General features: G+C 42.5%; 99 protein-coding genes and 1 pseudogene (1 of these 100 cut by a window edge). 46 read left to right on the top strand and 54 right to left on the bottom strand.

The window, feature by feature from the left end; all coding sequences use genetic code 11:
* Positions 1–872: the 5' portion of a MipA/OmpV family protein gene (locus MCT08_RS08300; RefSeq protein ID WP_246203219.1), read on the bottom strand. The gene continues 388 nt to the left of window position 1, outside the view; only the first 872 of its 1,260 coding nucleotides appear in the window; it begins with the start codon at positions 870–872; its stop codon lies off the left edge, out of view.
* Positions 873–1,041: 169 nt separating this feature from the next.
* Between MCT08_RS08300 and MCT08_RS08295 the strand changes: the two genes are divergently transcribed.
* From MCT08_RS08295 to MCT08_RS08270, 6 genes are all read left to right on the top strand, one after another.
* Positions 1,042–1,413 (top strand): VC1380 family protein, encoded by a 372-nt coding sequence (locus MCT08_RS08295; RefSeq protein ID WP_168522099.1) that lies wholly within the window; start codon positions 1,042–1,044, stop codon positions 1,411–1,413.
* A gap of 125 nt (positions 1,414–1,538) precedes the next feature.
* Complete coding sequence (locus tag MCT08_RS08290) at positions 1,539–1,991, top strand: tellurite resistance TerB family protein (protein WP_274678231.1); 453 nt, start codon at positions 1,539–1,541, stop codon at positions 1,989–1,991.
* 400 nt (positions 1,992–2,391) lie between these two features.
* The gene (locus MCT08_RS08285) at positions 2,392–3,537 is read left to right on the top strand and encodes an ABC transporter substrate-binding protein (protein WP_274678230.1); all 1,146 of its coding nucleotides are present in this window, start codon (positions 2,392–2,394) and stop codon (positions 3,535–3,537) included.
* A 5-nt stretch (positions 3,538–3,542) separates the two neighbouring features.
* The gene (locus MCT08_RS08280) at positions 3,543–5,252 is read left to right on the top strand and encodes an ABC transporter permease (protein ID WP_274678229.1); all 1,710 of its coding nucleotides are present in this window, start codon (positions 3,543–3,545) and stop codon (positions 5,250–5,252) included.
* Positions 5,218–5,865 carry an ATP-binding cassette domain-containing protein gene (locus MCT08_RS08275; RefSeq protein ID WP_274678228.1) on the top strand — a complete coding sequence of 216 codons (648 nt, stop codon included), beginning with the start codon at positions 5,218–5,220 and terminating at the stop codon, positions 5,863–5,865. Before MCT08_RS08280 ends, MCT08_RS08275 begins: the two co-directional genes overlap by 35 nt.
* Positions 5,858–6,463 (top strand): CDP-alcohol phosphatidyltransferase family protein, encoded by a 606-nt coding sequence (locus MCT08_RS08270; protein ID WP_274678227.1) that lies wholly within the window; start codon positions 5,858–5,860, stop codon positions 6,461–6,463. The genes MCT08_RS08275 and MCT08_RS08270 overlap by 8 nt, the downstream gene beginning before the upstream one ends.
* 17 nt (positions 6,464–6,480) lie before the next feature.
* Here MCT08_RS08270 and MCT08_RS08265 read toward each other — a convergent pair whose 3' ends face one another.
* A complete protein-coding gene (locus tag MCT08_RS08265) occupies positions 6,481–7,011 on the bottom strand; it encodes a 3'-5' exonuclease (RefSeq protein WP_053312276.1) in 531 nt (176 codons plus the stop codon).
* A 290-nt stretch (positions 7,012–7,301) separates the two neighbouring features.
* Between MCT08_RS08265 and MCT08_RS08260 the strand changes: the two genes are divergently transcribed.
* The 4 genes from MCT08_RS08260 (at position 7,302) to MCT08_RS08245 (ending at position 13,635) form a co-directional block, all read left to right on the top strand.
* Complete coding sequence (locus MCT08_RS08260) at positions 7,302–7,934, top strand: DUF2760 domain-containing protein (RefSeq protein ID WP_053312277.1); 633 nt, start codon at positions 7,302–7,304, stop codon at positions 7,932–7,934.
* Positions 7,934–9,817, top strand: coding sequence for an Hsp70 family protein (locus MCT08_RS08255; protein ID WP_274678226.1), 1,884 nt, complete (start codon positions 7,934–7,936; stop codon positions 9,815–9,817). Before MCT08_RS08260 ends, MCT08_RS08255 begins: the two co-directional genes overlap by 1 nt.
* A gap of 51 nt (positions 9,818–9,868) precedes the next feature.
* The gene (locus MCT08_RS08250) at positions 9,869–12,679 is read left to right on the top strand and encodes an Hsp70 family protein (protein ID WP_274678225.1); all 2,811 of its coding nucleotides are present in this window, start codon (positions 9,869–9,871) and stop codon (positions 12,677–12,679) included.
* A gap of 407 nt (positions 12,680–13,086) precedes the next feature.
* A complete protein-coding gene (locus MCT08_RS08245) occupies positions 13,087–13,635 on the top strand; it encodes an MSHA operon transcriptional regulator (RefSeq protein ID WP_053312280.1) in 549 nt (182 codons plus the stop codon).
* A 74-nt stretch (positions 13,636–13,709) separates the two neighbouring features.
* On the opposite strand, the gene MCT08_RS08240 is transcribed toward MCT08_RS08245, so the two are convergent.
* The 4 genes from MCT08_RS08240 to MCT08_RS08225 all read right to left on the bottom strand — a co-directional run bounded on the left by MCT08_RS08240 (position 13,710) and on the right by MCT08_RS08225 (position 17,120).
* Entirely contained in the window at positions 13,710–14,048 is a 339-nt protein-coding gene (locus tag MCT08_RS08240) for a YggL 50S ribosome-binding family protein (RefSeq protein ID WP_053312373.1), read from the bottom strand.
* Positions 14,049–14,305: 257 nt separating this feature from the next.
* Positions 14,306–14,527 (bottom strand): hypothetical protein, encoded by a 222-nt coding sequence (locus tag MCT08_RS08235; protein WP_053312281.1) that lies wholly within the window; start codon positions 14,525–14,527, stop codon positions 14,306–14,308.
* Between the two features lie 109 nt (positions 14,528–14,636).
* Positions 14,637–15,647 (bottom strand): LacI family DNA-binding transcriptional regulator, encoded by a 1,011-nt coding sequence (locus MCT08_RS08230; RefSeq protein WP_274678224.1) that lies wholly within the window; start codon positions 15,645–15,647, stop codon positions 14,637–14,639.
* A gap of 36 nt (positions 15,648–15,683) precedes the next feature.
* Positions 15,684–17,120, bottom strand: coding sequence for a 6-phospho-beta-glucosidase (locus tag MCT08_RS08225; protein WP_053312283.1), 1,437 nt, complete (start codon positions 17,118–17,120; stop codon positions 15,684–15,686).
* 282 nt (positions 17,121–17,402) lie between these two features.
* On the opposite strand from MCT08_RS08225, the gene MCT08_RS08220 reads away from it, so the two are divergent.
* On the top strand, positions 17,403–18,779 hold the full coding sequence (locus MCT08_RS08220) for a DEAD/DEAH box helicase (RefSeq protein ID WP_274678223.1): 1,377 nt from the start codon (positions 17,403–17,405) through the stop codon (positions 18,777–18,779).
* A 128-nt stretch (positions 18,780–18,907) separates the two neighbouring features.
* Here MCT08_RS08220 and MCT08_RS08215 read toward each other — a convergent pair whose 3' ends face one another.
* Both MCT08_RS08215 and MCT08_RS08210 read right to left on the bottom strand, forming a co-directional pair.
* Positions 18,908–21,355 carry a trimethylamine-N-oxide reductase 2 gene (locus MCT08_RS08215; RefSeq protein WP_274678222.1) on the bottom strand — a complete coding sequence of 816 codons (2,448 nt, stop codon included), beginning with the start codon at positions 21,353–21,355 and terminating at the stop codon, positions 18,908–18,910.
* 22 nt (positions 21,356–21,377) lie between these two features.
* Positions 21,378–22,472: a NapC/NirT family cytochrome c gene (locus MCT08_RS08210; protein ID WP_053312286.1), complete on the bottom strand. Its 1,095-nt coding sequence runs from the start codon at positions 22,470–22,472 to the stop codon at positions 21,378–21,380.
* Between the two features lie 514 nt (positions 22,473–22,986).
* On the opposite strand from MCT08_RS08210, the gene cspE reads away from it, so the two are divergent.
* Positions 22,987–23,199: a transcription antiterminator/RNA stability regulator CspE gene (cspE, locus tag MCT08_RS08205; RefSeq protein ID WP_010317961.1), complete on the top strand. Its 213-nt coding sequence runs from the start codon at positions 22,987–22,989 to the stop codon at positions 23,197–23,199.
* Positions 23,200–23,735: 536 nt separating this feature from the next.
* Here the strand turns inward: cspE and MCT08_RS08200 are convergent.
* The 3 genes from MCT08_RS08200 to MCT08_RS08190 are packed head-to-tail and all read right to left on the bottom strand — an operon-like array spanning position 23,736 to position 26,962.
* The gene (locus tag MCT08_RS08200; RefSeq protein WP_053312287.1) at positions 23,736–24,209 is read right to left on the bottom strand and encodes a response regulator; all 474 of its coding nucleotides are present in this window, start codon (positions 24,207–24,209) and stop codon (positions 23,736–23,738) included.
* Positions 24,196–25,533 (bottom strand): ATP-binding protein, encoded by a 1,338-nt coding sequence (locus MCT08_RS08195; protein ID WP_053312288.1) that lies wholly within the window; start codon positions 25,531–25,533, stop codon positions 24,196–24,198. The genes MCT08_RS08200 and MCT08_RS08195 overlap by 14 nt, the downstream gene beginning before the upstream one ends.
* A 7-nt stretch (positions 25,534–25,540) precedes the next feature.
* Entirely contained in the window at positions 25,541–26,962 is a 1,422-nt protein-coding gene (locus tag MCT08_RS08190) for an SLC13 family permease (protein WP_053312289.1), read from the bottom strand.
* 227 nt (positions 26,963–27,189) lie between these two features.
* On the opposite strand from MCT08_RS08190, the pseudogene MCT08_RS08185 reads away from it, so the two are divergent.
* Together MCT08_RS08185 and MCT08_RS08180 are read left to right on the top strand one after the other, a co-directional pair.
* Positions 27,190–27,912 (top strand): annotated as a pseudogene (locus MCT08_RS08185) (methyl-accepting chemotaxis protein); the annotation flags it as partial.
* A gap of 370 nt (positions 27,913–28,282) precedes the next feature.
* On the top strand, positions 28,283–29,134 hold the full coding sequence (locus MCT08_RS08180) for an EamA family transporter (RefSeq protein WP_274678221.1): 852 nt from the start codon (positions 28,283–28,285) through the stop codon (positions 29,132–29,134).
* Between the two features lie 47 nt (positions 29,135–29,181).
* Here the strand turns inward: MCT08_RS08180 and MCT08_RS08175 are convergent, their stop codons facing one another.
* The 8 genes from MCT08_RS08175 to MCT08_RS08140 all read right to left on the bottom strand — a co-directional run bounded on the left by MCT08_RS08175 (position 29,182) and on the right by MCT08_RS08140 (position 36,900).
* A complete protein-coding gene (locus tag MCT08_RS08175) occupies positions 29,182–29,655 on the bottom strand; it encodes a DUF2947 domain-containing protein (protein ID WP_053312291.1) in 474 nt (157 codons plus the stop codon).
* A 9-nt stretch (positions 29,656–29,664) separates the two neighbouring features.
* Positions 29,665–30,255: an HD domain-containing protein gene (locus tag MCT08_RS08170; protein WP_274678220.1), complete on the bottom strand. Its 591-nt coding sequence runs from the start codon at positions 30,253–30,255 to the stop codon at positions 29,665–29,667.
* On the bottom strand, positions 30,255–30,833 hold the full coding sequence (gene rimJ / locus MCT08_RS08165) for a ribosomal protein S5-alanine N-acetyltransferase (protein ID WP_168522061.1): 579 nt from the start codon (positions 30,831–30,833) through the stop codon (positions 30,255–30,257). The genes MCT08_RS08170 and rimJ overlap by 1 nt, the downstream gene beginning before the upstream one ends.
* The gene (gene tyrR, locus MCT08_RS08160; RefSeq protein ID WP_053312294.1) at positions 30,833–32,377 is read right to left on the bottom strand and encodes a transcriptional regulator TyrR; all 1,545 of its coding nucleotides are present in this window, start codon (positions 32,375–32,377) and stop codon (positions 30,833–30,835) included. The genes rimJ and tyrR overlap by 1 nt, the downstream gene beginning before the upstream one ends.
* A gap of 122 nt (positions 32,378–32,499) precedes the next feature.
* Positions 32,500–33,525, bottom strand: a complete 1,026-nt coding sequence (locus MCT08_RS08155) for a YcjF family protein (RefSeq protein WP_274678219.1) — start codon at positions 33,523–33,525, stop codon at positions 32,500–32,502.
* On the bottom strand, positions 33,522–34,901 hold the full coding sequence (locus MCT08_RS08150) for a YcjX family GTP-binding protein (protein ID WP_274678218.1): 1,380 nt from the start codon (positions 34,899–34,901) through the stop codon (positions 33,522–33,524). Before MCT08_RS08150 ends, MCT08_RS08155 begins: the two co-directional genes overlap by 4 nt.
* A 191-nt stretch (positions 34,902–35,092) precedes the next feature.
* Positions 35,093–35,278, bottom strand: a complete 186-nt coding sequence (locus MCT08_RS08145) for a hypothetical protein (protein WP_261915461.1) — start codon at positions 35,276–35,278, stop codon at positions 35,093–35,095.
* A gap of 101 nt (positions 35,279–35,379) precedes the next feature.
* Positions 35,380–36,900 carry a fumarate hydratase gene (locus tag MCT08_RS08140; RefSeq protein WP_053312298.1) on the bottom strand — a complete coding sequence of 507 codons (1,521 nt, stop codon included), beginning with the start codon at positions 36,898–36,900 and terminating at the stop codon, positions 35,380–35,382.
* Positions 36,901–37,075: 175 nt separating this feature from the next.
* Here MCT08_RS08140 and pabB point away from each other — a divergent pair, with 175 nt between their 5' ends.
* A complete protein-coding gene (gene pabB, locus MCT08_RS08135) occupies positions 37,076–38,458 on the top strand; it encodes an aminodeoxychorismate synthase component 1 (protein ID WP_053312299.1) in 1,383 nt (460 codons plus the stop codon).
* Positions 38,459–38,472: 14 nt separating this feature from the next.
* Here the strand turns inward: pabB and MCT08_RS08130 are convergent, their stop codons facing one another.
* Complete coding sequence (locus MCT08_RS08130; protein WP_053312300.1) at positions 38,473–40,173, bottom strand: ATP-binding protein; 1,701 nt, start codon at positions 40,171–40,173, stop codon at positions 38,473–38,475.
* Positions 40,174–40,180: 7 nt separating this feature from the next.
* A complete protein-coding gene (locus MCT08_RS08125) occupies positions 40,181–40,720 on the bottom strand; it encodes a heme NO-binding domain-containing protein (RefSeq protein ID WP_053312301.1) in 540 nt (179 codons plus the stop codon).
* 171 nt (positions 40,721–40,891) lie between these two features.
* Here MCT08_RS08125 and MCT08_RS08120 point away from each other — a divergent pair, with 171 nt between their 5' ends.
* The 3 genes from MCT08_RS08120 (at position 40,892) to MCT08_RS08110 (ending at position 44,517) form a co-directional block, all read left to right on the top strand.
* Positions 40,892–41,497: a CoA pyrophosphatase gene (locus MCT08_RS08120; RefSeq protein WP_171375430.1), complete on the top strand. Its 606-nt coding sequence runs from the start codon at positions 40,892–40,894 to the stop codon at positions 41,495–41,497.
* A 288-nt stretch (positions 41,498–41,785) separates the two neighbouring features.
* The gene (locus MCT08_RS08115; RefSeq protein ID WP_053312303.1) at positions 41,786–43,039 is read left to right on the top strand and encodes an aromatic amino acid transport family protein; all 1,254 of its coding nucleotides are present in this window, start codon (positions 41,786–41,788) and stop codon (positions 43,037–43,039) included.
* A gap of 116 nt (positions 43,040–43,155) precedes the next feature.
* The gene (locus MCT08_RS08110) at positions 43,156–44,517 is read left to right on the top strand and encodes an L-serine ammonia-lyase (protein WP_053312304.1); all 1,362 of its coding nucleotides are present in this window, start codon (positions 43,156–43,158) and stop codon (positions 44,515–44,517) included.
* Between the two features lie 66 nt (positions 44,518–44,583).
* Here MCT08_RS08110 and queD read toward each other — a convergent pair whose 3' ends face one another.
* Positions 44,584–44,943, bottom strand: coding sequence for a 6-carboxytetrahydropterin synthase QueD (queD, locus tag MCT08_RS08105; RefSeq protein WP_053312305.1), 360 nt, complete (start codon positions 44,941–44,943; stop codon positions 44,584–44,586).
* A gap of 293 nt (positions 44,944–45,236) precedes the next feature.
* On the opposite strand from queD, the gene MCT08_RS08100 reads away from it, so the two are divergent.
* From MCT08_RS08100 to MCT08_RS08075, 6 genes are all read left to right on the top strand, one after another.
* On the top strand, positions 45,237–46,868 hold the full coding sequence (locus MCT08_RS08100; protein ID WP_274678217.1) for a methyl-accepting chemotaxis protein: 1,632 nt from the start codon (positions 45,237–45,239) through the stop codon (positions 46,866–46,868).
* Positions 46,869–47,023: 155 nt separating this feature from the next.
* Positions 47,024–48,424 carry an asparagine--tRNA ligase gene (asnS, locus tag MCT08_RS08095; RefSeq protein WP_053312306.1) on the top strand — a complete coding sequence of 467 codons (1,401 nt, stop codon included), beginning with the start codon at positions 47,024–47,026 and terminating at the stop codon, positions 48,422–48,424.
* Positions 48,425–48,793: 369 nt separating this feature from the next.
* Positions 48,794–49,093: a hypothetical protein gene (locus MCT08_RS08090; protein ID WP_168522043.1), complete on the top strand. Its 300-nt coding sequence runs from the start codon at positions 48,794–48,796 to the stop codon at positions 49,091–49,093.
* Positions 49,094–49,324: 231 nt separating this feature from the next.
* Positions 49,325–50,515 carry an amino acid aminotransferase gene (locus MCT08_RS08085; protein ID WP_356679860.1) on the top strand — a complete coding sequence of 397 codons (1,191 nt, stop codon included), beginning with the start codon at positions 49,325–49,327 and terminating at the stop codon, positions 50,513–50,515.
* A 162-nt stretch (positions 50,516–50,677) separates the two neighbouring features.
* Complete coding sequence (locus tag MCT08_RS08080; protein WP_274678216.1) at positions 50,678–52,567, top strand: putative nucleotidyltransferase substrate binding domain-containing protein; 1,890 nt, start codon at positions 50,678–50,680, stop codon at positions 52,565–52,567.
* A gap of 8 nt (positions 52,568–52,575) precedes the next feature.
* Entirely contained in the window at positions 52,576–53,292 is a 717-nt protein-coding gene (locus tag MCT08_RS08075; protein ID WP_261915583.1) for a 3'-5' exonuclease, read from the top strand.
* A 95-nt stretch (positions 53,293–53,387) separates the two neighbouring features.
* Here the strand turns inward: MCT08_RS08075 and MCT08_RS08070 are convergent, their stop codons facing one another.
* Both MCT08_RS08070 and MCT08_RS08065 read right to left on the bottom strand, forming a co-directional pair.
* Positions 53,388–55,271 (bottom strand): methyl-accepting chemotaxis protein, encoded by a 1,884-nt coding sequence (locus MCT08_RS08070; RefSeq protein ID WP_274678215.1) that lies wholly within the window; start codon positions 55,269–55,271, stop codon positions 53,388–53,390.
* Positions 55,272–55,474: 203 nt separating this feature from the next.
* Positions 55,475–57,049: a BCCT family transporter gene (locus tag MCT08_RS08065; protein ID WP_274678214.1), complete on the bottom strand. Its 1,575-nt coding sequence runs from the start codon at positions 57,047–57,049 to the stop codon at positions 55,475–55,477.
* 384 nt (positions 57,050–57,433) lie between these two features.
* On the opposite strand from MCT08_RS08065, the gene MCT08_RS08060 reads away from it, so the two are divergent.
* Entirely contained in the window at positions 57,434–57,910 is a 477-nt protein-coding gene (locus MCT08_RS08060; RefSeq protein WP_053312313.1) for a MarR family winged helix-turn-helix transcriptional regulator, read from the top strand.
* A gap of 29 nt (positions 57,911–57,939) precedes the next feature.
* Here MCT08_RS08060 and MCT08_RS08055 read toward each other — a convergent pair whose 3' ends face one another.
* The 6 genes from MCT08_RS08055 to MCT08_RS08030 form a co-directional block, all read right to left on the bottom strand.
* Positions 57,940–58,578 (bottom strand): response regulator transcription factor, encoded by a 639-nt coding sequence (locus tag MCT08_RS08055; protein ID WP_053312314.1) that lies wholly within the window; start codon positions 58,576–58,578, stop codon positions 57,940–57,942.
* Positions 58,562–59,926, bottom strand: a complete 1,365-nt coding sequence (locus MCT08_RS08050) for a cache domain-containing protein (protein WP_053312315.1) — start codon at positions 59,924–59,926, stop codon at positions 58,562–58,564. The genes MCT08_RS08055 and MCT08_RS08050 overlap by 17 nt, the downstream gene beginning before the upstream one ends.
* 107 nt (positions 59,927–60,033) lie before the next feature.
* Positions 60,034–61,317 carry a TRAP transporter large permease gene (locus tag MCT08_RS08045; protein ID WP_053312316.1) on the bottom strand — a complete coding sequence of 428 codons (1,284 nt, stop codon included), beginning with the start codon at positions 61,315–61,317 and terminating at the stop codon, positions 60,034–60,036.
* Between the two features lie 12 nt (positions 61,318–61,329).
* On the bottom strand, positions 61,330–61,869 hold the full coding sequence (locus MCT08_RS08040) for a TRAP transporter small permease subunit (protein ID WP_053312317.1): 540 nt from the start codon (positions 61,867–61,869) through the stop codon (positions 61,330–61,332).
* A gap of 117 nt (positions 61,870–61,986) precedes the next feature.
* Positions 61,987–63,084, bottom strand: a complete 1,098-nt coding sequence (locus tag MCT08_RS08035; protein ID WP_168522027.1) for a TRAP transporter substrate-binding protein — start codon at positions 63,082–63,084, stop codon at positions 61,987–61,989.
* 375 nt (positions 63,085–63,459) lie between these two features.
* Positions 63,460–63,825 carry a hypothetical protein gene (locus tag MCT08_RS08030; protein WP_053312319.1) on the bottom strand — a complete coding sequence of 122 codons (366 nt, stop codon included), beginning with the start codon at positions 63,823–63,825 and terminating at the stop codon, positions 63,460–63,462.
* A gap of 244 nt (positions 63,826–64,069) precedes the next feature.
* Between MCT08_RS08030 and MCT08_RS08025 the strand changes: the two genes are divergently transcribed.
* Positions 64,070–64,735 (top strand): DUF2982 domain-containing protein, encoded by a 666-nt coding sequence (locus MCT08_RS08025; protein ID WP_053312320.1) that lies wholly within the window; start codon positions 64,070–64,072, stop codon positions 64,733–64,735.
* 37 nt (positions 64,736–64,772) lie between these two features.
* Here MCT08_RS08025 and MCT08_RS08020 read toward each other — a convergent pair whose 3' ends face one another.
* The 9 genes from MCT08_RS08020 to MCT08_RS07980 all read right to left on the bottom strand — a co-directional run bounded on the left by MCT08_RS08020 (position 64,773) and on the right by MCT08_RS07980 (position 73,860).
* The gene (locus MCT08_RS08020) at positions 64,773–65,429 is read right to left on the bottom strand and encodes an MBL fold metallo-hydrolase (protein ID WP_053312321.1); all 657 of its coding nucleotides are present in this window, start codon (positions 65,427–65,429) and stop codon (positions 64,773–64,775) included.
* A gap of 77 nt (positions 65,430–65,506) precedes the next feature.
* Positions 65,507–66,049, bottom strand: coding sequence for a peptidoglycan L,D-endopeptidase MepK (mepK, locus tag MCT08_RS08015; RefSeq protein WP_053312322.1), 543 nt, complete (start codon positions 66,047–66,049; stop codon positions 65,507–65,509).
* 217 nt (positions 66,050–66,266) lie between these two features.
* Positions 66,267–67,820, bottom strand: a complete 1,554-nt coding sequence (locus tag MCT08_RS08010; protein ID WP_274678213.1) for a L,D-transpeptidase family protein — start codon at positions 67,818–67,820, stop codon at positions 66,267–66,269.
* 89 nt (positions 67,821–67,909) lie between these two features.
* Positions 67,910–68,986: a DUF1513 domain-containing protein gene (locus MCT08_RS08005; RefSeq protein WP_274678212.1), complete on the bottom strand. Its 1,077-nt coding sequence runs from the start codon at positions 68,984–68,986 to the stop codon at positions 67,910–67,912.
* Entirely contained in the window at positions 68,976–70,028 is a 1,053-nt protein-coding gene (locus tag MCT08_RS08000; protein ID WP_425609330.1) for an imelysin family protein, read from the bottom strand. The genes MCT08_RS08005 and MCT08_RS08000 overlap by 11 nt, the downstream gene beginning before the upstream one ends.
* An 8-nt stretch (positions 70,029–70,036) precedes the next feature.
* Positions 70,037–71,419 carry a di-heme oxidoreductase family protein gene (locus MCT08_RS07995; RefSeq protein ID WP_274678211.1) on the bottom strand — a complete coding sequence of 461 codons (1,383 nt, stop codon included), beginning with the start codon at positions 71,417–71,419 and terminating at the stop codon, positions 70,037–70,039.
* A gap of 80 nt (positions 71,420–71,499) precedes the next feature.
* Complete coding sequence (locus MCT08_RS07990; RefSeq protein WP_274678209.1) at positions 71,500–72,762, bottom strand: imelysin family protein; 1,263 nt, start codon at positions 72,760–72,762, stop codon at positions 71,500–71,502.
* Between the two features lie 158 nt (positions 72,763–72,920).
* Positions 72,921–73,568 carry a GTP cyclohydrolase II gene (locus MCT08_RS07985; protein WP_053312328.1) on the bottom strand — a complete coding sequence of 216 codons (648 nt, stop codon included), beginning with the start codon at positions 73,566–73,568 and terminating at the stop codon, positions 72,921–72,923.
* Positions 73,569–73,716: 148 nt separating this feature from the next.
* Positions 73,717–73,860 (bottom strand): hypothetical protein, encoded by a 144-nt coding sequence (locus tag MCT08_RS07980; RefSeq protein WP_274678208.1) that lies wholly within the window; start codon positions 73,858–73,860, stop codon positions 73,717–73,719.
* A 250-nt stretch (positions 73,861–74,110) separates the two neighbouring features.
* On the opposite strand from MCT08_RS07980, the gene MCT08_RS07975 reads away from it, so the two are divergent.
* Positions 74,111–76,249: a TonB-dependent hemoglobin/transferrin/lactoferrin family receptor gene (locus MCT08_RS07975; RefSeq protein ID WP_274678667.1), complete on the top strand. Its 2,139-nt coding sequence runs from the start codon at positions 74,111–74,113 to the stop codon at positions 76,247–76,249.
* A gap of 155 nt (positions 76,250–76,404) precedes the next feature.
* Here MCT08_RS07975 and hutZ read toward each other — a convergent pair whose 3' ends face one another.
* From hutZ to hutW, 3 genes are read right to left on the bottom strand one after another with little or no spacing between them, the layout of a single operon-like run.
* Positions 76,405–76,935: a heme utilization protein HutZ gene (gene hutZ / locus MCT08_RS07970; protein ID WP_053312330.1), complete on the bottom strand. Its 531-nt coding sequence runs from the start codon at positions 76,933–76,935 to the stop codon at positions 76,405–76,407.
* Between the two features lie 50 nt (positions 76,936–76,985).
* Positions 76,986–77,498, bottom strand: coding sequence for a heme utilization cystosolic carrier protein HutX (hutX, locus tag MCT08_RS07965; RefSeq protein WP_274678207.1), 513 nt, complete (start codon positions 77,496–77,498; stop codon positions 76,986–76,988).
* Positions 77,499–77,500: 2 nt separating this feature from the next.
* Entirely contained in the window at positions 77,501–78,877 is a 1,377-nt protein-coding gene (gene hutW / locus MCT08_RS07960) for a heme anaerobic degradation radical SAM methyltransferase ChuW/HutW (protein ID WP_274678206.1), read from the bottom strand.
* Positions 78,878–79,040: 163 nt separating this feature from the next.
* On the opposite strand from hutW, the gene MCT08_RS07955 reads away from it, so the two are divergent.
* The 7 genes from MCT08_RS07955 to trhO all read left to right on the top strand — a co-directional run bounded on the left by MCT08_RS07955 (position 79,041) and on the right by trhO (position 84,711).
* Positions 79,041–79,769 carry an energy transducer TonB gene (locus MCT08_RS07955; RefSeq protein ID WP_274678205.1) on the top strand — a complete coding sequence of 243 codons (729 nt, stop codon included), beginning with the start codon at positions 79,041–79,043 and terminating at the stop codon, positions 79,767–79,769.
* Complete coding sequence (locus tag MCT08_RS07950) at positions 79,769–80,476, top strand: MotA/TolQ/ExbB proton channel family protein (RefSeq protein ID WP_274678204.1); 708 nt, start codon at positions 79,769–79,771, stop codon at positions 80,474–80,476. The genes MCT08_RS07955 and MCT08_RS07950 overlap by 1 nt, the downstream gene beginning before the upstream one ends.
* Positions 80,473–80,883 (top strand): ExbD/TolR family protein, encoded by a 411-nt coding sequence (locus MCT08_RS07945; RefSeq protein WP_168522005.1) that lies wholly within the window; start codon positions 80,473–80,475, stop codon positions 80,881–80,883. The genes MCT08_RS07950 and MCT08_RS07945 overlap by 4 nt, the downstream gene beginning before the upstream one ends.
* 27 nt (positions 80,884–80,910) lie before the next feature.
* Positions 80,911–81,759 (top strand): heme/hemin ABC transporter substrate-binding protein, encoded by an 849-nt coding sequence (locus MCT08_RS07940; RefSeq protein WP_274678203.1) that lies wholly within the window; start codon positions 80,911–80,913, stop codon positions 81,757–81,759.
* Between the two features lie 10 nt (positions 81,760–81,769).
* Positions 81,770–82,804, top strand: a complete 1,035-nt coding sequence (locus tag MCT08_RS07935; RefSeq protein ID WP_425609329.1) for a FecCD family ABC transporter permease — start codon at positions 81,770–81,772, stop codon at positions 82,802–82,804.
* Positions 82,801–83,583 (top strand): heme ABC transporter ATP-binding protein, encoded by a 783-nt coding sequence (locus MCT08_RS07930; RefSeq protein WP_274678202.1) that lies wholly within the window; start codon positions 82,801–82,803, stop codon positions 83,581–83,583. Before MCT08_RS07935 ends, MCT08_RS07930 begins: the two co-directional genes overlap by 4 nt.
* A gap of 147 nt (positions 83,584–83,730) precedes the next feature.
* A complete protein-coding gene (gene trhO / locus MCT08_RS07925) occupies positions 83,731–84,711 on the top strand; it encodes an oxygen-dependent tRNA uridine(34) hydroxylase TrhO (RefSeq protein ID WP_274678201.1) in 981 nt (326 codons plus the stop codon).
* Positions 84,712–84,822: 111 nt separating this feature from the next.
* Here trhO and MCT08_RS07920 read toward each other — a convergent pair whose 3' ends face one another.
* Positions 84,823–86,454 carry a glycoside hydrolase family 32 protein gene (locus MCT08_RS07920; protein ID WP_274678200.1) on the bottom strand — a complete coding sequence of 544 codons (1,632 nt, stop codon included), beginning with the start codon at positions 86,452–86,454 and terminating at the stop codon, positions 84,823–84,825.
* 132 nt (positions 86,455–86,586) lie between these two features.
* The gene (locus tag MCT08_RS07915; RefSeq protein WP_053312340.1) at positions 86,587–87,573 is read right to left on the bottom strand and encodes a LacI family DNA-binding transcriptional regulator; all 987 of its coding nucleotides are present in this window, start codon (positions 87,571–87,573) and stop codon (positions 86,587–86,589) included.
* Between the two features lie 256 nt (positions 87,574–87,829).
* Here MCT08_RS07915 and MCT08_RS07910 point away from each other — a divergent pair, with 256 nt between their 5' ends.
* From MCT08_RS07910 to MCT08_RS07865, 10 genes are all read left to right on the top strand, one after another.
* Positions 87,830–89,269 (top strand): sucrose-specific PTS transporter subunit IIBC, encoded by a 1,440-nt coding sequence (locus MCT08_RS07910; protein ID WP_053312341.1) that lies wholly within the window; start codon positions 87,830–87,832, stop codon positions 89,267–89,269.
* Positions 89,270–89,359: 90 nt separating this feature from the next.
* Positions 89,360–90,280, top strand: a complete 921-nt coding sequence (locus MCT08_RS07905; protein WP_274678199.1) for an aminoimidazole riboside kinase — start codon at positions 89,360–89,362, stop codon at positions 90,278–90,280.
* Positions 90,281–90,417: 137 nt separating this feature from the next.
* Positions 90,418–91,482, top strand: coding sequence for an HlyD family secretion protein (locus MCT08_RS07900; protein WP_274678198.1), 1,065 nt, complete (start codon positions 90,418–90,420; stop codon positions 91,480–91,482).
* Complete coding sequence (locus tag MCT08_RS07895) at positions 91,472–92,476, top strand: DUF2955 domain-containing protein (RefSeq protein WP_274678197.1); 1,005 nt, start codon at positions 91,472–91,474, stop codon at positions 92,474–92,476. Before MCT08_RS07900 ends, MCT08_RS07895 begins: the two co-directional genes overlap by 11 nt.
* Before the next feature lie 303 nt (positions 92,477–92,779).
* The gene (ugpB, locus tag MCT08_RS07890) at positions 92,780–94,072 is read left to right on the top strand and encodes a sn-glycerol-3-phosphate ABC transporter substrate-binding protein UgpB (RefSeq protein ID WP_261917693.1); all 1,293 of its coding nucleotides are present in this window, start codon (positions 92,780–92,782) and stop codon (positions 94,070–94,072) included.
* A gap of 74 nt (positions 94,073–94,146) precedes the next feature.
* Positions 94,147–95,028 carry an ABC transporter permease subunit gene (locus MCT08_RS07885; protein ID WP_053312346.1) on the top strand — a complete coding sequence of 294 codons (882 nt, stop codon included), beginning with the start codon at positions 94,147–94,149 and terminating at the stop codon, positions 95,026–95,028.
* A 9-nt stretch (positions 95,029–95,037) separates the two neighbouring features.
* Positions 95,038–95,880 (top strand): sn-glycerol-3-phosphate ABC transporter permease UgpE, encoded by an 843-nt coding sequence (gene ugpE / locus MCT08_RS07880; protein ID WP_176246517.1) that lies wholly within the window; start codon positions 95,038–95,040, stop codon positions 95,878–95,880.
* 69 nt (positions 95,881–95,949) lie between these two features.
* Positions 95,950–97,095: a sn-glycerol-3-phosphate ABC transporter ATP-binding protein UgpC gene (gene ugpC, locus MCT08_RS07875; protein ID WP_425609328.1), complete on the top strand. Its 1,146-nt coding sequence runs from the start codon at positions 95,950–95,952 to the stop codon at positions 97,093–97,095.
* A gap of 40 nt (positions 97,096–97,135) precedes the next feature.
* The gene (locus tag MCT08_RS07870) at positions 97,136–97,897 is read left to right on the top strand and encodes a DeoR/GlpR family DNA-binding transcription regulator (RefSeq protein ID WP_420911026.1); all 762 of its coding nucleotides are present in this window, start codon (positions 97,136–97,138) and stop codon (positions 97,895–97,897) included.
* A 97-nt stretch (positions 97,898–97,994) separates the two neighbouring features.
* Positions 97,995–98,711, top strand: a complete 717-nt coding sequence (locus MCT08_RS07865) for a glycerophosphodiester phosphodiesterase family protein (protein WP_168521985.1) — start codon at positions 97,995–97,997, stop codon at positions 98,709–98,711.
* 119 nt (positions 98,712–98,830) lie between these two features.
* Here the strand turns inward: MCT08_RS07865 and MCT08_RS07860 are convergent, their stop codons facing one another.
* The gene (locus MCT08_RS07860) at positions 98,831–99,256 is read right to left on the bottom strand and encodes a hypothetical protein (protein ID WP_168521983.1); all 426 of its coding nucleotides are present in this window, start codon (positions 99,254–99,256) and stop codon (positions 98,831–98,833) included.
* A 280-nt stretch (positions 99,257–99,536) separates the two neighbouring features.
* Between MCT08_RS07860 and MCT08_RS07855 the strand changes: the two genes are divergently transcribed.
* Positions 99,537–99,944 (top strand): glycine zipper family protein, encoded by a 408-nt coding sequence (locus MCT08_RS07855; RefSeq protein WP_168521981.1) that lies wholly within the window; start codon positions 99,537–99,539, stop codon positions 99,942–99,944.
* A 534-nt stretch (positions 99,945–100,478) separates the two neighbouring features.
* Here MCT08_RS07855 and MCT08_RS07850 read toward each other — a convergent pair.
* The 3 genes from MCT08_RS07850 to potE (MCT08_RS07840) all read right to left on the bottom strand — a co-directional run bounded on the left by MCT08_RS07850 (position 100,479) and on the right by potE (MCT08_RS07840) (position 104,242).
* Positions 100,479–101,813, bottom strand: coding sequence for an amino acid permease (locus MCT08_RS07850; protein ID WP_176314024.1), 1,335 nt, complete (start codon positions 101,811–101,813; stop codon positions 100,479–100,481).
* A 122-nt stretch (positions 101,814–101,935) separates the two neighbouring features.
* Positions 101,936–102,850: an amino acid ABC transporter substrate-binding protein gene (locus MCT08_RS07845; protein ID WP_274678196.1), complete on the bottom strand. Its 915-nt coding sequence runs from the start codon at positions 102,848–102,850 to the stop codon at positions 101,936–101,938.
* Positions 102,851–102,904: 54 nt separating this feature from the next.
* Positions 102,905–104,242 carry a putrescine-ornithine antiporter gene (potE, locus tag MCT08_RS07840; RefSeq protein WP_274678192.1) on the bottom strand — a complete coding sequence of 446 codons (1,338 nt, stop codon included), beginning with the start codon at positions 104,240–104,242 and terminating at the stop codon, positions 102,905–102,907.
* Positions 104,243–104,761: 519 nt separating this feature from the next.
* Between potE (MCT08_RS07840) and MCT08_RS07835 the strand changes: the two genes are divergently transcribed.
* Positions 104,762–105,778, top strand: a complete 1,017-nt coding sequence (locus tag MCT08_RS07835) for a porin (RefSeq protein WP_274678195.1) — start codon at positions 104,762–104,764, stop codon at positions 105,776–105,778.
* 251 nt (positions 105,779–106,029) lie between these two features.
* Here MCT08_RS07835 and MCT08_RS07830 read toward each other — a convergent pair whose 3' ends face one another.
* The 6 genes from MCT08_RS07830 to MCT08_RS07805 form a co-directional block, all read right to left on the bottom strand.
* On the bottom strand, positions 106,030–106,965 hold the full coding sequence (locus tag MCT08_RS07830; protein WP_261928057.1) for a cation diffusion facilitator family transporter: 936 nt from the start codon (positions 106,963–106,965) through the stop codon (positions 106,030–106,032).
* A gap of 23 nt (positions 106,966–106,988) precedes the next feature.
* On the bottom strand, positions 106,989–107,891 hold the full coding sequence (locus tag MCT08_RS07825) for a DMT family transporter (RefSeq protein ID WP_274678194.1): 903 nt from the start codon (positions 107,889–107,891) through the stop codon (positions 106,989–106,991).
* A 133-nt stretch (positions 107,892–108,024) separates the two neighbouring features.
* Positions 108,025–108,939 carry an amino acid ABC transporter substrate-binding protein gene (locus MCT08_RS07820; protein ID WP_274678193.1) on the bottom strand — a complete coding sequence of 305 codons (915 nt, stop codon included), beginning with the start codon at positions 108,937–108,939 and terminating at the stop codon, positions 108,025–108,027.
* 54 nt (positions 108,940–108,993) lie between these two features.
* Positions 108,994–110,331, bottom strand: a complete 1,338-nt coding sequence (gene potE / locus MCT08_RS07815; RefSeq protein ID WP_274678192.1) for a putrescine-ornithine antiporter — start codon at positions 110,329–110,331, stop codon at positions 108,994–108,996.
* Between the two features lie 157 nt (positions 110,332–110,488).
* Entirely contained in the window at positions 110,489–112,798 is a 2,310-nt protein-coding gene (gene adiA, locus MCT08_RS07810; protein ID WP_274678190.1) for an arginine decarboxylase, read from the bottom strand.
* A 95-nt stretch (positions 112,799–112,893) separates the two neighbouring features.
* The gene (locus MCT08_RS07805; protein ID WP_274678189.1) at positions 112,894–115,191 is read right to left on the bottom strand and encodes an Orn/Lys/Arg family decarboxylase; all 2,298 of its coding nucleotides are present in this window, start codon (positions 115,189–115,191) and stop codon (positions 112,894–112,896) included.
* Between the last annotated feature and the right edge of the window lie 152 nt (positions 115,192–115,343).

Here is a 115,343-nt window from a genome sequence, read left to right as displayed (position 1 = left end):
AAATAAATATCTATTGGTAAACCAAACAGTTCATCGGTGAGTGGATGACCGTAAAAAATCGACGTCATCTGGTTATTGTACGGATCTTTTTCTGTTTGAAATTTAAAAATTTCACCAATATTGGATGGTGTTCCCCACCCATGAGCGACGCGTAAATAGCGGTGATTTGTTAGATCACTTTTTGGTGCTTTCGATTTATCATTGAAAAAACCAAATCCTACAAAGAGCTCACCTTGGTATCTGTCACCAACCGCTGAACTATTGTAGGCATTATCATCTAACCTAGTTACGCTGGTTGACCCTAATAGATATAAATTTGAAATGACATGGTAACGAACATCTACGCCCACTTTCAGATCAACGCCAGCGCCAATATTTTCACCACCTAACTGACTAAATGAATAGTAAGAACTATTAAAGTCTGCAGCTTTATACCGGAGGTTTGCACTCGGTGTTAGCTCCCAGTCACCGAAATCAAATTCAGCGGTAGCTCGTAAGTTTGAATGAAAACGAAATTGTTCATCACTCATTAACTCAACATCTAAATGCCATGTCTCATCAAATTGATAACGGAGTTGGAAACCAAAATCCGCAGAATCACCTTCTAGAGCATTTTGTGCCGACTGTGGTACATCAACAAAGCGTAATCGAGTTAAAGCACTTATCTTGTAAGGTGATTGGTCATTACTGTATAAATACGCTCCACCTTCCAAGCCATCGATATACACATAGTCATTTTTAAAATACATCATAGGAACAAACGTACTTACAGACGAGTCACCTGTAATAGTATGAAACGGAATGGATGCCAAGCGATACATTGCAGCAATACCCCACTCTTGTTCTGCTTTAACATGAAATGACATCAGCATAGTCAGTAAAACCGACCATTTTTTGGGGTAAAAATACATTCTGATCACTACTTTTCTCACGAAATCCTGCATTAATGACTTAAATATTAAGCAATCAACTCAGGATCCCTTATGTTTATATTAAGATGGCCGTTACAATAGCGGCTATGATCTCTTAAATGACTGAATTGTGAAAGTATCTGAACTAAGAAAAATTTTAGACTCTCTACCTGAAAACGTAGACCCAGAATTGGTGATGGGCGAAGTATGGCTGCCCGAACGGTTAATCGATACTCAGTTGGATAACAACTTGTTATTTTTAGAGTTCGATAACGCCCCCGAAGAGGGAGAAGGAGAAAATGAGGCTAGAGGTTTTGTTGAGCATGAAATTACAATGATCCGTCAACGTTTTGAGCAAATCCTCGCCGAAAAATCGGATAACAAGTCAAAAGCCGATGCCATGTTAGCGCTTTTTCTTATGGGCCATGAGTATTCCAGTTCAGAAGTTATCGAAATACTTGAAGACCCAAGTGTCCCACCAGATCCCAATGACGGGTATTGACCAATACAATACTTAAAAGCAAAAACTTTTAGGCTTCTTACTTGTATTACTACTTTAGCCTTGCATTATTGTTTAAACGCCATTATTTAATGTTGTAAAGAAAAGATTTAACCAAGGGCTCTACTATGTTCAATGCCATAACATCGCTTTTTAAACAACTTCTAGATGGACAAGATTTAGGAAAAAGAACGACTACAAATCCTAACCTTGCCATCACTTGCTTACTGAAAGAAGTCGCTGGCGCTGATCACCAAATCGATCAAAAAGAAAGTGAAGCGACTTTCAAGCTTACCAAGCGGCTATTGAATTTAGATGATGAGCAAACAACGGCTCTACTCCAACAGGCTAAAGAAACCGTCAAACAATCCGCTTCCCTTTATGACTTCACCTCGCAGCTACGTGAACTCACCCAAGAAACTCGCTATGAGTTAATAAAAGCCATGTGGGAAGTTGCTAATGCTGACGGTGAAATTGATCCATTAGAAGATGCAGTAATCCGCAAAACCGCAGAGCTACTGTATGTTGACCATAGTGAATTTATTCGCGCAAAATTGTCGATACGAACAGCCAATAACTAAATAGATCAATATGCATAGAAGTCGTGTATTGCAACTTCTATGCATGAATAGTTCATGATTCTAATGGCGTGAAAATGAACTCCCCTACCTCAGCATTAAAACCACTGCTCCCGACTTCTTACAATTATTGCCACTACCAAATCACGACAAAATATAATGCGTTCAACTTTATACTCGACAATTTATTAGCGGTTAAAAACACTACTCAGAAAATCACACTCTTAAGAAAGTTTTCTCGGCATAATCCGGTCTGTACGAAAAGAACAAATATTTTGTGTCACAATAATAGTAATTAATTGAAACTATTATCAAAAAAACTCGATAATGGACGTGAGTTAAAGGCTATGCTTTTACTATGCTTAGCACCTTAACTTATTGATAACGATAGATGGATGACTTTATGAACAAGCTACTTAGCACAATAGGAATTACCGTATTAGCTTTTAGCGTCAAGGCGCATGCCGAAGAGTGGAAACAAATTGAACAGCAAGCAAAGGGACAGACCGTTTATTTTCATGCTTGGGGTGGCAGTCAAGAAATCAATCGTTATTTACAATGGGCTGATAAAGAACTTCAACAACAATATGGAGTAACTCTCAAGCACGTCAAAGTGACTGATATCGCCGAAACGACAACACGACTGATTGCCGAAAAAGCAGCAAAGAAAGATAACGATGGCAGTGTCGACATGGTTTGGATTAACGGTGAAAACTTCAAATCCATGAAGGATAACAACCTATTATTTGGTCCTTTCGTACAAGAGCTCCCTAACTGGAAATATGTTGATAAAACACTGCCCATAGACAACGATTTTTCTGAACCAACAGAAGGGCTAGAAGCTCCTTGGGGTGTAGGACAACTGGTGTTTATTCATGACTCCGCCACGCTTAATAATCCTCCGCATTCTTTTGCCGAAATGCTCAGTTACGCCCAAGCGTTTCCCAATCGCTTAAGCTACCCTCGTCCACCAGAATTTCACGGTACTAGTTTTTTAAAATCGCTGCTTATTGAACTGACAGATAATGACGCGGCATTAGCCAAACCAGTTAAACAAAGTGACTTTGACGTTATCACTCAACCACTGTGGAATTATCTTGATCAATTCCATAAAGTCGCGTGGCGTGGCGGTCAGCAATTTCCAGCTGGTACTTCTGAAACCGTTCAATTACTGGATGACGGCCAACTTGACCTTGCGATTACTTTCAATCCAAATGCGGTTTTCTCAGCTCAAGCCAATGGCACATTAGCGGATACAACCAAAGTCTATGCGATGGAGTATGGTGCACTTTCAAACATTCACTTCTTAGCCATACCTTGGAATGCGACCGCTAATGCAGGCGCACAAGTGGCGATTAACTTTCTGCTAAGCCCTGAAGCACAATCTCGTAAAGGAGATCTCAAGGTATGGGGCGACCCGTCGGTATTAAGTAGCCAGTATTTAACCGGCAGTGCGAAAAACACCAAACAGTTCAAGTCCGTGGGAGAGCCACATCCTAGTTGGCAATCAGCGCTAGAAAAAGAGTGGCTTAAACGCTACGGAAGCTAAAGTAGATGTTAAGAGCCCTCTATCTAGTCATCATTTTTGTTTGTATCATCCCCACGCTCCCCGGTTTACTGGGTGTCGTGGCCTCTTCGTTCGGTTATATACCACCGATTGGCCTGCATCACTTATCACTCGGTGGATTTGCCATGGTCTTTGATTGGCAAGGGGTATGGCGCTCTATTGGGCTCACTGTTTACTCAGCAATTGCTAGCAGCTATATCGCCTGCTTAATCAGTTTTGCCATTTTACAGGCGAGCTGGGGAAGTAAATTCTGGCGTAAAGTAGAACTCTCTCTTTCGCCACTACTTGCAACGCCGCATGTCGCTTTCGCGATTGGTTTTGCATTCCTGTTTGCACCGACGGGTATGGGGGTTCGTGCCTTACACGGTCTGTTCGGCTTTGAGCCAAACTCGTACAATGTAGATGACCTTGCACTGTTTATAAAAGATCCATATGCAGTGGGCTTGATAGTGATGCTTGCGCTAAAGGAAGTCCCTTTTCTACTGCTAATGAGCATTTCGATTCTTTCCCAACTCAAGATCGATCACATTGAAAAAGTGAGTGCATCTTTAGGCTATAGCCAAGCGCAAATGTGGTGGAAATGTATTTTCCCCCAATGGCTGGTAAAACTCCGTTTTCCGATGCTCGCAGTAATCGCTTATAGTCTGTCAGTAGTCGACGTTGCTTTAATTCTTGGCCCCACCAATCCCCCCACATTTGCCGTATTAGTGTGGCAATGGTTTAGTGACCCCGACCTAACACTATTACCACGCGCTGCCGCCGGAGCGATGGTGCTATTTGCCATTGCTTCAGCATTGATTGTCTTTGCTCGTGGAGTTGAGTGGACGGTCACCAAATTGTGGAGACATTGGCAATATTCAGGCCGTTATGGGGTAATGTTACCCGGTAAAACATTGTTCATTGGTATTATTTCTCTGACCCTTTTGATGGTGCCACTGATGGTCATTTGGAGCTTTGCTCAACGTTGGCGTTTCCCTGATTTACTGCCAAGCCATTACAGCGACCGATTCTGGCAATTAGAGTGGCACAGTATCTTAAGCACGGTAAACCAAAGTGTGGTCATTGCGATTATCGCCTCCTCAACTGCACTGATTTTTGCCCTCATTGCTCATGAATATCGATGCAAATACCAGTGGCAGATCCCAGGTTATATCATTGCAATCCCGATGCTAATACCACAATTGTCAGTTTTATTCGGACTACAAGTTGTAGCGCTTTATTTGAAAAGTGATGCTTATTTCTTTTGGGTCATTTGGGCTCATGTTTTTTTTGCTTTTCCTTTTGTCTATCTATCGCTTGACGGCCCTTGGAGAAGCTTTGACTACGGGCTCACCAAGGTCGCATTAAGTCTAGGTAAAACACCGCTACAAACTTGGATGAGAATAAAAATACCGATACTACTACCTGCTATTGTTTTTACTTGGGCTGTTGGTATTAGCGTAAGTCTTGCGCAATATTTACCCACCTTGATGCTAGGTGCAGGGCGCATCAGTACTGTGACTACCGAAGCAGTTGCATTGTCGAGTGGATTCGACCGCAGAGTGACGGCTATCTATGCCATTTGGCAAGCTATTTTGCCGCTACTATTCTTTTCTTTATCAATATTTATCAGTCGATTACAAATAAAGTATCGCCGAATCACACTAAAAGGTTTATTACCGAATGAGTCTCTGTCTCGAAAACCTCACCATCCGTAAATCCCAAGGTGAGTTACTCTTTTCTTCGCTTAATATGCAAATAGGCAAGGGAGAAATTCTGACCTTAATGGGACCAAGCGGCTGTGGAAAATCAACCTTACTCGATGTAATAGCCGGTCATTTGTCCAATGAGTTTGACTATTCAGGCACGTTAACTTTAGAGGGAGTAACCTTAAATTCACTCCCAGCTCATCAACGAGAAGTGGGGATATTATTCCAAGATGATTTGCTTTTCCCTCACCTATCTGTATCGGAAAACCTCGCTTTTGCCCTGCCAAATTCAATAAAAGGCCGCCACCGAAAAGAGCTGGCGATACAGGCACTAACTCATATTTCATTAGCCAATTTAGCCAATTCTTTCCCAGACCAAATCTCTGGCGGCCAACGAGCGAGAATCTCATTGATACGAATGCTGTTAGCCAAACCTAAAGTTGCCCTGCTTGATGAACCGTTTAGCAAATTGGACAAAGATCTACGTATACAGTTTAGGGATTGGGTGTTTGAACAACTGAAACAAGCCAACATCCCTGCTTTGATGGTGACACACGATAAGCAAGATGTACCCGCAGGCAGCGCTGTATTAACCTGGCCATGGGAGACAAGCCATGCTTGATCGCTTAAGCATCAAAGTCATTCGCGCACCTTTAACTCTCGGCGCTCGCCTATTAAATAAATGCGGCATAACCGCCAATCAAACCACCGTGTTTGGTTTTATCGTGGGCTGCTTTGCACTGCCAGCATTGGTAACTGAACAGTACTTATGGGCGCTGCTATTTATTGTATTAAACCGAATATGCGATGGCTTGGATGGCGCTTTGGCCAGAATGCAGGGAATCACCGATTCCGGCGGGTTTCTTGATATCAGCTTAGACTTTTTATTCTACTCACTGATTCCATTTGGTTTTGTATTGGCAAATCCAGAACAAAATGCCGTGGCTGGCGCCTTTCTGATTTTTTCATTTATCGGTACTGGCAGCAGTTTTCTTGCTTTTGCTGTTATGGCGGGCAAACGCGGCATCGAAAACCCGGTGTATAAACACAAGTCGCTCTATTATATGAGTGGTTTGACAGAAGGCACGGAGACCATCGCCTGTTTCATTGCATTTTGCCTGCTACCAAGCCACTTCTCCATGCTCGCTTATCTATTTGGTGCTGCGTGTTGGTTTACCACCGCTACCCGAATCTATTCTGGCTTTCACACCTTAAAATAAGCCATATGCTTAAGCTTTCACAACATGGTTAGAGCAAGCTTGGCGAGGTTGTAAGCGTCCACATAACCGGAATGCTGACGGCCTTCCCACTCAATACCCTGAGATTCTTGCGCGGCGCGATGGCCTATGCGCTTTTCTTTGAGTCGGTGTTGAATGCGGTACAAGGTCGACAGGTTTAAAAACTCTTTAAATGGCATATCAATGCCTTTTTGTTGACACTCATTAGCAAGAATTAGGTCATCTCGCCCCCATGAGGCGTAAATTTTATTTGGGCCGCCGAAGTTTTTTACCATCGATTTCAGCACCTCAACCAAAGGACGACCTTGCTTTTCAATTTTGCGTGGCGTAATTCCAGTCAGCTCACTACAGAACAGAGACACTTCATCTTGTTCTGGTTTGACATAATATTGTGCACGCTTGACGATTTCACCTGATTGAACATCAATTTCAGCCAAACCAATTTCAATAATTTCGCCGGTTGTCCCAACGCCATTTTCATTCCAACAACACATTTCTAAGTCGAAACAGACAACTCGGTTATAGTTCATTGTTCAGGCGAATCCTTTAATTTAGTTTTCAGAGTAATGAATTTTACCTGACTCGCTGTCAAAACTCGACTCTGTAAAAAGCCGTTCGCGCAGTTAATCATCGTTCATCGTTCATTTGAGCTTATATTGTTTAAAGAGTGAGCTATTAAATCGTCTTAATACTGATTAATCCTACTTTCCTGAAGCCTTCAGGCTTGAATATGGTAAACTTCGTCCCTATTTTTAAGTCTATTCAGCGCAGACGTTGCCACTCTAATAACCTCTGCACCATTGTCTACAGAGAATTCCGTATGAACTTCGATTTAAATATGATTCCTACTACATTTGATATGCTGCACGCAGGTCTTGCTGCATCCAGCATTTTACTGCTCATTATTGCCGTTTCTCGCAAATCAAAAGTCGTTGAGAAAGTCATTGAAAAGCCGGTTGAGAAAGTTGTCGAAGTCGAAAAACCGATCGAAAAAATCATTGAAGTTGAGAAAATTGTTGAAGTTGAAAAAGTGATAGAGCGTGTTGTTGAAGTCGAATCCAAATTAGCAACTGCCTCAACAGACTCTGCAATGCAACTACTATCCCTTATGCAGCAAGAAGCGCGTCTGATTGATTTTCTCAATGAAGATGTCTCTGCTTTTTCTGACGAAGAAGTCGGTGCGGCCGCGCGCGTCATTCACGCCGGCGGTCAAAAAGTTTTGAAAGATTATGTCGAACTGAGCCCAATCCGCTCAGAAGACGAAGAAACCCGCATTACCATTGAAGCTGGATTTAACCCACAACAGGTTCGTCTTACTGGTAATGTTACAGGCAGCGCACCGTTTAATGGCACACTCGTTCATAAAGGTTGGAAAGCAACGTCAATGACACTGCCAAAATTAGCAGAAAACTACGACGCTAGTATCATCGCCCCTGCTGAGGTTGAACTGTAATGGAACAGAAATCCCCTAAATTCAGTGTTGGTATCGATTTAGGTACCACCCACTGCGTACTCTCTTTTGTTGATACTCAAGATGAAGATACACGCGTTTCAGTGATGAGCATTCCGCAGCTCACCGCACCAGGCACTGTGGAAAGTCGAACTCAATTAGCTTCGTTTTTATATCAACCTCACGAACATGAAATGAATGCTGCTTCACGTGTTTTACCTTGGTCAACAGAACCAACCGCTTTAGTTGGCGCGATTGCGCGTAACCTTGGAAGTAAAACCCCGATTCGTCTTGTCGCTAGTGCAAAATCATGGTTGTGTCATGGTGGTGTCAATCGCAGAGAAGCTTTTCTTCCCGCCGGAAGCAGTGATGATATTGAAAAAGTTTCGCCACTAAAAGCAACGGAGTATTATTTAGAACATTTAAAAGCAGCATGGGATCATGCTCATCCAGAGCAGCCACTCTCTGAGCAAGATGTGACTATTACCGTACCCGCTTCTTTTGACCCGGCCGCCCGTGATTTAACTGCAGAAGCCGCACGTAACGTTGGTTTTGATAACCTAACACTGCTTGAAGAACCGCAAGCTGCACTCTATAGCTGGATCGATAACAGCAATGAGGCGTGGCGTGATGAAGTTAATGTTGGTGATATTGTATTAGTCGTCGACATTGGTGGTGGTACCACCGACCTTTCTTTAGTTGAAGTAACTGAAGAGGAAGGCAACCTAACCTTGAATCGTATTGCCGTCGGTGAGCATATCTTACTTGGTGGCGACAATATGGATCTCGCCCTTGCCTATCGCCTTAAAATGAAACTGGCGCAAGAAGGTAAAGAGCTAGCTCCGTGGCAAATACAAGCGATGACACACGCTTGTCGTGATGCCAAAGAAGCGCTACTTAATGACCGCGAACTCGCTTCCGTGCCGATTGTTGTGCCTAGCCGAGGCTCAAAGCTACTCGGTAGCACATTAAAAACAGAACTGACTCAACAAGAAGTTCAGCAAATGTTAGTGGATGGCTTTTTCCCAAGTGTCAGCATTAGTGAGCATCCCGTACAAAAAACGCGCGGCGCACTGACTCAAATGGGCTTACCTTACGCACAAGATGCTGGTATCACTCGTCATATTGCGGCTTTCTTGTCAAAGCAAGCTAATGCCACCGGTGAAACAACTCCACACAATGAATATAACCCTTTTGCGGGTATGCCTGGTATGGGAGATGCCCCAAAAGCCGATTTCATCAAACCTACGGCTGTTTTATTTAACGGTGGTGTGCTGAAGTCGAATTTATTGGCCGATCGTTTATTTGGGATCATTAACGCATGGCTAAGCTCGGCTAACGCGGCGCACGCTAAACGTTTAAGCGGTTTAGATCTTGATCTTGCCGTTGCTAGCGGCGCTGCCTATTATGGTGCGGTTCGCCGTGGTCAGGGCGTTCGTATTCGCGGTGGCATTGCCTCTAGTTACTACGTCGGAATTGAAAGTGCAATGCCTGCCATACCGGGAATGGCACCACCAATGGAAGCGCTATGTGTCGCTCCATTTGGTATGGAAGAAGGTTCGAGCACACCAGTGCCTAGCCAAGAATTTGGGTTAGTAATTGGAGAGCCTGTGCATTTCCAATTCTTTGGGTCAACCGTACGTCGTGAAGATCAAGCAGGTACTCACCTCGATTACTGGGCACCCGATGAATTAGAAGAACTTCCAGAAATTCAAGTAACGCTACCAATATCTGAAGGACGTCGTCAAGGTGATGTCGTGCCAGTGACGTTAGCTTCACGTGTCACGGAATTAGGCACTTTATATCTTGAGGCAATTGCTTCTGATAATGGCCAAAAATGGCACGTAGAATTCGATGTGCGAGAAGATTCGCAATCCACTCAGTAAACTTTGAAGCGGCATCCTTATGGATGCCGTTTTTGAAATATAGGTGCCACCATGACCTCTCCTCGTTTTCTTGTCGGTATTGATTTAGGAACCACCAATACTGTGGTCGCATTTTGTGAAATAACCGATCAATTAGAAAGTTCCCCCGTTAGTCTTTTTGAGATTGACCAACTCATCGGCCCCGGTGAAGTGGTTCGTAAACCGTTATTACCATCATTTCGCTATCACCCTGCTGATGGACAAATTTCAGCCAATGACTTAACCCTGCCGTGGAATATTCAACCTGTTACTGGTGACACGGCCAATGTCATCATCGGCCAATGGGCTCGCGATCTCGGAGCAAAAGTGGAAGGACGCCAAGTCTCTAGTGCCAAAAGCTGGCTTTCACACCAAGCGGTTGATCGTCGACAAGATATCTTGCCTTGGGCCGGAGCTGCGGATGTCGATAAAGTGTCGCCTGTTGTGGCAAGTGCCAGTTACTTAAACCACATTAGACAAGCTTGGAATTACCGACACCCAAGTAACCTATTGGAAGATCAAGAAGTCGTCGTCACGGTACCGGCTTCTTTTGATGAAACCGCGCGTAAACTCACCGTTGAAGCGGCTTCACTTGCAGGCTTGAATCGCATTGTCTTACTCGAAGAACCACAAGCGGTATGCTATGACTGGTACGCACGCCACCGCCATACTGCCGCAGATGAATTACAACAATTGCCTTTAATTTTAGTGTGTGATGTTGGCGGCGGAACGACAGATTTAAGTTTGATTGAAGCAAAACACTCAGATCAAGGTGAACTATCCCTCGACCGAATCGGCGTGGGTGAACATTTAATGCTGGGGGGTGATAACCTCGACTTAGCCCTCGCGCATTTGGCTGAGCAACGTTTCAATCAATCGAAAAAACTCACAGCAGCAAGTTTAACCAAACTGATTCAACAAACTCGACAAGCCAAAGAGCAGCTGCTTTCAAACCAAGCACCCGATGAAATGAAAATCACGATGCTCGGCAGCGGCTCAAAACTGCTGGGGGGAACAAAAAGTATTTCCCTGACCAAACAAGAAGTGCATCAAATCGCCCTAGATGGTTTTTTCCCAATATCTTCCTTTGATGACGTTCCAAACAGACGCCGCAGTGCCGTTGTTGAATTTGGTTTGCCTTATGTGGCAGACCCAGCGGTCAGTAAGCATGTCGCCGAATTTTTGACCCAGCATCAACACGTGTCACGCAGCGCTCTAAAGCATGAGCAAAACACCCCCGCCATTCCGGTTGGGCTTTTACTTAATGGCGGCGTGTTTAATAGTGAATTAATTACTTCACGCATTATCCAATTACTAACACATTGGCGCGGTTCTGATATCACCGTTCTTGATAACCCTCACCCCGACTGGTCTGTTGCATTGGGTGCAGTTGCCTTTAGTAAAGCTCGCCGGGGTGCACAACTTAAAATTGGCGGGGGATCTGCCCGATCTTATTTCTTGCATCTACCAGAAAGAAATAAACTAGGTAAAGCATTGTGTCTTCTTGCCAAAGGCACAGAAGAAGGACAAGAGATTCGACTCACCAGCCGACGTTTTTCACTCACGTTAGGTGAACCGGTTCGTTTTAACCTATTGACGTCCACTCATGACACATTATCCAACAATACCGCTCTACAAAATGGCATTTTGGTGCCCGTTGATCATGATATGTTTAGCCCTCTCCCGCCTTACATTACGAGCTTGGATGGTACAGATGAACCAACCATGCATGCCAATCAAAAGCAGAGAGTGGAAGTGCAACTGGCTTGCCAGCTGACCGAGGTTGGCACACTAAAAATTGAGTGTGTCAGTGTGGAAGATGAGAGTAAACGCTGGCAACTTGAATTTGAAGTACGTAACCAACAAGCCAGTGATGATGAACAAGTTAAACTTCATCCTCGCTTGCAAGACTCGAAAGATCTGATCACCCGCCTTTACAGCGGCAATAAAAATAGTGCCGATAGTCAGGCAATAAAAACACTCAGCAAAGACTTAGAAAAATGGCTAGGAAAACGAGATGAGTGGGATTTTACTACGCTACGTCACTTGTTTGATTCGCTTACACAAGGGAGAAAACGTCGACGTCGTTCTGAACAGCATGAGAAAAACTGGCTACGTTTAGCGGGTTTTGCTCTTCGACCTGGGTTTGGTGACCCAACCGATGCATGGCGCATTGAACAAATTTGGAGTTTATACCAACAAGGTATTCAGTTTCAGAATCATCAAGGTTGGAGCGATTGGTGGGTATTTTGGCGACGTATTGCTGGTGGATTAAATCAAGAACAGCAGGAAACCATTTTGTCCGATATTGCCAGATACCTTCATCCTGGAGCAATGAAAAACCCTAAATCGGCACAAGAAGCGCAAGATAAAGGTTATGAATCGATGGTACGACTTGCGGCTTCGCTAGAAAATCTAGAAGTGGAAGATAAAGTGTTATTGGCAAGCTGGTTTTTAAATAAAGCCATCAACCATACTCAATTTGAACAAGCACATTGGTGGGCGGTTGGCCGACTAGCATCTCGCACTCCATTATATGGCAGCCACCATTCGGTTATCCCCCGAGAACAAGCAGAGCAATGGCTTCCAAAAATACTGGAACAAAACTGGCAAAAAGAGCCGATGATAGCCTTTGCTGCAGTGATGATATGCAGAAAAACAGGCGATAGACAGCTTGATATTTCAGATCAATACCGCTTACAAGTTTTGAGTAAGTTAAAACAGAGTAGAGTCGCGGAGTCTTGGGTCGCGCTTGTCGAGGAAGTGAATACACTTTCAGAAAGTGAATCAAAGCGTGTATTCGGTGATGCCCTGCCAAATGGACTAATTTTACTTAACCAATAACATCAAAAGCACCATATTCTCTATTTAGCCTTGTTACAATCCCCCTGTGGGGAAAGCGATGAGGTATGGTGCTTTATCTCTAGATGAGTTTATTTCTATTAACTTGATTCGGCAATACAACGAATTATCTCTAAATTTTTCAACAAAAAATCAAATATTTCGTACTCTGCACATATTTAACGCCAAGCTAAGCTCGCATTTTTGTATAAACCTTGTAGAATCTCTCATACTCACAGCACATCGAAATGGTGATGGATAGCGTGAGATCTATACGTAATTACAATAATTCAACTTTACGTCGTTGGCTGTCATTGTTGGCATTTCATAAATTATGGTGCCGTTTTCATCGGGCAAATAATCTCAATATTTGTTTCAAGTGGTGTACTTAACTAATTACTGTAGAAGTCATGAACGAAGATAAATTTACTAATGTCTACCGCCTACCAGGCTCATTACAAATTCGAATTTCCAAATGGCAAAGAACCTTTAAAGGCACGTCAGATTTGGTGCTACACCAAGTATTGGTCGCAAGAAACAAGCAATTTAGGAAACCCCACTTTTTCCCAAAAGGCTGGTGCGTAAACCTATTTGATGAAAATGATATTTCGATTACTCATCATGGCCGTTATATCCAAACGAGCATGAGAACGATGATCGATCGCAAAGTATCGTATAAGCGAGTCTATCTATCACGTGTTCCTCTCGAGCAGGCGGAGCCGGCCTTGCGCAAGTATAAGCAAGAATGGATTCGTAACTTTAATCGAATAGCAAAAGAGTATAATCAGATTAAGAAAAAGCAGTTCTTGAATTTTGCTAGAGAAGAAGCAGAGACACTTTATCCATCAATTCCTAAAGAAGGTTTTGACAAAGCGCTATGGAATAAGTTGGTAGTTTCCAAATTAGGCCCAGCTCAGAAATACAGCAACCCTTATTTCGTTAAGCAGGCTGATTTTTAGTTAGTAAAAAGCCAGAGTAAACACACTCTGGCTTTTTGTCATCGACTTAATGAGACTTTAACAAGTTATCGTGATTATGCGTAATTCGCGTCAACTAATTCACTAACGTCAACTTTGTTTACTTCCGCACGGCTTTCTAGCCATTTCACGACTTGCGCTTTTTCTTCTTCTGTCACTGAACGGTAACGCTCCGTTGCACACAAGAATCCTTCGAATAGCTCTAGACCACCGCCGCCGAAGCACAGACCAATGCTGTCGATGTAATCAATAAACTCATCAACGAAGAGATCATATTGCTCGAAATCTTTGATAGATGTCGCGCAGCTAACTTCAAAACCTAAAATCGCAAATTCACCTAAAAATAGTTTTTTACGGATACGGCGGTTTTTGTTTTCTAGCTTCTCAATTTTCATCATCTTCTCTCTTTCGGTTTGAATGGCGCTTTTATACACCTTTCGACTTCATTTCCCAAATGATTCCTAAACAAAACCATCTCAAGTGGCCAATTTCAAAGCAGTCCGCATCTTTGACTGGGCACTTCTCTCACTGAAAACACTGTGTTAACTCTACTGTGGCGAATATATAAAACAGTTAAACCAATAGCAAAAGAGAAGAGCCACTTCAACGGCTCCTCTCTCTTTATTAGATTGATGATTAATTTGATCAATGGTTAATGCTGAACACCAGATGGATTTTCACCAAACTCTGCCTGCTCATAGATATCAGCCAAGCTCTTTGCACGTTTAGCAACCTTGCGACGTTTTGTTGGTTCAAAGTACTGCTCGACTTGTTTTAGCGTTTCTTCATGTTCTTGAGCAGATTGGACAAAGTCTGGATTGGCTAACGCCTCTTGGCGAAGGCGGTTAACTCGTTCTAACGTTTCCCACAACATATTTCACCTCCAACTTTACTGTGTATACATACAGATTAGTAGAAGCTATTATGATGTCAAGTTTTTCACTGTTTATTTATACAGTTTTTTTTGAAAAAATAAATAGATATCAGCAAGTAGCTGATGCCGTTGACTCGCGTTGAATAAGCTGACCTAAATAGCGATGAGCCGTAACTAGCTGAATATTTTTCCTTTCAGCTAGCTGTAGAGCTAATTCCACCGCGTCTTTCGTTAACTGCTCAATCGGTAAAGAGACCGTTGATAAGCTAGGGACTGAATAAGCCGCTGCCGGTTCATCATCAATACCAATCACCGACACATCAGAGGGGATCGAAAGACCATATTCGTGCAAGGCTCTCATCGCTCCTAACGCCATATCATCGTTACAGGCTAAAATAGCACTAAAGATAGCTTTTTGTTCTAAGAACTTCACAACTGCAGCATACCCTGACTGCATCATATTATCGCCTTCAAACGTTAAAGCGACGTCAAAAGCAATACCAGCTTGTTCAAGTTGAGCTTGGTAAGCCGCAAATCGTAATCGGCCAGTATCACTATCTAGTGGGGATGCAATACATGCGATCTTGTTATGACCAAGCGCCAACAAGTGCTTCATCGCCAAAGCACTAGATTGCTGTTGTTCAAAACCAAAACTGTGAAGTCCTACCTCTTCAATGGTTCGATTTAAGATAACCAAAGGGACAGTCAAAGTCGCTTGTAGCTCTTTTAATGCTCGATTGGTGAGATGCCGACTATAAAGCATGATTGCATCACAACGTTGACTTTGCAGTAATTGCACTGCGCTTTGCTCACCTTCTGCACTATTATGACTATCCATCACTAGCAGCGTTTTTCGAGCCTTTTGTGCTCCCTGAGCCGCTTGGTGAAGCAACGTGCCAAAGTAGCTTCCTTGAAATTGAGGCAGTATTAAACCAATAGCGTTTGCACTGTTAGTTGCAAGTGCTTGAGCTAGCACATTCGGTTGATAGCCTAACGCTTTCATTGCTTGCAAAACAGCATTACGAGTACTGTCTTTCACTTGACCATTTTGGTTAATCACCCGTGAAACAGTGGCTTTTGAAACCCCTGCCGCTTTACAAACATCGTTGATAGTAGCCATTGTAACTCCAAGTGGTTTGGGGATAGTTGAAAAGACTTATAACTGCTCACCATTAGATTCAATCACTGATTGATACCAATGAAAACTTTTCTTTTTGCTACGCGCCATTGAGCCACTTCCATCATCATGTTTATCAACATAAATAAAACCATAACGTTTTTTGTATTCACCTGTGGTGAAAGAGACACAATCTATACACCCCCAAGGGGTATAACCCATCACATCAACACCATCTAACGTAATTGCTTTTTTCACTTCTTCGATATGAGCACGGAGGTAATCGATGCGGTAATCATCTTGAACCACACCTGTATCATCTAATTGATCAATCGCTCCAAAACCATTTTCAACGATAAAAATCGACTTTTGATAGCGTTCATATAGCTCAGACAACGCATAGCGTAGTCCTACAGGATCAATTTGCCACCCCCATTCTGAAGCTTTCAGATGTGGATTTAATCGACTTTGTGTAAATAGACTTGTCGTTTCTCCATCTGGGTTTACTTCAGCTGAAACAATATTCGTCATGTAGTAGCTGATTGCCAGATAATCGGCGCAGCCATTGCGTAGAATGGTCTCATCTTCAGGCTGGGTATCAATGTGAATCTGTTTACGTTCCCACTCACGTAAAATGTAACTAGGGTAATAACCTCTAATTTGTACGTCACTAAAGAAATACTTCTCTCTCATCAGTTCTTGAGAACGAATCATATCTTCAGGTCGGCATGAGGCTGGGTATAGCGGCATCATGTGGATCATACTGCCAATTTGGAACTCAGGATTAATCTGGTGACCTAATGAAACCACCAAAGCACTGGCAATAAACTGATGATGAAGCACTTGATACATCACTTGCTCTGGGTGTTCATGTTCTGAGTAAATAACGCCTGAATTACAATAACCAAATAATGGCAATTCCCAGTTACGTTGGTTGTTTATCTCATTGAATGTAATCCAATATTTTACCTTTTCTTTGTAACGCTCCATCACGACTTGGCTAAATTTAACAAAGAAATCAATGACCTTACGATTTTTCCAGCTACCGTATTGCTTAACCAAATGCAAAGGCATTTCAAAATGCGATAGCGTGATAACAGGCTCAATACCATACTTGAGTAATTCATCAAAAAGATCGTCATAAAATTGTAGCCCAGCTTCATTAGGCGTTTCTTCGTCTCCGTTAGGAAAGATACGAGTCCAAGCTATCGACGTTCGAAAACATTTGAAGCCCATTTCAGCAAATAACGCAATGTCTCCTTTGTAGTGACCAAAAAAATCAACCGCTTGGTGGTTTGGGTAAAAATAATTATCACCAACGCCATCAGTAATCACTCGAGGTACTTCATGAGCCCCTTTCGATAAAACATCAACAATGCTGATGCCTTTACCTGCTTTATCCCAACCACCTTCAACTTGGTGTGCTGCAACCGCACCACCCCATAAAAAATTTTTTGGAAACCCATTATTTTGCATCGAATCCACCTTTCATTTCACTTTCATTCAGAAAACATAGCCAAGGCATGTTAACTACATAATAAACGATCCAACCCAAATTGTAACCGGTTTCTGTAACCGGTTACAATTGAGTATTTAACCTCACTCACTAAGTAATTATTTAAGCTAAACAACGTTACGCTTCGTTTTGAAGTAATCGCAGACATACATTCCATAGCACTTTCTGCGTGACTGCTGTATGCTTGCGCCTTTCCGCAACATGATGCGGATCACTATTCTTTTACATATCGAGACATTTTAATGAGTTTTGCCTCTCTGGGTTTATCTAATGCCATCCTGAAAGCTGTCGCTTCTCAGGGTTACGAAACACCATCGCCAATTCAGGCGCAAGCCATACCAGCCGTACTTGAAGGCAAAGATGTGATGGCAGCTGCTCAGACAGGCACAGGTAAAACCGCAGGATTCACCCTTCCTATTTTAGATTTACTCGTGAAAGGGCCGAAAGCAGGACCGAACCAAGTTCGTGCTTTAATTCTCACTCCAACCCGTGAGTTAGCAGCCCAAGTTGCCGATAACGTCACCACTTATGGACAGAATTTACCGCTTAAATCTGAAGTGGTTTTTGGTGGGGTCAAAGTGAATCCACAAATGATGAAAATGCGTCGTGGAGTGGACATTTTGGTTGCCACACCAGGCCGCCTGCTTGATCTCTACAATCAAAAAGCGATTAAATTTAATCAGTTAGAAATATTGGTTCTTGATGAAGCTGACCGCATGCTGGATATGGGTTTTATTCGAGACATCAAAAAGATTCTTGCGTTACTGCCGCCTAAACGTCAAAACCTTTTATTTTCAGCGACATTTTCTGATGAGATAAGACAACTAGCGAAAGGGTTGGTCAATAATCCAGTCGAGATTTCAGTTACGCCACGCAACAGTACCGCTAAAACGGTTAAACAGTGGGTTCACCCCGTTGATAAGTCTAAAAAACCGTCGTTGCTGATCAAATTGATCAACGACAATAACTGGAAACAGGCACTGGTTTTCACGCGCACTAAACATGGTGCAAACCGTTTAACTGCCCAGTTAGAGAAAAGCGGCATCACTGCTGCGGCTATTCACGGAAACAAGAGTCAAGGTGCTCGTACCAAGGCTTTAGCCAACTTTAAAAATGGTGAAATTCGTATTCTTGTTGCAACGGATATCGCTGCACGTGGAATCGATATTGACCAGTTACCACAAGTAGTCAATTTTGAACTGCCGAACGTCCCTGAAGATTATGTACACCGCATTGGTCGTACTGGCCGTGCTGGCGCTGAAGGTAATGCAATTTCTTTAGTGTGCGCTGATGAAGCGAAAGATATGTTTGCTATTGAACGCCTGACGCAAAATGTGCTAGAGCGTATTGAAATTGAAGGTTTTTCTCCGGTTAATAAACTGCAAAATTCGCCATCACTCTTGCCTATAAAAGCGAAAAAGCCAAAGAAACCTAAAAAAGATAAGCCAGAGCATAACGATGGTCAACGCTCAGGTAATGTGGCCAACGGTCGCAGCGCCAATACGTCGAACAAGCCCAAACGCAACCCAAGCAATGCAGTGACTACCCAAGGTACGAAACCAACTCGTAGTGGTGGACAAAATCGACCTCGACGTGCTCCCAAAAGCGCTCAGGCGTAAGACCATCAATTATCTTTAACGAGAAAAGAGGCGTCTAAGCCTCTTTTCTTGCTTTCACTGAACCATAAACTTGAATGAAAAAAAGCCGCACAAGGCGGCTTATCTATGGATAACTGCGGTATGCTGCCCTAGACGCCTTGTGGTGGCGTAAATGCCGTTAGTGGTAAAGCTTCTCCGCTATATTTTTCAATTTTCACAATCGAGGAGTTACCAGCACAACCATTAGCGAGGCGAGATGTAGGAATGTCTGCCGTTAATACATTACACCCACCATTTTTACAGATGCCATGCGGCTTATCAAAATCTGGCCATGCTCCTTCATGGATACATACCGAGCCTTGTTTAATACCATCCGTAATGAAAGCCCCAACCAATACCTGACCGCGTTGGTTAAATGCTCTCACCAAATCACCATCTTGAATTCCACGAGACTTAGCATCCTCAGGATGAATCCAAATTGGCTCTCGGTTAGCAACCGCATATAGCTCACGTAACTTGGCATAATTCAATTGACTATGCAGCCGGTGCGCCGCATGCGACGTCATTAATTGCAATTCTCCATCTTTTGCATTTCCCACCCATTCAGTTGGTGGTAACCAAGTTGGGTGTGGTGGACAATCTGCATAATTGAAGCTTTCAATGGTCCTAGAGTAAATTTCAATTTTACCGCTCGGCGTTCCCAACGGATTCAAAATTGGATCATCTCGATAGGCGGCATAGCGAACAAACTTAGCGTTTGATTCATTCCACTTCATCTCAATGAGTTGGTTTTGTTTCCAAAAATAACTAAAGTTAGGCATCGCAACACGGTTTTGGCGACCAATCTTTTGTGCTTCTTTATAAAAACCAGCCAACCACTCCATTTCCGATTTATTCTCGGTATAAACCGCTCGACCTCCAGCTTTAAGCAGCTCAGCCATATCCGCAAACACATCGAAATCATTGCGGGCTTCGTATTGTGGTTCAATCACTTGTTTCATTGGCACTAAATGCTGATTACTGTAATCCCCGGTCATGGTTAAATCATTACGTTCAAACGAGGTTGTAATTGGCAACACAATGTCCGCATGCTTTGCCGCCGCTGTCCAGTAAGGTTCGGAAATTACGATTAACTCAGGCTTTTGCCAAGCTCGAATCAAACGATTTGTGTCTTGGTGATGTGTAAAGTTACCACCACCAGCCCACCAAATCATTTTAACATCCGGAAAGCTTTTTTGATGCCCATTGTGTTGGTAACTGCCCCCTGGGTTTTCGAGCGCTTCGACAATGCGAGCTACTGGGAAACTGTTGACCGCACCTGAAACTGCCCAATCATTCCCAGCCGACGACGCTCCATCGATTGCTGCTGATATTGCTGGTAACACCCCCGCCGTTCTCGTTGGGTTACCACCATTAGAATAGTGGTACGAGAACCCGAACCCACCTCCCGGCAAGCCAATTTGCCCGAGCATTGATGCCAATGTAACCAGCATCCAGTGTTTCTGCTCGCCATATTGCTGACGTTGAATTCCCCAACCGGCCATCAGCATGGTTCGGTTTTGGCTAAAGATATCACCAAGTAATTCAAGCTGTTTTGCCGAAACACCACAAATTTCCTCAGCCCATTGGGGAGTTTTAGGGGTGCCATCCGTCTTGCCTAGTAAATACGCCTCAAACTTGTCATAGCCCGCTGTATATTTATTTATAAATTCAATATCATGTTGCTGCTTTGAAACCAAAGAATGAGCAATACCCAGCATCATTGCTACATCGGTTCCTGGGTGCGGCGCAATCCACTGGGCATTTTCACCAAAAAACTCAATGGTTTCTGAACGCATTGGGTCTATTGCAATAATGGTTTTTTTAGACTGTTTAAGTTGATGGAAAAATTCAATACCAGCCCCATCAGTACTGCTCCATGCAATTTTTAGGGTATTGAGCGGGTTTAACCCCCAAAGCACAACAACATCACTCGTCTCGAGAACCACTGGGTAAGTGGTTTGCTGTTCGTACACCTCTATTGAACCTACCACATGCGGCATGATTACTTGCGCCGCTCCAGTCGAATAATCACCTAAATGACCAGAGTATCCGCCAGCCATACTCATATAGCGTTGTAATAATGTTTGCGCTTTGTGCAAAATACCACTGGAGCGCCAGCCGTAAGAGCCTGCAAAAATACTTTCAGCCCCATAGCTATTTCGAATCCGTAAATGTTGTTCATGGATTAGCTTCAATGCTTTATCCCAGCTAACGCGTACAAATTCATCGTCACCACGTTTTCCATCTGGTTTTTGCGGGTTCGCAAGAAAGCCTTTACGAACCATTGGGTATTTCACCCGCGCTTTGGTATGCGCTTGATCTGGAGCGGAAGTTTGTAAGCTATTTGGAACACTTTGTGGCAATGCATTGGTCGAGGAAACAATTTTTCCATCTTTAACTTCAACCAACATTGCCCCCCAACGACCTGCTGTTAATACTGCAGAACCACTTCGCTGCTCAGCAAATACAGGCATAGGGGCAACAGAATAAATCACGATAGCACTGGCGGTTGCGCCCGCGCCTTTTAGAAAACTTCGACGTGTGAGAGTAGTCATCACTGAATCCTTATATCATGTCTTATTGGGCAACAACGTCTTTCGCATTGTATTGGAAGTATTTGGTCAGGATTTCTAAATCCTCTTTAGTGATAGATGTACGATCACCCATACTTTTCGCTACAGAAGGCCATGCGTTGACAGTAAAGTGATTGCTTGGAATCTTAGCGTGACAAGTTGAACAATAAACATTGTCTAACTGCTCTGCATATGCCCAAAGAGAATCAATCTTACCGAGTACAGGCGTATCTATTTGTGCTTCCAATGTCACCTGACGCCAGCTATTTCCATAATCATCTTCATTGTATGTCCCTACACTCAGCTTTTGTTGCCCAGCTTCAGTCAACATAGCAATAACAGCACGTTTACCTTCTCCCATATACAAGACTTGTTCCGCGCCTTGCATTTGATAACCCGTCAGTTCAATAGTACGAACACCGTCTGCTCCTTTTAACACTTTTAGTGGGGTTGCTGGATTAATCGTGCCCAAATCGCCCATAGATGTAGCCTGCATAGCGTATACCACGGACGAATCTAGCGGCGTTAGACTCGCTTCATCTACTAAGTGTGCCAAGGCTTGGCTATCCATTTTCACTTCAGGCAGTATGTGTGCCACACCTTTGTGGCAATCAATACATGTTTGATTATTATCAATGCCATATTGGTGCATTTTTTGCGCTTCTGCCGTTTGGTCAAAAGTTTCCATCGCGTCTTCGTTATGGCAAGAACGACAGGTAACTGAATCATTTGCTTTCAATTGCGCCCATACGGTTTCTGCCATTTCCGCTCGATGTGTTTCATACTTTTCATCCGTACTAATTTTCTTAGTGATGAACTCATGATAGATATCTTTCGACGCTCTGATTTTAGTGATCAAATAATCCATGGTATCGGTCGGAATATGACAATCTGCACATTCAGCGCGAATCCCTTTGGCATTACTAAAATGCACGGAGCCCTGGTACTCTTTAAATGGTGTATCCATGGTGTGGCATGACAAGCAAAATTCAGTACTTGAAGTCTTTTCTAAAATGGCATGAGTACCACCAAGACTTAGCCAGCCAATCACTACACCAATAGCAAGAAGTCCTACTATTGTTCTCTTTTTAATATTCATTATTCCTCACAAATGCTGGTGATGGTTGAACGACAGTTCACTGAACGCCTAATATGCCTACCCAGTGCCCCATAAAGAATGTACCCCTAAAGAAGTATCTTAGTTTGACAATAGACAACACAGTGCTATATCAGGAGTGACACTGCGCACACTTTGAGCGGTTTAGGAAAAACGGAAGAAGAAAAAGTAAGTGGGTTCTTAAAGTTAGCTGTTCATTGCAGCAAGCACATACAACGTGAGAAATAGATCACGCTGTCGTTCAGCTCAGAGAACAAACGAACTGTATGAAACTGATTTGTTTTTTTATTTATAAAAAATATTAAATAAATGCTTTACTTTTAGCTTGCACCATGTGAAACTGCATCCGCTCTGTTGAACAGGGTTATTAATGTAACAAGTAAGCCAAAGTTCCCTTTCAGATTCAATTCTAAGTGTCCTCTAGTTTCATAGTCTCATTATAATAATTCGTCTCAAAGCAACACCTGTATTTTAAATTTTTTATAAGGGACATAACATGTCTAACACAACTACTGGCACAGTAAAATGGTTCAACGAAACTAAAGGTTTTGGTTTTATTTCTCAAAGCAATGGCGGTCCAGATGTATTCGTACACTTCCGTGCAATCGCTTCTGAAGGTTTCAAAACTTTAGCTGAAGGCCAAAAAGTATCTTTTGTTGTAGAACAAGGTGCTAAAGGTCCTCAAGCTGCTAACGTTCGTGCTGAATAATTTCGCATAAGCGTATGAGCGTTGGTGACTAGCCAACGCTCTTATAAAACCCGCAAATTAGATTACATTTTCCAAACTTCTCTATCAAACTTCCGCTTAGTTTCTCTCTGTTTTACTCGTTCGAACACTCAGCCATTTTTGAAACAATCGTTTTGACAATTATCATCTAAACAATAATTTTTTATATCTGAAGGATATTTATTATTTCTCGTACAACTGGAAGAAAGCGTTTCTGGTTTGCTAAATCTAAAGCAACACCAAAATTACGCCAACAATATGAACATTAACTTTAACATTCAAAATCACACCTGGAATGCATCAATACACCAACTTAATAGCGATATTTTAACAAGACATATATTAAGCCAAGAAAAATGTATTTTAGATACTCTTCATCTCTATTTTTTATATGATGAAGCGACTCAGCAAGGTGACGTTTTAAATTCTGATAAAGAACACATCGGTTATTTTAACCTGACAAATTAACACCCAAAAACTTTAATTGCCGCCATTAAAGTTATTTGGGCATTATTTTTCTATCTTAACCTTTCAAAAACAATATTTTGGTCAAGCTCACTCTGATATTCGGTATAATCTAAACCTTGATCAAAAATAAACTCCGTAACTAAAGTACGAACAGCTTGAACAAGCTCTTTAGCATTCCAAGGTTTTTCGAAATAGCGCTGTATTCCTGCTGTATTAATCGCATTAATAGTATCAGTGTGGGTTGCCTGCCCTGTTAGTAATACTTTTTTAGTTTTAGCAAATCTTGAATCTGCAGCAATTTCTGTCAGCAGTTCTACGCCGGTTTTACCCGGCATCACATGGTCAGAGATCAATACAGCGATATACTCTCCTTGTGCATCAAACTCATCCATAAGGTCCAGCACTTCATGTGCTGACTCGCAGTCCTCAATATTTAACCAGACTGCCAACGGCTGAAGATCTTGCAAAATAGCGCTAAGCACTTCCCTTTGATCGTCGACACAAATAATATTAAGCTTCTCCATAATCGCCCTCAATTGGTAACTTGATTCTAAATATTGTTCGCTCGCTATCACTTTTCAGTGCTACGTTTCCACCATAACCGGAAACAATACGTTTTACTATTGATAGCCCGAGTCCTAAGCCAAACGACAACCCACCTTTTTTTGTTGTAAAGCTAGGTTGAAATATTTTACGTCTGGTTGTTTCATCTATTTCTGGCCCATTGTTTGCAATCGTTATTAATATACGTTGCTTACTTAACCTAGTCTGTATTTCTATTTCTGGCTTATCTGTTTCAAGCATTGCATCACAAGCGTTTTTTATAAGGTTCACCCAAATCTGTACTAATTCGGTTTGTGAACCTTTAAATATAGGAAGAGATGCAGGTCTGATACGCACACTAACCCGACGCAAATCACTTTGTAATAAAGCGAGAGCTCTGTTAATGGTATCGTTAATATCGAACTCTTCTTGTTGGGTTATTTCTGTCCGCCCCAATTGTTTAACAGACTTAACGATTCCGACTGTATGTTTAGAAGCTAAACGTAAATCATGTAAGTCTCTCCCCATTTGCCAATAACGAATAGCGAGATGGGGATTCTTTAGCCAGTGTGCCGACAAATAATCGTCAGCAACAGCTTTTGCTAAATCACGAGCAATGGCTTTGGGCAAAGCATATTTTTTTTCAAACAGAGCTCCTCTTTTTCTTGCTTCGCTAGACGATACTTTTTGGCCATATAGCAAACCAAAATCAAAAAACTGGCTGGCTTCAGGATGTACTTCTTCAAGTAACTCCATGAACAAGATTTCCAAGCGTTCAGACTTACTACTGACTACACCAATGGCATTATTAAGTTCATGGGCAATACCCGCGGCTAACTGCCCTAAAGTTGTCATTTGTTCAGCTGAATGAAGTCTTTCTAACGCTCTTTCTTTAGCTAGAGACTCCTGTGTTGCACGGCGCTGTCTGCGTGAAAGCTCATTAACAATAACAGGCGTAAATTGCGCGGTAAGAGGACCAAATTCTTTTTCATCTAGCACGGTTGTTGAGCGATCAATCCACGCAAGTTCGACGTCGGTTTCGGCCATCACAGTTGACGATGCTGTCCACGTCCCAGAAAAAAAACTATGTACACCAATAAAAGCTCCCACACTTGCGGTAAACACTTTGGTTTTTCTCTCATCCTTTTCTGAGTAGTGGCCTGAAAGTTCACCAGACCATACATAGTAAAGTCGATCGTTATAACCTTCTTGTTCAATCACAACGCTACCCGCAGGAAGCTTGACCATTCGCTGCGGGTGGTGAAAGTAGCGCTCAATTAATGCCGTAAATTTCTGATCCGCCATAACAGGTTTATCCAATATGACCAACGGTATGTAAAATCCACACCATCAAGAAACTAAGCAATACACCAACGATGCCAAGAATAACGCCGACTTTGGCCATTTGGTTGCTTTGTACATGGCCGGTTGCATGAGCTAGTGCATTAGGAGGGGTGCTAATGGGAAGTGACATTCCCAATGAAGCGGCGAATGTAACAACAAGAATCAAGGTGATCTCTCCACCAAGTGGGGTCAGTGATGCCATAGAAGCCCCTAATGCTGCCATAATCGGCATCAGCAGGTTTGCTGTTGCAGTATGAGACATAAAGTTGGCCATAGTCAGACACAAGAATGCCGCACCAAATAAAACAACGTAAGGTGAAAACTGATCAAATGGTATGCTGTTAACCATCAGTTGCGCTAAACCCGTTTTATCAAGCGCCAAGCCTAAAGCGATACCACCGGAAACTAACCACAAAACATCCCAGGAAATCCGTTTTAAATCTTCTTTATTGATAATGCCCGTTAGCGAAAAGATAGCGACAGGTATCAAGGCTACAGTATAAGAATTCATGCCATGAGTTGAACCCATAAGCCAAAGCACAATGGTTAATGCAAAGGTGATGTAAACCATAATCGCTTTCGGCGTTTTTAGAAATTTTCCTTTAATCGTCAATTCAATATGTTGCTGCTCAGCCTTGAACATTGATCCAATTAGAAACCACGCTAATGCCATCATAATAATGACAAACGGCACACCAAATGCCATCCACTCACCGAACGTGATTAGATTTTCGCCAACAAGATATTTAAGCGCAATAGCGTTAGGCGGTGTGCCTATCGGGGTTCCGATCCCACCTATATTAGCCGCGACAGGAATACATAAAGCAAAAGCAATTCGACCCGGATCTTTGGGACCAAATACAGCTATCACCGGTGTTAGTATCGATAACATCATAGCGGTGGTCGCGGTATTGGACATAAACATCGAAAAAATACCGGTGATCAGCATCAGACCTAACATCACATACTTAGGATTATGACCAAAGGGTTTAAGCAGCACGCGGGCAAGGTTTACATCCAAGCGATATTTTGTGGCTGCCATAGCCAGAAAAAAACCGCCTAAAAACAGCATGATGATGGGGCTGGCAAAGGTCGCCATTATTTCATTGTATTTCAACAAACCTCCGAAATGGGGCTGCCCTTCCTCTAGACGGAAAAACCATATGCCTTTATCAGATAGCATCAGCAACTCTAACACGATCACCACAACAGAAGTGGCATAAATAGGAATAGGTTCAAATACCCAACAAAGTGCGGCAAGTAAAAATATAGCAATCACTCGTTGCTGAATGATCGTCAACCCATCAAATGGAAACGCCGATACCGGCAGCATTAAAATGACCAATGGAATAAGGATTGGGAGAATAAATTTTAAGTAAGGACGTACCATATAAAACTCTTCCTGAGTATTGATTTATATACGAAAATTGTAGCGAGGCCCAATTTCGAACTGCGTCCCATTATGTGGTATTCGAACAATGCAAAGTTTGGCTTTAGATCAATGAATAAAGATTACGCGCGAAACAATTGTGAATAATGTGTGCTAGGTTGCAAATTACACATTCATCCTCAGCACAGGTTTACAATCAATTACTGAGTATTTAGCCACAATAAATTACCGCGATGACACAAATGAAAGCTGCTGTGGGTGATGTTGCGCGTAATACTGAAGATTCAGCATCACAAGCCATGGATGCAAACGCTAAAGCTCAAGAAGGTGCTCAAGATAATGCAGATATGGTTCAATCTATTCAGCAAGTAGCTACAATTATTACTCAAACGGGCGAAACAGTGTCAGATCTTGAGAAGCAGTCTACACAGATTAATGTCGTGCTTGATGTAATCCGCAATATTGCTGAACAAACCAACTTATTAGCTCTCAATGCTGCCATTGAAGCGGCTCGAGCAGGAGAATCCGGCCGAGGGTTTGCGGTAGTTGCTGATGAAGTTCGCACCCTTGCAGGTAGAACTCAAGCTTCTACAGGAGAAATTACGACCATCATCGAGAAATTACAATCGATGGCCAAACAAGCCAAAGAAGCAACGGAGAACTCTCGCGCCAGTATCGAGACTTGTGTGACTCAAGGTAGCCATTCGCAACAGTTAATGCTCTCCATCGAAAAATCGATTGCCCAGATTGCTGATATGGGAACCCAAATCGCAAGTGCGTGCAGTGAACAGGATTCTGTTGCCGACGAATTGAGTCGAAATATTGAAAATATCCACGTGGCTTCGCAAGAAGTGGCGGAAGGTTCTGAGCAAACCGCACAAGCGTGTAAGGAACTCAGCCAACTATCTGTGACACTTCAAGATGCGATGGGACGTTTCAAGCTTCACTAATTGCAACCTTACCAATACACGTAATGAAGGCTGATGCTTATGGGAATGGTATACGAGGTTTAATGCCAACCATTCTTGCTCAAGAAATTCCATGCATTGCGATTACAAGTAATGGAGAAGCAAGAGCGAATTACCGTTACTGAAATGGAAGAAAATGCCGAACTAATTTTCCCTGAACTGTATACCATTTGGGGAACGGCTAACCCACGTTTTTACGTAAAATAATATTAAGTTCACCGTGAGACTCTAAGCTCTCACGGTGACGGTATAACAAAATAACTTCCTTCAATTTTCTCTATTACCGAATATATAAACCAACATATTTTTCGGGCATAATCGCCGCATTCCCATTCTGAGTTGAGCGCACATCTTGCCAATCAAATCTCCTATACTACTCGCCATACTGTCATTATTTTTAGCGATGACGACGATTCAGTCTGGTGCATCTCTCGCAAAACAACTTTTTCCGATTGTAGGCCCTGGTGGCACTATAGCATTGAGGGTTGGTTTATCTGCTTTGATATTAGTGTTAATTTTTCGTCCGTGGCGCTTAACGCTTTCTCTTACCCAATGGCGATCGATGTTTATTTATGGGGCCAGCTTAGGTGGAATGCAACTGATGTTCTATTTCGCAATTGAGCGCATTCCTTTAGGCATTGGTGTTGCACTTGAGTTTTCAGGACCACTGCTAATTGCACTACTCTCGTCAAAACGGAAACGCGATTTTATTTGGGTTACATTGGCTATTTTAGGGATCATCTTCTTATTACCGGACTTAACCGGTGTTGATGCTCTTGACCCGATTGGTGTTATGTTAGCGCTTGCAGCCGGAGGTTGCTGGGCCTTGTATATTTGGTTCGGGCAACGAGCAGGCAGTGTCGGCTCGGGTGGTGCAACGGTTGCAATAGGCATGAGTATTGCTGCCTTATTTGCTTTTCCGATTGGCGTGTCATTAGCCGAGGCCTCTATTTGGAGCTGGTCGATATTACCTATGGCATTGTTAGTCGCCATACTATCCAGTGCCCTACCCTACTGTCTTGAAATGGTTGCCTTGAATCGGCTGTCTACTCAGCACTTTAGTGTCATGATGAGTTTAGAGCCAGCAATCGCCGCTCTGGCTGGTTTGTTGATTTTGCATGAACAGCTCAATGTGAATCAATGGCTAGCAATAACCATGATCATTACCGCTTCAATGGGGAGCACCTTGTCAGCGAAGAAATAGCTCACAATGTCTATCACCAAAAAAGCAGCCGAGGCTGCTTTTTTTAACTATTTTCTATTACCGAGTTTAACTTGGCCGTTTGAATTAAACCACAATGCTTGTGAACGTCGTCGACCTAGTAAGATAGGGCCATCGTCGTAGAATAAAAAATTCTTCCAATGTTTCTTAAATGTGACCCACTTGGTTTCAATCACATTGTATTTTTCATAACAAAAGTACACTGTTACATCATCTTGCCAATCAATATGGTCTAAAATGAGCTGCGGCATACTTTCATCATCACTTTCCCATTCACTCATCCAACTGGTATTGTTTGTCCAGCTATCTTTTTTACAAGGCCAATCTTGAGAACTGAGTCGCTCAGAATCAGGGCTTTGTGCGCTAATATTTTCAATCCAAAATTGGGCAGATCTAGCCTGAGACATTGGTTTTATCTGAGCCAAATCTTGCTCTGAAACTGGCATTGAGTTGTGTGTGAAAATCCATTTTCTTTGGTATTGGTCCAAAGGCAAATAAGACATTGAATTTCCTTAAGGTTTTAACCAACCATTTAAGGTTGCTTGTTCTATCATTTGCTGTGCATGTTGCCACAGCGCATGTGAACCGTCATCAATACGACAATTCACGGTTAATGCTTGTTGACGTGTTACGCCATGTTCAAGCCAACTTTGGCCTTGATTATGAAAATTAAGCAACATGGGGATAATGCGATCTAACGCTTTGGCAAATAGAGCTTCTGCCGATTGTGCGGCTTCAAACTCTAACCAAACAGCAAGTAGTTCATCACCTTGTTCCTTGGGTAACAAAGCAAATAATCGCTGCGCGGCTTTTAACTCATTTTCTTCTTGCTCTGCCGAGGCCACCACATCATAAACAAAGGTATCGCCTGCATCAATTTCAACAATATCGTGCAGCAATAACATTTTAATGACTTTTGCTATATCAACGGGTTGGTTTGAATGTTCTTCCATCAAAACAGCCATTAGAGCAACATGCCAGCTGTGTTCAGCGCTATTTTCTAATCGACCATCAGCACTTCTTACTCGAGTACGTCTTAAAACCGATTTTAATCGATCTAGCTCCATCACGAGCTCAAGTTGTTGCCCTAAGCGTGGATCCATTAATCTGCTCTCCAATCTGGATTAATCAAAGCAGTGAGATTATGGTCTTCCCATTTGCCATTTATCAGCAAATAGTTTTTTGCATAACCTTCTCTTTGGAAGCCCATTTTCATTAAAACCGCTTCACTGCGTTTATTAGATGGCATATACCCAGCCATGATGCGATGCATATTCTGTACGTTAAACATATAGTTACATGCCATACGCAGTGAACGCCCCATAATACCTTTACCTTGAGCATGTTCAGCCAGTGAATACCCTAAATTGCAAGCGTGAAATGGGAAACGCGACATGTTACTAAACGAAATGGTTCCAAGCATCTCGTTATTGACTTTATCGATAATCAGCAAGTAATAGCCAAGTTGCATTTTGTGCAGCTCATGCAGTTTGATCAGCTTTTGACGCCAACCATTCACGTCAAAGAATGCCGCTTCCCTTTTCGGCTCCCAAGGACGAAGATGTGCTCTGTTCGCATTGAAATAACTCGCAATCATGTCAGCATCGCCAGGTTGAGCAGTTCTTAGCACAATGTCCTCGTCCACTTCATACACTTGTGCAACCGTACTATGAGAGTGCATTAATTTTTCCGAATTCCGTAATCACGCAACTTATTGGCAATCGACGTATGAGAGACATTCAAGCGTTTTGCCAATTTTCGGCTTGAGGGAAACGACTGATACAAACGCTCTAAAATCTGCGCTTCATATTCTTTCATGATGTCATCTAGTGAACCGTCGATATTGATATTAGTACTACTTGCCGTCACCGTTTCGAGCTGTGGAAGATGGAAAAGATCAATGCTAAGGACATTGTCAGGCATTTCCGTTAAAGCGCGTAATACCATGTTGTCTAATTGACGCATATTACCAGGCCATTGATAAAGCGCTAACTGGTCTACAAGATCTTCAGCCAGTTCCGGCTTCTTCATTCCCATCTTATTGATATGCTTAGCCATGAACAGTTCAAGCAGTGGTTGGACATCATTTGAACGTTCTCGCAATGCAGGAATTCGTAGTGTTAACACATTAAGACGGTAGAACAAATCTTCGCGAAACGCACCAGATTCAGCTAAGTCAGCCAATTTATAGCGTGTAGAAGCAATAACGCGCACATCAACATGCACTTCATGTTCTTCCCCTACGCGGCGGAAAGTGCCATCTTGTAAAAAGCGCAGTAGTTTAATCTGTAAATGGGGACTCATTTCACCAATTTCGTCAAGGAAAACGGTACCGCCATTTGCTTGTTCAAATATCCCTTTATGGCCCTGCTGATGGTTAAATGAGCCAGGTGCATGACCAAACAATTCTGTTTCAGCCACATCATCAGGCATTGAAGCACAGCTTAATACCAGAAATGGGAATGCCGCACGATGGGAACGGTTATGGCACGCTTTCGCCAACATTTCTTTACCAGTACCAGTCTCACCTTCAATTAATAAAGGCTGTTCGAGCATTGATAGTTTTTTTGCTTGGCTAATAAGTGCTTTGTGACGATTTGAAATACCCACAAAATGTTCAAAGCCTAGATTGTTATGCAATGGCAAGTGATCATCCGTAATAGTCGAGGCACTTTTGGAGCGGATCATCATCATGGTACTGGCTAAAGTGGACTCTTTGGAATCACCCGTAATGTAGACGGGCATCATTTCCATCATGTAATCCAGACCATCCAAAACAATGTCTTCACGCTGACGAACTTTATTGCCTTCTATCCATCGAGAAAAATTGAATGCAGGAAGCAGTGCTGATATGGGGTGGCCAATCACTTCCTTTTCTGCCTTATTAAATAGAGATAATGCAGAATAGTTTGCCATATCGACAAACCCTTTTAGATCAATGGCAAAAACAGCATCAGGAACGTTATTAAGTAGCGACAGTAATTCAGTATTATGACGTTCCATCGGCATGAACTGAATTTTACGGACATCCTTCACGCCAGAAATTCGGCGAATTTCCGCCATCAATTCACTGAATGTATCAAAATCAATATCAGGGCAGTTGAGGTAAATAATGCCACTCACATCAATTTCTATTCCACGTAAATCGATATTTCTTGAGGCGAGAATATCGAGTAGTTCTCGGGTTAAACCGAGTCTATCTTCACAAAAGACTTCAAGACGCACTTAAAAATCCTAATAGAAAGTGTCAGGAAAAGTTGACAGTAGTTTCTATCAAGCCTTGTAAGGCGTCAAGTCATCTAATGTTTTGCTGTTCACATTCACGCAGTTTTATTGATAAGTGCTGACTATTTCACCACTAAAGTCGCTACCTTAGCCACAATCTGCTTGCGAATGGCGCTCAGTTTTACTTTTCTATCTTGATGCCACGGCATTGGTCTTAGTAAGCTCATCGCTTTTAGCCCCAAACGTGCAGTCAGTATACCAACTCCAAGCCCTTGTCCCGCTCTCGCTGATAGTTTGCCTGCCAAATCCATCGACATTAAATCCATACTGGCATCAATAGCCAATTCACTCGCACCTGCCGCGGCCATATTGATCAACACAACTTTAAATAACTTAAGACGCGACCAATAACCTAATTCAACACCATACAATGCGGCCAGTTGATCAATCATCTTAAAATTACGCCATGCGACAAGCAGCATGTCGGCCACAGCCAATGGGCTAATTGCCACCAATGCTGCCGCTTCCGTTGAATATTGAGAAACGATTCGAGTCGCCTTTTTATCTTGCTCTGCCAACACCATCGCGTCATACATATCGAGTACTTCGGCATCACTGTGTGATGCGTTGACACTATTAATCCAACGATCATAAGCGGGGCTTTCTGTTTTAATCCCCCCCTGCTTAGCGATTGCTTGGCAAAATGCCTTACCATGACCAACGCTATCTGACAAAATAAGCTGCTCACTCTGCTCTTGCACACTAAAGTGATGACGTAACGAGCGTAATTTCCAAAGTTCTTTGGCTATAGAACCGATACCTATCGATGCCAAGGCAGTAATAAAACCAGACCAACCTAAAGCTAACCAATCTGCCGATTGAACGGCAGTAATCACCGAATCAATCGCTTGCCATCCGACTAATCCAGAAAAGCTGACTAGCAAACCGCTAGCCAACCACTTTCGTCCTTTACTTGGCCTGATCACTTGTTCTAGCTGAACTTCAGCCTCTTCTTGTGACTCTTTGACTTCGACTGGCACAAAAACCTCGCTGCTCGTAAATTGCTGCTGCACCGTCAGCTCTTCAGATGCTAAAGGTTCAGCGCTGAGTGGCTGATCGAATACTTGCTTGGTTTTTAAATCACTCATTTCAGCTTATCTCCAATTAGATATTCCAATGCTTTATCTAAACGAATATGAGGACACGGCTCATCGCTGCTAAAAGTCTTAGGTCTAAAATGAGTAAATTCGAATCCTTGTTGTTGCCAATACTCTTTACTCGGTAGCTTTTTCGGCACATCACCAGGGAATACGGTAAGCGGTTCACCATTTAAAGTAACCCCTTGCAGTGCGGGCATATTTGTATCACCGCTATTGATAAAACCAGTTTGAGTTGCTTGCACCGATGCCATGCTGATACAGCTCATTTCAATATTTTCGAATGCGGCACTTTGCCAAGCAGGATGAACCATTTGCTGCAGCAGTGACACTAAATGTGGGTGCTGCTCTGGTGTTACGTGGTCTGATTTGGTTGCAGCAAACAGAACTTTGTCTATTTTGGGAGCGAAAAGTCGCTTAAGCAGCCCATTTCTTCCATAGCGAAAGCTATTCATTATCTGCTCTAACGCGCTGCGCATATCTAGAAACGACTCGTAACCTTCATTCAATGGAGTCAAACAATCAACGAGTACGATTTGTCGATCAAAGGTTGAAAAATGGTGTTTATAAAATGCATTCACTACCTTAGTTTGATACTCCTCATAGCGTGTTTTCAGCATCGAATAATAACTATGCTTGTCTACCTTTCTTTCACCGTAGGGATTTTGACACGGAAAAAACTGCAGGACAGGTGCTCCTTCAAGTTCGCCCGGTAAAACAAAACGCCCCGGTTGTACCCAATGCAGTCCCGCATTTTTGCACTCATGCAAATAATCAGTGTAAAGCTTCGCTATCATCGCGAGCTTTTGTTCATTCGACTCATGAGTGAGATCGAGATCGGACAAAGCATCTAACCAAGGTTGCGCTAAGGAAGAACGCATATCTTTTAATGCTGAAAACTGCTTTTCAGACCATTGTTCAAACGTCATTTCAAGCAGTGGTAAATCAAGCAACCACTCACCAGGATAATCGATAATATCGAGATAAAGCGTAGAAGTATGACCTAATAATTTTTTGCTGCGTTTTTGAGGCTTGTATTTGATTGCAAGGCGAATTTCACTCACATCACGCGTTGGCGTAGGCCATTGAGGTGGATCATTATGCAGTTGCTGCATTGCTTCATCATAAGCAAAGCGAGGAACCATCATATTCGTTTGCGGGACACGCTTTGCACCGACAATGCGCCGGTCGCGAGCCGCAGACAAAAGCGGCAAATTCGCATGAGTTGAGGTATGCAATAACTGATTAACCAACGAGGTAATGAAAGCCGTTTTCCCTGCTCGTGATAACCCCGTAACGGCAATTCTGACATGAGAATCTAGCCCACGATTGATTAAGTCTGACACTTCTCGACGAATTCGCTTCATTCACCCACTCCAATTTATTCACTGGCGCTATTGTGCATTCATCTATCTTAATACGAGATGAACAAAAAAGCCTCCGAATAAAATCAGAGGCTTAACCAGAGTTGCTGCTACATAAAGACAATACTTATCTTTGGACTTATATCTTGTTCAAGATATAACCTCGAAAGGCCCACTCTTGGAAAACGTAGAACTCAGTCTTCTTCAATCAGTTTGTAGATCACAAACAAAGCAATTTCTAAAACAAACCATAGTACGCAAGTTATCGTTACGTACTTCTCATTAAAAATGCTGATGCCATGCAAAATCAGGTCGTAACCAATAAAGGCACCGACGACAACGGCTATCGCAATTTGTAAAATCTGAATAAATCGAGGCATCGTGCCCTCCCGACGTTTCTAATAATTAGCGGATTTTCATTAAGTTGAAGACAATAGCTGCAGCCGAAGCTGCAGTTATATCTGATCATTATTCGCTTAGACTAAGCTTTGCTTTCCGCTTCGGCAATCTTCACTTTCCATGTGTCAGGGCCGATTTGGTGAGCATTTGCCCCGCGCGAGTCGACAGCAACCGTGACCGGCATGTCCTCAACATCGAACTCATAAATCGCTTCCATGCCCAAATCTTCAAACGCCACAACGCGTGCTTTCTTAATGGCTTTCGCAACTAAGTATGCAGCGCCGCCAACGGCCATGAGATAAACCGCTTTATGATTTTTGATTGATTCAACGGTAGCAGGTCCACGCTCTGCTTTACCAATCATGCCCATAATACCTGTTTCATCAAGCATCATGTCGGTGAATTTATCCATCCGTGTCGATGTTGTTGGGCCTGCTGGGCCAACGACTTCGCTACCAACCGCATCAACTGGCCCTACGTAGTAAATGAATTTACCTTTGAGGTCGACACCTTTTGGCAAACCTTCACCATTTTGCAGCATGGTTTGAATGCGCTTATGCGCTGCATCACGACCAGTTAAGATTTTGCCGGACAACAGTAATGTTTCACCTGTTTTCCAATCTTGAACATCTTCTTTAGTAACGCTATCAAGATTAACACGACGGGCACTGGCTCCAGCATCCCAAGTGATCTGTGGCCAATCTTCTAGCTTCGGTGGTGTAAGTTCAGCAGGGCCGGAGCCATCTAACGTGAAATGAACATGGCGCGTAGCCGCACAGTTCGGGATCATGCACACCGGTTTTGAAGCGGCATGCGTTGGCGCCGTTTTAATTTTGACGTCTACCACAGTGGTTAGACCGCCAAGGCCTTGCGCACCAATCCCCAATTTGTTGACGCGATTAAAGATATCAAGACGTAACTCTTCTTCAGCATTTTGTGGACCACGATCAATCAGTTCTTGAATGTCGATGTGTTCCATCAATGACTCTTTGGCTAATACAGCCGCTTTTTCTGCGGTTCCGCCAATGCCAATCCCAAGCATACCCGGTGGACACCAGCCAGCGCCCATCAGCGGTAAGGTTTTCTCTACCCACTCAGCAATGTCGTCTGACGGGTTGAGCATGACCATTTTGGTTTTATTTTCACTACCGCCACCTTTGGCTGCGATTTGAATATCTACTTTATCACCAGGCACCATATTGATATGAACAACCGCTGGCGTATTGTCTTTTGTATTAATACGTTTACCAGCAGGATCCATCAAAACAGAAGCACGCAATGGATTATCCGGGTTCGTATAAGCCTGACGCACACCTTCATCAACCATTTCTTGCACAGTAAGGTCAGAGTCCCACTGAACATTCATACCGATATTAACAAAACAGGTAACAATGCCAGTATCTTGGCAAATTGGGCGATGCCCCTCAGCCGACATGCGAGAGTTAATCAGTATTTGCGCAATCGCATCTTTTGCGGCTTGGCTTTCTTCTCGGTGGTAAGCTTTTTCTAGGGCTTGAACAAAATCTAGGGGGTGGTAGTAAGAGATATATTGAAGTGCATCAGCGACACTGCTGATCACGTCCTGCTTGCGAATTACCGTCATTGCATGCCTCGTTATTGTTATGCTTCCTTTGACTGTTGCCTGATCCTCAGTCAATAAGCAGTAAGCCTAGTGGCGCAATTCGACTTATTGAGGTGATTCAATCAAGTAGCAGCTTTTAATTCGCTTTTTATGATACTCTTGCTTTCCTCAACACGCCATGTAGTGATCGGTCTCTTTGTCACAAATTACACAAATGAATAACAACGAAATAAATAAGATTAATGTCAAATCACTGACTTACCATGTCGATCTCGCTCATCAATTGTTTTCTAAGATCGAACAACTCCCATGGGCAATGCTATTACGCTCCGGTTCAACATCTCACATCGATAGCCGCTTTGATATTCTAGTAGCGCAACCGATTGTTACGCTGACAACTCATGGTCATCGCACTACGATATGTGAGCCAGAATACCAGTATCATTCGCAACTTGATCCCTTTAAGCTACTCAGCCAATTGCAGAATCAGTACTTACCCGATATTGAAATTACTGAAGACTTGCCCTTTGTTGGTGGTGTATTAGGCTATTTTGCTTATGACTTGGGCAGACGAGTTGAACAACTTCCAACCATTGCAGAACATGATTTATCGGCACCGGATATGGCGGTTGGACTGTATCAATGGGCGGTCATTGTTGATCATCAAAAGCAAAGTGCTTACGTTGTTGGTGTTGATGTTGAAAACGCTTGGCATTGGTTAAACCACCAACCTTCACTAAATACCGACCATTTTGAGCTAACCTCACCATGGTGCTCAAATATGAACAAGCAACAATACCAAGGTAAGTTTGAGCAAATTCAACGCTATTTATTAGATGGCGACTGCTATCAAATTAATCTCGCGCAACGTTTTCAAGCAACTTACCAAGGCAATGAATGGCATGCTTACCAAAAACTGGAGGCGGTTAATTCAGCACCTTTTTCGGCATTCATCCGTCTTGCCGAATGTGCCATTATTAGTGTTTCCCCAGAACGATTTATGCAAGTCAAACAAGGCGTCATCGAGACCAAGCCAATTAAAGGCACACGTCCCCGCAATCATGACCCTAAAATAGATGCAGAAAATGCCAGCGAACTGGCTTGTGCAGAGAAAGATCAGGCAGAGAATCTGATGATCGTTGACTTGCTGCGCAATGATGTCGGGCGAGTCGCAAAGCCTGGAAGTGTGCATGTGCCAAAATTATTTGATATAGAGAGCTTTCCTGCGGTTCATCATTTAGTTAGCACCATTAGAGCAGAGCTCGCAAACCAATATTCAGCGGCTGATTTATTAAGGGCCAGTTTCCCCGGTGGTTCTATCACTGGCGCACCTAAAGTGCGCGCAATGGAGATTATTGAAGAGTTAGAGCCTCATCGCCGTAGCGCTTATTGCGGTAGTATTGGTTATATCAGTCGCCATGGGCAAATGGATACAAGCATCACCATTCGTACTCTTGTGGCAGAAAATAACCAGCTATATGTCTGGGCTGGCGGTGGCATTGTTGCAGATAGCCAATGGGAAGCGGAATATCAAGAAACATTGGATAAACTCAGTCGCATCTTACCCATCCTTACTTAAAGTTTGCTCGTCCATTAGCACAGCCATTTGATCAGCATTCGTTCAAGATCGTTGGCTGTGTATGGTTTAGTCAGAATATCGTCCATTCCGCATTGTAAACAACGCTCGCGCTCTTCTAACGTCGTTCCTGCCGTCAATGCAATAATCGGTATAGAATATCCCTTTTCCCGTAACAATTGAGTAGCTTCAAATCCATCCATTTCTGGCATTCGACAATCCATAAAAATCAGGTCATAGGTATTACGCTGTGCCGCGTCTACAGCCTCAACCCCATTGGTAGTAATATCAGGTTGAATGTTCAGCATTTTTAACATTTGATTGATGATGATTTGATTCATTCGGATATCATCCACCACTAAAATAGATCGAGAACTTAGCGGTATTGCATGCTCACTCGCTTGCGTCACAGACTCAAGTAACATTTGGCCACTGCAGGTTTGCAAAGGTAATGTAATAAAAAACTGGGTTCCTTCACCTTGTTCACTTTCGAACCAAAGTTCCCCTTCCATCAGTTCAACCAAGCTTTTGCAAATAGCAAGTCCTAGCCCAGTACCTTCGAAATTACGTTTACTTGAACGATCTGCTTGCATAAAAGGATCAAATAAATTGGCATGAGCCGACTTTGGAATACCAACTCCCGTGTCACTGACTATGATATTTAATTGCTTATTAACCCATTTAAGCGTTAATCGTACCTCACCTTGGTGGGTAAACTTGATTGCATTACCAATTAAATTGACCAGAACCTGTTTAAGTCTTTCCACATCACCAACCCACCACTGTGGAAAATCACTTTGCTTTTCGATTACAAAAGAGAGTCGTTTTTCTTGCGCTTTAGGCATTAATATACCCACCAGCGCTTGCTCAAAAACATTCCAATGAAACTGCGTTGGGATCAGTTGCATCATACCAGCATTCATTTTACTAAAATCAAGTAAGTCATTGATAATGATCCGCAGCATATCGCCTGAATGCTTTAAATTGGCTAAGTAATCACACTGCTCTCGGTTCAATGGTGTATCGGCTAATAACTCTGCACTACCTAGTAAACCATTAAGTGGGGTACGCAATTCATGGTTTATCATTGCTACAAATTCTTTGGTCGATTTTTCTGATTCTTCGGCACGCTTACGAGATTCTATATGGCGCGTCATGATCAGTTGCCGACTGATTGCACTGCACAGTAATTCACCCACTAACGCCATTTGGTTAATAATGAAGTCTCTTTCCACACTGTCGAATTTCACTTCGAAAATTAATCGACCGACATACTGTCGCTCAACAATAATTGGCACATAAAGATTATCTTGTTGCCAGCTAATGTCGTGCTGCTCAGAATCAATGGTTTTTAACTGATCGTTGCCAAGTTCAAGACAACTTAAAGTAGGTAAGATTGAATGTGAAAATTGCAAATAGGTCGATTCAATCACTGAGCTTTCACTAAGTCGCTTGATGAACATGGCTAGCAGCGTGTCATCCAACGTTCGACTTAAGAAGGCTCGCCCAAAATAAATCAAGGTTTCATCGATCTGCTCCTCAAATTCAAATTTTCGCAAATCACGCAATGATTTAATCTCGAGTTGTTTAAGCGCCAAATCAAGCCGTTGGTTCAATTGATACAAGTCGTAACTTTTCTGCTCAAGCAGCTTTTCAGCTTCTTTGCGAGCAGCAATTTCTCTCAATAATTTACGTTCTAATGGGCCATCGGTGCTCATAATGCCATCAACTCAACATCACAGTAAAACGAACATGACTGCTATCAGCATTTTGCGATTGCATTTCGATTACAACGCTTTGATTAAAGTAATCTGCACACCCTTCAATTAGCCCTAAGCACACATGCGCCATACAACGAGCACTTTTATAGTCGAAAATCAGCTCTGTTTGGCTTTCATTCATAAATTCAAATTTAGGTGGTTTTGCTTCAGGATAGAGTTTTTTTACCTCAATATGGATATAATCTTCAACATGACGAATGAACTGAAAGCAAGTATCACATTGAAACAAGCTTGCATTCGATGGAAGTGAAGCATATAAATTTTTGAAAACATACTCGCCAAAGACGCGTTGTAACTCTTCTGCAGATACACCTGTCATTTTACTCAGCTCAATAATTAATTTGACTAACGCACGGTGATCATAGCTACCCACTGATGTATATATCCCCGAATCATCAGAACGTTCCAGCACTTCATCTAATACTTCGAGGCCAAATTTCGTTTCCACTAATTCCATAAATTCAGTAAAAATAATTCCTTTCATTGCGATATCCTTGGGTTAATCTAATTAAAGCATGAGCTATAAAATACGTAATTTCAAATAACAGATATTCTAAATTATCAACAGGCTAACTCTTTTATCCTATGATTAATTGTAGTGTTAATAACTATGCTTAGGTGCATGTCATCTACTATCGCTTGCAAGGGAGAAATTGTGTTCAAGCTAACTAAAATCGATTTCATTCAAAGCTTTCAACTTAATCGACCTGTGGGATACCATGCTGAATCACTACAAAGAGTGGCTCACCTCTCCTCATCATCTCTACGACGCGCATCCGTACTGGTTGGTTTTGTTGAGCGTGAAGCAGGGTTATATGTGGTGTTAACAAAACGCGCAGCTCATTTAAAACATCATCCTGGCCAAATCAGTTTCCCAGGAGGCAAATATGAAGAATGGGATCACTCGTTATACCAAACCGCGATACGAGAAGCAGAAGAAGAAACGGGTATAAAAGCCAGTCAGATCGAAATTTTGGGGCATTTGCCAGAACTAGTTACCGTCAGTAAATTTTCTGTCACACCTGTCGTGGCGTTTATCCAACCAGATTATCAAGCCAAATTAGACGATAACGAGGTCGAAGAATTGTTCGAAGTACCAGCTAATTATTTATTCGATCGCACAAAATTATACAGTGGACTGTTTCAAGTGAAAAACCAAGCACACCGTGTGTTTGCCATCCCATACCAACAACATTTCATATGGGGTATGACCGCGCAAATTATTCAGGCGTTACAGACTCATATCATTTCACCCACTTAATCTCACTCATTAGTTTACCCAAACAATCACATTGTCTTTACCGATTAGCATACTAGCAATCTTCTAACGTGGAAAAATGTTAATCAAACATCATTTCCGATAACTTTTACTAATCCAATCCATTAACAATCCTCACATGTAGCACGCCATTTTCGTGATCAAAAATTGGTTTTTGATATATCGTCCAATAAGCTCGAGCGTTACATGATTTAGATCTATTTTTCTTATGAGAAAATTATGCAAAATGCCCGCGACTTATTTCCTGTTCCCAAAAATGAGTAACACAAAATGAATAACACAACTACGGCAACTTCTGCCGCACAATCGTCTAGCAAGTGGACTTACAAAGATTTCACTTGGTGTCTTTCCCTCTTTGGTACAGCAGTTGGTGCTGGTGTACTCTTCCTTCCAATTAAAGCTGGCGCTGGTGGTTTTTGGCCATTAGTTATCTTAGCCCTAATTGCTGCACCAATGACTTGGTTTGCGCATAAAGGTCTAGCACGCTTCGTCCTTTCTGCAAAAAGTGTTGATGCAGATATCACAGATACAGTAGAAGAACATTTTGGTAAAACTGGCGCAAACCTTATCACTTTCGCTTACTTTTTCGCCATCTACCCTATTGTTCTTATCTATGGTGTGGGCATCACCAACACTGTGGATTCTTTCCTTGTAAACCAAGTCGGCATGGAATCGATTCCTCGTTGGCTGCTGTCTGGCGCACTGATTGCCGCTATGACTGCAGGCGTAGTATTTGGTAAAGAGTTGATGCTAAAAGCAACATCAGCCATGGTTTATCCATTGGTGTTGGTTTTATTAGCACTATCGTTCTACCTGATTCCAGAATGGAACACTTCAATGATCGAAGTCGCACCTGACTGGTCTGCAATGCCAACTATTGTTTGGTTAGCAATTCCAATCATCGTGTTTTCTTTCAACCACAGTCCAATTATCAGTCAGTTCTCTAAAGAACAACGTTTGCAATACGGTGACAATGCAGTGAAAAAAACTGACATGATCACTGGTGGTGCAGCAATGATGCTGATGGGCTTTGTGATGTTCTTCGTATTCTCAGTGGTTCTTTCTCTATCACCAGAGCAATTAGCTTTAGCAAAAGAACAAAACATATCTGTTCTTTCTTACTTAGCGAACATCCACGAGTCTCCAATGATTTCTTACATGGGTCCTCTCGTTGCTTTCGCGGCAATCACATCAAGCTACTTTGGTCACTTCCTAGGTGCTCATGAAGGTTTAGTTGGTCTGATTAAGTCTCGCTCTAATAGCTCTGTTAGCAAAATTGAAAAAATGTCACTGATTTTCATCGTGTTGACAACATGGGTTGTAGCTATTGTTAACCCAAGTATCCTTGGCATGATCGAAACCATGGGTGCACCAATGATCGCTGGTATCTTATTCCTATTGCCTATCTTTGCTATGCATAAAGTTCCAGCAATGGCTAAGTACAAGACTTCAGCACCAGTACAGATTTTCACAACTATCTGTGGTCTTGCTGCGATTAGTTCTGTAATCTACGGCGCTCTTTAATCTGGTGTATTGGCTTCGACTACTGAAGACAATGACTTTGATAACTGAATACAGAATATAACAATAATAAGAAGCCTCCCTCTTTGATAGGGGGGCTTACTTTTGAGGTAATCGATATGATTAGTGTATTTGATATCTATAAAATCGGTGTTGGTCCTTCAAGCTCACACACAGTGGGACCAATGAAAGCGGGTAAAGAATTTATTGATGATTTACGTTCAATGGGAAAATTGCGCGACATCACTAAAATCACCGTGGACGTTTATGGTTCATTATCACTGACAGGGAAAGGTCACCACACGGATATTGCTATCATCATGGGTCTTGCTGGTAATACCCCTGAGAAAGTCGATATAGATACAATTCCAAGCTTTATTGCTCGTGTTGAAGAAACAGAGCGCCTTCCTGTTGGCATGCACTGCCACACCGTATCATTTCCTAAAGATGGTGGAATGAATTTCCACAAAACTAACTTGTCTTTGCATGAAAATGGTATGCAGATCCACGCGTGGATTGATGACGAAGTGGCTTACTCGAAAACTTATTACTCGATCGGTGGTGGTTTCATCGTTGATGAAGAGAATTTTGGTAAAGAGAAAGAAAACCCAATCAAAGTTCCGTATGTGTTTACCAGTGCTGAAGAACTGATGAACCAATGTAAGGACAGTGGTCTTTCCATCAGCACTCTGGTCATGGCGAATGAAAAAGCATTGCACTCTGATGAAGAAGTTCGCACCTATTTTGCTAACATTTGGAAAACCATGCGCGAGTGTATGGATCGTGGTATGAATACCGAAGGAATTTTGCCTGGTCCTCTGCGCGTTCCTCGTCGTGCCGCTGCGCTTCGTCAACAATTAATGACGTCAGAAAAAACAACCAACGATCCAATGGCGGTTGTTGACTGGGTTAATATGTACGCCTTTGCAGTCAATGAAGAAAATGCAGCGGGTGGTCGTGTCGTAACAGCGCCAACCAATGGTGCTTGTGGTATTATCCCTGCCGTTTTAGCGTATTACGATAAATTCATTCAAACTGTTACCGAGAAAGATTACATCCGTTACTTCGCCGCTTCAGGCGCTATCGGTGGTCTATACAAGCGTAATGCTTCAATTTCTGGAGCGGAAGTGGGCTGTCAGGGTGAAGTGGGTGTGGCATGTTCTATGGCAGCAGCAGGTCTTGCTGAGCTGATGGGCGGTAGCCCTGAGCAAGTATGTATGGCAGCAGAAATTGCAATGGAACATAACCTTGGCCTAACCTGTGACCCTGTTGCAGGTCAAGTGCAAGTCCCTTGTATTGAACGTAATGGTATTGCTGCAGTTAAGTCTATTAACTCAACACGTATGGCGCTTCGTCGTTCTTCAGCCCCCCGTGTCTCACTTGATAAAGTTATCGAGACGATGCTGGAAACCGGTAAAGACATGAATGCTAAATACCGTGAAACCTCACAAGGTGGTTTGGCTATTAAAGTCGTGTGCTAGACACTCTATCTATGTAAAAAGAAACCCAAGCAAGAATGCTTGGGTTTCTTTTTTACCACTAAAACATTAGCCTTTGTAGATACAACCAGCAGTACACGTTTCTTTAATCTCTACCTTACTCAATAGTGGGAGTGCAGGTTTCAATTGTTGCCAAATCCATTGTGCTAAAACTTCGCTGGTTGGATTCTCGAGTCCTTCGATATCGTTCAAGTAATAGTGATCCAAACGATCATAAATAGGCTTAAATGCGGCTTTTATTTCCGCAAAGTCAACAACCCATCCTGTATGCGGGTTTACCTCCCCTTCTACATACAGACGAACTAAGAAAGAGTGTCCGTGCAAGCGACCACATTTATGTCCTTCAGGTACATGTGGTAAATGATGAGCTGCTTCAAACATAAACTCTTTATATAATTCTGTTTTCATCTTGATTCTCTGGCTTTAGAAAGACACGCAATACTAAGTAATAAGGCCTAATGACACAAGTTCACCTTAATATTAATCTCCAGCAATACAGTTAAACTGAACTTTAAAATGGTTATTTCATGTTAGCTGCCAGAAAAATGGCTTTAATGTCAAAAGCTTGATAAGACAAGTGCAATATCGCAGATACAAAACCATAATTTGTCTAAGGTCACACTCCCTAAACTACTACTTTTGCAGTAGTTGTAATTAACGCTATATTTACATTGCCTTTAACTTATAACTATAAAATTATCATGAACTCAACAATAACGTCTAAATTACTCTTAACCCTCATCTCTGTTTTTGCGGTTGTATTGGCCGTATCAACAACTTATCAATATACCCAACAACGGGATCTGCTCAACTCAGTGCTCAGTGAACAACTGCATGATAAAGCCAGCAACTATTTTGATAGCCTTAATATGATGATGATCACAGGGACTATGGCGCAAAAAGAAACCTTGCGCCAAAAAGCCTTAGCGCAAGACGGCATTGAACAAGTCCGAGTATTACGCGCGGACGCGGTAAGCAAACTCTACGGACCTGGACAAGAAAATCAAAAACCACTTGATGATATTGATAGACGTGCACTCAGCGGCGAAACCATTATAGAACCAATTAGCGCCGATTGGGGTAAAGGATTAGTCGTTGCGCTACCAATGAAGTCAAGCAGCGATTACCGGGGAACCAATTGTGTTGCCTGCCATATGGCTGAAGAGGGTACTGTGTTAGGTGCCATTCGTCTTGAATATAACTTAAGCCATGTCAACCAGATGATGAGCAAGCATACCGTTATCGCGGTTGGTATCATGGCCTCTATTGCTTTTGTTGGTTTTATCATTACCCTCGCCTTGATCCGAAAAATAATTGTACGGCCTATCCAAAAAACGTCACGATTCATGTGTAGCGTGAGTAAAAGTAAAGACTTGTCTCAACGTTTAAGCGACGATAGAACCGATGAACTCGGTCAACTTGCCCAATCAATTAATTCCCTGATGGATACCGTTTCCGACAGCTTAGTCAAAGTGCAAGACACCTCCCATTCACTCGCAGAGTCTGCAAATAAATTGACAGATGTAGCACAAGTCACCGACCAAGCAGCAGATAACCAACAACGTGAAACCTCTGATGTACAGATCAACATTGAGGAAATGCAATCTCAACAGCAACAAGTTGAACAAGCAACTATCGATGCATCAACATTAATTAAACACACTGCGAGTGTCGCGCAGCAAAGTGCTCAACAAGCTCATGTGGCAAGCGAAGACATCAAAGGTCTAGTCGGTGATATCGAATCTGTTAGGCACAAAATATCCGAACTAAACGGCCAAACCGGACAAGTTTCCTCAATTCTCGAAACCATTAAAGGCATCGCAGAACAAACCAATTTACTGGCTCTCAATGCAGCCATTGAAGCTGCTCGTGCTGGGGAGCAAGGGCGTGGGTTCGCGGTCGTTGCCGATGAAGTACGTCAACTCGCCTCTCGAACTGCAGAAGCGACAGGGAGTATCGAGCAAATTATCGCACAATTTAAACATAACAGTGACGCCTCCCTTTCATCGGTTGATTCTGTCTGCTCACAAGCGCATAAACGCTCAACCGAAGTCGAAGAACTCTCTTCCACTATGACAAATGTCGTTGCAGAGATGGAACAAGTACTGGTTCACGCCACTTCGATTCAAGAACAAACTCGAACAACCACACAAGTTAGCCAAGACGTACAAGGCAAAATTGAAATTATCACACGCCATGCCGACGATACCTCTCAATCGGCCACACAAACTCGCGGGATCAGTGTTGATTTAGAACAGCTTTCACAACGTTTAGAAACATTAATGAATCAATTTACCCTTTCAGCGAAGAATTCTTCGTCTAATCGACAATAAAGGTTGATGCTAGCGAATTGACAGGTAATATGTGCCATTGAATTAAAAAAGTAATAAGCAACCCAATGTTTAGCTTGTTTTTTGTTCGTTTCTTAAAGTGAAAACACGTTTGAATATTGGGTTGAGTTTTTACCTCAATGGAGACTATACCTAACATGACTTACGCGCCTGTAACAGACGTATTGAACGGTAAGCTAGCGGTTGACAGTGAAGTCACTGTCCGTGGCTGGATTCGCTCACGTCGTGATTCCAAAGCTGGAATCTCTTTTCTTGCCATTTATGACGGCTCTTGTTTCGACCCGATTCAGGCCGTGGTCCCTAATAATCTTAATAATTACGAAGACGAAGTATTAAAGCTAACCACTGGCTGCTCTGTTGAAGTAACTGGCAAGATTGTTGAGTCCCCTGCTTCTGGTCAAGATTTTGAGCTAGCAGCGACTGAGGTAAAAGTCGTTGGTTGGGTTGAAGATGCCGATACTTACCCAATGGCAAAAACTCGTCACTCGATTGAATATCTCCGTGAAGTTGCACACCTACGCCCACGCACTAACGTTATTGGCGCTGTAGCTCGCGTACGTAACTGCCTGTCTCAAGCAATCCACCGCTTCTATCATGAACAAGGTTACTTCTGGATGTCGGCACCACTGATTACAGCATCCGATGCTGAAGGTGCAGGTGAGATGTTCCGCGTATCAACATTGGATCACGCAAACCTTCCTCTAGATGACAAAGGCAATGTTGATTACAACGAAGATTTCTTTGGTAAAGAGACATTCCTAACCGTATCTGGCCAGTTAAACGCCGAAGCTTACGCTTGTGCACTAAGCAAAGTTTATACTTTTGGCCCTACTTTCCGTGCTGAAAACTCAAACACAAGCCGTCATCTGGCTGAGTTTTGGATGGTTGAACCTGAAGTGGCATTTGCAGATCTAAACGATGTTGCAAAATTAGCCGAAGACATGTTGAAATATGTGTTTAAAGCTGTATTAGAAGAGCGTCGTGATGACCTTGAATTCTTCGCATCACGCATTGATAAAGAAGCGATTACGCGTCTTGAGCAATTCGTGAAGTCAGATTTTGCCCAAGTTGATTACACAGATGCAATTCAAATCCTACTCGATTCTGGCCGTAAGTTTGAATTTGACGTGGAATGGGGTATCGACCTTTCTTCAGAACACGAACGCTTCCTTGCAGAAGAACATTTCAAAGCGCCAGTTATCGTTAAGAACTATCCAAAAGATATCAAAGCGTTTTACATGCGTCTCAATGAAGATGGTAAAACGGTGGCAGCGATGGATGTTCTAGCGCCGGGTATCGGTGAGATTATTGGTGGTTCTCAACGTGAAGAACGCTTGGATGTGCTTGATGCTCGCATGATCGAGATGGGTATCGACCCTGAACACATGAACTGGTACCGTGATTTACGTCGCTACGGCACAGTTCCACATGCTGGCTTTGGTTTAGGATTCGAGCGTTTGGTGTCATACGTAACAGGCATGGGTAACGTTCGTGACGTAATTCCATTCCCACGCACACCACGTTCAGCAAACTTCTAAATACTATTGCACACTATCGATTTAGAAAGCCTCCAGTCATGGAGGCTTTTTTGTGTAATTTGTTATTTAATACTATAGACATACTGGTGTTGAACCAACACCGCCGCAACTTCAAATAGGAAGGGTATAGCTACCAAATATTTAATGAGTATGGGTAGACTACTTTAGCTTTCTTTCAAAAATCATTATGTTGAATGGCTTAGCTCTCAGATTTTGCCATCATACTTAATTGCCTTGCCATGTCTCACCATTAATAAGACTTAAATCACATTAATTTCAATAACCTCTGCTACATTGACTCGTGATATCTTGAGGATGCTCACGCTATAATCCTCATTAAGTCAGTATTAACGCTTAGAGAGATAAATAATGAAAAAAATAGAAGCAGAAAACTTGCAATACAAAGGTCAATCTAACGGTGTACATAGTTGGACAACTCCCTCCGGTCAGCCTTATTATTGGCACCCTGATTGGCTGCATATTGCCGAGGATGCAACCGGGCTTCATCCCAAACAAGCGCTGGAAGTGAAAGAAGGCGAAAAAGTGAATCAGACGCACGCTGTTTCTGCTATTTTAAAGCATTTCAATCAATGGGCTGCGGACAAATTAGCAAAACACCCTGACATTGAAACACAAGCCATAGAGTCGGAAATAGAACTGAAAAAATAACGACTAGCATCAGCGCCAGATCAAATATTTTCTAAAATTCTAGACCTCAATCGCCAGCCGATTGGGGTTTTCTTTTAAATAAATGGCCTTTTTTCTAACGATTCATTGCCAAATCAAATTATTTTTAATTTTTCTCTTTTACGCGGTTGTCACAGATATTTCATAAAGGTATAAATACGTTAATTTCTACGTTTTTAGACCCCTTTCTTATACTTTACATGGATGAGCGTTATGTTTGAAAAAGTTGTCGCAGCCCCGGCTGACCCTATTCTTGGCTTAACTGAAGAGTTCAAAAAAGACCCTCGCGCAGAGAAAATTAACCTTGGCGTTGGGATCTACAAAAATGAAGCTGGTGAAACCCCAATTCTTGCTACAGTAAAAAAAGCAGAAGCGGCACTACTTGAGTCTGAGAAAACAAAATCTTACCTCACAATTGAAGGTACGGCTGAATACGGCCTTGCTGTGCAAAAACTGCTTTTTGGCGCTGAGTCTGACATTGTCACTCAAAAGTTAGCAAAAACAGCCCAAGCTCCAGGTGGTACAGGTGCATTGCGTGTGGCTGGCGAATTCATTAAACGTCAACTGGGTGATGTGAAAATTTGGATCAGTAATCCAACATGGGCTAACCACCATGGGGTGTTTAATGCCGCGGGTCTAGAAACAGCGCAATACTCTTACTACAACGCTGAAGCAAAAGATAAAGATTTCGCTGCTATGCTGGCTGATCTTGCTCAAGCTCAAACGGGAGATATCGTCTTACTACACGGCTGCTGCCATAACCCAACAGGCATCGATCCAACCGCTGAAGAGTGGGAAGCATTAGCTAAACTGGTTGCAGAGAAAGGACTACTGCCGCTGTTTGACTTCGCTTACCAAGGCTTTGCTAAAGGCGTAGAAGAAGATGCACAAGGCCTACGTACTTTTGCCAAATACAACAAAGAGATCTTGGTTGCGAGTTCATTCTCTAAAAACTTTGGCTTATACAATGAGCGTGTGGGCGCATTCACTATCGTCGCAGCATCGACAGAAACCGTGAGCACTGCCTTTTCTCAAGTTAAAGCCATTATCCGCTCTATCTACTCAAACCCACCTGCGCATGGTGCTGCAGTGGTAACGCACATTCTAAATAACGCGGAATTGCGTACAGAATGGGAACAAGAAGTCGCTGAAATGCGTGTCCGTATTCAAGAAATGCGTGAGCTATTTGTTGCTACGTTGAAAGCTGAAGGTGTAGAAGCAGATTTTAGTTTTATTGAACGCCAAAATGGCATGTTCTCTTTCTCTGGCCTAAGCAAAGACCAAGTGACTCGCCTGAAAGATGAGTTTGCTATTTATATTGTCGGCTCTGGTCGAATCAGCGTTGCTGGCATGACGAAATCTAACATGGGACCATTATGTAAAGGCATCGCTGCTGTTTTATAACCACCCATAAAAATAGGAAATAGCCGGCTCAATGTCGGCTATTTTTCTTTACATCATTGATGAAAATTTCATCTTTAAATAACGAGCCTTCCCTCGCCCTGCAATTGCTTGTGAATTCATGTAACATAACGTTTTGAATCTTTAAGCTAAAAGGAAGCCACGATGGAAGCCGAATTAATAGAAATAAAAAACTTCCTTGCTCAATATCCCCCCTTCAATGAACTTCCTGAAGAGACCCTAGTCGATGTGACACAACACGTCGAAATATCCTACTTTCGTCAGGGTACTCCCATTATTCATTTTGGCGATCACATTCAAGATTTGTACTTAATTCGTAGTGGCGTCGTTGAAGTTTACCGTCGTAAAGGTGAGCTTTACAATCGCTTGACTGAAGGTGGGTTATTTGGACAGATGGGGCTATTAACCAATAACCGAGTTCGCTTTCCCGTTACTGCCATTGAAGATACATTGGTCTACTGCATTCCTGAGAATATCTTTCAAGACTTATATGATAACCATGATAGCTTCGCCGACTTTGTCGAAGTAGAAGATAATGCTCGCCTACGTCAGGCTATATCAAGCAAATCAGATCAAAATGATCTCACCACATCGAAAGTGAAAACCCTACTGACTCGTGAAGCACCATTCGTTTATAAAACGGAGACGATACAGAACGCGGCGATCAAGATGGCTGAGGAAAATATCTCCTCTTTATTGGTTATCGACCCAGATATTTTTGAAGACAACGAAGAAGATGCGAGCCCTGTGGTCGGTATTTTGACTGACCGTGATTTATGTACACGCGTATTGGCGGTTGGCGTTGATCCAAGTAAACAGGTCACAGACGTAATGACGGTGGAAGTCGTTTCGCTGGATCACAATGCCTACGTTTACGAGGCCATGCTAACCATGCTTCGCTATAACGTACATCATTTACCCATTTTAAAAGAAAAAAAACCGATAGGAATTATTGAAGCGACTGATATCGTCCGCTACGAATCACAAAACTCACTGCTGCTCGTCAGCCGAATATTCCAACAACAAAATGTAGAAGAGCTAGCAGCGCTGTCCAATCAAGTCAAAGACAGTTTTGTTCGATTAGTAAATGAGGATGCGAATTCTCACATGGTAGGAACAGCCATGTCGGTCATAGGACGTAGCTTTAAGCAGCGTATTATCGAATTAGCCGAAGAGAACATAGGATCGCCCCCTATTCCTTATTGCTTCCTCGCTTTAGGTTCAATGGGACGCGATGAACAATTAATCGTCACCGATCAAGATAATGCAATGATCTTAGATGATAGTTATGATGAGAAAAAACATGGCGCATACTTCGAAGCACTGGCTAAGTTTGTCTGCGATAGCTTAGACCAATGTGGTTACAGTTATTGCACTGGTGACATTATGGCCAGTAATCCAATGTGGCGCATGACCCGTGCACAATGGGAAGAGTGCTTTGCCGATTGGATCGATGACCCCAACCCTAAAGCCTTACTTAATGCGTCAATTTTCTTTGATTTATGTGGTGTATATGGTCGAACCAAGTGGGCAGAACAACTCAATGGGTTTATTGTCCGTCGAGCAAGAAAAAATAACCGTTTTCTTGCCTGTTTAGCTCGTAATGCGCTTAATCGAACACCCCCATTAGGATTTTTTAAAGACTTTGTCATGGAAAAAGATGGGCGTCACAACAACACCATTAACTTAAAGCGCCGTGGTACAGCCCCGCTGGCTGACCTTATCCGAGTTCATGCTTTAGCCGTAGGCTCTCGTTCTACCAATTCTTTTGAGCGTTTAGATGACATTATCGATGCTGGCATTTTACCAAAAGGCCGAGCTCAAGATTTAAAAGATGCGATGGAGTTTGTCTCTATGGTTCGAATCCGTCACCAAGCCGCTGATGTAGAACAAGCTATTGAACCCGATAACAATATTGAACCTGAGAATTTGTCTGATTTTGAAAGACGTAACTTAAAAGATGCTTTCCAAATACTCAGTAATGCACAGAATTTTCTGAAGTACCGTTATCAAGCCAGTAATAAATTTAAGTGACCGCAATGATTAAACAACTGTTTCAGAAACCAAGTATTGACTGGACCAATAAATATGCCAATAAGCATGATTTGGCGAAGCACCCTCTACTGAAAGCATTTTACTCGAAGGCGTTAGTCATTGGTGATACCCCTTTAGATGAAATCGAGTTTGTTGCCCTTGATTTTGAAACCACAGGGTTAAATGCGAGCACTGATGACATTATCACTATTGGAGTCGTGCCTTTTACACTGAATCGAATATTCATTAATCGTGCCCAGCATTGGATTGTTAGACCTCGCCAAATATTAAAAGAGAATTCCGTTGTTATTCATGGAATCACTCATAATGATATTTTAGATGCTCCGGATCTTTCAGAGGTCATTGAACCCGTTCTTAATGCGCTAGCTGGGCGTATTGTGGTGGTTCACTACCGTCACATTGAACGTCGTTTTCTCGATCAGGCGTTAAAGATACGAATTCAGGAAGGGATTGAGTTCCCTGTGATTGACACATTGCAACTTGAAACAGATATTCAGAAGCGGTTATACGGAGGGCTGATGAATAAATTGAAAGGTAAATCACCACAATCAGTCCGTTTAGGCCAATCACGGATCAGATATGGTTTACCAGCTTATACCCCGCATCATGCCCTAACAGATGCGATTGCAACCGCTGAATTATTTCAGGCCCAAATCGCGCACCATTTTAATGCTAAGCAAAGCATAAAAGAATTTTGGTTATAATAACAATCACAGTCAATAATAAACTAAAAAAGGAACCCGAAAGTTCCTTTTTTTATATTTTAATCAATAGGTTACAATGTCCACCCATTTGAACACTATAACTTAAAGCGGCGGATCTCATTTTCTAACTCATGAGATAATTCTGACAGCTGAGCCGCTTGCTCTGCCGCGCTGTGCGCTTCTAGAGCTAAGTCATTAGAGACATCACGAATCCCTTCGGTATTACGAGTGATCTCAGAAGTTACAGACGCTTGCTCTTCTGCTGCCGAGGCAATCTGTGTCGCCATATCACTAATACGTTCAACTGACTCATGAATCTGCGTTAAGCTTGCCGAAGCCGCATTGGCATCATCGACACTGGTACCTGCAAGCATACGGCTGTCATCCATAATACCAACAGCTTTACCCGTGGTTGATTGTAGGGTTTCAATCATTTGCTGGATTTCTTTTGTCGATGCATGAGTACGTTGACTAAGTACGCGCACTTCGTCGGCAACGACTGCAAAGCCACGTCCCTGCTCACCTGCACGAGCCGCTTCAATCGCTGCATTCAAGGCGAGTAGGTTAGTTTGCTCTGCAATATTCTGAATCGTCGCCAAGATGGTATTAATGTGCTTACCATGTGCTTCAAGTTCTTGAATCACATCGGTGGCCACTTGTACCTCTTGCGCTAAGTTCTGAATTGAACCTTGTGTTTGAGACACTTGGTCAGAACCGTGCACACAGGCGGTTACGGCTTCTCCCGCATTCTGTGCAGTATGGTCAGCATTACCGGCAATTTCTTGAGTAGCTGCGGCCATTTCATTGATAGCAGTCGCCACCATATTAATTTCGTCTTGTTGCATACGAATGCGTGAACTGCGCTCTTCTGCTTGTGAAGCGGTCTGCTTTGACTGTTCTGACAATGCAGCAGAAACTAGACTTAGCGTTGACACCATAGTATGCATATTACCAACAAAGGTATTGAAGTTATGGGCCAATTGCCCTACTTCATCATCACTTCGAGGTTCAAGGCGCTGAGTCAAGTCACCTTCGCCAGAAGCTATTTCTTCCAATGCTTTTGATACGCGGCCTAGGTCTCGGAATAGGAAACTCACTAACCATGACACAAGAACAATGACAACAATGGTAATCATGAACGCGGTAATAATCAGACCTTGAAGCAAAGAGGTATGAGCGGCTTCTTCGGTTGCACGATCCATTTCAATGGCAAAAATCCAATCTGTTTGTGGGACTTTCGCAAAATAAAACAGCTTGTCCTGACCTTTAATTGTGATCTCTTCAATTGTTGCGGATGACATGGCTTGCTCAATCATGTTCATCTGTAATGTTTTGGAAAGTGATGAGACAGGCTTCAGCAAATAGTTTTTATCGGGATGAGCGAGGAATGTCCCGTTCTGAGCATCGATTAACATCGCATAAGCATTTTTGCCTGCATCCAAACTGATCACATCATTAATCAGTTGGTCAATCAGGACATCAGCGCCAACAACACCGGCGAACTGACCATTTATACGTACAGGTTCAGCAATAGTCACCAATAACGCATTGGTGATAGCGTCTTGGTATGCAGTGGTAATAATTTGTTTGCCAGCCGAAGAGGCATCTTTATACCAAGGTCGCTGGCGAGGATCATAGTCAGCACGATTGCGCTCAGGATGAGAGCGGTACATGTCACCTTTTGGGGTGCCAAAGAAGATGTCATCAAAACCACCTGCTTTACGCGCTTGTTGTAAAAACGGAACAACGTCGTCTTGCGAGGTGTAATCGTTAAAGGCTGATGAGATATCCTTGCGAACGACGATCCAGTCAGAAATACCTTTCGCCGCAGCGGCTGAAAGGCTTGCTGCACGTGAATATACGCCATTTCGAGTTTGTTCAAATAGTTGGTCTGCAGATAGCCAAGTCAATGCGCTCGCCATAACGACGACGGCAGAAAGACTGGCACCTATCAGCTTTTGCTTAAGGGTCAATTTCATGAATTTTCAAAATTTTGGGAACAGAAAAGGTGCCAAATATTAACCACTTTCCTCAGTACATGCACGAACTAAATATAGTTTTTTATATCAAGATAACCAATTGCTTTTATTAATGTTTTCAAAAAGACAATCCAATGACAAGCGTCAATTTTTCAGCAACAAAAAGGGCGACATAACGTCGCCCTTTCAATCAGTTATTAATGCTATTTAATTTTTTCAGTCCGCATACCTAAAATCAAACTAACACACATTAACAGCAGCACAATGGTGAATGGTAATGCCGTCGATATGGCTGCTGCTTGCAGGGCTTGAATGGCATTCGAACCACCAATCCAAAGTAGCGCGACCGCAATCGCACCTTCCATCAGAGCCCAGAAAATGCGCTGTAACACTGGTGCGTCTATCTTACCGCCAGCAGTAATACTATCGATAACCAAAGAACCAGAGTCGGATGAGGTAATAAAGAACACCAAGACTAATACAACAGCAATGATCGATAATGCATTGCCATACGGTAGTGCATCAAACATTTGGAACATTGCTAGCGGCACTTCAGTTAAACCGTTTGCACCCAATTCACCAACACTATTAATAATTTGATCAATTGCCAGACCACCAAATACTGACATCCAAATTAACGTTACCGCTGTTGGTACCAACAATACCGCTGTCATGAATTCACGGATAGTACGACCTTTTGAAACACGCGCAATAAACATTCCGACAAATGGTGACCATGAAATCCACCAAGCCCAGTAAAAGACAGTCCAACCTTGGAACCATGCTTCATCAGTACGCCCATGAGGGTTACTTAATGGGATTATATTTTCAATATACGCCATGAGTGTTGTCGGAATTGAAGCAAAGGTGACCGCGTAGCCAATCAGCGCCACCAATAGCAGTAGCAAAAACGCGATGATCATATTGATGTTACTGATGACTTTCACACCACCATCAATACCCCGCACAACAGACACAACAGCTAACAAGGTAACAACGGTGATAACGGTAATTTGTAGCCCCATGCCTGCATCAATACCAAACACATGGTGAATACCACTAGCCGCTTGTTGCGCACCAAGACCAAGCGATGTCGCTAGACCAAACAAGGTTGCAAGTACCGCAAGAATATCTATTACGTGCCCAGCCCAACCCCAAGCGCGATCACCAAGCAAAGGATAGAAAATAGAACGAATAGATAGAGGCAAGCCTTTATTGTAAGCAAAGAAAGCTAATGATAACGCCACCACGCCATAAATGGCCCATGGATGAAGCCCCCAGTGATACATGGTAGCACCCAAGGCCAACTTTGCTGCTTCTGGTGTATTTGCCTCAACACCCAATGGCGTTTCGTACCACCCAGTAAAATAAGCCGCCGGTTCTGCAACACTCCAAAACATAAGGCCAATACCCATTCCCGCAGCAAACAGCATTGAAAGCCATGAAATAAATGAATAATCAGCCGCAGCATCTTGACCGCCCAAACGAATTTTACCAAATGGTGAGACGATCAAAGCTAAGCAAAACACGACAAAAATGTTGCCCGACCAGATAAACAACCAATCGAATGTGCCGATAATTTGCCACTTAACACCATCAAGCGCTGCCTTAGCCGTTTCCGGCTCAACCAACAGCGTTGCAATTAAAAACAATGCAATTAAGCCAGCACTCCAACCAAAAACAGGGTTATGTACATCAAAACCCCATTTTTGAACATTATCTTGTCCGACCGTATAGTCAGTACTATCGATACTGTATTTATCAATACCTTTTGTCATTTTCCCTCTCTAAAAAATGATTTTCAGTGGAACTCAATAACCATGAGAACGAAACAATTTCCATTTTAAAAATTAGAAATAACTTCGTGCACATAGCAATTTCATTTTTAATTTTATTACCCATCCTACCACCCTCATCGACAAAATCCACACAATGGCCATTATTTAAACAAAATCAACTAAAAAACCAGACTGAACGGACAAAAATCACACCGACATCCAATTTGCGCACCACAAAAATACTTTGAGTACTAATAATTTTACGTCACAATTGATTTTTAGATTATATTTTGCGTAATAAACCTTGCTCACAGTACTTTTAAAGCATGGGGAACTGCGGTATCGTCGCGACTTATTAATAACATTCATTTTTGGGTAGTGATTTTGGAAAAACACGAAGAAGTTTTAGTCTCAATCCGACAGATCATCCGTGCAATCGATCTGCATTCGAAAAAACTAAGTAAAGATGCTGGACTGACAGGTCCTCAGCTCATTTTGATGCGCTCAATTGAAGAGCTCGGTGAAGTGACCATTAGAACCTTGTCTAATCACACCAACATGAGCCAAGCAACAGCGACCACCATCTTGGATAGACTTGAGCGTAACGGTTACGTGCAAAGAATTCGCAGCAATACTGATAAACGTAAAGTGCATGCTCATCTCACTGAAGCCGGAAAAGCATTGCTAGCAAAAGCACCACAGCCATTACAAGAAAGCTTTGTTGATCAATTTAGACAGCTTGCAGAATGGGAACAGAGCCTGCTGCTTTCATCTGTGCAACGTTTATCTTCGATGATGAATGCCGAAAACATCGACGTTGCGCCAATGCTTGAAATAGGTAGTATCACCAAAGAAGAATAGCAACCGCCTAGCGCCACCTGTTGGGGCGGTTATTCTAATATTCCTTTTTGCACTGCGTATTTTGCTAGCTCAGCGGTTGAGTGAATGTCCAATTTATGTTTGATATTCTGTCGGTGAGTTTCAACGGTCCGGTAGCTGATATTCAAGAGCGACGCTACTCTCTTGCTACTACAACCTTGTGCAACCAATTTTAATACAGCCTCCTCTCTACGACTTAGCGGATTTGGTTTTTGTTCAGCGGGTATCACTGGTTGAGTAAATAGTGTTTGAGTAACCGATTCGCAAAAATAGGTCGAGCCTTGATTAACCGTTTTAATTGCTTGCACCATTTTCTGAGCCGATATTTCTTTAAGCATGTACCCAACCGCACCAGCTTGCATTACTTTCATGATGTATTCACGGTTGTCATGCATCGTTAGCATAAGTACCTTGGCGGTTGGGACCTCTTCTTTAATAAGATGAGTCGCATCAATACCGTTCATGATAGGCATACTGACGTCCATGAGTATTACATCAGGCATAGTGGCTTTCACCACCTCAATAGCTTCAATGCCATTACTGGCTGTTGCAATGACCTCGATATCCGGCTCTAACTCTAAACGCGCCATGAAACCTTCTAGAACGACTTGGTGGTCATCAACAATCACCACTCTAATCGGTTTTTCCATACACTAATCCATCCAATTGTAATAACACGGTAATCTCCGTACCAAAACCAGTCTCACTACTTAGTTCAAACTCACCGCCAATAAACTCTACTCGTTCTCGCATATTGCGTAAGCCTATACCGCGTCTAACCTGAGTATCATTGAGATTAAAACCTACGCCGTCGTCTCGTATTAGTAATTGCAAAAAATTACCCATCTGCTGAAGAATCACCGTCACTTGCTGAGCATGAGCATGCTTTTCAATGTTGTTCAAAGACTCTTGTACAACCCTATACAGGGTTGTCGCCACTTCAGATTTCAATTTCCCTGGCTGAGTGTCAAATAATGTGTCAATTTTGATGGTTGAATGAGATTTATAATCGTCTAATAGCGTGGTCAGTGCTGCTTGTAAACCGATATCATCTAGCGCACTCGGACGTAGGTTGTGAGAGATTCGCCTAACCTCATGAATTGCCATCATCAGCGACTGCTGAGATTTGTCGATATGTGTAGCCAGCAGATCATCATTCAACTTATGCGCGAGCAGCTCTAAATGGCACTTGCTCGAAACCAACAATTGATTAATACCATCATGTAACTCCCGAGCTAAGTGCTTCTTCTCATCCTCTTGAAACATAACGGTTTTATGCGCTAACTCTTTGAGATTCCTGTCAGCCAGACGATGTTCATGTAAGTTAATCGCCAACGTTAACACTATGATAACGGCGACAGTCACAGCCAAAATGACTACGACGGAAAAGAAAGTCGTTTCGATGTTATTGTTAATCGCCGTCTGCATTGATGCAACTTCTGAGCTAATATCTTCGATATACAGCCCTGTACCAATCATCCACCCCCACTTATCAAGCCACGCGGCATAACTGAGTTTGGGTACCGTTTCACCTGTTGATGGTTTCTGCCAAAAATACTGATGAAATCCGCCACCAGACTCGGCTTGAAAAAGCAAAGCCTCAATCAGAAAATCACCTTCTTCGTCTTGGATATGCAGCAAATTTTGCCCAACCAATTCAGGAAGGATCGGGTGGACGAGGTTCGTTCCCTCACTGTCATAAGCAAAAAAATAGCCATCAGCCCCATACCTAAGCTGGGTGAGAATTGCTTTAACTTGCTGCTGAGCATCTTCTATAGCTAGAGAATCATCCGTATAAACGTGTCGAATGGCATCCATTGCTAAATCAACACTATCTTGCAATGCGGTTTCTCGGGCTTGAATGAGACTCGCGCGGAATATATCGACTTCGCTTTGACCCAAGTTTTTCGCTTGATGGATAGAGATCCAACCAGTACTGGCTGTCACAATGAGTAATGGCAGCAGAGTCAGCAATATCAGTTTGACCTTGAGAGGCATTCCCTTTCCCCATACAAAAACAGCTTACTGAACATCCAGTAAGCTGCTAGTACTTTAACAATTTGTGCTACAACTACGAAACTTGGTCTTCACAACCTCGAATCTGATCACATTCCATAGAAACTAGGGAAAACTAAAAGTGTAATCAATACAAAAATTTGAATACAAATGAAAGGCGTAACCCCACGATAAATATCTGCTGTCGTCACCCCTTTAGGTGCTACACCTTTAAGATAAAACAAGCTGAAACCAAAGGGTGGAGTTAAAAAAGAGGTCTGCAAATTCATCGCAATCAAAATAGCAAACCACGTCATATCAATACCCATTAACTCAGCAACGGGGGCAAGGATTGGCACGATAATAAAACAAATTTCGACGAAATCGATAAAGAAACCAAGTATCAGCACCACAACCATAGTCGCAATCAGAAAGCCCCATTTCTCACCAGGAAGCGCCAACATCCACTCTTCAACCAGCAAATCACCACCGGTATAGGTAAACGCCATCGAAAATGCCGTCGCACCAAGCAAAATAGCAAAAACCATCGCTGTAACTTTTACCGTTTCTCTTGCTGCTTGGTACACCATACTCCAGCTAAATTGACCATACAGTAGTGCTAACACAATCGAGCCTGCGCCACCAAGTGCTGCAGATTCTGTTGGCGTTGCAACGCCCGCGAAAATAGAACCTAACACCACGACAATCAAAGCCAAAGGTGGAACAACGGATTTTAGTGCTTTCAATACTTCCTGCCGGCGGCTGATACTATCATCTCGCTCCATTGCCTGAGCAGCTTCTGGGTGCAGTTTTGCGTAAATCAAAATATAGATAACGTACGCCGCTACTAATACAAAACCCGGCCACAATGCCGCTTGAAATAAATCCCCAACAGGAACACCAAGCACATCACCTAGTAAGATCAAAACTATCGAAGGTGGAATAATTTGACCAAGTGTGCCAGACGCGCAGATCGTGCCACAAGCCAAACCTTTGTCGTAATTGTATTTGAGCATCACAGGCAACGAGATTAAGCCCATTGCCACCACTGAAGCTCCAACTACCCCGGTGGAAGCCGCCAATAGCGCTCCAACCAAAACAGTTGAAATAGCAAGCCCTCCACGAACCCCGCCAAATAGTCGCCCCATTGACTCGAGTAATTGTTCAGCTAATTTGGTCTTTTGTAATACTAACCCCATAAAAACAAACAGAGGTACCGCCATTAATACCGTGTTTTCCATGATTGATTGAATGCGATATGGCATAAACGCAAACATCTCTATCCCTTCGGCCCACACTCCAAAAATAAGAGCGATTCCTCCAAAAGTAAAAGCAACAGGAAAGCCGAGCAATAGTGCAAAGAGCGCCACAAAAAACATTACGATTCCAATCATATACTATTCCTTTTATTTAGAATCGTTTGCGCTGAGATGCATCAAACGTGGATTAAAGATTTTATTGAGAGAATGCAGCATTAAGCCAACGCCGCTGACTGCCATGAAAAAAAATGAGAGTGGTATCATTGCTTTGATCACCCAGCGATACGGCAAGCCACCTGGGTCACCAGATGTTTCCCCAAGTTGATAGCTCTCTTTGGCAAAATCGATACCAAACCAAGCCACCAATAAACAGAATGGGAAAAGAAATAACAAGGTTCCTAATAAATCGATAACAGCCTGAGCTTTATGAGAAAGTCGCTCGTAAAAAATATCAACCCGAACATGGCCACCCGCTTTGATCGCATAAGGCACGCCAAGTAAGAATACAGCGGAAAATAGATGCCATTCCATTTCTTGGAAGGCAATTGACACATCGTTAAACGCATAACGCATCACAACGTCATATACAATATTGGTCAACAACAGTAGGAACAACACACTCGACAACCAACCGAGGAAATCACCCACTCGGTTAAACAGTCTTTCGATATAAATCAGACTTCTCATTCCTGACTCCGTGGATTTGATGTGCTCCGCTTAACCATCAGGCTAGCGGAGCTTATTTATTTTAGGTTTTCTTAGGCTTCTCAGCCGCCAAGTTACTAAAACCTAGCGGCTAAATTTTTATTGTTGAGCTTGGTCATTCAAATAAGCATTGAGTGAAATATCCGTCCACGCTCGTGATTGTTTTAAATACGAAGCTTGAGATTGTTGGATTTTCTTAGCGAGCTCATCTTCAGCAGCATGTTTAGCAAGTAAACGATCGTTTGCTTCTTTCATCGCTTTCAATACTGCTGGTGGGAAATTTTTGACCTGAACATCTGGGTATTCGCTCTTAATAGAAACCCAGTTCTTACCATTTTCATGAACAGCTTGCACATACATGTCGTACGCTGCGGTGCGCATAGCAACACGCAAAATCTCGCGCAGGTCGTCGGGGAGTTTTTCCCACACTTTCTTGTTCACAAGAAACTGCAATTCTGATCCTGGCTCATGCCAACCGGTATAGTAATAAGGTGCAATTTTGTGGAAACCCATGCGCAAGTCTAATGATGGACCAACCCATTCCAAAGCATCAATCGTTCGACGTTCTAATGATGTATACAATTCACCCGGTGCAATATTGGTTGGTTTCGCACCTAGCTCAGCCATTATTTCTCCAGCAAAACCAGGGATACGCATTTTCAAACCTTGTAGGTCTTCCACGCTATTGATCTCTTTTTGAAACCACCCTCCCATTTGCACATCGGTATTACCACCTGGGAATGAAAGCAGGTTATGTGGTGAATAGACTTGCTCCATGAGCTCCATGCCACCACCATGGTAGAACCATGCATACTGTTCAGCAGGGACCATGCCAAAAGGCATAGAAGTAAAGTAAAGAGTGTTAGGTACTTTGCCTTTCCAGTAGTAAGAGCCTGAATGCCCCATGTCGTACTGACCCGATTTCACCATATCAAATACGCCTAGCGGCGCTTTATGTTTATTGGCAGAGTCGATACGAATTTGTAAGCGACCGTTTGACATTTTTTCTGCCATCGCAGCCATGTTTTTTGTCGCATCACCGAAAATTGGGAAATTTGGCCCCCACGTTTCAGCAAGTTTTAGACGGTAGATTTTTTCGTCAGCGAGTGTGCTGGTGGATAACACCGCCATACATGCTGTCACAACGACCATTGTCGTTTTGATTACACGTTTTACAGATTGGTTAATGAGGCTCATTGTCACGTCCTTGGTTATTGTTTTTAGTACACTGAAGCACTTTGTTACCCGATAACCTTGCGTTAACTTTTAAGCAAAAAAAATAGGCGCATGCACGCATGCCATAAGAAAATATACGTTTACCTACAACCAAAGCATTACGTATAAATACGTAGCCGTATAGATGCTAATTATTTAACGTATTGTTTTTAAATTGGATGAAATTTTGTTTACTGAAAACTCATAAGGAAAGCACGTACGTAATTATTAATAACAAAACTAACGTTTTGTTTTCAAAATTGTGATCAAATAGAGGTATAAGAGAGTAAGGAGATGATTGATAAACGAAAAAGCCTCGGGAAACCGAGGCCAAACCAAATCAGAGCGAAAAGAAATTTAAATCGCTTTGTAGATAACTTTGTTACCTGCCAGTTGCTCTTTAGCGACTAGGTTTTCTTCAAGCAGTTTCTTTAATGCACCGGTTGCCCAAGAAGCTGCTTTTGTATCCTCTTGGCCTGCCACAAGGCCAATAGACTTAGGATTAATGCCTTCAGCATTGCTAGCTACGATGTCTAGCACTTGTTGCTGCTTTGGAGTTAACGCTACATCAACTGCTTTCTTTGCCGCTGGCTTAGCCGCAGTTTGAACAATTGGTTGGGCGGTTACAGGCTTTGCTGTTTTAGGCGCTGCTAGTTTTGCAACAGTCGCTTTAATGCGTTTTTGCAGCTTTGCCTGCACGTTACGCTTATGAGCAAGTCTCATCGAGTATTTCTCCATTTCACTGCATTCATCGCAGTGGTCAAAATTTGAAGCGCGTTTTATACCAAAATTCTGCTGTGATTTGTAGGGTATTGCACAGATTGAACCGCAAAAACGCGCCATAAACCGACAAGTGACTACTATTTAAACAATTAGAGACAACAGGAGTTTAGTTAAGATCGCTACCGCAACAAACACGTAAAAAGGTAGATAAATCGACAAACATTACGAGGTCATCAGCAAATACATGCAAACGCTTCATCTCACCAACACTCAGTTCCACCTGCAATCACCCTACGTCAAATGGTGTAACTATATCTGCGTTATTATTGCCATTTTCTTGTTGGTATACGCTCCCAGTCTGACACACGCTCTATTGTTCATCATATTGCTAATCAGCCTTGTTGCTATGGTTTATTTTTTGATTTTAAAAGGAAAAGTGAGCTACACCCTTACTCCTACACATTTTCAACAACACTTATTTAAAGGTGGCTGGGTAGTAAAATGGCACAATGTTCAGCATATTGGAATTTGTAGCTATGACAACCAAGGTTGGCATCAGTCACTACCGTGGATAGGTATTAAGTTAAAAGATTATGAGCCCTACCTCGATAGTATTTGCCCAAGGATTGCGAGCGAGATTTTACTCAGTCAAAGGTCCCTACTCTACTTAGGTGCAAAGCAAAAAGGACAGGAAACTCGCTTTGAAGAGATGGTACTTGATTCAGCCATATTTACCGCAAATGGTGGTAAAAGTTATCAAGGATTATTGGCTATGCTCGCTAATCGCATGCGTTATCAGCGACAATATTTTGATTATGATATTTTTATTTCAGTACAAGATCTTGAGCGAGATGCAGAAAGTTTTGTGGGATTAGCTCGGCGTTACCTTGCAGCAGCCGAGCCAGAATAGACGTCAAAATAATTGGGCCATGTGATAGCTAGCCACGTTAATATAAAGGCATCTCATCAGCGACAAACGGATTACTTACTCGCTCTCGGCCGAATGTCGATTGTGGACCGTGACCAGGCACAAAAGTGACATCATTGCCTAAAGGCCATAATTTAGTCTTAATAGAGTCGATAAGGGTATTAAAATCACCTTGTGGAAAATCAGTACGGCCAATACTGCCGTTAAATAGCACATCGCCGACAAAAGCTAACTTAGCTTCTTGGCTAAACAAAACCACATGGCCAGGAGTATGGCCTGGTGTGTGTAAAACTTGCAGTACTTGATGACCAAATTTAACTTCATCGCCATCAGCTAACCATTGGTGGGGCTCAAACGCCTCAGTCAAAGGAAAACCGAACATCTGGCTTTGCCCTTCTAGTCCTTGCAACCAGAAATTATCAGCTTTATGCGGGCCAATAATTTCAATGCCGCCTAACTCTGCCGCCAGTGGCTCGGTACCACCAACATGATCTAAATGACCATGCGTCAATACCAAGTTCACCACTTTCACGCCCAGTTCTTTAATTAACATCGCGAGCTGTTTTACATCACCACCGGGATCAACCACTACACCTTCCATCGTTTCATCACACCAAACAATGGAACAGTTTTGAGAAAATGACGTGACAGGAACCACTTGATACTTTAATGACATAGAAAAACCTTATTCGAATTCGAAATTGCTCGAACTATGACATTGACATTGTAATTTGACAAGTCACTGACAAGCCTTCACGACCAGTGACGCACGGGCCCTGTGTCGATATGAACAAAGTCACTGCTTGGATAATAGCCAACACCACCAGCTCCAAGCTCAATAGCCGCTTCACGAACTTGACTAAGCTTAACGCCATCTAAACGAAAATCGATAGCCTGACCCAGCATATGATAACTTTTCTTGGCCACACCAGAAGAGTTGCCACGCAGCATCTCATTGGTTGCAGGAGAACGATAACCCGAAATGATCTGCACTTCAGTTTGCGTTCCGATTAAGTTTTGAATTTGGGAGATTTGATCAAACAGATTCTTGTCCATCGGATGAACTTCGTTACGACGGAAATCACGGCAAATGTGGTTCAGTCGTTGCAGTTCAGAATGGACATATTTCACGCCGTTAAAGTAACACGTTTCAAGCGTTTCACCTGTGTGTAAATTATTCATCGCCAAAACACGCGAAGCATCTGGATAAGAAGCCAATACCATTTTCGGTGCACAAGCAGCAATCACTAATCCACTACCGGCTAATTTTATAAAATCTCGGCGAGAAACCATCACCACATTTACCTTCACAATAGGTTTTATTATCAACGGGCTCGAACACTACCGAACTCTATTGTGAAGATCAAATGCATAAACTGTGCTAGAAACGAACAAACCTAACACAAAAACTGCTTAGTTATTGAACAAAAAAGAAAACCTGCCTAAGTCATTTTTTGGTAAATTTCCTCACTAGTATTCAAATTTTAGAACCAGGTGGCAGTTAATGGTCTACTCAGCCATTACGGTAACTGAAAGTATCATAATGGTAAATGTCATCACGGTAGTGCAGCTCACCACCTTCATACCACACCGTTTGATAGATAATATGGACGGGAATACGTTTTTTAAGTGGAATCGCCGCATTAGTTAACCCGTCTTTATCCACTAACTGCTTTTCACTGATACCTTGTGTTTCCAAAAGCATCGATGCGAACTTATCTGCATTTTGCACCCTTACGCAGCCAGAACTGAACGCCCTCGAAGGGTTATTAAACAAAGACTTACTCGGTGTGTCATGTAAATAGATGGCACGCCGATTCGGTGTATTGAATTTATACAGACCCAAAGCATTACTTTGCCCCGCTTGCTGCCGCATACGGTAAGGGAAAGCTGCTGGGTTAACTGTCGACCAATTGATACTATTTGGATCAATCAGTTCCTCGGAACGCCAACTACTGACAATATCTATATTATGGCGAGCTAGATAACTACTGTCCTTTTTGACCATCGGCAAAATATCTTCAACCATGATCTTATAGGGCACGTTCCAAGTTGGATTCAAAATCAATGCGTCCAGTTTAGTGATCATTAAAGGAGTCTTACGCGAAGAACGCCCTACCACCACCTTTGATTGGAAGACTTCTTGGCCCAAATGCCAATAACGCATATCAAAACTAGGAACATTGACAACGATCAGTGTGTCATTCGCTTCTGGCCACAGACGCATCCGCTCAGCATTGAGGGCAAGCATCGATAGACGATCAGACAGAGAGAAATTAAGCCATTTTATCGTTTCAGGGCCAATAATACCGTCAGCTTGCAAACCATGCATGGTCTGAAATTCTTTAACTGGCTTAACTAAACTATTGTCATACCAAGTGACATTGTCACGGACAGAGGTCACGTCAATATTGACCAGCGACAAACGCTCAATGAGTGCGAATCGGTGTGATAACTTATCACCCAGTTTTTTTAACCCTCGCTGCTGGTATAAAGAAACCTCGGCCTTTTCCGTACTCAGCAGGAAATCATAAGCATGCAGCAATTGGTCATAAGTTGGGTTTTTGGGCGTATAGAGATTGAGTAGATCAATGATACCTTGCACTTCAACCGCCACATGCAAAGCAAATAATGCATCTTGACTGGGTGGTGCTAATAGTTGATTAAGCTTCGATTCAAAGAACCATGCCATTCCAATTTTAGGTGCCTGCTCTGCGTAACTCAGATACAGAAGCAGAGTATCGGTCGCAAGCAGATCATATTCAAACATCGAATTACGTTCACGATAAGCCTGCATTTGATTAAATTGGCGGATAAACAGCGGGCTAAAGCCTGCACGTCGGATCACATCGAGTTGATATTCGAATTGATTAATGACCTGATTATCAAACCAAATTAACTGATCGTTATTCTCTTGATAGACGCGTTCTAGCAAATGTGGATATTGAATCAATGATTCAAGTTCGCTGCCCGGTTTTATCCAACCTAATTGCTCAAACCTTTCCATAGCAGAAAGCGAAAAGCTGCTAACTATTAATAATAACGCCAATGCGGTGCCTTTTATCATACTGAAACATCCAACTCATCCTGCATTGAATTTAGTATGGCAAAAGAACGCGTCTTGCGCGAAGTGTTGTGATTTAAATATTCAATTAATTAAATCACAGCAGACCAGTGGTTGTCCCAAAGAACATTACAATGAACACGTACCTCAGACTCGGGATAACGGCACTTAACCACTAACCCAGCCCCTGAACTGATTTGAAATTGATCATTATTGACAACAACGCCAGAAGCATCTGGCAAAGAAGATAATTCGACTAACTCCAAGCTATCCTTTGACCAAATCCCATAACAGTTACCTCGGGGCGAAGTCGCTAAAATCCATTGTTCCGTCGCGGCAATACTAGCGATATAGTGATTAAACCTTGCCCACTGTTCTGGTTCTGCTTGCAGAGGCAATAATTCACCGCCTTGAGTATGCATCGCTAGCAGCGAAGGGAATTCATCTACTTGCCCCCGATATTGTTGCCCACATAGAACGGTTTGTCCGCCATCATGCGCGAGGTGGCGAATACTCAGATGTCGGTCACTCAAAGTACGCTGCTCAACAATATGACCTTGTTCTGAAAGGTAGGTCAAACTCGGCATCATACTCTCTATATTAAGCGGGGTTCGGCCATCAGTATGAACGCCCCCCACCCCAATCGTTAACCGGTTATCGGGCATGACGATGACTTCATGAGGACCAATACCAAACCCGCTAAACTCGGCGACTTTTTGGTATTGGTGGTGAACATCATACACACCGATAATGCCACGACTGGTTGATCTTTCGCCCTCAGTGGCATACAACCACGCACCATCATTGGAATAAACCCCATGCCCATAAAAAAACCTTGTACGCATAGCTGGTTGCAATTTAATTACTTCGCCAGTTTGATAGTTAAACGCCATAAAAAACTCACCTGGACGGCGAGCAAATGCAACAGCGTGTGGTAGTTGACGGTGAATCGCAACACCATGACCACGAGCAGGTAAAGGCAAGGTTCGAATCGCTTGCCCTTTGGAATCGGCTACTACCGCCTGAAATTGAGCCCTGTTATGAATGGCGCAGCCAATTAAAGCGGGGGAATTTTGTTGAATCGCAGCACATCCAAAAGGTAACACAGGTGCGGCAGCGCCAAACAATGCCGCTTTTAAAAGGGCTCGCCTTGTTTGATCAGTCACCATCAGTTGCGTTAAATCCTATTGTGATACCTAATTCCACTGCGACTTCATCGTGCAGCAAATAATTGAGTTGCTCAAACTTATTGTATTGAGAAAGCACCTTTCGGTACCCTTCTTTATTTTGTAATAAATCAAACAAACTTGGCTCGGTTGGCCAAGTTAACAGCATCAAGGCAAAGTGGTTCTGCACGCGGTCAGCAAGGTCATTCAACCCTTTATCTCGCAGTAAAAAATCCAACCCTCCATCAGCTAAATATAACCTCTGCATTGCTTCAACATTGGCTTTCAGGTTGTTCATCGACACCTTTGCTCGCCATGACTCAGCGAAATAAGGACGCGGTTGTCCAATATTGGCTAACGGACGACTGAGCTTTTTCATACTGTAATCGAGTTGATTTGATAGTAGAGCAATGTATTCCGCTTCCCACACCATGGCATCTAACGCTGTCCACGGATTAACATTCCATTGCGTGGCGATAAATTGTGCTTTGGTTGCTAAATTTTGGCTAATCGCTTGTGCAGCCTCACAAACCTGATGGATATTTTCTGATGAGTTGGTGGCGTTCAATAAAGGTGAATATTCATCGTAAAGTAACCATTCAATAGCACCAATTCCTTGCACGGTAACGCTTTGCGAAGCAATATCGTGCTCTGTCCATAAGATATCTGAGTGAACTAAGACATTCATTTTCCGCCCAGTGGTATCTTTTTTATCTGGCCAAAATTGAACATTCCAACTCTGTTCTAACGCTTTTGCTGGGCCACGCTCTTGCCCTTGAAGAGCCATCCAAGCTAGCGTCGTTTGTTGCCACTGGTTCTTTACTCCATCCAAACCGGTGTTAGGTGACCGACAATACTGCTCAAATCCCAACACTAATTGCTCAGCTTGCTGCGCGAAATGCTGAGCGGCAGCAAACTCAATTCGATAAACGCCTTGACTTATGTGTTGCGTTGATTGCATAGCATTGACGGTTTCTAGTTGTGAAGATTGGCAAGCGGTTAACAGCAACATGCTCAACGCTGAAAATGCGATTGAAATTTTCATGGCTTCCCCTACAAAGAGTTCAAAAAGGCAATTAACGCTTCACGCTCAGCCACATTGAGTTTCAATACTTGCTGTTGCGCGCTTTGTGCTTCGCCGCCATGCCATAAGATAGCTTCCATCAAGTTACGCGCACGACCATCATGCAGAAAATAAGTATGGCCACTTACTTCTTGGGTATAGCCAATTCCCCATAAAGGTGGGGTTCGCCACTCTTGACCATTTGCTAGAGCTTCTGGACGGTTATCTGCTAACCCTTCCCCCATGTCGTGTAGTAGCAAGTCGCTATAGGGCGCGATTTTTTGGTTGGACAACGCGGGGCGATCGACCACTTTGGCTGTTTTCAAGTCCGTTCGATGGCAGCTTTCACAGCCAACTTGCTTAAACAGGGACTGACCCATTTTTACCTGAGGATCATCCACATTACGTCGCACAGGAACGGCTAAATGTTGAGAATAGAATTCAACAAAATCAAGAATATTATCACTAACCTCAGGATCTCCACCGTTGGGTAATGATTGGCACAGTGTCTGTGTGTCGGTGCAATTTTCTTTGGGAAATAAGCGACTGGTTAGCCCAAGATCGCCATTAAACGCAGCAGCATTTTGCTGCATTAGCGTTGGTTGACCCGCTTTCCAGCCAAAACGCCCTAATGCGAAACGTTGTTTTTCCACATCCCATACACGGTTTACTTTGCCCGAAATACCATCGCCATCGATGTCATCAGGGTCGGCCATTGCCAGTAACGTCTCGTCGGCAATACTTTCCAATAAACCCAAACCAATCATTGGTGGAGCAACACGTGCAGAAAACTGAGTATCAGGGTGCATCTCACCATACGCTAGATCGGTAATTTTTAAATTTGGCTTACGTAGCATCACATGAGTACCATCGACAAAAGTTACCGCAAATTCTTGGTACTTGATGTCTATTTTTCCTTCTGCTTTTTGGTCTGGAAGCGCAAAATCCTGTAACTGCCCGCCATAAATAGGCTCTGGGATCACGCCTTCTTTTTCATAAATGGCTTTATGTTGCTCCGTGACCGCAGGAATACTCAAACGCACCAACATTGAAACCGCATGAGTATCGTTTTTCTCTGGAGGATGACCTCGTCCATCTTTAATATGGCAATTCTGGCAGCCATTGGTGTTAAACAACGGCCCTAGGCCATCTCTGGCATCGGTAGAAGAAGGCGCAGGAACCCAAGGATTACGGAAAAAGCTGTTACCGACGCTAAAATCAAGGCGCTTACTCATTGGCAAATTCGCCGCTGGTAATGAATAGGCATTCGGCCCAGTTTTGGTCGTACTGGTCTCGCCACCAGATTTCACTTCGTCGGCTAAGCCTGGCAATGCAAGTAAACTCAATAGTGCGGCTGTGAAAACTAATTTCATTCCGTCATTCTCAATAATTATCGTTTCAGTGTAAAAGAGGAAAAGGGCTCATCTGAGCCCTTATTTGCTGCTATTTATTGTTAAAATTCGTGGTCGGCTGTATCAGGGTTGAGGTTATCGATACCAATCACTAACGCGGCTCGTTCAATGGAGGCAGTTTGCGCCACGAGCGCCATGATCGCGCCATTTACAACGGCGTTACCCTGTGGATTATCAGTTGCAATCAGTTGGTCAAAATGTTGGTCATTTTTCTCAGCCGAAGTGACTAGCTTGCCCACTTCAGCTCGGGCGCTATCAAATTGCTTTTGAATCTCTTTGGCCGCTTGAGCGTCTTTTTGAGCAACAAGGTCGTTAATACTTGCACCCGTTAACAACGTACCGTCATGACGTTTGTAAATACCCGTATAAACGTTATAAATACCTTGCTCGTTATAATAGTGAGAGTTATGTGTGTTGTCCGAAAAACAGTCATGCTCATCTTCTGTCGAGTTCGCTTCCAACGCGACTTTCATCCGCTCACCCGCCAGTTCACCAAGTGACAGCGATCCCATACCGAACATCATTTTTCGCAAACCATTGTCTGATGATTCATTGAGTAATTGCTGACGGTAGTTGGCTTTTTCATCCGCTGACCACTGTTTTTCCATCCATTCTAAATCTTGAACCAACAATTGAGCCGCTGCCTTTAGGTACTGACCACGACGATCGCAGTGGTCATTAGTACACTCATTACCTACAACAAAATCTGTATAAGCACGAGCGCCCGCACCTGCATTAGTGCCATTTAAGTCTTGTCCCCACAGCAAGAATTCAATTGCGTGGTAACCTGAAGCTACGTTTGCCTCTGAACCACCGACTTCGTTTAAGCTAGCAATCAATTCTGGTGTGATGGTCGAGACGTCAATTGTGTTAGCGCCAATTTTTAAGGTTTGATTAGCGATAATGTTTGCGCTCGCTCCTTCATTACCCAACTCATATTGATAGTCGGTTGCAACGTAATCGATTAACCCTTCGTCTAACGGCCAAGCATTCAATTGTCCTTCCCAGTCATCAACCACAGAATTACCAAAACGAAAAACTTCAGACTGCTGGTAAGGCACGCGAGATACCATCCATGCTTGTTTAACATCATCTAATTTTGCCGCAGAAGGCGCAGCGAGGAATTGATCAATAGATTTTTCTAATGATTGAGCTGTCGTAAGAGAATCGGCAAAAACTGCATGGGCAATATTGGCATAATGTTCAACCACCTGCTCTTTTGTTACGGCAGCTGCAAAAGATGCACTACTTGCCATAGCAAGTGAGACAGCAATAGATTGAGACAGAAGTGTGTTAACTTTCATGAAAGCGTCCTTGTTGAGCAAAATTAATTATTGGTAGTGCTAATTATTATCATTTGCACTTTAATTGCCGATAATACAAATTTACATTTTTTTTGCAAGGCATAAACGACAAAAACCTCAACAATGTGAGGTTTTTGTCGTTTAATCATAATGCTCAGTTATAGTTTTAAATGGTGCTTACCATGAGACACTTTCGCTTTAAGATAACTCTCGTTGCCAGATTTGATATGGGCAGCAGTGTTCACAACTTCAACAATCTCTATGCCGTGTTCTTTGAGTTCTTTAATTTTCTTCGGGTTATTCGTCACTAAACGAATTTTCGTCACATTCAGTGCTTTTAACATCTGTGCGGCTTCAGTGAAATCACGAAGGTCATCACCGAAACCCAAATGGTTATTCGCTTCGTATGTATTCATACCTTCACTTTGTAAGCGATAGGCATCAATTTTATTGTAAAGGCCAATGCCCCGGCCTTCTTGACGCAAATAAAGAATAATGCCGCCAGCTTCGCCCATTTTATTGATGGTTTCTTCTAGTTGTTCACCACAATCACAACGTGATGAATGGAACACATCGCCAGTCAAACACTCAGAATGCATACGGACTAGTGGCGTTTCTTGGGTAACGTCAGCTGTTCTGAAAATAACCGCAACATGCTCTTTATCCGTTTTTAGTCCTCTAAACGAGAGGATTTCCGCATCGATATTACTTTTGACACCGACTTTAAAATCTACTCTGGCTCGTACTTCCGCCATATCTACACTCACTTGAATTGTTGCTTGTTGCAATATTGAATTGATTTTCATTCGACCTACCCACTGTTCACTAACTATGGGGATTGATACCCCAATTTTCAATCAAAAGATCACAAGTGAGAATTGTTATAATATAACAATTCTTGTCAAACAACAGAAAAAGATAAGATCAGAAAGTCAAATAGCAGGTTTAAGGTGACTATACCCAAACCACTTGAAGTTGCGGGTAGGCGGTATGCAAGTGAATCCCCATAAACATAGATAAGAAATCTGATTGGTTGAACGAGCGCTGCAAACGCTGTTGCAATTTCAAGTATGCTGTAGATAAAACAACAGCACTCATCGACCTTAACCTACCCCTCCGTATAAAGTTAAATAGAAAATAAAACGTGATAAATATCACACAAATAGCCTTCAGTTTTCATTCTCATCAACCCATAAAAGAAAATAACTTATTAATTATTATATCAAAATCATAAAGTCGCTAATTCACACCCGAACAAATATAAATACAAATGATAGTAATTACTATTTAGATCCAATATTATTCATCCACAATAAATTTGTTATTGATGAATAAGGTAATAATTCAGATGTACACCAAAACACTCTTGTCAGCTTCTATACTTGTTGCACTTTCACCGAGTTCTTTTGCAGATAATCTGCACCAATTTGATGAGGTTGTGGTATCAGCGACCCGAACAGAACAAAGTAAGAAAGATGTTTCATCGTCAATCGAAACGATTTCAGCTAAGGAACTTGAGTCGACTATGAGCAATGACTTACAGCAAGCACTTAGCTATACACCAGGTGTTGATGCTTTAGGCGATGGTCGATTCGGTATTTCTAGCTTCAATATTCGTGGCGTTGAAGGTAGCCGCGTAAAAATGATGATTGATGGTGTACAGCAACCGACACCTTACAACCCTGGTGCAACAGAACAACGTAAATATTCTAATGCCATTGAAATGGATACTCTGCAAGCCATTGAAGTGAATAAAGGGCCATCTTCTACCCTTTATGGTTCTGATGCCTTAGGCGGTGTTGTGTTATTACGTACTAAAAACCCTGACGATATATTGGTCACCGAAGGTGATGAGAACCGTTTTGGTATCCGTTCTGGTTATAGTTCAGCCAATGACCAATTTAAAACAACGTTAACTTGGGCAATGCGCCAAGATAAACTCGAAACACTACTGATGGCGACCTATGCAAACGGTCATGAAACAGAAACTCACAGTTCAGGTGCCGATATAGAAGGCCCAGATCGTGGTGCACAAAACCCTGCTGATTCACAACTTGGTAACCTTCTAGCGAAAGCCTTTTACCAAGCAAACGATGATCACCGTTTAGGCTTAACCGTTGAATATTATAATAAACAATATGATGAAGATGAGCTTAACTACAACGGTTACAGCATAATGCCGGGCTTCACATATTCTGATAACTACAATGAAGATACTTCTGAACGACTTCGAGTCGGTATCGAACACCAATGGTTAATGAGTTCTCAATTAGCAGACTCATTACATTGGTCACTAAGCTATCAAGACTCACGTTCATTATCTAAGAATTACGATACCACACCAATGAATGGTAAGCGTCGACGTCAACGCGAAGCCTCTGATCAATCCATTCAATTCGATACTCAGCTTTCTAAAATCGTTGAAATTGATAGCAATGCCCATGAATTTACTTATGGGTTGAGCCTTCTCAACAATGATTTCAATCTAGATAACACCGACTATAAATTGAATTATGGCACTTCAGCACCTGGCAGTACTGGCCTTCCTGACGCCACCGTCATTCAATGGGGTCTATTCCTCCAAGACCAAGCATACCTGATGCAAGAACGTTTAGTTTTAACCGCAGGTATACGTTATGACTCATTTGAAGCGACACCAAGTGTCGATGAAGGATACACCACATCTTACGAAAAAAATAAAGATGATGCCTTTACCGGTCAATTAGGCTCGGTTTATCACTTAAACCCAAACCTATCGATCTTTGGTCAAATCAGCCAAGGCTTCAAAGCACCCACCGTGTATGACTTGTATTATTTCTATAATCAAGGTGCCATCATTGAAGCAAACCCAGATCTCAAAGCAGAAAAAAGCTTATCTTACGAGTTAGGTTTGCGTGGACAAAATGAGTTTGCGAATTTTGAATTTAGCACTTTTTATAATGATTACAAAGATTTCATCACGCAAACTAAAGGTGGCGAACAAAACGGCAAAGACGTTTTCACTAAAGAAAACTTGGATGATGTCACCATTTATGGTGCAGAATTTAGCTCTAAACTCTATTTGGATAAAGCGTTCAACGCACCACAAGGGATGTATTCACGTCTGGCCGTTGCGTATGCCGATGGTGAAGATAAGAAGACAGGTGATGCCTTAGATTCAGTAGCGCCATTAACCGCGAATGTCGGCCTAGGAATCAATCGACACCAATATGGCACAATGTTGAATGTAAAAATGGTTGCAAGCAAAACGGATTGGCAGTCGGAAACAAACACCGATGTAGCTGGATACACACTTGTTGATTTAACGGCTTACTACCAACCAATTCAAGATTTAACATTGCGTGCCGGTTTATTTAATATCTTCGACAAAAAGTATTGGCTATATAATGACTTAAGCGGAAGAGATGCCACTGGTGAAACCTTTAGCCAAGATATCAAAGCTCAGCCAGGTCGAAACTGGAGTATTAATATCGACTATCAATTCTAATATCTATTTAGCTTATTCGAGTAGTCAGTAACATAAAAAAGCCAGCGAATCGCTGGCTTTTTTTGTATAAATTGCTACGGGTGAATCTGTATTAAAACCACAAGATCAAAAAGGGCTAGATGACTAGCCCTTATACATGCTTTTTATTAATATCGTTAAGCGTTAGATATTTTCTTATGCCCTTCTTGTAAGTGCACAAAATCAACCATGTCATCACCCGACACCTGATACGCTTGTCCAAAGCCTTTCACATATAAGCCTTGCTCTACTTTTAGTTGGAACAAACTAAAATCTTGTAACTGGCTTAAACCATCAATGATTTCACCAAATCGTTGCTGCATTTGACCAATCACTTGTCGCCATAAGGTCGATTCTCTCGGCACGACACTCGCAACAGCATCAAAAGTGAGCCTTTGACGCGCATAGATCTGCTTAGATGAACTTTCATCTTCGATCATCATCAGCGAGACATGTGGATTAATATCTAGATTGCGCGCATGGCGAGCAATATGAGAAATTAAAATAAAGTAGCCTTCTTGATTTTGAACAAAAGGGGCGTAGCTGACATTGGGCCGGCCTTCTCCATCGACCGTTGCTAATTGTAACGTACGACGCTCCTGACGGAACTCTTGAATTTCAGGCTCTAAACGACCTTGTAATCGCTCTTGTTTGATCTGCGGATTCATTTACTCTCCTCCTCTAAGCCTAAATAAGCTCAGGGTGTATTATGATTGTATTAGTTATATTGTGACTCAATGTCTTGCTGTAATGCTTTAAAGCGTTCTACCTGCTCGGTGATCAGCTCACGCTTTTCATTTCGACCTAGGTAAACCTTAAAAATGTTGTCACCTTGCTCACTAAAAAAACCAAAGTAGTGGCTTTCTCGTCCCATAAATGGCTTGCTTACCAATGCAATGTGGCTGATCACATCCAATTTTAAGTGACCGTGTAATTCACCATTTTTACCCATTAAGTTGTAATAACCACGTGCCAATTTTCCTTTAGGGAAAGACGCTTTCACTTCAAAGATGGAACCGAACGAGTGCATAATGGTCGTTACCTTTCCCCAATCAGTAAGTTGTTCTAGTATGCTTTGCGCTTGGCTGCCAGGAGCAATAGCTACCATTTCTCTGGGTAGTGATTTGACTACATCAAATTCAGTGACGTTCAGTTCTACCGCCATCGCAGCTGGCAAAAGTGTTGGTTGTTGCTCTAATAGAGCCGCTACTTTTTGTGTCAGTAATTCCATGTTCATTTCCAATTTGCTATCTGTTTTGAATCTAGATGTTCGTTAAATTCATTGTGTAAAACTTTTATACATGCCTGAGCCAAGTTCACCGCCCAAAAACCTCCGGCTAAGGTCGAGACAAGATATTCATCTTCTAGCTTAACAAGACCCAACCGCTGCCAATGCTTGAAAAGCGGCTGCAAATAATCAAAACAGTTCATCCCCATAAAGTCAGGTAAAGTGCTACGAGCAAGCACACCGCGATCAAAACCAGATTTAATGGCAGCAAAAGTAGGCTCAAGTGAATGCTGTTTCATCATCATGGCGATGGGCAATTTATTTTGATTCATTGCATCCATGTATGCCTTAAGACTCCGCTGTTGCATAACACTATAGCCACCAATATTGCCACCAGCTCCGCATCCCACAGGAAGAACTTCAGCAAAGGTTTTGGCTAAACTGTTGTACTGACTTCTTTCACGGTTATCTTTCGCCCAATGATTCACACTGAGCGATTTAAAATGGTGCTTATCAAAAAAGTTAACACCAAGCTCATACATGCTGGCTTTGTCTGGCGTAGTCGCTGGTGGTGGGATTCTGCCCTTTTCAACCAAATTCAGCATTGGTGCACTTCCTGCAACGATCAGTTGATAAAGATCGATACCATGTGCACCTGTAGATATAACGTCTTTCAAATCTTGTTCAAAGACATCAAATGTCTGATAGGGAAGACCATACAATAGATCAATCACGATCGGAGCTTGTTCTGCATGGCTTAACGAAGTAATGCGCTCAAGCACTACATCGCGGTCATCTAGCCGCTTTGCACTTCTTCTAACTGTAGTGTTAAAACTCTGAATGCCGAAAGAAAAACGGTTAAATCCACCTTCTAAGGCTTTATCAAACATTTCATCACTAAAACGATTAATCCGTCCTTCTAACGTAATTTCACAGTCACGAGCAAGAGGATAAAAACGTCGAATCGCCTCACCCAAGCGCTGTATTTGCGTCGCGGAGAGATCTGTTGGCGTTCCTCCACCGATGTACACTGCATGGAAAATGCCCGATTGGGCCCAAGGTAGTTTGGATTTCTGCTCTAGCTCCACCATTAAGGCTTTAAAGTAATCATCAACTAAGCTTCGACTCGCTGCATTCTGAAAGAAGTTACAGAACGTGCAACGTACGCGACAAAAAGGAACATGGATATACAAACAACGTTTTTTAGGACCAGCCACCGGCTGCGTCATTAATGTTTGCCAAATGTAAGATTGCAGCTCAATCGCAACCGGTACGGATGATCCACCAGCATGAGCTGACTGTTTATCACTGAACGAAAAACGAAGTGGATCGTCCGTTTTTGCCCCTAAAATAGATTCATTATATTTATTTAAATTAAGCATGGTATTCACAAAAAACCAGGTGTGGCATACGTTCGCAGCCTTTAATATTAAATTCTTATAAAAGCATAATTTGATGTAAATGATAATGCAATTGATAATTGATCTTATTTAAACAATGGGTAATAATCCTCGCATCCAGCCACTTTTGCTTTAGGAAAAGAACGTGAATATTTCTAGATATCTTGTCACTGGCAGCGTCTCGATTGCTATTCACGCTGTAGTACTACTGGCAGATAAAGAAGCAAAAGTATTCGCAATGCCAGTAGGGAGCCAATCAACGTCGGTGTCTATTAATTTCGTTACGCAACCTAAACCACAGGTGAACGCCAAACAAGAAGCGATAGCGCAGCAAGTAGCAAAGCAACCAACAGCACCGAAGAAGACTCACAAGGCGAACCCTAAAAAAAGCGTCGTGCCACAGCCGCAGGCTAAGCCGAAACCCATAGTGAAAACGGCCAAGATTTCTAAACAAGAGCCAGTAAAGAAGGACATAAACAAGCCAGTCACCAATGCTGAAACACCCACTAAACTGGCAAAGACTAAAACGGATGATAACTCAGTCAAAATACCGCCTCCGACTCCAAGTCGTAGCGGTGCTAGTAGCCAACCGCCTTTAGTCGAGCAGCCCACTTTTGTTTCTCGTCCTATACCACCGCAATACCCAAGATTGGCTCGTAAACGTGGTATTGAAGGCGTTGCTGTGTATGAAATCTGGTTAGATGCAAACGGTAATCAAATTAAACAGGTGTTGATCTCATCATCCGGAACAACACTTCTTGACAACTCGGCACTCAATGCCATTAAGCAGTGGAAGTTTTCACCCCACGTGGTTAGCGGCCAAAAAATGGCTCACCGCGTTCAAGTCCCTGTTCGTTTTAAATTGGAAGGATAATGGAAGTACTTACTCAACTAGAGCAACAACTTGGTTTAATGGCATGGCCTTTATTTCTATGCTCTGTCATCACCATCATGATTATCACCGAGCGCCTATTTCAAGTATTGCTCAGTGTTGGCGTTGGCAAACGTGCTATCGGAGCTGCTCTGAAAACCATATCACCTACCAGCGCAACACAAATAGAAACACTGGCAGGTCAACTTTCTAACAAGCGCCCTCTTCTTTATAAGGGAGTAGCAATGCTGCTTGCGCATCATGATTTTCCAAAAAGTTTGCGTGAAGACGCCGCAGGCATCTGGTTACAGGAAAAACGCCATCAATTGCATTCAGGTTTGCGCATGTTGTCATTAATTGGCGCTATTAGCCCATTACTTGGACTGCTGGGTACTGTTCTCGGTTTAATTGAGATGTTTAAAGGAGTCGCGGCTTCTTCTGGCAGCATTACGCCTAACGATCTCGCCGACGGCTTAGGTTTGGCCATGCGCACAACGGCAGTAGGCTTGATGATAGCCCTACCAGCAATCACTTCTGCTCAATTATTGGGGCTTTGGGCTGACCGAGTGATGGCAAAACTTGAACATACCCTTAACTATGTGAATTTATGGCTCGAAGGTGTCTCTTTCCAACAGACTTTCTCGGCAAAATCAACGTGCGCGGCTGACGCTAAATCGCAACAACAATATGCAGCGGCGAACACACGATGATTAAAGCGCACCCATCGCCAGCCCCATCACTAATGCCAGACTTAACTCCTTTGTTGGACATTATCTTTATTGTAATGGTGTTTTTGCTGCTCACAGCAGCCGTTAAATTTGAGTCTTTGGACGTATCGCTACCAACCACCGATTCGAATATGACAAGCGCGGTAGATAAACAGTCCATCACAGTAAATCTTCTCGCGAGTGATCCGTACTGGGCGCTAGAGGGCAAGCATTATATTGACTGGAATAATTTCACGCAGGCGCTACTTGAAGAAAGTAACAACAGCAAACGACCAATCATTATTGGTGCAGACAAAGCAGCAGAAGTACAGCACTTGGTCAAACTACTCGCCTTCCTTCAAGAAAACGGTATAGCTGCCACACAATTATTAACCGAAGATCCCCAGTAACTTCTTTGTTTAACATGAGTAAAATACATGACACATAACACGCCTTTTCGTTGGCTATTTGCCGCACTGATATTGCTATTTTCCCCTTGGTTGCATGCACAACAACGCATCATTAGTGCAGGTAGTGCAGTGACGGAGGTTTTGCTAGCCCTTGGCACTGAAGATCAGCTCGTTGCTGTTGATGTAACGAGTGAAATTCCGCCATCGCTTGCTGTACCTAAAATTGGTTACCACCGACAAATGTCGGCTGAAGGCTTGTTGGCGTTATCGCCAACATTACTGCTAGGTTCTGATGAAATGGGACCAGACACGACGCTTCAGCAATTAAAAGCGGCTGGCATCAAGGTTGAAATCGTCAATAATGAGTCATCCCCTCAGGGGTTATTGGACAGGATTGACAAAATCGCAACCTTAACAAATCGCCAACCACAAGCGGAGCCACTTAAAAAATCGGTTAATCAACAAATTAGACAGCTCGTAGACAACAAACCTATTGCTAGCGCACAAAAGAAAGTACTTTTTCTTTTACTTCATGAAGGCCGAGCAACCAATGTTGCCGGTCGTGATACAACGCCCAATAGCATTATTCAACTAGCTGGCGCTATCAACCCTGCCGCAAGCCAGCTGAGCTCTTACAAACCACTCTCTATGGAAGCGATGATTGAAATGCAACCTGATATCATTTTAGTCAGTGGGCGAAGCTACCAAAAAATGGGCGGAGCTGATGCCATTTTAAAATCATTGCCGATGCTTGCCGCTACTCCTGCAGGGAAAAACAGACGGATCATTACCATTGATGGGCATGCATTAGTCGGCGGCCTTGGTTTTAAAAGCCTAGCCGAAGCAAAGCGCCTTAATGCGTTGTTGTATCCATAAGGGGCCTATTTTGTTACGTCATATTCCCCGTAATACCGTGTTCATTGGGCTACTAATGCTCGTCAGCATTGTGGCTTTATATTCAATCACGGTTGGCCCAATGAATATCAGTATCAGTGATAGCTTGAGCAGTCTTGTATGGCAATCAAATAATATTGCGGGTCATATCAATTTAGTGATTCACGAAATTCGTTTTCCTCGAACTTTATTGTGCTTATTAGTTGGTGCCATTCTGGCACTTTGTGGAACAGTAATGCAGGGGCTATTTCGGAATCCTCTCGCAGAACCTGGCATTATTGGCGTTTCCGCAGGCTCAGCATTAGGCGCAGCTGTCGCCATTGTCTTATTGGCGAACCTTCCCTTCTTTTCAGCTCCGTGGATAAGCGCATTAACCGTGCCAATTTTTGCTTTTTTCGGTGGTGCCATAACGACTGTGCTGGTTTATCGATTAGGTACCAGTACATTTGGCACCTCTGTTACTATTATGCTGCTTGCTGGCGTTGCCATTAGCGCGTTATCGGGCGCTGGAATTGGCTACTTAAACTACGTCGCGGATGACCAAATGCTGCGTGATCTATCATTGTGGTCGATGGGCTCTCTTGCAGGAGCTACTTGGCAAAGTATTGCTCTTTGCATGTTCACTTTATTACTGCTGTTGATTTTCTTCTCTCGTCAAGCGATGGCATTAAATGCACTTTTACTCGGTGAAGCAGAAGCTCATCACCTTGGTATTCCAGTGCAAAAATTAAAACGAACGATGATCTTGCTTAGCGCTGTCGGTGTTGGTGTTACCGTCAGTGCGGTGGGTATGATTGGTTTTATTGGCCTCGTGATCCCACACCTAGGGCGCATGCTCGTCGGCCCAGATCATCGCAGTTTAATTCCTATCTCAGCTCTACTCGGTGCACTATTGCTCACGGTTGCCGACATGTTTGCACGAATTGTCGTTGCACCAGCCGAACTGCCTGTAGGAATTGTCACTGCTTTGGTGGGAGCTCCTTTCTTCCTTTACCTTCTTTTTAAACAAAAAGGAAAAGTATTTTGAGTAACAGACCAGCTATTCAAGCCAGAAATATCACCGTGAAATTTGCTAAACGCACCTTGCTGGATGACCTAGATATCGATATATATTCAGGACAAGTAACTGCTTTACTTGGACCTAACGGAGCGGGTAAAAGTACGTTGCTAAAAGTCTTAAGTGGTGAAATAAAATCGCAGGCTGAGCTGCACTATTTTGGGCTTGAGCAACATTCGTGGCAGCCAAATAATTTAGCCAAACATTTGGCGATACTCCCGCAGCAAAGCACGCTTAATTTTCCATTTCTAGCGCAAGAAGTGGTCGAATTAGGTGCACTTCCTCTTTGCTTGAGCCAACAGCAAACCCATAATATCGCACTGCATTACATACAAAAAACCGATATTGTTGAACGAGCAGAAACCCTTTATCCTGCCTTATCTGGTGGAGAAAAACAGCGTTTACACCTAGCGCGTGTGCTTACGCAATTGCACCACTCAGGCGATAAAAAGATCCTAATGCTTGATGAGCCAACATCCGCCTTAGACCTTGCTCATCAACACAATACGCTCAATATTGCGCGAACATTAGCAACCGAGGAAAATTGTGCCGTTGTAGTTGTGTTACATGATCTCAACCTTGCCGCTCAATACGCTGACCGCATAGTAATGCTACATAAAGGAAAATTGGTTTGCGATGCTCCACCGCGGCAAGCATTAACTTCAACTCGAATTCAACAAGTGTATGGCTACCAGTCATTGGTTGCCTCGCATCCAACTCTGGATTTCCCTATGGTTTATCCCGCCTAAGAGTGGCCTGAATGGTATATCCCTATCATTTGGACTCTCCTTTCGAGAAACCGTTGTATTGTCCTTAGAAACTGTCGGTATTTGTCGGCGCATCCCTTAGCTATAATGCGCCCAAATTCTCTATATCGTTTTTATAAAAGGTAACCCATGAGCCAATATGTCGTTTGTGCACTCTATAAGTTTGTTGAACTCAACCACTACCAAGAGCTGCAAATACCGCTTCTTGAGCTGATGGAAGAAAACCAAATTCAAGGCATACTTCTGCTTGCCAGTGAAGGTATTAACGGTACTGTTTCATCGTCACGTGAAGGGATCGATGCGCTACTGGCTTGGCTCGACGCGGAACCCAGCCTGAAGAATACCGTTTACAAAGAGTCCCTAGCATCAGAGCCGCCATTTAACCGTACCAAAGTGAAGTTGAAAAAAGAGATTGTGACGATGGGCGTGGAAGGCATAGATCCTCGGCATGTAGTCGGTACTTATGTCAAACCAGAAAACTGGAATGCTCTCATTTCCGACCCTGAGGTGTTGGTTGTCGATACTCGTAATGATTACGAAATCCAAATCGGCACATTTAAAAACGCACAAAACCCACACACAGATACGTTCAGAGAATTCCCTGAATACGTAAAGCAAAACTTAGCACCAGAAAAACACAAAAAAGTAGCCATGTTCTGCACTGGTGGGATTCGCTGTGAAAAATCAACCGCTTACTTGAAAGAACAAGGGTTTGAGGAAGTTTATCACCTTGAAGGCGGCATTTTGAAATACCTTGAAGAAGTGCCTGAAGAAGAGAGTTTATGGCAAGGTGACTGCTATGTCTTTGATGGCCGAGTGGCGGTTGGTCACGCTTTAAAAGAAAGTGATTACCAAGTATGTAATGCCTGCCGTTTACCGATTACTGAAGAAGACAAACAGAGCGTTCACTTCGAACAAGGGGTAAGTTGTGCTAAATGCGTGGGGACCCATACTGAGGAGCAACTGGCACGTTTTCGTGAGCGCGAAAAGCAGGTGCAACTAGCCAAACAGCGCGGTGAAGATCATATCGGCGGCGATGCGGCGCAACTTATCGAGCAAAAGCGTGCGGAGAAATTGGCACGTAAAGCCCAGCAACGCGGTTCAAATTAATAGCGGTAGGCATCGTACCAATGAGAGCGTTTGTCGTCCTATATTTCTTTAAACGACTTACTGCTCACCATTATTTATGGTCACCAATATGGTGACCATATTGCTACTAACTTACAAAGGGTAAAGCGCTGCATCCGCTGCTTTCATTTCAGCAAATTCAACCTCAGCTTTTGCATTAATCAAACGGCATTGGGTTGCATTTTGTTCAGTAAATACTCTTCCCGTCATTACCGCTTGACCGTCATTGATAAAAACTTCGACAGATGAGCTGTCAGATAAAATATGCAAAGCGACTTTTTCGCTATCTAGCTCAAGTTCACGAATAACATCACCATGTCGAATCAATGTATTAGAACGATCTAAGCGTAAAACTTTCGTTTCAGCATCTAAGGTGATATCAACATATTGCTCACCTAACTCAAATAAACGCAAGGTTGCCCCCCATGGCAGCGTCGTTTGTATGTCAAAACTTTTTGTTTTGAGATCAACGGGCTCATTGCCTAGCTCAATTTTTATCGAATTCCCTCGCAACTGTGCTAATTCACGAAGCGGACGCTGAACTAATTGGCCTTGCTCGATACTCAATTCACGAATCGCTGTATATTGATGTATCCAACCGTTATCACAACTTGGGTGATCAACATCATCCGGCAAACCCATCCAGCCACACATGACTCGGCGACCGTCTTCAGTTTGCATACTTTGCGGTGCATAAAAATCAAAGCCTGAATCGAGTTCTTGTAGCTCAGAAAAACGAGGTAGACCTTTGTCATCCCACATTACTTTAGCAATACGATTTCGGTGTACCGCCGTGTGATGAGGATTAGATGACTCCACACCTTGCGGACCAAACACAAAATAGTGTTGCCCATCAAGTTCAAACATATCGGGGCATTCCCACATATAGCCCATTGGAGCGATATCATCGCCGGCCAATCCATCATACTGCCAATCCTTCAGATTATCAGAATGATAAACCGCAACACGACCCTGCAAATCGGTCGTTTGTGCACCGATCAACATCAACCATTTATCATCATGACGAATCACTTTAGGATCTCGAAAATGTTCTGTAACACCTTCCGGTAATTCGCGAATAACGGGGCCATATTTCTCAAAGTGCAGTCCATCTTTCGATACCGCCATACATTGCATCGTTTGGCGAGCACGCTGCTCTCCGAGTCGAACATTTCCAGTGTAAAACAGCATCAATTCATCACCATGGCTGACTGCATGCCCAGAATAGACACCGTGGCTATCGTACCAGTCTGATGGTGTGAGAGCGATCGAGCGCCACTGCCAATTGATAAGGTCACCGCTGGTTAAATGCACCCAGTATTTGTCTTTATGTGCACAAGCGTGCGGATACCACTGATAGAAAAGATGATATTGCCCTTGATGATAGATAAAGCCATTCGGGTCATTTAAAAGTCCTTGTGGAGGTGCGACGTGCCAAATCGGACGAAATGGACATTCCGTTTTCACGAGTCGCTCAGCCGCATCAAGTCGTTGTTGCGATGCGATCACTTTACCGATTTCACCCAACTGCTTGTCAAGGAAGGTGCTGGTTCTTGGCATAGACAACTGCCACTCACCTAACACTTCAATCAACTCAACACCCTTTGGCAATTCACCAACCAATGAATGATCATGTACTGAAATAACAACCTGACTCTCTGGTGCTAAAACTCGTTTAATATTGGCCTGACCACCCACTAAACTCACAATTTCTTCAAATGACATCTGTTTACACTCAATAAAATGGGAACGATTGCAAAATATAAAACAATGCTCACTATTGCAAGTATTACGGAAAACTAGTTATCGATTATGAGAGGTGAGACTCAGCAATTACGGATAAAAAACCAGCATCATTCAGCATGTCTCACGCTCAATACTTTGGAAAGTCAAAACGACTTTACTCATTTCTTTCCCTTGCCCAACAATGCGTTCAAGTAACATTTTCGCTGCATTTTCACCTGCCTTATCAAAGGCATAGTTAAATGTCGACAAGCTTGGATTACTGATAAAGGCAAGCTCATCATTACCTACCCCAAGCACCTTGACCTGTTTCCCGACGTCAATACCACACTCTAGTAACGCTTTAATAGCCCCGACCGCAATCCGGTCTGTCGCACAAAAAAGTCCATCTAGCTGCGGATATTGTTCCATTAGTGCTTTGCTTTGTAAGTATCCAGACTCAATAGAAAAATCACCACGCAAGTGAAACAATAATTCTAAATTGTGTAGAGTCAATGCTTGCTCTAGACCTTGTGAACGCAGCACATCAACCGCGACATCATCACGTTGAACACCAATAAAACCTATCTGTTTACAGCCTTTATTAATCAATCGATGACCAGCTTCATACCCCACTCGAAAATCGTCATGAACAATACTGGGAATGTCGTGAAGTGAACCATCTTGCCCCACAAGTACCACGGGTACATTTGATTGCTTAATAGCATTCACAAGCGATAAATCAAGATGTGTGGCATACAGCACAATGCCTTCCACCCGTTTTTGGTTGAAGATTTGGATGTATTCTAATTCCTTCTCATGCTCTTGATGTGTATTAGCGAGTAAAACGTGCTTTCCCGCTTGTTCAAAAATTTTGCTGAGTCCGTCTACCCCTTGCGCTGTCGCATGGGATGAAACACGCGGTACAATCACTCCAATCAAATTGGTCTTTTGGGATTTCAGATCTTTAGCCACCTGATTAACCACATAACCACACTCAGAAACAGCCTTTAACACTTTGATTTTAGTCGCTTCTTTAACCCCATACTCATCATTAATAACGCGAGAAACGGTTGATTTTGAAACACCAGCTAACTTAGCAACATCGTGCAAACTCGACATATAGAACCTTATTTCTTCCGCATTGGGATTGTTTGCAAAACATGCAATGACAATCGACCATATAATGTGATTTTAACGCTGTTTATAGAATTCGCGACCTATCTTTTAGCGATCAAATTCACATAATCAATGGTTATCTTTTGACGTTCCCAAATTATTGCACAAGAATCAATTCTGCAAACGTTCCCAAAACAAATTTAAAATATTTAAACCATACTAATTCAATAAACAGAACAGACAAGAATCGGGGTGAGTTATGAACTATCCAGTCATAGCAAAGAAATTACTTGAGCAACTCGGCGGAAAAGAAAATATCCAAGCACTTGCTCATTGTGCCACACGCTTAAGATTGGCGCTAAAAGATGAGTCAATCGTCAATGAAGAAGCCATTGATTCCTTAGACGGTGTTAAAGGTCAATTTAAAGTCGCAGGCCAGTATCAGATCATTTTTGGCTCTGGTATCGTAAATCAAGTTTACGCAGAGATGGCTAAATTAACTGGGTTGGCAGAAATGTCGACCAACGATGTCGCAAGCGCGGGGGCGCAAAAACAAAATGTCTTTCAACGTGCGGTGAAAGGCTTATCTGACATTTTTGTTCCAATCATTCCAGCGATTGTTGCGGGTGGTTTGTTGATGGGCCTATTCAATGTCCTGACGGCCACTGGTTTGTTTATTGAAGGCCAATCACTCATTGATGCTAATCCGGGCCTTGCTGATTTGGCAAGCATGATTAATACCTTTGCTAACGCACCTTTTGTTTACTTACCTGTTCTGTTGGCATTTTCTGCTTCGAAAAAATTTGGTGGTAACCCGTTCCTTGGGGCGGCACTGGGTATGTTAATGGTTCACCCAGACTTGCTTAACGGTTGGGGTTTTGGCGGCGCATCAGTCTCCGGCACTATTCCAACGTGGAATATCCTTGGCTTTGAAATCCAAAAAGTCGGTTACCAAGGCTCAGTACTGCCGGTTTTAGTTTCAGCCTTTATCCTCGCTAAAGTTGAAAACGGCCTGCGTAAGGTTATCCCTTCGGTACTGGATAACTTATTAACACCAATGCTGGCTATTTTCATTACTGGTTTTGTTACTTTCACCCTTGTTGGCCCTATCACTCGTGATATCGGTTTCCTACTTGGTGACGGCCTAAACTGGTTATATGACTCTGCAGGTTTCGTTGGTGGCGCATTGTTCGGTTTCATTTATGCACCATTTGTTATTACCGGTATGCACCATAGTTTCATTGCCATTGAGACGCAACTTTTAGCCGACATCGCGGTTACTGGCGGTACATTCATCTTCCCTATCGCTGCAATGTCCAACGTAGCACAAGGCGCTGCAGCACTAGCCGTTGGCTTCACAACCAAAGACATTAAACTAAAAGGTATTGCGGTACCTTCAGGGATCACAGCCCTACTCGGTATTACTGAACCGGCTATGTTTGGTGTCAACTTAAAACTTCGCTATCCATTTATTGCTGCCATCATTGGTTCAGCTTGTGCAAGTGCATTCATCACTCTCTTTAACGTGAAAGCTCAAGCCCTCGGCGCTGCAGGTTTACCGGGAATTATTTCCATAAACCCTGAAAAAATCAGCTACTACGTTATTGGTATGTTAATTTCCTTTGTGGTTGCATTCGGCTTAACTCTGGTATTAGGAGCAAGAGAGCGAGCAAAACAAGGTGTCCAAGCAACGGCATAATTCCACTCCCCCTATAGGTAATTATGCTCCTGAGCCCACTCACTGAGTGGGCTTCCTTCATTCGAATAAAGACTTACTGGAGAAATAAAGATGAACAAAGTATGGGTAACAGGCGACGCAGTGGTTGATTTGATTCCAGAAGGTGATGCTCACTATTTAAAATGCCCTGGTGGTGCTCCCGCTAATGTTGCTGTCGCAATAGCCAGGTTAGGAGGCAATAGTGCTTTTTTCGGTCGTGTAGGTAACGACCCGATGGGTCGATTCATGCAATCGACTTTAAGCGATGAAAACGTCAGTACCGAGTATCTGCTATTAGATAAGAATCAACGCACTTCAACGGTCGTTGTTGACTTAGATGAACACGGTGAGCGCAGCTTTACCTTCATGGTAAAACCGAGCGCCGATCAATTCCTAAGTATGTCTGATATCCCTTCCTTTAAAGCTGGCGAATGGCTGCACTGCTGCTCTATCGCACTAGCAAATGAACCAAGCCGAAGTACTACCCTTTACGCTATACAAAAAATGAAAGACAGCGGTGGCTTTATCAGTTTTGACCCAAATCTCAGAGATGATGTATGGTCAAAACCAGAGGAGATGAGCGAAGTGGTTATGAAGGCTGTAGCGATGGCAGATGTCGTTAAGTTTTCTGACGACGAACTATTATTTCTGACACAAACCACCAGTATTGAGGCAGGTTTAGCGACTCTCAAGCCGCTTTCGATCCCATTGATTGTCATTACTCAAGGAGCAAAAGGGGCGCTAGTTATTACGGCAGAAACTCAAACTTTAATATCTGGTACACCCGTCTCCCCTATTGATACCACCGGTGCTGGCGATGCTTTTGTCGGTGGTCTCCTGCGAAAACTCTCTTTCCACCAAGAGTGGTATAAGGCCTCAGTCATCCACGAAGCCGTTAGATGGGCAAATGGTTGTGGCGCACTCGCAACGACGAAGAAAGGAGCAATGACCGCATTACCTGATGAAAAAGCCCTGCTCTCATACATTTCATAACACTCTCTCCCCTTTGACAAAACAAAGTATGAACCCCATTTTATTTTGGGGTTTATTTTTGTCGATTGGATTCATTCCTTGCTGCAATACATTTCGGCAATTATCATGAAAACTTTATTTTGAAGAGAGTTTAAAGCATGTCTGCTGCAGAAAAATCATCCAAGAAACTGAGTTTCTATATTATTGGATTAATTTTGTTTATTTGGTTTTACAGTTTGTGGGCAGACCGAGTTACGCCAATGACGAGCACCGCACGAGTTCATTCTTATTTAGTAAGAATTGCTCCTGAAGTGTCAGGTAACATCACAGATGTTAATGTTATCAATAATCAGGTTGTTCGCTCAGGTGATGTATTATTCAAGATCGACTCAAGAAATTATGAAATTAACCTAAAAGCAGCTCAAGCCAATTTAGAAATTGCCGGACAAAACATTGGTGCGAGCACAGCAGCAGTTGAAGTGGCACAAGCTAAAGTCGTTGATGCACTAGCAGCGCGTAATAATGCCAGAGAACAAGCTGCACGAGTCACTGAATTAGCAAGAAAAGGTGTGTTAAGTAAAGCGGATCTCGATAACGCGATTGAAGCTCGCGAACGCACTCAAGCGTCACTTAAAGCCGCAGAGGCCTCATTAACACAGGCACAACAAAATTTGGGTCCAAAAGGTAGCAACAACCCACAAATTTTGTCTGCGATGGCCAAGCTTGAACAAGCGCAATTAGATTTACAAAAAACACAAGTTCTCGCGCCTTCCGATGGCATAGTGACTAATCTACAACTCACCACAGGCCAAAAAGCTACCGTTGGTTCGCCAATACTGACTTTCATTGATCCTCGAGGTGTGTGGATCTCAGCATTAGTGAGAGAAAACTCCATAGAATACATCCGTGTCGGTCAGCGTGTTGAAATTGTACTTGATGCATTACCGGGTCGTGTCTTACTCGGTAAAGTAGACAGCATTGGCTGGGGTACTGGGGGTAGTAATAATATCGACCAAACCACTGGCTTTTTAAACGCAGATACCAAGTCATTAAGTGCTCAACGTTATCCGGTTAACATTGTTTTTGAAAATGGCGAAGTACCGTCTAACATTCGTTATGGTTCACAAGCTACTGTGGCTTTCTTTACTGAACAAAGTAGCTTTGGTGAATGGCTAGCACGAATCTGGATGCGCATCGTGAGTATATGGACTTATGTTTCATAGTGCGGCTAATCCAATTATAAGGTTGGTTTTCGCCCCAATATTGTTACTGTTTTACTTGCAGTTTAACGGTGCAGCCATGCCGATGTTGGCGCCAATATTTGTGGTGATATTTCTAACCATCATGCCCTCTAAGCCACCGGTTAGTCTGTTGCTAAAATTACTGTTGGTGATGTTTTTTATCAGCTTTATTGTGGTCAATCTAAGTGAAATACTGGTTGATACGCCAACCGGCTTTGCTCTGTTTTGTTGGGCTTTGCTATTTTTGAGTTATTATCGTAGTCACCGTGATCCTAAAGATATCCTATCAACATTAACACTCATGGTCGTCATCATCATGGCGGTAATGACAAAGCAAATGGGCGTATCCGCTAGTGTTTTACCTTGGTTAATGTTTGAAGCTCTTACCATTGCTATCATCGTCACTTCATTGAGTTTTTTAATCTTTCCTGGCGACGAACAAGACATTCAACCAGATGAACAAAGCCAGGAGAAAACCACCGCACATATTCCTTTGATTGTATTCAAAGCAACGGCCATGAGTTTGGTGTTAGCGGCATTGATCGGTACTGGTAGCTCTCAGTCAATATTGATTGCAATCACTATCAACAGCATGATTAAAACGCCAATACATCATGAACACAAAATGTTTAGCCATAATCGGCTATTCACCACCGCCATTGGTATACTATTTACGGTACCAGTGATGTTGCTATTTATGTTTAATGTACCAACTTGGGTTGTATTAGGCGTTGCTTTATTTTGTGGTATTCAACTGGCTTGCTATGCCATTCGTTGTAACTGTCGGCTGAGTATTTACCAATTGCTATTTACAAACTTTACCGTATTAACCTATCAAATTATTAAAAATCAAGGTACAGACTCGATGACCGCGGAGTTGCTGCGTTTGGTTTCGATAGTCATTGCCATTTTTATCGGCGCGCTTATTTTAAATGTCGGGAAATCCGTTGATAGTACGATATTAGCTAAAGATTAACCTCCTCAACGGCTAACTTCACAGTACTCTATCCGCAATAGTCATCCATACTGATAGATCTCAGTAGAGCATCAATAATACAGGACGTGAATAAGTCGATACTGATTCACGTCCCTACTCTCTTTTCTCATCACCGTACTTCGCAGTGTTCAGAATAGGGACTCAATCTGTAGTCCAAATGATATCTCCATAAATCTTTCATATTTTTGAAATTGAATGCTCATGAATATGTCACAAAACTCAACCACCATAGCATCAAACGAAACCTCTAATGTCTCGTTCGAAACTCACAAGGAAACTGACATGAAAAAGCTATGGTTAGCGGGTTTGCTATCAGCAACCGTTTCGGGAACAACATTCGCAGCAACTGAAATTACATGGTGGCACGCCATGGGGGGGCAACTTGGCGAAACCGTCAATAAAATCGCAACCGATTTTAATGCCTCTCAAAATGATTACAAAATCACCCCTATCTACAAAGGCTCTTATCAAGAAACCCTTACCGCAGGTATCGCCGCATTTCGTGCAGGACAATCACCAAATATCCTGCAAGTGTTTGATGCTGGTGCGGCAACTATCATGACTGCAAAAGGCGTCGCCAAACCAGTTCAAGACATTATGCTTGAGTCAGGTTACTCGTTCAGTTCAAATGATTACTTAGCCGGTGTTCGTAATTTCTATGCCGATAACAACGGCAAAATGGTCGGCATGCCCTTTAACAGCTCAACGCCTGTGCTTTACTACAACAAAGATATTTTTGCTAAGGTTGGTGTTGACGCCCCTAAAACTTACGAACAGCTAGAACAAATCGCTGGTAAGTTGAAATCTCAGGGCTACGCCAGTTTTTCTCAGTCCCTCACACCTTGGATCATGTTTGAGAACTTTAAGTCTCGTCACAACCTGCCGCTAGCTGATAAACACAATGGTTACGATGGGCTCCCTACTCAAATCATGTTCAATACTGATGATATGTTGATGCATGTTAAGAAACTAAAAGAGTGGTCTGACAAAGGTTACTACAAGTATTACGGCAGTGACTGGGATGCCAACCAGACCCCCTTCGAACGTCAAGAAGTCGCGATGTGGATGGGCTCATCAGGCTCATTTGGCGGACTACGCAACCGTGTCACCTTCAATTTAGGCACAACCTATTTACCTTACTGGCAATCGGTCAATCCAAATGCTGGGCATACCTTTATTGGTGGTGCAGCTCTATTTGCCCTTAACGGCCACGAAAAACTACAAGACAAAGCGGTGGCTGCATTTTTTGACTACCTAACCAAGCCTGAAACACAAATGTATTGGCATAAAACCACTGGTTATGTACCAGTCACCAATGCGGCTTATGAATTGACGAAACAATCAGGTTATTACCAACAGCAACCTGATGCTGAAGTCGGTGTAAAACAGCTTAGCCTCGCTTCAGGAGAGTGGACTAAAGGCTATCGCCTTGGCTACTACCCACAAATTCGTCAAGTTATGCATCGTGAATTTGACAACATTTTTGCAGGCCGAACCAGTGTTGAAAAAGGGTTAGATAACGTCGAAATTGAAAGCAATCAACTGCTGAAACGTTTCGCGCGAACCGTTCAATAACGACTCACTAAGCCGAAGCCCTTAGTCACTAGCTAAGGGCTTATCTCTTTTATTTAACGTATTTGGGTCTAATTGTGGAACGTCGTCAACAATTTTGTCATTCATCCCTACCCTATCTGTTTTTGGCACCTCAAATTGCCATAATTGCGGTATTTTTTATTTACCCAGCAGCAAAAGCGGTCTATCTATCTTTCATGTTAGAAGACCCATGGGGGCTATCTTCAACCTTCGTCTGGTTCGAAAATTATCAAGTACTATTCGAGTCGAGCGAGTACCTGAAATCGATAGGCTTTACTTTGTTGTTTTCTCTATCCGTCTCATTTTTGTCGCTCGCTATCGCACTGCTGCTGGCAGTGAAAGCCAATAATATCATCCACGGACAAAGCCCTTACAAGATTACGCTAACTTGGGTCTATGCCGTTGCACCAGCCGTAGCCGGTATCATCGGTGCTTTTCTATTCAATCCACACATTGGCGTACTTACTAACGTTTTCAGTCATCTAGGTTGGGAGTTCAGCTTCCAAACAGATCCGATTGACGCCACATTTGCACTGATTTTGGTTTCAGTCTGGAAGCAAATTTCGGTGAATTTCGTCTATTTCCTAGCGGGATTGCAATCTATCTCACTCGCTATCAGGGAAGCTGCGATGCTTGATTGTGTGAGTGATTCGAAACGTTTTTGGACCATCACCTTCCCTTTACTTGCACCGACTGGCTTCTTTTTATTGATCATTAACCTAACTTATGCGTTTTTCGAAACCTTTGGCGTGATAGACACAATGACCTCTGGTGGCCCCGGTGGCAACACTACATCATTAGTTTACAAAGTGTATCGTGATGGCTTTGTTGGTGCCGACCTAGGCGGTAGCTCGGCCCAATCCGTGGTGCTGCTTTTATTGGTTCTGATACTGACATTTATCCAGTTCCGCTTTGTTGAAAAACGCGTTCATTACTAAGGAAAGAATATGAAAAGTAATCGACTTTCCGACCACCTAATCCTTATCACTGGTGCTTTGTTTATGGTGGTTCCTATCTGGTTGATATTCGCTAGCTCAACCCACAATCCTAATACCATCGTGAGCGAAGGCTTACAGTGGTTACCTGGCGACAATTTTAGTGCTATTTATAGCGAAGCATGGAGCAAGAGTGTTGGTTTTAGCGGTGATGTCAACGCACAAACGATGATTGTTAACTCGATGATCATGGGGCTCGGTTTTTCTATCGGTAAAATCATTATTTCTATGCTGGCTGCTTATGCCTTAGTTTACTTTAGACTACCCTACGCCAGTGCTTGGTTCGGACTGATTTTTGTCACACTGCTACTACCGTTAGAAGTACGAATTATTCCATCTTATGAAGTCGTCTCTCAGCTTGGCATGCTCAATAGTTACACAGGGCTTATCTTGCCGTTAATCGCTTCGGCAACCGCCACTTTCTTCTTTCGCCAGTTTTTTAAAACCATTCCAGACGAACTGCTTGAGGCCGCTCAACTCGATAACGCAGGACCGATACGCTTTTTCATCGATATCTTACTGCCATTATCAAAAACCATGATGGCGGCTATTTTTATCATCATGTTCGTTGTGGGCTGGAACCAATATTTATGGCCAATCATGATGACGACGGATGAGAGCTACAACACTATCGTTATGGGCATCAAACAAGTACTCAACAGCATTAATGAGACCAGTTCCCCGCGCTATGACTACGTCTTTGCTATGGTGATTTTAGCGATGCTACCTCCGGTTTTAGTGGTAGTTATATTCCAACGCTGGTTCGTAAAAGGATTAGTTGAAAGTGAAAAATAACGCCTGTAAGAGCAAACCATCTATTTCGCATACAAACACTGAAATAAAGCACACATTGGTTATCACACTATGAACACAAAAGTATCTCAATCCCATACGGTTCAACCTATTCAAAACTCACCGGAGTTCAAAATGCTAGAGCTCAGACAATTGGTAAAAACCTACGACAATGGCCATCAAGCTGTGAAAGGAGTCGATCTCAGTATTAAAAAGGGGGAATTTATCGTCTTAGTTGGCCCGTCGGGGTGTGGAAAATCATCTATACTACGCTCGATTGCCGGACTTGAAGCCATTTCTGGTGGAGAAATTCACTTAGCCGGTCGTCAAGTCGATAATGAAAAACCAGCTCTGCGCGATATCGCTATGGTCTTTCAAAATTACGCCCTTTACCCACATATGAGTGTTTACGATAACCTTGCTTACGGGTTGAAGAATCGTAATGTCGATAAAGCAACCATTGAATCAAAAATCACCAAAGTCGCCAAAACGCTCAAAATTGAAGACTATCTTGAACGCAAGCCAGCCAAGCTTTCTGGCGGACAACGACAGCGTGTCGCCATGGGACGCGCCATTGTACGTGACCCGCAACTTTTTTTGTTTGATGAGCCTTTATCAAACTTAGATGCCGCCCTACGTGCTCACATGCGCCTAGAAATCAAAAAACTACAACGCGAATTAGGCGTAACCAGTGTCTATGTGACTCATGATCAAGTTGAAGCAATGACGTTAGCGGACAGAATTGTGGTACTAAACCAAGGCAAAATTGAGCAAGTTGGGACTCCTGCGCAAGTTTATCACCAGCCAGCAAGCCAATTTGTTGCCAGTTTTATGGGTAGCCCTGCGATGAACTTTCTCCCAGCAAAGTTAGCGTCTGGTTACTTACATATTGGTTCTCAGCATATTTATCTACCCGACTATCGCAGCTTGTCATCTCAAAATATAACGGTCGGCATTCGCCCCGAACATGCGAGCACCATGCCGTCCAATGATGCGATTGAACTTAATATGAATATCGCTGCTGTCGAACCACTCGGGCCAAATCAATTAGTTCACGGTATTGTCGGTAATCAACCATTTATCGCAGTGACTGCTGAGATTCATCTTGATCACGATAAACCACTGCATTTGTTTATTAACCGAACCAATCTCCATATTTTTGATGAACACGGTAAAAGGCTTTGCCCTATTATGCACACTAAACAAGCGATTGCGTAAAATTCATCAATGAGGATACGAATACCAGCAAGGGGATATTGTGAGCCTATCGTCTAGACAAAAAGATATTTTAACCTATTTAGAACGCTCCAATGGCGTACTATCTAGCACTATCTTATCGAATCAATTTTCTGTTTCAGTGCAAACCATCCGTAAGGATCTCAATGAATTGAGTGATAAAGGGATGGTAAAACGTGTGCATGGTGGTATTTGCTTACCTGGTGACAACGATAATTTGTCGTACAGCAACCGCGATATACTCAACCTTTCAGCCAAGCAACGCATCGCTCGACAAGTCGTCAGCGAACTGCCCGAAGGCATCAGTATTTTCCTCGGTATAGGTACTACACCCAAAAATGTTGCTCATGCTTTACTTGATCACCCGGGCTTAACGGTTGTCACTAATAATATCAATGCTGCTTTAATGTTAAGCCGCAACCCTAATATTGTCGTACATTTGGCTGGCGGTGCAGTGAGAACTTCTGATGAAGATACCGTTGGTGAGGCAACTACCCACTTCTATCGTCAGTTCAATATAAAGATAGGCATATTTGGCGCAGGCGGTTTAGGAAATAAAGGACAATTGCTTGACTTTACACCTGAAGAAGCCTGTTTAACACGCGCTATCATTGAGCATAGCCAGCAGTGTTGGTTAGTTGCCGACACCACAAAACTTGGCCGTTACGCACCGATTGTGAGCGGTCAATTGTTTGAAATAAAAAGAATGTTTGTAGATGAAGAAAACAATGCTATACAAACCCTATGTCAGCAAAGCAATACTGAATTGGTGGTTTGTTGCTAGAATTAATTGCTCTGTAAAAATAGTACAGCAGTCAAGTACGATGCTATTGTTTTGTCACCAATTCTACCTCGAAAAATAAATGTAATAAGGAATAAGTATGTCTTTAATCGTTGTTGGGCATCGTGGTGTAGCTGGTCGCTTTCCTGAAAATACCAGAGTCAGCGTCCAAGCTGCGATTGATTTAGGTTTAGATTGGGTAGAAATCGACGTGCAACCAACCAAAGATAATGTATTGGTGGTATGCCATGATCACACTATTAACCGCTGTAGTAATGGCAAAGGCCGGGTGGATGCCTATACCCTACAACAACTCAAACAACTTGATTTTGGTCGTTGGTTTAATCCAACCTTTACTGGTGAGCCCATTATGACGCTTGAAGAATTATTGATTTTGGCAGCCAAGCACAAGTTAGGGCTCAATATTGAAGTAAAGGTCGACCGGCACGATGTTTCAAACGTTGCTCAACAATTAAAACAGCAGCTTGATCATAGTCCAATCGACAAAAAAAATATTTTACTCTCTAGCTTTAGCCACGACATCATGCGTACGCTAGCGCTATATTGCCAAGGCTATAAATTAGGAGTGTTAAGTGAAAGGCTATCGAAAAAGGACTGGCAGCTGTTAGAAGAGATCAATGCTTTTAGCTGTAACTTAAACTTCCGTTGGACAAGCAAAAAACATGTCCAACAACTCCAACAAGCGGGATATCAAGTGTGGTGTTATACAGTCAACAACCCAAAGAAACTGCGCCATTTACAAACTATTAATGCTGTGTTTAGCGACTATCCAGAATTGTTTTTGGATAATCATTAACCTTCACATTAAACAACATACTGAGTTTCAGACATACCAAGTCCTGTAAAATTCCGGTATTGAACCAATTTAGGGTAATAAAAAACCCGCTCAATTAAAGCGGGCTAATGTATTGATTATTAATACTCCATGACTCGAGCAACATAGCTAAAATCACCAGAATCACCATGATAATCACGGTAGAGATCAACAGAGAAAAACTTTGGATTATCCTGATCAATACGTAATGCTATTTTTTTGTTTAGTGCTTCCAGATCTTTTTCACCATAAACATAGAATTTTTTCTTTTGTTCAAGCTGTAATGCTTTCGCATCATGTCTGCTGATATAAATCTCGCTATACCTTTCCACAACAAAACCTGAGAAGGTAATTTCTTCGAAACTTGTTTCTTCGTCAATAGTCACAAAGAATTCACCTTCTTGCTCAACCATCATCAATTGGCTCATGGTTTGATCGACATTTTGCACATCCAACACTTCTGGGGTCTGTGCTGATACATTTGCAGCTAGTGACATCAAAAAAAGCGAAATAAGTGTTTTTTTCATTATGATTACCTTCTGTAGATTGGCGTTTTTATCCAAAGATTTCTATCACTGCTTTGCTATATAAAGTTGCAGGTAGGCCGCAAGTGACTCGATTTAACAAGAGAATAAATAAGAACGCATAATGTGGTTAATCGTATATGAAGGACACCACCCTTCATTAACTTATTTGTGAATCACCAATATCCATGTAGGACTCAATCAATCATAAGAGAGAGAGCAAAGATCATAGGTTAAGATACTATCGCGACGCAAAATATTATTACTCATAGAGAGAGCCATCATGAAAAAACAACAATTACTGCTGAGCACATTACTCATATTCACTTTGCCTTCGCTATCATATGCAAATATTATCGTTGACACAAAGAATGTTGATGAGCAGAAATATCATGCTGACTTATATGAATGTGATCAGTTATCAAATCAAGTTGAACAACAGCAAACTGATTCACTGGGTCACGATGTATTAGGCTCCACAGCCAAAGGAGCAGCATTGGGTGCGGTCGGCAGCGCGATTGGTGGCGGCAGTGGTTCTAATGGCGCTAAAGTAGGAGCTGGCATTGGAGTAATTGGTGGAGCTTTAAAACATGGCTCAGAAAAACGTCAAGCAGAGCAACAATATGATATTCAAAAACAAAATGTTATGCGCAACTGTATGATTGGACGTGGTTATACGGTTTTAAACTAGCACGCTTTCTATATAACCAGAACTTGGTTAACAAAATACTCTTCTGAACTCCTATCACTCTAGCCACCTATCATCACAAGGATGTGTTGAAGATTCTTAAAAAACAACCATATAAAAAACTGCGAACCAATCGCAACTTTTTATTTTTCACTTAGGTTAATAATTAACTAGTCAGCGACTTTCACAGCAGAGAAATCATCTGGTGCCGATATTGTTTCTAGTTCCCATGAACCAGCTTCTTCAGTCATTTTAAGCACACCGTAAGCCGCATTACTAGCGAGATTAAATGCGGCTGAATATTTCCCGTATAAACAAATACAGCATGAGATTGAATTGAGATAATGCTGTTCATATGTTCTCTAGCCACATATAAAACCAGATTCATTAAACTACATTGTAAATTAACAAGTTAGTATTGATTAATACCATTTGATGGGTTAAATCCATAAAATATTAAGTATGGCTATTTAAAATTGGAGCTAGAAAAAAACCTCGTTACAACGAGGCTTTAAAATTAAAATAAATCTAGCGCTACTAATTATCTTTCATTTTTTCAGAACAAATGACCAACCAAACTGGAACCGCTAACATTAATAGCAATAAAGACCACATCCCAGCGTCAGGCCCTGCACCATAAATGGTAGCCACTGAAAATAGGAATGCGACACTTGCAATCGGCCAGTAGGATTTTATATTCAAAACTTGAGATAATTTATCTCGCTTAACATAAAGAATACCTTCCACTAAACAACAAAATACATAAGGAATCATTGCTGTATCTGTCGATAAGTTAACGATGAGATTATAAAATGTAGCCAATGCACTAGACCCTGAAGCATCAATAAGCAACAAAGCGCTTGATAACATTACAGAAAGCAAAATACCATTTCTCGGTGTACCGCTTTTCGACTGCTTACCAAAAAAGCCCGGCATGGCTCCATCTTTTGCAGCTGCCATAGGCACCTGTCCCATCAACAATGTCCAACCGTTAATGGCACCGAGAGAAGAAATAACAGCAGCAATCGAGATAATCATCGCAGCGGTAGGCCCCCAAATGGCATTGGCTGCATCAGCAAATGGCGCACTTGAGTTTATTAGTGTTTCTCTTGGTAAAACACCCATAACAACGGTAGTACCCAGTATGTAAACCAGTGCCGAAACAGTGGTACCTAAAATGGTGGCTCTTGGAATGGTTTTTTCTGGGTCAATGACATCACCGGCCGGCACTGTTGCCGATTCAATCCCTAAAAAGGCAAACATAGTTAAAGGCGCCGTGGCCGCTAAGGCACTTAAAAAGGGCTTATCACTTGGATTTAGTACATCAAAGTGTCCCCAATCAACCCAAAATAAACCAAAAATACTAATCGCAATAAAAGGGACTAATTTGGTATAAACCGTTACGGCTTGAAATAAGCCCGCTTCTTTCACTCCGCGGATATTAATGAGAGCAACAAGCCACATGGCGCCTAAACCAATCGCAATTTTTAACACACCGTTACCTTGTAACAGTGGGAAGATCTGCGACAAATAACCGACGAGTCCAGCAGCCATAGCAGGTAATGAAGCCCAGATTGAAATCCAATAACCCCAGGCAATTAGAAAACCAGTAAATTTACCAAAACCTAATCTAGTATAAGCATAAGGCCCACCCGCTATAGGACTAATCCTTGCTAGTCTCGCAAAAATCATTCCTAAACAAACGGCAGCAAATGCCATGACACCCCAACCAATAATGGCAACTGCGCCATAAGGAGCCAAAGCCGCAGGCGCAATAAAGAATCCTGAACCAATCATGTTACCGATGATTAAAGCGGTACACATACCTAAACCAAGAGATCGCTTAGATTGCGGTGTATTATTTTCGTGCATGTTTAACACCTTTATGGATATTACTGGTACTAAAAAAGAAGTGACATAGTAGGCTAACCCCATACATCACTTCTTCTGTAAAACAACAAAGACTGAGGTATTGCTTTATCGAATGACAGCCATTACTGACTGATATTATAGCCTTGATAGTCGTTTAGTGTTTCTTTTGTTGGCTCACCAAAATACTGTGTGTACATCGGTACAAAATCATCCGACTGATATAGCTCACTCAGACTGCGATCAATCAATAAACGAAAATCATCGTTATTCTTAGGCAGTGCTAAACGGCCGTATGCAACCTCAAACACCTGAGGCGACAACTCCACATTGCTCAAGTGAGAGTGATGAAGCTCACCGATTAACTCAAAACGGTCGGCAAAATACGCATCCGCCAAACCTTCCGATACCAATTTAACACCCTCTTCATGTGTCTTCGCGGTAACCACCGTTGCAACTACACCCAGTTGTTTAATTTTGTTGCGTACCCAAGCCTCTGTTACCGTACCTTCATGAACCACGTAAGTATGATTAGCCAAACCACGGTTCACCGTCGCACGCCATTTAGGACCAGTATGAGCCGGCTTATCTTCCAGTACTCGTTTTAAATCCGCACTCGCATTTTCGTTAATGACCGCGCTTAAGCCACCCTTGCCAATTGGCGTTGAAAAACTAACCTGCTCACGACGAGTCAGTGTTTCCATGGCCGCGCCACACAACAGGTCAAGCTCACCCTCTGCAACTTGTTGTAAACCCTCATTGAGTTGGGTTGGGTGATACACAACTTTCATATCACCATAGCCCGGCTGAGCTTTGATGCTATCTGCCACTTTGTTACACAAATCAATCGCGTAACCCTTTGGCTCACTAGCCTTGTCATTCAACGATGAATACGGCGCTTCATCAGCCACATAACCAAAGTTTATTTGACCTGTTTGCTTAACATTCGTTAGCACATCATTGTTCGCTTGAGCACCAAACGCTGACATCAGTAATGTCATTGCCATAACGCTCAATGACCCTATTTTATTCTGTACCATATCGGTATTCCTTACTTCAAAATCTGTAAATTCGTATCGTTTAATATCGAGAGATTACGCAGCGCTTGACTCAGTATCAGCCGTTTTGCTGTCATCGAATCGATACGCGATGAAACCATACAATAGGTAAGAGAGCATCATGACGACCATACCACCAAATACCGCTTCCATACCTGAAGCATACAAGGCATAAGCGCTGTAAAGGATAGCAATAAGCATAACGACAATGTTCAATTTGAACGCATTACCCGTCACGTTTGCTTTACGCATAACTATCACGAGTGCTGAAATCGCGGTGATATAAGGAACAATGTTAGTAACCGCTGCCAAGTTGACTAATTTATTAAACTGCTCGGTCGCATCAGGTGACATGGTTGAAACGGCCATTAATGTCTGAATCACACCCGCAATCAACATACCTAGAATTGGTGCCCCTGCTTTACTCACTTTCGAGAAGACTTTCGGGAACATGCCACCGTCGGCTGTGAATTTGGCTGTTTGTGCCAACGTGAACTGCCAACCTAAAAGCGAACCAATACAGGCAATCACTGCCAATGCCATAATGATGTTACCGACTACTGGGTTAAACATTTGTGCATAAACGTAAGCAAAAGGAGCGGTTGACGTCGCAAGCTCTGCATTCGGTATAATACCTTGGATAACAGTCGTCGACAGAATGTACACCACAGCCGCACCCAAAGTACCAAACAAACACGCTAATGGTACGTTTTTCTTAGGGTTTTCTACGGCGTCTGAGTTTTGTGCCGCCGATTCCATACCCAGGAACGCCCATAATGTCATTGGAATACTTTGAGCAATTGCATCACTAATCGCTAGGTTATTTGGGTTCCAAGCTTGTGCAAACACATCACCAGAGAACCAGAACCAACCAATGACACCCAAGCCAGCAACCGGAATAATCACACCCCACACGGTAATTGCACCCAGTTTACCCGTTAATTTAGGCCCACCGAAATTAGCCAGTGTAGTAACCCAAATTAGACCAACCACACCAACAAAGAGTGGTGTTGCGCCAGTTCCTAACCATGGGAAAAACGGGGTTAAATAGCCCACCGCTGAAATGGCAATCGCTACGTTACCAATCGCTAGTGATAGGTAATAAAGGAATGAAGCCATGAAAAAGCTCGACTTACCATGCGCTTCTTCAGAATAGGCAGACATACCACCCGAGCGATTACAAAATACCCCGAGTTGAGCAAAAGCATAAGCGATAGCCATTGAACCAACCGCTGTCACTATCCATGACAGTAGTGACACCGCACCAATTTGTGCCATGGTGGCCGGTAACATAATAATGCCCGACCCCATCATATTCACAGCCACTAGCGTGGTTAAACCCGCCAGTGTCATTTTTTTATTTGTATCAGCCATACAAAAGATCTCTTAAACATTAAATAGATTAAAATCACATGCTTTCAAAAAAATGACAAAAACAACACTTATCATTGTTAAAACACACTCAAAAAAACAGCCACAAACAATCATTTAAAATAAAAATTCATTCTAAATTAATTATTTAACCGATAATTTAGACAACATACATAGCATAAAGCCAGTAAACAGATGATGATAATATCTAACAAACCTAGCGATCAAAACTCGCTTTTGATGGACCAAACACTACAAAATGAGCATCTTCTTTTCAAAACAAACCATATAAATAAAAAACACCAATAATAAAAGCATTAGAAATTAAATGTTACTTTTTAATTAATTAAAAAACAGAAAATAGTTGAAAAAAATAAACCTTATAACTAGCATTACTTTCAATTAATTTTTTGCCAAATAATCATTCACTAACTACACTTATCCGGGTATAAATGTACCACTCCATATCAAAATAATTGATACGGATAATTTATCCATATAGCAACATAGGATATTAAATCAATGAAAAAGAAATTGATCGCCATTGCAGTGGCAAGTACTCTCGCACCAACACTGGTATCGGCAGCAACGGTATACCAAAATGATGATACTATTTTAAACATAGGAGGAAGAGCTGAAGTCAGAGGGAATATTTCTGATGCTAACAAAACAGCAGATAACAATAGCTCTTATGAAGACATGTCACGTGTACGTTTAAGTGTTGATGGTCAACAAAAACTGTCTGATGACGTCTCTTTTGTTGGTAAATATGAATTTGAGCTCGTTGAATCTGACGATGCTGATAGTGATGATGTTGCTTTCAATACCCGTTTTTTATACGCAGGTATAGAGACTAGCCATGGCAACCTTTACTACGGACACCAAAATAACGCCGTTACTTACTTAACTGATTGGACGGATATGGCAGAAACCTTCAGTGGTTATGTTAACGAATATACCGTATCGACGGCAGACAGAGCCAAAAATGTCCTGCGTTATGAATTCACTACTGATTATGGATTGACTTTTCAGGTTGACGGTAATTTCAATTCAGACAGTGGCAGCGCACAAAGTGATGGCTATGGTGTGGTGCTTGCCTACAGCATTCCGGTTGGTCTAGATATTGGTATTGGTTACTCCGCCAGCGATGAAACTTACGGCAATGGGAACGACACAGATACATCTGACGCTTTTATTGCTGCCGCAAAATATACTAATGATAACGGTATTTGGTTAGCCGCAATGTATCAAGGTGGTAGCCTATCTAAGGAAGCAATTAAAAATTCCGATTACAACGCAGCAGACGCTTACTTAGGTTATTCCTTTGGCGATAACACAGTTAATTTGACCTACAGCTATTTCTCTGCCGACAAAATTGACGACCTAGATATTAATTTCATTGCCATCGAGTACGCTCGTTATATGGGTAATGTAGCTTTTTATGGTAGTTACAAATTTAACCTGCTCGATGAAGGTGAAGGTGGTGTAGGTGATAATGATGAAGATGAGTTAATGCTAGGTATGCGTTACAGTTTCTAATCATTATGCATTACAGACTCAATAGATAAACAAAACCCCCTCGTTGACTAACGAAGGGGTTTTATTAATTCTTTTGTCGATAACTCTCAACTCTCGTTTTCAACTTAAATTTTTTGATACTGTTTTCAGTCATTGTGGTGCACAAATAGTCAAAGTGGCTATCCAACCTGCATTGCGGGAAAGGTAAATCTCGAACAGTAAAGGCAGCTAAAAAACCAAGAACAGATAAAAATTATCGTTCTCAATTTAGTTCATGCCCATTGAGAATTGTATGTAAATGAGATATTTAGCCACAGGTCAAAGCCGAGTTGATTCAAACTAGATTCGATCTCGCTTCTAAAATTATCGAAATCATTGATCGTAAAATCGTTATTTTTATTTTCTAAAATGAACGTAATATCAATAGCTAATTGGCGCCCAATCTTGGTTGACCTCACTACTGGGGTTCCTAATTGGTAACGTCGTGCTATATCATTAGCGGTGCCTGTCAGTTGATCTTGGATACGATCATCGGGAGCCATTAATAGCAACTCTTTTATACTCTGCGCTAAACGTTTCCCAGGAACTTGAATAAAGTACAATGAAGTGATGATCACTGCCAATGGATCAATGTAACCAGAAAGGTGACCCCATGATGTCTGTTTTAGAACATAGCTAATTATAAAGGAGACAATGACAAGTACACTAAATGCAGTATCCACTAACCATTGTTCAGATTCCGCTTGCACTAAATCGGGCATATCCTGCCCTTTAGCCTTAATGTAAAGCCAGCTAGATAAGCAGATTACACTCGTAACCACACCATATCCCATACCAGCAATCGCATTCATTGGCTCTTCGACACCGCCAATGATGGTAGAAATGGCATTAGCCATGCCATACAAACATATAACGATAATAACGATAGATTTAACGGTAATAACTAAAGGTTCAATTGCCGTCCTTCCCATTTGAAAGCTACTTTTTTTTACTTTAAGGTGATGCTGCTCATCATTATTAACTAAGTTCAGCGCATACAGAGACATCACAGAGAGGATGATAGAAACACCAGAGTAAATAGCATCAAACAAAATAATACCAGACTGTATTGCTATCCCCCATGAAATTCCCACCACGGTATATATAACCCCCATACAAATGGAAAATTTCAATATTTTCAATTCATTATTGTGACTATCGTTTTCCATTAATTACTCCTTATCACTCATCTTTAGGACGCAATGTCAGAAATAATACAGGGGTGTTTCGCAACACTATATGAATCCCATAGAGTATGGGCAAGAAGCGTTATAAGTACGAGTCCACCACCCAGCATATTTTCTATTGAAGGTTGTTCTTTTAGCACTATATAAACAAAAAATGGACCAAGTAATATTTCTAACAATAGAATCAACCCCGTTTGAGCTGCTGGTAAATATTGTGTCGATTTTGCGATACATACCCCTGAAACAGGCACAACAATACAACCAAGCACCCCCATGTAAAGAATAGGCAAACCTTCAATTGCCATTGGATTAGCACCATTAACTAAACCAACAATCGACATGGTTAACCCCCCAACAATCAAAAAGCGGCTACTATTCTCACCTTGATTGGATCGTAAAATAACCAAATAAATAGCAAAGCTGATTGCCGCGACAATCGCGTATAAATCTCCAGTTACCCCTCCCGTTCCCGCTGGCGCATAGTCAAAAATTACGCCCACACCTACAATAGCAACCGCAATGGCTATCAAGGTATGAAAAGGCAGTTTTTCTTTAAGAAAAACAAAAGCAACCAACGCTGCAAAAAATGGCGCAGTATTAAAAATAACTAATGCACTCGTGACCTGAGTATTATTTAGCGCCAAAACAAAAAATGAGCTTGAGGCTGCAAAGGCAAAGCCACCAATAACAATTAAAGGCGATAGATTGATTCGCTTATTACTAGACGAGTTAGCACTCATCTTTAATTTTGCGTAGTTCATTAGTATTAAAGTCAAAGAGAGTAAAGTACCTCTCCAAAAGATAAGATTCCACTCAGATGTATCTACTAACTTTACCAGTAAACTATCAAAGCTTAAGATCGTGACTCCACATAATGCAATCAACCCACCTTTTTGTTTATCATTCATAATATCACTAACCATATTGATAGCAGAACATCGTGATTAACTTGGCATAAATTAACCACAATAAAAATGCCTACTTATCAATTGACTCAATACAATTCAATTAACAAGCAGGCATTAAAATAACAAACAATAATTACTTGCTAATACTATAGCCTTGATAGTCGTTTAGTGTTTCTTTTGTTGGCTCACCAAAATACTGTGTGTACATCGGTACAAAATCATCCGACTGATATAGCTCACTCAGACTGCGATCAATCAATAAACGAAAATCATCGTTATTCTTAGGCAGTGCTAAACGGCCGTATGCAACCTCAAACACCTGAGGCGACAACTCCACATTGCTCAAGTGAGAGTGATGAAGCTCACCGATTAACTCAAAACGGTCGGCAAAATACGCATCCGCCACTCCTTCCGAGACCAGTTTGATGCCCTCTTCATGTGTCTTCGCGGTAACCACCGTTGCAACGACACCCAGTTGTTTAATTTTGTTTCTTACCCAACCCTCTGTCACCGTACCTTCATGAACCACGTAAGTATGATTAGCCAAACCACGGTTCACCGTCGCACGCCATTTAGGACCAGTATGAGCCGGCTTATCTTCCAGTACTCGTTTTAAATCCGCACTCGCATTTTCGTTAATGACCGCGCTTAAGCCACCCTTGCCAATTGGCGTTGAAAAACTAACCTGCTCACGACGAGTCAGTGTTTCCATGGCCGCGCCACACAACAGGTCAAGCTCACCCTCTGCAACTTGTTGTAAACCCTCATTGAGTTGGGTTGGGTGATACACAACTTTCATATCACCATAGCCCGGCTGAGCTTTGATGCTATCTGCCACTTTGTTACACAAATCAATCGCGTAACCCTTTGGCTCACTAGCCTTGTCATTCAACGATGAATACGGCGCTTCATCAGCCACATAACCAAAGTTTATTTGACCTGTTTGCTTAACATTCGTTAGCACATCATTGTTCGCTTGAGCACCAAACGCTGACATCAGTAATGTCATTGCCATAACGCTCAATGACCCTATTTTATTCTGTACCATATCGGTATTCCTTACTTCAAAATCTGTAAATTCGTATCGTTTAATATCGAGAGATTACGCAGCGCTTGACTCAGTATCAGCCGTTTTGCTGTCATCGAATCGATACGCGATGAAACCATACAATAGGTAAGAGAGCATCATGACGACCATACCACCAAATACCGCTTCCATACCTGAAGCATACAAGGCATAAGCGCTGTAAAGGATAGCAATAAGCATAACGACAATGTTCAATTTGAACGCATTACCCGTCACGTTTGCTTTACGCATAACTATCACGAGTGCTGAAATCGCGGTGATATAAGGAACAATGTTAGTAACCGCTGCCAAGTTGACTAATTTATTAAACTGCTCGGTCGCATCAGGTGACATGGTTGAAACGGCCATTAATGTCTGAATCACACCCGCAATCAACATACCTAGAATTGGTGCCCCTGCTTTACTCACTTTCGAGAAGACTTTCGGGAACATGCCACCGTCGGCTGTGAATTTGGCTGTTTGTGCCAACGTGAACTGCCAACCTAAAAGCGAACCAATACAGGCAATCACTGCCAATGCCATAATGATGTTACCGACTACTGGGTTAAACATTTGTGCATAAACGTAAGCAAAAGGAGCGGTTGACGTCGCAAGCTCTGCATTCGGTATAATACCTTGGATAACAGTCGTCGACAGAATGTACACCACAGCCGCACCCAAAGTACCAAACAAACACGCTAATGGTACGTTTTTCTTAGGGTTTTCTACGGCATCTGAGTTTTGTGCCGCCGATTCCATACCCAGGAACGCCCATAATGTCATTGGAATACTCTGCGCAATTGCATCACTAATCGCTAAGTTATTTGGGTTCCAAGCTTGTGCAAACACATCACCAGAGAACCAGAACCAACCAATGACACCCAAACCAGCAACCGGAATAATCACACCCCACACGGTAATTGCACCCAGTTTGCCCGTTAATTTAGGCCCACCGAAATTAGCCAGTGTAGTAACCCAAATTAGACCAACCACACCAACAAAGAGTGGTGTTGCGCCAGTTCCTAACCATGGGAAAAACGGGGTTAAATAGCCCACCGCTGAAATGGCAATCGCTACGTTACCAATCGCTAGTGATAGGTAATAAAGGAATGAAGCCATGAAAAAGCTCGACTTACCATGCGCTTCTTCAGAATAGGCAGACATACCACCCGAGCGATTACAAAATACCCCGAGTTGAGCAAAAGCATAAGCGATAGCCATTGAACCAACCGCCGTCACTATCCATGACAGTAGTGACACCGCACCAATTTGTGCCATGGTGGCCGGTAGCATAATAATGCCCGACCCCATCATATTCACAGCCACTAGCGTGGTTAAACCCGCCAGTGTCATTTTTTTATTTGTATCAGCCATACAAAAGATCTCTTGATAATTAAAATGTGTTGATTGTGGGTTCACAATCAAAAATGGCGATGAGATGCTTTCCTCAAAATAAGCGGTTACCATCTGATGAAAAATAACCGCTTTATTTTTTACTTATCGAAGCATCAATTTTGGGTTGCGCTGGGTTTTATGCTTTAAGACAAAGCACGTTATAAACACCATCGACAACTTCAGCACCTTCTACTTCATGCTCAAAGCCAGGGAACATTTCATCCCACAAGCCAAGCTTCAACATGTATTCAATTTGAGGACTGTTGCTTTCATCAAATTTCTCGCCAGACATCATCATTGGGATACCTGGTGGGTATGGCATAACCGCATTTGCGGCAACACGACCCGCTAATTTGTCGGCAGGAACCAATTCGATGTTGTCTTTTACCAGTTGCTGGAACGCAGCACGCGGTGTCATTTCTGGTTGTGGGATCGTTGAGTAAGCATCATTTAGTGCTTGGCCTGGATCATGCTTTTTCAAGAACTCAAACATCTCATTACCTAGATCTTTCAAACCAAGGTTGCCATAACGCTCTGGGTTACTACTTACAAGCTCAGGCAATACTTGAGTCAATGGCGCATTCTCATCGTAGTGACGTTTGAATGACAACAAGGTGTTAATTAATGTCACCCATTTACCTTTTGTCACGCCAATACTGAATAGGAACATCACTTGGAAATCGGTAGTACGAGTTGGCACAATACCAAATCGAGACGCATAAGCTGTAAACAACTCAGCAGGAACACCTGTCTCCAGAAGTTCACCATCTTCACTCATACCCGGAGTCAATAAGCTCACTTTAATTGGATCAAGCATAACCCAGTTGTCCTGTAAGTCTTTGAATCCATGCCATTTATCTTTAGGATCTAAGCGCCAGCAGCTCTGTTCTGACACCAACAATTCTGATGGTGCTTCTTCAAATGGGTAGCTCTCGCCAGTTACAGGGTCTACTACTGTCTCCGCGTTCCACGGTTTAAAGAACCAATCACCATTACTTTCGTGACTCTTAAATGCTTTACCTACCGCTTGACGGAAACTCACCGCTTCTTTAATTGCATCGGTTGTCAGCATGGTTCCACCTTCACCATCCATCATGGCTGATGCAATATCGTTAGACGCTACGATTGAATACAGTGGAGATGTTGTTGCATGCATCATGTATGACTGGTTGAAGCGGTCATGTGGAATCGCATCACGCCCATCACGAACGTGAATATAAGAGGCTTGTGATAATGCCGCTAACAACTTATGTGTTGAGTGAGTTGCGAATACAGTCGGAGCGTTTGGATCATCTTTACCAGCTCCATCTCGCATTGCGAAGTGGTCTTTGTAAATTGGGTTAAAACGTGCGTAACCGTACCACGCTTCATCCATATGAATACGTGGGCTACTTTGACCAAGTAGGTTTTCAACATCAACAGCGTTGTAACACAAACCATCGTAAGTACAGCTAGTCAACACAGAATAAACGGGATCTTTATTTTCAAGATCTTTAGTTAGTGGGCTGGTTTCAATTTTATTAGTAATGCTTTCAACTGACATATCTGAAGCAGGTACTGGGCCAATAATGCCATACTGGTTACGAGTTGGAACCAAGTAAACAGGACGAGCGCCAGTAAGCATTAGACCTTGTTCAATTGATTTGTGGCAGTTTCGGTCACAAATCACCACATCATCTTCAACCATAGTCGCTTGCATGATGGTACGGTTAGAACCCGATGTACCACCAGTTACATTATATGAACGGTCAGCACCGAATACTTTTGCTGCGTATTTTTCACTTTCTGCGACAGGTCCTGTGTGATCAAGCAGTGAGCCTAATTGACCACGTTCAATACCCATATCAGTACGAAATAGATTTTCACCATAAAAATCAAAGAAAGCACGGCCAACAGGCAGTTTAGTAAATGCGATACCCCCTTGGTGGCCAGGAGCAGACCAAGATTGCTCACGTAACTTTGAATATTTGGCTAATGCTGCTGCAAAAGGAGGCAGTAGCTGGGCACGGTAGCGATCAACCGCTGCGATCATTCGTCCAGCAATAAAATCAGCAGTGTCTTCTAGCATCCAAACGAATTCTTCAACTTTAGTCATGACATCTTCGTTGATTGTCTTCACTTGCTCACTGTTTTTAGCCATTAAAAATACAGGGATATTTCTGTGACGTTGCGCTAACTCATTCAGTAGTATTTCTGCCGAACGTTTACCATCCTTACCAGTGCCAGTTAATTCCCAGCTTAGTAGCACACCGTGGATAGAAGCGTCAGAAACGATAGCCGCTAAAGCCTCTTCTTCACTCACTGCCGTTGAAACATAAACATCACGTTTTGTCAGTTCATCAACCAACACTTTAGTATTGCGACCAAAAGCGGTATCGAGTTTCTCTAACCCTTCGTCAATGACAAGCACTTTGCTTTTTACTGGGTTGTAATTTGTTGCGATCATAATTAAATCTCATTTGAAAGTTGTAAATCGATACTTCGCCATCACTGTTACGACAAAATGACGAAATATCGTTTAAATCTGTAATTAGGTAACTTTTATTCAGTTAAGCAGTAAGTCATATATACAAGCTCACCGTTATCATCTTGTTCAATCTCAACACCGTGAGTATCGTGCTCGAAACCAGGGAACTGAGAATCAAATGCTTGTAGTGCTAGTAAGTAATCAATAACCGCAGTGCTATCGCCTTCTGCTTTTTCACCCGGCATCATTAGAGGAATACCCGGTGGGTAAGGTACAACTTGTACCGCGACAATACGGCCAGCCATCTCTTTTACTGGTACAGCTTCAATATTGCCTTTCACAAGTTGCCCATAAGTTTCACGTGGACTTTTTACAACTGTTGGTAATTGAGTGAAGGCATGATCCATGCTTTCTAGCATCTTGGTTTCAACGATCGCTTGATGCATTTGATCAGCGAGATCACGAATGCCTAAACCATCATAACGCTCAGGGTGACTAGCTACTAAGTCAGGTAATACCATGCCCAGTTCGGTGTTGTTGTCATAATGTGTTTTAAATTCCATCATGCCTGCAACCAATGAACCCCATTTACCCTTCGTTGCACCGATAGAGAACAACAGAAGTAGCGAGTAAGGTTCTGTTTTCTCAACCACAATGCCGCGACTTGCCAAGAAAGAGGAAACTAAGGTCGCCGGAATGCCACTCTCTTCTAGGTCACCTTCAATATCCATCCCCGGAGTTAATACTGTCACTTTGATTGGATCTAACATGCAGTAATCAGCGCCTAAATCACCAAAACCGTGCCATTTTGCATTTGGTTTCAATAACCAAGCATTGCTGTCAGTTTTTAACGTTTGAGGATCCATATCTTGGAATGGTGTACCTTCAATTGCATCAGGCTGCCATACATCAAACCACCAATCATTTTGGTTACGTTGCTGCATTTCATACTTAATTTTCACCATTGCTTGGCGGAATGAAATCGCTTCTTGAATACATTCATCTGTTAAGTATTCACCCGAGTCATCCATCATTTTTGCTGACACATCAGTCGAAGCAATAATGCTGTATTGTGGCGATGTAGAGGTGTGCATCATGTACGCTTCGTTAAACAACGCTGGTTTCACTGGCACTTTGCCAGAACGAATATGAATCATTGATGCTTGTGACAATGCTGCTAAAAGCTTATGTGTGGAATGCGTAACCGTGATAGTGGCATCATCTTCGTGCCTTTCACCACGGTGCATACCATAACGACCTTCGTAAAGATTATTAAAACGGGCATAGGCATACCAAGCTTCATCATAATGAATACGAGGTACTGTCTCGCTCAATAATCGTGTCGTTGTTTCAACATTGTACGTTAAACCATCGTAAGTTGAATTGGTTAGTGCTGCGAGCACTGGAGTTACCGTTTTATCTGCCAATAACGGACTTTCATCAATTTTTTGTTGAATCGCTGTTGGCGTCATTTCTGAGCTTGGTACCGGACCAATGACACCACGAGCATTACGACGAGGAACCATATAGATAGGCATTGCACCTGACATATTCAGTGCGTAATTCAATGATTTATGACAGTTACGGTCAACCAAAACAGCATCACCATCGGTCACCGCCGAATGCAGAATGATTTCATTACTGGCTGAACTACCACCAACAGAATAGTAGGTATAATCAGCACCAAATACTTTGGCGGCATATTGTTCTGACTCTTTAACAGGGCCACTGTGGTCATTTAATGAGCCAAGTTCACCGACAGAGATCGACAGATCTGAACGCAACATTTGCTCGCCATAAAAATCGACAAATGCCTTACCCACCGCCGTTTTCATGAAAGCCGTCCCACCAGTATGGCCTGGTGTGTGCCATGAATATTCGTGAGTATCGTCAAAGTTGACCATCGCACCAAAAAATGGAGGCAATACCGAATCAAGATAACGCTTAGAAGCAGCTTTAATTCGACCTGCAATAAACTTAGGGCTATCTTCTGGGATATAAATAACGCTTTCTATAACTTCTGAAAACTCTAATGGAATATGATTGGCTGTTTGTTTGGTGACACCAAGAATAATAGGGATACCAGCACAACGCTTTTGCAATATTTTGATAGCTTGTAGTGCTTTTTGATGATCAGCTTGGCAAATTCCCCAGCCGAGAACGACACAGCTATATGCTGGACTTGAAGATACTGCAGTTTCAAAATCAGTAAGACTTTTACTGGTAACGACTCGAATACCATCTATTGCTAACTCATTACAAATTTCACTGGCACTTCTGCTAACCGCCGTATCATCATTAATATTCGCGACAATCAGAACCGAAAACTCTTTAGAAAGTCTCGGTGGTAATGGTTGACGTGCGTAATTCATTATTGGCTCCTGGAAATGTTTAATTGCGTATCTAAATGTAGTTCATGTCAAAAATTATGCATGCCCCATTGATAAAGCAACAATCCCAATTGATGGACCAAACCATTCAAAATGAAATTTATTGTGAATCAATCCATTAAAGACAAAATATC

It is taken from the genome of Vibrio aestuarianus (assembly GCF_028858425.1).
GTDB classification, from domain to species: Bacteria; Pseudomonadota; Gammaproteobacteria; order Enterobacterales; family Vibrionaceae; genus Vibrio; species Vibrio aestuarianus.
Note: the sequence above shows the minus strand (reverse complement) of the source record. Positions and strands in the feature narration are given on the sequence as shown.

Coding starts and splice junctions, on each gene's coding strand:
- MCT08_RS08290 (WP_274678231.1), top strand. CDS start 1,539: ATGTTCAATGCCATAACATCGCTTTTTAAACAACTTCTAGATGGACAA.
- MCT08_RS08285 (WP_274678230.1), top strand. CDS start 2,392: ATGAACAAGCTACTTAGCACAATAGGAATTACCGTATTAGCTTTTAGC.
- MCT08_RS08280 (WP_274678229.1), top strand. CDS start 3,543: ATGTTAAGAGCCCTCTATCTAGTCATCATTTTTGTTTGTATCATCCCC.
- MCT08_RS08275 (WP_274678228.1), top strand. CDS start 5,218: ATGAGTCTCTGTCTCGAAAACCTCACCATCCGTAAATCCCAAGGTGAG.
- MCT08_RS08270 (WP_274678227.1), top strand. CDS start 5,858: ATGCTTGATCGCTTAAGCATCAAAGTCATTCGCGCACCTTTAACTCTC.
- MCT08_RS08265 (WP_053312276.1), bottom strand. CDS start 7,011: ATGAACTATAACCGAGTTGTCTGTTTCGACTTAGAAATGTGTTGTTGG.
- MCT08_RS08260 (WP_053312277.1), top strand. CDS start 7,302: ATGAACTTCGATTTAAATATGATTCCTACTACATTTGATATGCTGCAC.
- MCT08_RS08255 (WP_274678226.1), top strand. CDS start 7,934: ATGGAACAGAAATCCCCTAAATTCAGTGTTGGTATCGATTTAGGTACC.
- MCT08_RS08250 (WP_274678225.1), top strand. CDS start 9,869: ATGACCTCTCCTCGTTTTCTTGTCGGTATTGATTTAGGAACCACCAAT.
- MCT08_RS08245 (WP_053312280.1), top strand. CDS start 13,087: ATGAACGAAGATAAATTTACTAATGTCTACCGCCTACCAGGCTCATTA.
- MCT08_RS08240 (WP_053312373.1), bottom strand. CDS start 14,048: ATGAAAATTGAGAAGCTAGAAAACAAAAACCGCCGTATCCGTAAAAAA.
- MCT08_RS08235 (WP_053312281.1), bottom strand. CDS start 14,527: ATGTTGTGGGAAACGTTAGAACGAGTTAACCGCCTTCGCCAAGAGGCG.
- MCT08_RS08230 (WP_274678224.1), bottom strand. CDS start 15,647: ATGGCTACTATCAACGATGTTTGTAAAGCGGCAGGGGTTTCAAAAGCC.
- MCT08_RS08225 (WP_053312283.1), bottom strand. CDS start 17,120: ATGCAAAATAATGGGTTTCCAAAAAATTTTTTATGGGGTGGTGCGGTT.
- MCT08_RS08220 (WP_274678223.1), top strand. CDS start 17,403: ATGAGTTTTGCCTCTCTGGGTTTATCTAATGCCATCCTGAAAGCTGTC.
- MCT08_RS08215 (WP_274678222.1), bottom strand. CDS start 21,355: ATGACTACTCTCACACGTCGAAGTTTTCTAAAAGGCGCGGGCGCAACC.
- MCT08_RS08210 (WP_053312286.1), bottom strand. CDS start 22,472: ATGAATATTAAAAAGAGAACAATAGTAGGACTTCTTGCTATTGGTGTA.
- cspE (WP_010317961.1), top strand. CDS start 22,987: ATGTCTAACACAACTACTGGCACAGTAAAATGGTTCAACGAAACTAAA.
- MCT08_RS08200 (WP_053312287.1), bottom strand. CDS start 24,209: ATGGAGAAGCTTAATATTATTTGTGTCGACGATCAAAGGGAAGTGCTT.
- MCT08_RS08195 (WP_053312288.1), bottom strand. CDS start 25,533: ATGGCGGATCAGAAATTTACGGCATTAATTGAGCGCTACTTTCACCAC.
- MCT08_RS08190 (WP_053312289.1), bottom strand. CDS start 26,962: ATGGTACGTCCTTACTTAAAATTTATTCTCCCAATCCTTATTCCATTG.
- MCT08_RS08175 (WP_053312291.1), bottom strand. CDS start 29,655: ATGTCTTATTTGCCTTTGGACCAATACCAAAGAAAATGGATTTTCACA.
- MCT08_RS08170 (WP_274678220.1), bottom strand. CDS start 30,255: ATGGATCCACGCTTAGGGCAACAACTTGAGCTCGTGATGGAGCTAGAT.
- rimJ (WP_168522061.1), bottom strand. CDS start 30,833: ATGCACTCTCATAGTACGGTTGCACAAGTGTATGAAGTGGACGAGGAC.
- MCT08_RS08155 (WP_274678219.1), bottom strand. CDS start 33,525: ATGAGTGATTTAAAAACCAAGCAAGTATTCGATCAGCCACTCAGCGCT.
- MCT08_RS08150 (WP_274678218.1), bottom strand. CDS start 34,901: ATGAAGCGAATTCGTCGAGAAGTGTCAGACTTAATCAATCGTGGGCTA.
- MCT08_RS08145 (WP_261915461.1), bottom strand. CDS start 35,278: ATGCCTCGATTTATTCAGATTTTACAAATTGCGATAGCCGTTGTCGTC.
- MCT08_RS08140 (WP_053312298.1), bottom strand. CDS start 36,900: ATGACGGTAATTCGCAAGCAGGACGTGATCAGCAGTGTCGCTGATGCA.
- MCT08_RS08130 (WP_053312300.1), bottom strand. CDS start 40,173: ATGAGCACCGATGGCCCATTAGAACGTAAATTATTGAGAGAAATTGCT.
- MCT08_RS08125 (WP_053312301.1), bottom strand. CDS start 40,720: ATGAAAGGAATTATTTTTACTGAATTTATGGAATTAGTGGAAACGAAA.
- MCT08_RS08115 (WP_053312303.1), top strand. CDS start 41,786: ATGAATAACACAACTACGGCAACTTCTGCCGCACAATCGTCTAGCAAG.
- MCT08_RS08110 (WP_053312304.1), top strand. CDS start 43,156: ATGATTAGTGTATTTGATATCTATAAAATCGGTGTTGGTCCTTCAAGC.
- queD (WP_053312305.1), bottom strand. CDS start 44,943: ATGAAAACAGAATTATATAAAGAGTTTATGTTTGAAGCAGCTCATCAT.
- MCT08_RS08100 (WP_274678217.1), top strand. CDS start 45,237: ATGAACTCAACAATAACGTCTAAATTACTCTTAACCCTCATCTCTGTT.
- asnS (WP_053312306.1), top strand. CDS start 47,024: ATGACTTACGCGCCTGTAACAGACGTATTGAACGGTAAGCTAGCGGTT.
- MCT08_RS08090 (WP_168522043.1), top strand. CDS start 48,794: ATGAAAAAAATAGAAGCAGAAAACTTGCAATACAAAGGTCAATCTAAC.
- MCT08_RS08085 (WP_356679860.1), top strand. CDS start 49,325: ATGTTTGAAAAAGTTGTCGCAGCCCCGGCTGACCCTATTCTTGGCTTA.
- MCT08_RS08080 (WP_274678216.1), top strand. CDS start 50,678: ATGGAAGCCGAATTAATAGAAATAAAAAACTTCCTTGCTCAATATCCC.
- MCT08_RS08070 (WP_274678215.1), bottom strand. CDS start 55,271: ATGAAATTGACCCTTAAGCAAAAGCTGATAGGTGCCAGTCTTTCTGCC.
- MCT08_RS08065 (WP_274678214.1), bottom strand. CDS start 57,049: ATGACAAAAGGTATTGATAAATACAGTATCGATAGTACTGACTATACG.
- MCT08_RS08055 (WP_053312314.1), bottom strand. CDS start 58,578: ATGGAAAAACCGATTAGAGTGGTGATTGTTGATGACCACCAAGTCGTT.
- MCT08_RS08050 (WP_053312315.1), bottom strand. CDS start 59,926: ATGCCTCTCAAGGTCAAACTGATATTGCTGACTCTGCTGCCATTACTC.
- MCT08_RS08045 (WP_053312316.1), bottom strand. CDS start 61,317: ATGATTGGAATCGTAATGTTTTTTGTGGCGCTCTTTGCACTATTGCTC.
- MCT08_RS08040 (WP_053312317.1), bottom strand. CDS start 61,869: ATGAGAAGTCTGATTTATATCGAAAGACTGTTTAACCGAGTGGGTGAT.
- MCT08_RS08035 (WP_168522027.1), bottom strand. CDS start 63,084: ATGAGCCTCATTAACCAATCTGTAAAACGTGTAATCAAAACGACAATG.
- MCT08_RS08030 (WP_053312319.1), bottom strand. CDS start 63,825: ATGAGACTTGCTCATAAGCGTAACGTGCAGGCAAAGCTGCAAAAACGC.
- MCT08_RS08025 (WP_053312320.1), top strand. CDS start 64,070: ATGCAAACGCTTCATCTCACCAACACTCAGTTCCACCTGCAATCACCC.
- MCT08_RS08020 (WP_053312321.1), bottom strand. CDS start 65,429: ATGTCATTAAAGTATCAAGTGGTTCCTGTCACGTCATTTTCTCAAAAC.
- MCT08_RS08010 (WP_274678213.1), bottom strand. CDS start 67,820: ATGATAAAAGGCACCGCATTGGCGTTATTATTAATAGTTAGCAGCTTT.
- MCT08_RS08005 (WP_274678212.1), bottom strand. CDS start 68,986: ATGGTGACTGATCAAACAAGGCGAGCCCTTTTAAAAGCGGCATTGTTT.
- MCT08_RS08000 (WP_425609330.1), bottom strand. CDS start 70,028: ATGAAAATTTCAATCGCATTTTCAGCGTTGAGCATGTTGCTGTTAACC.
- MCT08_RS07995 (WP_274678211.1), bottom strand. CDS start 71,419: ATGAAATTAGTTTTCACAGCCGCACTATTGAGTTTACTTGCATTGCCA.
- MCT08_RS07990 (WP_274678209.1), bottom strand. CDS start 72,762: ATGAAAGTTAACACACTTCTGTCTCAATCTATTGCTGTCTCACTTGCT.
- MCT08_RS07985 (WP_053312328.1), bottom strand. CDS start 73,568: ATGAAAATCAATTCAATATTGCAACAAGCAACAATTCAAGTGAGTGTA.
- MCT08_RS07980 (WP_274678208.1), bottom strand. CDS start 73,860: ATGAGTGCTGTTGTTTTATCTACAGCATACTTGAAATTGCAACAGCGT.
- MCT08_RS07975 (WP_274678667.1), top strand. CDS start 74,111: ATGTACACCAAAACACTCTTGTCAGCTTCTATACTTGTTGCACTTTCA.
- hutZ (WP_053312330.1), bottom strand. CDS start 76,935: ATGAATCCGCAGATCAAACAAGAGCGATTACAAGGTCGTTTAGAGCCT.
- hutX (WP_274678207.1), bottom strand. CDS start 77,498: ATGGAATTACTGACACAAAAAGTAGCGGCTCTATTAGAGCAACAACCA.
- hutW (WP_274678206.1), bottom strand. CDS start 78,877: ATGCTTAATTTAAATAAATATAATGAATCTATTTTAGGGGCAAAAACG.
- MCT08_RS07950 (WP_274678204.1), top strand. CDS start 79,769: ATGGAAGTACTTACTCAACTAGAGCAACAACTTGGTTTAATGGCATGG.
- MCT08_RS07945 (WP_168522005.1), top strand. CDS start 80,473: ATGATTAAAGCGCACCCATCGCCAGCCCCATCACTAATGCCAGACTTA.
- MCT08_RS07940 (WP_274678203.1), top strand. CDS start 80,911: ATGACACATAACACGCCTTTTCGTTGGCTATTTGCCGCACTGATATTG.
- trhO (WP_274678201.1), top strand. CDS start 83,731: ATGAGCCAATATGTCGTTTGTGCACTCTATAAGTTTGTTGAACTCAAC.
- MCT08_RS07920 (WP_274678200.1), bottom strand. CDS start 86,454: ATGTCATTTGAAGAAATTGTGAGTTTAGTGGGTGGTCAGGCCAATATT.
- MCT08_RS07915 (WP_053312340.1), bottom strand. CDS start 87,573: ATGTCGAGTTTGCACGATGTTGCTAAGTTAGCTGGTGTTTCAAAATCA.
- MCT08_RS07910 (WP_053312341.1), top strand. CDS start 87,830: ATGAACTATCCAGTCATAGCAAAGAAATTACTTGAGCAACTCGGCGGA.
- MCT08_RS07905 (WP_274678199.1), top strand. CDS start 89,360: ATGAACAAAGTATGGGTAACAGGCGACGCAGTGGTTGATTTGATTCCA.
- MCT08_RS07900 (WP_274678198.1), top strand. CDS start 90,418: ATGTCTGCTGCAGAAAAATCATCCAAGAAACTGAGTTTCTATATTATT.
- MCT08_RS07895 (WP_274678197.1), top strand. CDS start 91,472: ATGTTTCATAGTGCGGCTAATCCAATTATAAGGTTGGTTTTCGCCCCA.
- ugpB (WP_261917693.1), top strand. CDS start 92,780: ATGAAAAAGCTATGGTTAGCGGGTTTGCTATCAGCAACCGTTTCGGGA.
- ugpE (WP_176246517.1), top strand. CDS start 95,038: ATGAAAAGTAATCGACTTTCCGACCACCTAATCCTTATCACTGGTGCT.
- ugpC (WP_425609328.1), top strand. CDS start 95,950: ATGAACACAAAAGTATCTCAATCCCATACGGTTCAACCTATTCAAAAC.
- MCT08_RS07865 (WP_168521985.1), top strand. CDS start 97,995: ATGTCTTTAATCGTTGTTGGGCATCGTGGTGTAGCTGGTCGCTTTCCT.
- MCT08_RS07860 (WP_168521983.1), bottom strand. CDS start 99,256: ATGAAAAAAACACTTATTTCGCTTTTTTTGATGTCACTAGCTGCAAAT.
- MCT08_RS07855 (WP_168521981.1), top strand. CDS start 99,537: ATGAAAAAACAACAATTACTGCTGAGCACATTACTCATATTCACTTTG.
- MCT08_RS07850 (WP_176314024.1), bottom strand. CDS start 101,813: ATGCACGAAAATAATACACCGCAATCTAAGCGATCTCTTGGTTTAGGT.
- MCT08_RS07845 (WP_274678196.1), bottom strand. CDS start 102,850: ATGGTACAGAATAAAATAGGGTCATTGAGCGTTATGGCAATGACATTA.
- potE (WP_274678192.1), bottom strand. CDS start 104,242: ATGGCTGATACAAATAAAAAAATGACACTGGCGGGTTTAACCACGCTA.
- MCT08_RS07835 (WP_274678195.1), top strand. CDS start 104,762: ATGAAAAAGAAATTGATCGCCATTGCAGTGGCAAGTACTCTCGCACCA.
- MCT08_RS07830 (WP_261928057.1), bottom strand. CDS start 106,965: ATGGAAAACGATAGTCACAATAATGAATTGAAAATATTGAAATTTTCC.
- MCT08_RS07825 (WP_274678194.1), bottom strand. CDS start 107,891: ATGAATGATAAACAAAAAGGTGGGTTGATTGCATTATGTGGAGTCACG.
- MCT08_RS07820 (WP_274678193.1), bottom strand. CDS start 108,939: ATGGTACAGAATAAAATAGGGTCATTGAGCGTTATGGCAATGACATTA.
- potE (WP_274678192.1), bottom strand. CDS start 110,331: ATGGCTGATACAAATAAAAAAATGACACTGGCGGGTTTAACCACGCTA.
- adiA (WP_274678190.1), bottom strand. CDS start 112,798: ATGATCGCAACAAATTACAACCCAGTAAAAAGCAAAGTGCTTGTCATT.
- MCT08_RS07805 (WP_274678189.1), bottom strand. CDS start 115,191: ATGAATTACGCACGTCAACCATTACCACCGAGACTTTCTAAAGAGTTT.